The 112,166-nt window shown below is 65.5% G+C and carries 102 protein-coding genes, 1 tRNA gene and 3 pseudogenes (1 of these 106 running past the window's edge); 62 read left to right on the top strand and 44 right to left on the bottom strand.

Going from position 1 to position 112,166, the window contains the following annotated elements; all coding sequences use genetic code 11:
* The 8 genes from hisF to tatC form a co-directional block, all read left to right on the top strand.
* Nucleotides 1–687: the 3' portion of an imidazole glycerol phosphate synthase subunit HisF gene (gene hisF, locus AC3WLY_RS26030; protein ID WP_034183654.1), read on the top strand. It extends 87 nt beyond the left edge of the window; the window shows 687 of its 774 coding nt (coding positions 88–774); its start codon lies beyond the left edge, outside the window; its stop codon occupies nt 685–687.
* A complete protein-coding gene (hisI, locus tag AC3WLY_RS26025; protein ID WP_492308806.1) occupies nt 687–1,103 on the top strand; it encodes a phosphoribosyl-AMP cyclohydrolase in 417 nt (138 codons plus the stop codon). The genes hisF and hisI overlap by 1 nt, the downstream gene beginning before the upstream one ends.
* The gene (locus AC3WLY_RS26020) at nt 1,100–1,465 is read left to right on the top strand and encodes a phosphoribosyl-ATP diphosphatase (RefSeq protein WP_006485344.1); all 366 of its coding nucleotides are present in this window, start codon (nt 1,100–1,102) and stop codon (nt 1,463–1,465) included. Before hisI ends, AC3WLY_RS26020 begins: the two co-directional genes overlap by 4 nt.
* A 71-nt stretch (nt 1,466–1,536) precedes the next feature.
* Complete coding sequence (locus AC3WLY_RS26015) at nt 1,537–1,929, top strand: hypothetical protein (protein ID WP_310141928.1); 393 nt, start codon at nt 1,537–1,539, stop codon at nt 1,927–1,929.
* A 31-nt stretch (nt 1,930–1,960) separates the two neighbouring features.
* Entirely contained in the window at nt 1,961–2,326 is a 366-nt protein-coding gene (locus tag AC3WLY_RS26010) for a histidine triad nucleotide-binding protein (RefSeq protein ID WP_096472296.1), read from the top strand.
* Nucleotides 2,327–2,419: 93 nt separating this feature from the next.
* A complete protein-coding gene (gene tatA, locus AC3WLY_RS26005; RefSeq protein ID WP_034183658.1) occupies nt 2,420–2,650 on the top strand; it encodes a Sec-independent protein translocase subunit TatA in 231 nt (76 codons plus the stop codon).
* 26 nt (nt 2,651–2,676) lie between these two features.
* Entirely contained in the window at nt 2,677–3,207 is a 531-nt protein-coding gene (gene tatB, locus AC3WLY_RS26000) for a Sec-independent protein translocase protein TatB (protein WP_072443901.1), read from the top strand.
* Nucleotides 3,208–3,248: 41 nt separating this feature from the next.
* Entirely contained in the window at nt 3,249–4,037 is a 789-nt protein-coding gene (gene tatC / locus AC3WLY_RS25995; RefSeq protein ID WP_310141921.1) for a twin-arginine translocase subunit TatC, read from the top strand.
* 208 nt (nt 4,038–4,245) lie between these two features.
* Here tatC and AC3WLY_RS25990 read toward each other — a convergent pair whose 3' ends face one another.
* On the bottom strand, nt 4,246–5,451 hold the full coding sequence (locus tag AC3WLY_RS25990) for a Do family serine endopeptidase (protein ID WP_175963215.1): 1,206 nt from the start codon (nt 5,449–5,451) through the stop codon (nt 4,246–4,248).
* Between the two features lie 21 nt (nt 5,452–5,472).
* Between AC3WLY_RS25990 and AC3WLY_RS25985 the strand changes: the two genes are divergently transcribed.
* The 7 genes from AC3WLY_RS25985 to AC3WLY_RS25955 all read left to right on the top strand — a co-directional run bounded on the left by AC3WLY_RS25985 (nt 5,473) and on the right by AC3WLY_RS25955 (nt 10,614).
* Entirely contained in the window at nt 5,473–6,219 is a 747-nt protein-coding gene (locus AC3WLY_RS25985; protein WP_174417389.1) for a Nif3-like dinuclear metal center hexameric protein, read from the top strand.
* A 218-nt stretch (nt 6,220–6,437) separates the two neighbouring features.
* Nucleotides 6,438–7,058 carry a ubiquinol-cytochrome c reductase iron-sulfur subunit gene (petA, locus tag AC3WLY_RS25980; protein WP_034183663.1) on the top strand — a complete coding sequence of 207 codons (621 nt, stop codon included), beginning with the start codon at nt 6,438–6,440 and terminating at the stop codon, nt 7,056–7,058.
* Nucleotides 7,058–8,440: a cytochrome b gene (locus AC3WLY_RS25975; RefSeq protein ID WP_425132158.1), complete on the top strand. Its 1,383-nt coding sequence runs from the start codon at nt 7,058–7,060 to the stop codon at nt 8,438–8,440. The genes petA and AC3WLY_RS25975 overlap by 1 nt, the downstream gene beginning before the upstream one ends.
* A gap of 21 nt (nt 8,441–8,461) precedes the next feature.
* Complete coding sequence (locus tag AC3WLY_RS25970; protein ID WP_492308807.1) at nt 8,462–9,220, top strand: cytochrome c1; 759 nt, start codon at nt 8,462–8,464, stop codon at nt 9,218–9,220.
* Between the two features lie 94 nt (nt 9,221–9,314).
* A complete protein-coding gene (locus tag AC3WLY_RS25965) occupies nt 9,315–9,926 on the top strand; it encodes a glutathione S-transferase N-terminal domain-containing protein (protein ID WP_006400565.1) in 612 nt (203 codons plus the stop codon).
* Nucleotides 9,927–9,997: 71 nt separating this feature from the next.
* On the top strand, nt 9,998–10,519 hold the full coding sequence (locus tag AC3WLY_RS25960) for a ClpXP protease specificity-enhancing factor (protein ID WP_204425565.1): 522 nt from the start codon (nt 9,998–10,000) through the stop codon (nt 10,517–10,519).
* Between the two features lie 19 nt (nt 10,520–10,538).
* Nucleotides 10,539–10,614, top strand: a tRNA-Thr gene (locus AC3WLY_RS25955).
* Between the two features lie 277 nt (nt 10,615–10,891).
* Here the strand turns inward: AC3WLY_RS25955 and AC3WLY_RS25950 are convergent.
* A pseudogene (locus AC3WLY_RS25950) lies at nt 10,892–11,107 on the bottom strand (hypothetical protein); the annotation flags it as partial.
* A 98-nt stretch (nt 11,108–11,205) separates the two neighbouring features.
* On the opposite strand from AC3WLY_RS25950, the pseudogene AC3WLY_RS25945 reads away from it, so the two are divergent.
* Nucleotides 11,206–11,517 (top strand): annotated as a pseudogene (locus AC3WLY_RS25945) (recombinase family protein); the annotation flags it as partial.
* Between the two features lie 184 nt (nt 11,518–11,701).
* Here the strand turns inward: AC3WLY_RS25945 and AC3WLY_RS25940 are convergent.
* The 4 genes from AC3WLY_RS25940 to AC3WLY_RS25925 all read right to left on the bottom strand — a co-directional run bounded on the left by AC3WLY_RS25940 (nt 11,702) and on the right by AC3WLY_RS25925 (nt 14,626).
* Entirely contained in the window at nt 11,702–11,956 is a 255-nt protein-coding gene (locus tag AC3WLY_RS25940; protein WP_492308808.1) for a hypothetical protein, read from the bottom strand.
* Between the two features lie 413 nt (nt 11,957–12,369).
* Nucleotides 12,370–12,990 carry a hypothetical protein gene (locus AC3WLY_RS25935; RefSeq protein WP_492308809.1) on the bottom strand — a complete coding sequence of 207 codons (621 nt, stop codon included), beginning with the start codon at nt 12,988–12,990 and terminating at the stop codon, nt 12,370–12,372.
* 318 nt (nt 12,991–13,308) lie between these two features.
* Entirely contained in the window at nt 13,309–13,566 is a 258-nt protein-coding gene (locus AC3WLY_RS25930) for a hypothetical protein (protein WP_492308810.1), read from the bottom strand.
* Nucleotides 13,541–14,626 carry a hypothetical protein gene (locus AC3WLY_RS25925; RefSeq protein ID WP_492332730.1) on the bottom strand — a complete coding sequence of 362 codons (1,086 nt, stop codon included), beginning with the start codon at nt 14,624–14,626 and terminating at the stop codon, nt 13,541–13,543. The genes AC3WLY_RS25930 and AC3WLY_RS25925 overlap by 26 nt, the downstream gene beginning before the upstream one ends.
* Nucleotides 14,627–15,186: 560 nt before the next feature.
* Here AC3WLY_RS25925 and AC3WLY_RS25920 point away from each other — a divergent pair.
* Entirely contained in the window at nt 15,187–15,390 is a 204-nt protein-coding gene (locus tag AC3WLY_RS25920; protein WP_492308811.1) for a hypothetical protein, read from the top strand.
* 61 nt (nt 15,391–15,451) lie between these two features.
* Here AC3WLY_RS25920 and AC3WLY_RS25915 read toward each other — a convergent pair whose 3' ends face one another.
* Nucleotides 15,452–16,252, bottom strand: coding sequence for a transporter substrate-binding domain-containing protein (locus tag AC3WLY_RS25915; protein ID WP_492308812.1), 801 nt, complete (start codon nt 16,250–16,252; stop codon nt 15,452–15,454).
* A 368-nt stretch (nt 16,253–16,620) separates the two neighbouring features.
* Here AC3WLY_RS25915 and AC3WLY_RS25910 point away from each other — a divergent pair, with 368 nt between their 5' ends.
* From AC3WLY_RS25910 to AC3WLY_RS25890, 5 genes and pseudogenes are all read left to right on the top strand, one after another.
* On the top strand, nt 16,621–19,800 hold the full coding sequence (locus AC3WLY_RS25910; protein ID WP_492308813.1) for a type VI secretion system Vgr family protein: 3,180 nt from the start codon (nt 16,621–16,623) through the stop codon (nt 19,798–19,800).
* A gap of 57 nt (nt 19,801–19,857) precedes the next feature.
* Nucleotides 19,858–24,525, top strand: a complete 4,668-nt coding sequence (locus AC3WLY_RS25905) for an RHS repeat-associated core domain-containing protein (RefSeq protein WP_492308814.1) — start codon at nt 19,858–19,860, stop codon at nt 24,523–24,525.
* Between the two features lies 1 nt (nt 24,526).
* Entirely contained in the window at nt 24,527–24,913 is a 387-nt protein-coding gene (locus AC3WLY_RS25900; protein WP_492308815.1) for a hypothetical protein, read from the top strand.
* A gap of 212 nt (nt 24,914–25,125) precedes the next feature.
* Nucleotides 25,126–25,404: pseudogene (locus tag AC3WLY_RS25895) on the top strand (transposase); the annotation flags it as partial.
* Nucleotides 25,405–25,549: 145 nt separating this feature from the next.
* A complete protein-coding gene (locus tag AC3WLY_RS25890) occupies nt 25,550–25,861 on the top strand; it encodes a DUF7716 domain-containing protein (RefSeq protein WP_492308816.1) in 312 nt (103 codons plus the stop codon).
* Nucleotides 25,862–25,956: 95 nt separating this feature from the next.
* Here the strand turns inward: AC3WLY_RS25890 and icmH are convergent, their stop codons facing one another.
* From icmH to tssJ, 3 genes are all read right to left on the bottom strand, one after another.
* Nucleotides 25,957–26,739: a type IVB secretion system protein IcmH/DotU gene (icmH, locus tag AC3WLY_RS25885; protein ID WP_034183673.1), complete on the bottom strand. Its 783-nt coding sequence runs from the start codon at nt 26,737–26,739 to the stop codon at nt 25,957–25,959.
* Nucleotides 26,736–28,082 (bottom strand): type VI secretion system baseplate subunit TssK, encoded by a 1,347-nt coding sequence (gene tssK, locus AC3WLY_RS25880; RefSeq protein WP_175963196.1) that lies wholly within the window; start codon nt 28,080–28,082, stop codon nt 26,736–26,738. Before tssK ends, icmH begins: the two co-directional genes overlap by 4 nt.
* A 102-nt stretch (nt 28,083–28,184) precedes the next feature.
* Complete coding sequence (gene tssJ / locus AC3WLY_RS25875; protein ID WP_072442950.1) at nt 28,185–28,796, bottom strand: type VI secretion system lipoprotein TssJ; 612 nt, start codon at nt 28,794–28,796, stop codon at nt 28,185–28,187.
* Nucleotides 28,797–29,170: 374 nt separating this feature from the next.
* Between tssJ and AC3WLY_RS25870 the strand changes: the two genes are divergently transcribed.
* The 14 genes from AC3WLY_RS25870 (at nt 29,171) to AC3WLY_RS25805 (ending at nt 47,656) form a co-directional block, all read left to right on the top strand.
* The gene (locus AC3WLY_RS25870; protein ID WP_072442952.1) at nt 29,171–29,818 is read left to right on the top strand and encodes a tetratricopeptide repeat protein; all 648 of its coding nucleotides are present in this window, start codon (nt 29,171–29,173) and stop codon (nt 29,816–29,818) included.
* 47 nt (nt 29,819–29,865) lie between these two features.
* Nucleotides 29,866–30,381 carry a type VI secretion system contractile sheath small subunit gene (tssB, locus tag AC3WLY_RS25865; protein WP_006484395.1) on the top strand — a complete coding sequence of 172 codons (516 nt, stop codon included), beginning with the start codon at nt 29,866–29,868 and terminating at the stop codon, nt 30,379–30,381.
* Nucleotides 30,382–30,396: 15 nt separating this feature from the next.
* Nucleotides 30,397–31,887 (top strand): type VI secretion system contractile sheath large subunit, encoded by a 1,491-nt coding sequence (gene tssC / locus AC3WLY_RS25860; RefSeq protein WP_072442954.1) that lies wholly within the window; start codon nt 30,397–30,399, stop codon nt 31,885–31,887.
* A 70-nt stretch (nt 31,888–31,957) separates the two neighbouring features.
* Nucleotides 31,958–32,461, top strand: coding sequence for an Hcp family type VI secretion system effector (locus AC3WLY_RS25855; RefSeq protein WP_006477093.1), 504 nt, complete (start codon nt 31,958–31,960; stop codon nt 32,459–32,461).
* A gap of 62 nt (nt 32,462–32,523) precedes the next feature.
* A complete protein-coding gene (tssE, locus tag AC3WLY_RS25850; RefSeq protein ID WP_072442955.1) occupies nt 32,524–33,009 on the top strand; it encodes a type VI secretion system baseplate subunit TssE in 486 nt (161 codons plus the stop codon).
* Between the two features lie 76 nt (nt 33,010–33,085).
* A complete protein-coding gene (gene tssF / locus AC3WLY_RS25845; RefSeq protein WP_492308817.1) occupies nt 33,086–34,921 on the top strand; it encodes a type VI secretion system baseplate subunit TssF in 1,836 nt (611 codons plus the stop codon).
* Entirely contained in the window at nt 34,885–35,985 is a 1,101-nt protein-coding gene (gene tssG / locus AC3WLY_RS25840) for a type VI secretion system baseplate subunit TssG (protein ID WP_175963194.1), read from the top strand. The genes tssF and tssG overlap by 37 nt, the downstream gene beginning before the upstream one ends.
* 52 nt (nt 35,986–36,037) lie before the next feature.
* Nucleotides 36,038–38,707 carry a type VI secretion system ATPase TssH gene (gene tssH, locus AC3WLY_RS25835; RefSeq protein WP_492308818.1) on the top strand — a complete coding sequence of 890 codons (2,670 nt, stop codon included), beginning with the start codon at nt 36,038–36,040 and terminating at the stop codon, nt 38,705–38,707.
* Nucleotides 38,708–38,763: 56 nt separating this feature from the next.
* Nucleotides 38,764–39,885 (top strand): type VI secretion system protein TssA, encoded by a 1,122-nt coding sequence (tssA, locus tag AC3WLY_RS25830; RefSeq protein WP_492308819.1) that lies wholly within the window; start codon nt 38,764–38,766, stop codon nt 39,883–39,885.
* Nucleotides 39,886–39,952: 67 nt separating this feature from the next.
* Nucleotides 39,953–42,511 carry a type VI secretion system Vgr family protein gene (locus AC3WLY_RS25825; protein WP_492308820.1) on the top strand — a complete coding sequence of 853 codons (2,559 nt, stop codon included), beginning with the start codon at nt 39,953–39,955 and terminating at the stop codon, nt 42,509–42,511.
* Entirely contained in the window at nt 42,511–43,560 is a 1,050-nt protein-coding gene (locus tag AC3WLY_RS25820; protein WP_492308821.1) for a DUF4123 domain-containing protein, read from the top strand. Before AC3WLY_RS25825 ends, AC3WLY_RS25820 begins: the two co-directional genes overlap by 1 nt.
* On the top strand, nt 43,547–44,374 hold the full coding sequence (locus AC3WLY_RS25815) for a DUF3304 domain-containing protein (protein ID WP_492332729.1): 828 nt from the start codon (nt 43,547–43,549) through the stop codon (nt 44,372–44,374). Before AC3WLY_RS25820 ends, AC3WLY_RS25815 begins: the two co-directional genes overlap by 14 nt.
* A 158-nt stretch (nt 44,375–44,532) precedes the next feature.
* Nucleotides 44,533–45,375, top strand: a complete 843-nt coding sequence (locus AC3WLY_RS25810) for a DUF3304 domain-containing protein (RefSeq protein ID WP_492308823.1) — start codon at nt 44,533–44,535, stop codon at nt 45,373–45,375.
* A gap of 1 nt (nt 45,376) precedes the next feature.
* Complete coding sequence (locus AC3WLY_RS25805) at nt 45,377–47,656, top strand: hypothetical protein (RefSeq protein ID WP_492308824.1); 2,280 nt, start codon at nt 45,377–45,379, stop codon at nt 47,654–47,656.
* A gap of 94 nt (nt 47,657–47,750) precedes the next feature.
* Here the strand turns inward: AC3WLY_RS25805 and AC3WLY_RS25800 are convergent, their stop codons facing one another.
* The 4 genes from AC3WLY_RS25800 to AC3WLY_RS25785 all read right to left on the bottom strand — a co-directional run bounded on the left by AC3WLY_RS25800 (nt 47,751) and on the right by AC3WLY_RS25785 (nt 54,792).
* Nucleotides 47,751–48,710, bottom strand: coding sequence for an OmpA family protein (locus AC3WLY_RS25800; RefSeq protein WP_492308825.1), 960 nt, complete (start codon nt 48,708–48,710; stop codon nt 47,751–47,753).
* A 4-nt stretch (nt 48,711–48,714) separates the two neighbouring features.
* Nucleotides 48,715–49,704, bottom strand: a complete 990-nt coding sequence (gene tagF / locus AC3WLY_RS25795) for a type VI secretion system-associated protein TagF (protein ID WP_034183687.1) — start codon at nt 49,702–49,704, stop codon at nt 48,715–48,717.
* Complete coding sequence (gene tssM, locus AC3WLY_RS25790; protein ID WP_492308826.1) at nt 49,701–53,645, bottom strand: type VI secretion system membrane subunit TssM; 3,945 nt, start codon at nt 53,643–53,645, stop codon at nt 49,701–49,703. Before tssM ends, tagF begins: the two co-directional genes overlap by 4 nt.
* A 301-nt stretch (nt 53,646–53,946) precedes the next feature.
* Nucleotides 53,947–54,792: a M15 family metallopeptidase gene (locus AC3WLY_RS25785; RefSeq protein ID WP_034183689.1), complete on the bottom strand. Its 846-nt coding sequence runs from the start codon at nt 54,790–54,792 to the stop codon at nt 53,947–53,949.
* Between the two features lie 121 nt (nt 54,793–54,913).
* On the opposite strand from AC3WLY_RS25785, the gene AC3WLY_RS25780 reads away from it, so the two are divergent.
* Both AC3WLY_RS25780 and AC3WLY_RS25775 read left to right on the top strand, forming a co-directional pair.
* Complete coding sequence (locus AC3WLY_RS25780) at nt 54,914–55,882, top strand: phage tail protein (RefSeq protein ID WP_425132023.1); 969 nt, start codon at nt 54,914–54,916, stop codon at nt 55,880–55,882.
* Nucleotides 55,883–56,088: 206 nt separating this feature from the next.
* A complete protein-coding gene (locus AC3WLY_RS25775; RefSeq protein WP_492308827.1) occupies nt 56,089–57,117 on the top strand; it encodes a transporter in 1,029 nt (342 codons plus the stop codon).
* 21 nt (nt 57,118–57,138) lie between these two features.
* Here AC3WLY_RS25775 and AC3WLY_RS25770 read toward each other — a convergent pair whose 3' ends face one another.
* Both AC3WLY_RS25770 and AC3WLY_RS25765 read right to left on the bottom strand, forming a co-directional pair.
* A complete protein-coding gene (locus tag AC3WLY_RS25770; protein ID WP_072442978.1) occupies nt 57,139–57,291 on the bottom strand; it encodes a DUF1427 family protein in 153 nt (50 codons plus the stop codon).
* 24 nt (nt 57,292–57,315) lie between these two features.
* Nucleotides 57,316–58,293, bottom strand: coding sequence for a quinone oxidoreductase family protein (locus AC3WLY_RS25765; RefSeq protein WP_492308828.1), 978 nt, complete (start codon nt 58,291–58,293; stop codon nt 57,316–57,318).
* A 161-nt stretch (nt 58,294–58,454) separates the two neighbouring features.
* Between AC3WLY_RS25765 and AC3WLY_RS25760 the strand changes: the two genes are divergently transcribed.
* Entirely contained in the window at nt 58,455–59,375 is a 921-nt protein-coding gene (locus AC3WLY_RS25760; protein WP_034183692.1) for a LysR family transcriptional regulator, read from the top strand.
* Between the two features lie 134 nt (nt 59,376–59,509).
* On the opposite strand, the gene AC3WLY_RS25755 is transcribed toward AC3WLY_RS25760, so the two are convergent.
* On the bottom strand, nt 59,510–61,678 hold the full coding sequence (locus tag AC3WLY_RS25755; protein WP_492332728.1) for a M1 family metallopeptidase: 2,169 nt from the start codon (nt 61,676–61,678) through the stop codon (nt 59,510–59,512).
* 17 nt (nt 61,679–61,695) lie between these two features.
* Here AC3WLY_RS25755 and AC3WLY_RS25750 point away from each other — a divergent pair, with 17 nt between their 5' ends.
* From AC3WLY_RS25750 to AC3WLY_RS25730, 5 genes are all read left to right on the top strand, one after another.
* Nucleotides 61,696–61,905: a hypothetical protein gene (locus tag AC3WLY_RS25750; RefSeq protein WP_165948084.1), complete on the top strand. Its 210-nt coding sequence runs from the start codon at nt 61,696–61,698 to the stop codon at nt 61,903–61,905.
* A gap of 416 nt (nt 61,906–62,321) precedes the next feature.
* Nucleotides 62,322–62,816 carry an LEA/WHy family protein gene (locus AC3WLY_RS25745; RefSeq protein WP_034183694.1) on the top strand — a complete coding sequence of 165 codons (495 nt, stop codon included), beginning with the start codon at nt 62,322–62,324 and terminating at the stop codon, nt 62,814–62,816.
* A 166-nt stretch (nt 62,817–62,982) separates the two neighbouring features.
* Nucleotides 62,983–63,315, top strand: coding sequence for a YegP family protein (locus tag AC3WLY_RS25740; protein WP_072442988.1), 333 nt, complete (start codon nt 62,983–62,985; stop codon nt 63,313–63,315).
* A gap of 126 nt (nt 63,316–63,441) precedes the next feature.
* Nucleotides 63,442–64,575 (top strand): methyltransferase, encoded by a 1,134-nt coding sequence (locus tag AC3WLY_RS25735; RefSeq protein WP_492308829.1) that lies wholly within the window; start codon nt 63,442–63,444, stop codon nt 64,573–64,575.
* An 89-nt stretch (nt 64,576–64,664) separates the two neighbouring features.
* Nucleotides 64,665–65,555 carry a class I SAM-dependent methyltransferase gene (locus tag AC3WLY_RS25730; protein ID WP_175963180.1) on the top strand — a complete coding sequence of 297 codons (891 nt, stop codon included), beginning with the start codon at nt 64,665–64,667 and terminating at the stop codon, nt 65,553–65,555.
* 49 nt (nt 65,556–65,604) lie between these two features.
* Here AC3WLY_RS25730 and AC3WLY_RS25725 read toward each other — a convergent pair whose 3' ends face one another.
* Nucleotides 65,605–66,177 (bottom strand): DUF1415 domain-containing protein, encoded by a 573-nt coding sequence (locus AC3WLY_RS25725; protein WP_105392241.1) that lies wholly within the window; start codon nt 66,175–66,177, stop codon nt 65,605–65,607.
* Between the two features lie 76 nt (nt 66,178–66,253).
* Nucleotides 66,254–66,877, bottom strand: coding sequence for a TetR/AcrR family transcriptional regulator (locus tag AC3WLY_RS25720; RefSeq protein ID WP_492308830.1), 624 nt, complete (start codon nt 66,875–66,877; stop codon nt 66,254–66,256).
* A 220-nt stretch (nt 66,878–67,097) separates the two neighbouring features.
* On the opposite strand from AC3WLY_RS25720, the gene AC3WLY_RS25715 reads away from it, so the two are divergent.
* The 3 genes from AC3WLY_RS25715 (at nt 67,098) to AC3WLY_RS25705 (ending at nt 70,581) form a co-directional block, all read left to right on the top strand.
* Entirely contained in the window at nt 67,098–68,381 is a 1,284-nt protein-coding gene (locus AC3WLY_RS25715) for an MFS transporter (protein ID WP_175963253.1), read from the top strand.
* A gap of 156 nt (nt 68,382–68,537) precedes the next feature.
* Nucleotides 68,538–69,143 carry a nitroreductase family protein gene (locus AC3WLY_RS25710; protein WP_492308831.1) on the top strand — a complete coding sequence of 202 codons (606 nt, stop codon included), beginning with the start codon at nt 68,538–68,540 and terminating at the stop codon, nt 69,141–69,143.
* Nucleotides 69,144–69,330: 187 nt separating this feature from the next.
* The gene (locus AC3WLY_RS25705) at nt 69,331–70,581 is read left to right on the top strand and encodes an Hsp70 family protein (RefSeq protein ID WP_492308832.1); all 1,251 of its coding nucleotides are present in this window, start codon (nt 69,331–69,333) and stop codon (nt 70,579–70,581) included.
* Nucleotides 70,582–70,675: 94 nt separating this feature from the next.
* Here the strand turns inward: AC3WLY_RS25705 and AC3WLY_RS25700 are convergent, their stop codons facing one another.
* Nucleotides 70,676–70,879 (bottom strand): cold-shock protein, encoded by a 204-nt coding sequence (locus AC3WLY_RS25700; RefSeq protein WP_034183701.1) that lies wholly within the window; start codon nt 70,877–70,879, stop codon nt 70,676–70,678.
* Nucleotides 70,880–71,300: 421 nt separating this feature from the next.
* Between AC3WLY_RS25700 and AC3WLY_RS25695 the strand changes: the two genes are divergently transcribed.
* Nucleotides 71,301–72,899, top strand: a complete 1,599-nt coding sequence (locus tag AC3WLY_RS25695) for an APC family permease (RefSeq protein WP_175963175.1) — start codon at nt 71,301–71,303, stop codon at nt 72,897–72,899.
* A 109-nt stretch (nt 72,900–73,008) separates the two neighbouring features.
* Here AC3WLY_RS25695 and AC3WLY_RS25690 read toward each other — a convergent pair whose 3' ends face one another.
* The 7 genes from AC3WLY_RS25690 to AC3WLY_RS25660 all read right to left on the bottom strand — a co-directional run bounded on the left by AC3WLY_RS25690 (nt 73,009) and on the right by AC3WLY_RS25660 (nt 79,111).
* Nucleotides 73,009–73,800, bottom strand: coding sequence for a DODA-type extradiol aromatic ring-opening family dioxygenase (locus AC3WLY_RS25690; RefSeq protein ID WP_175921025.1), 792 nt, complete (start codon nt 73,798–73,800; stop codon nt 73,009–73,011).
* Between the two features lie 210 nt (nt 73,801–74,010).
* On the bottom strand, nt 74,011–74,607 hold the full coding sequence (locus AC3WLY_RS25685; RefSeq protein ID WP_034183704.1) for a UbiX family flavin prenyltransferase: 597 nt from the start codon (nt 74,605–74,607) through the stop codon (nt 74,011–74,013).
* A 24-nt stretch (nt 74,608–74,631) separates the two neighbouring features.
* A complete protein-coding gene (grxD, locus tag AC3WLY_RS25680; RefSeq protein ID WP_011883132.1) occupies nt 74,632–74,943 on the bottom strand; it encodes a Grx4 family monothiol glutaredoxin in 312 nt (103 codons plus the stop codon).
* A 67-nt stretch (nt 74,944–75,010) separates the two neighbouring features.
* Nucleotides 75,011–75,853 carry a peptide chain release factor N(5)-glutamine methyltransferase gene (gene prmC / locus AC3WLY_RS25675; protein ID WP_175963173.1) on the bottom strand — a complete coding sequence of 281 codons (843 nt, stop codon included), beginning with the start codon at nt 75,851–75,853 and terminating at the stop codon, nt 75,011–75,013.
* A gap of 7 nt (nt 75,854–75,860) precedes the next feature.
* A complete protein-coding gene (prfA, locus tag AC3WLY_RS25670; protein ID WP_034183706.1) occupies nt 75,861–76,943 on the bottom strand; it encodes a peptide chain release factor 1 in 1,083 nt (360 codons plus the stop codon).
* 81 nt (nt 76,944–77,024) lie between these two features.
* Complete coding sequence (gene hemA, locus AC3WLY_RS25665) at nt 77,025–78,323, bottom strand: glutamyl-tRNA reductase (protein ID WP_310141804.1); 1,299 nt, start codon at nt 78,321–78,323, stop codon at nt 77,025–77,027.
* Between the two features lie 26 nt (nt 78,324–78,349).
* Nucleotides 78,350–79,111, bottom strand: coding sequence for a response regulator transcription factor (locus AC3WLY_RS25660; RefSeq protein ID WP_175963171.1), 762 nt, complete (start codon nt 79,109–79,111; stop codon nt 78,350–78,352).
* 171 nt (nt 79,112–79,282) lie between these two features.
* Here AC3WLY_RS25660 and AC3WLY_RS25655 point away from each other — a divergent pair, with 171 nt between their 5' ends.
* Genes AC3WLY_RS25655 through AC3WLY_RS25640 form a run of 4 tightly spaced genes read left to right on the top strand, consistent with a single transcriptional unit; the run spans nt 79,283 to nt 82,597 of the window.
* A complete protein-coding gene (locus AC3WLY_RS25655) occupies nt 79,283–79,537 on the top strand; it encodes a DUF1129 domain-containing protein (RefSeq protein ID WP_072443015.1) in 255 nt (84 codons plus the stop codon).
* An 18-nt stretch (nt 79,538–79,555) separates the two neighbouring features.
* Nucleotides 79,556–81,370 (top strand): aminopeptidase P family protein, encoded by a 1,815-nt coding sequence (locus AC3WLY_RS25650; protein WP_492308833.1) that lies wholly within the window; start codon nt 79,556–79,558, stop codon nt 81,368–81,370.
* A 55-nt stretch (nt 81,371–81,425) separates the two neighbouring features.
* A complete protein-coding gene (locus AC3WLY_RS25645) occupies nt 81,426–81,977 on the top strand; it encodes a cysteine hydrolase family protein (RefSeq protein ID WP_175963169.1) in 552 nt (183 codons plus the stop codon).
* Nucleotides 81,974–82,597, top strand: a complete 624-nt coding sequence (locus AC3WLY_RS25640) for an HAD family hydrolase (RefSeq protein WP_425132017.1) — start codon at nt 81,974–81,976, stop codon at nt 82,595–82,597. The genes AC3WLY_RS25645 and AC3WLY_RS25640 overlap by 4 nt, the downstream gene beginning before the upstream one ends.
* A 129-nt stretch (nt 82,598–82,726) precedes the next feature.
* On the opposite strand, the gene ettA is transcribed toward AC3WLY_RS25640, so the two are convergent.
* The 3 genes from ettA to gcvA form a co-directional block, all read right to left on the bottom strand.
* Complete coding sequence (gene ettA, locus AC3WLY_RS25635) at nt 82,727–84,394, bottom strand: energy-dependent translational throttle protein EttA (RefSeq protein WP_072443022.1); 1,668 nt, start codon at nt 84,392–84,394, stop codon at nt 82,727–82,729.
* A gap of 185 nt (nt 84,395–84,579) precedes the next feature.
* Nucleotides 84,580–84,888 carry a DUF3761 domain-containing protein gene (locus tag AC3WLY_RS25630; protein WP_492308834.1) on the bottom strand — a complete coding sequence of 103 codons (309 nt, stop codon included), beginning with the start codon at nt 84,886–84,888 and terminating at the stop codon, nt 84,580–84,582.
* Nucleotides 84,889–84,990: 102 nt separating this feature from the next.
* Nucleotides 84,991–85,908: a transcriptional regulator GcvA gene (gcvA, locus tag AC3WLY_RS25625; RefSeq protein ID WP_175963166.1), complete on the bottom strand. Its 918-nt coding sequence runs from the start codon at nt 85,906–85,908 to the stop codon at nt 84,991–84,993.
* A gap of 193 nt (nt 85,909–86,101) precedes the next feature.
* Here gcvA and AC3WLY_RS25620 point away from each other — a divergent pair, with 193 nt between their 5' ends.
* From AC3WLY_RS25620 to gabP, 3 genes are all read left to right on the top strand, one after another.
* On the top strand, nt 86,102–87,376 hold the full coding sequence (locus tag AC3WLY_RS25620; protein WP_175963165.1) for an MFS transporter: 1,275 nt from the start codon (nt 86,102–86,104) through the stop codon (nt 87,374–87,376).
* Between the two features lie 80 nt (nt 87,377–87,456).
* Complete coding sequence (locus AC3WLY_RS25615; RefSeq protein WP_492308835.1) at nt 87,457–87,801, top strand: MmcQ/YjbR family DNA-binding protein; 345 nt, start codon at nt 87,457–87,459, stop codon at nt 87,799–87,801.
* A gap of 415 nt (nt 87,802–88,216) precedes the next feature.
* Entirely contained in the window at nt 88,217–89,608 is a 1,392-nt protein-coding gene (gene gabP, locus AC3WLY_RS25610) for a GABA permease (protein WP_310141788.1), read from the top strand.
* A gap of 308 nt (nt 89,609–89,916) precedes the next feature.
* Here the strand turns inward: gabP and ychF are convergent, their stop codons facing one another.
* A complete protein-coding gene (gene ychF / locus AC3WLY_RS25605) occupies nt 89,917–91,011 on the bottom strand; it encodes a redox-regulated ATPase YchF (RefSeq protein WP_175963163.1) in 1,095 nt (364 codons plus the stop codon).
* A gap of 246 nt (nt 91,012–91,257) precedes the next feature.
* Between ychF and AC3WLY_RS25600 the strand changes: the two genes are divergently transcribed.
* The 4 genes from AC3WLY_RS25600 (at nt 91,258) to AC3WLY_RS25585 (ending at nt 95,902) form a co-directional block, all read left to right on the top strand.
* A complete protein-coding gene (locus tag AC3WLY_RS25600) occupies nt 91,258–92,436 on the top strand; it encodes a UbiH/UbiF family hydroxylase (protein ID WP_175963162.1) in 1,179 nt (392 codons plus the stop codon).
* A gap of 90 nt (nt 92,437–92,526) precedes the next feature.
* Nucleotides 92,527–93,255, top strand: a complete 729-nt coding sequence (locus tag AC3WLY_RS25595) for a DsbC family protein (RefSeq protein WP_175963161.1) — start codon at nt 92,527–92,529, stop codon at nt 93,253–93,255.
* 103 nt (nt 93,256–93,358) lie between these two features.
* Nucleotides 93,359–95,158, top strand: coding sequence for a M61 family metallopeptidase (locus AC3WLY_RS25590; RefSeq protein ID WP_492308836.1), 1,800 nt, complete (start codon nt 93,359–93,361; stop codon nt 95,156–95,158).
* 147 nt (nt 95,159–95,305) lie between these two features.
* The gene (locus AC3WLY_RS25585; protein ID WP_072443039.1) at nt 95,306–95,902 is read left to right on the top strand and encodes an FMN-dependent NADH-azoreductase; all 597 of its coding nucleotides are present in this window, start codon (nt 95,306–95,308) and stop codon (nt 95,900–95,902) included.
* Nucleotides 95,903–96,010: 108 nt separating this feature from the next.
* On the opposite strand, the gene AC3WLY_RS25580 is transcribed toward AC3WLY_RS25585, so the two are convergent.
* The 8 genes from AC3WLY_RS25580 to rpe all read right to left on the bottom strand — a co-directional run bounded on the left by AC3WLY_RS25580 (nt 96,011) and on the right by rpe (nt 103,326).
* Nucleotides 96,011–96,916, bottom strand: coding sequence for a uracil-DNA glycosylase (locus AC3WLY_RS25580; protein ID WP_175963159.1), 906 nt, complete (start codon nt 96,914–96,916; stop codon nt 96,011–96,013).
* A gap of 13 nt (nt 96,917–96,929) precedes the next feature.
* The gene (locus AC3WLY_RS25575) at nt 96,930–97,556 is read right to left on the bottom strand and encodes a CYTH domain-containing protein (RefSeq protein WP_175963158.1); all 627 of its coding nucleotides are present in this window, start codon (nt 97,554–97,556) and stop codon (nt 96,930–96,932) included.
* Complete coding sequence (gene trpC, locus AC3WLY_RS25570; protein ID WP_175963157.1) at nt 97,556–98,341, bottom strand: indole-3-glycerol phosphate synthase TrpC; 786 nt, start codon at nt 98,339–98,341, stop codon at nt 97,556–97,558. Before trpC ends, AC3WLY_RS25575 begins: the two co-directional genes overlap by 1 nt.
* 29 nt (nt 98,342–98,370) lie before the next feature.
* Complete coding sequence (gene trpD, locus AC3WLY_RS25565; RefSeq protein ID WP_034183751.1) at nt 98,371–99,402, bottom strand: anthranilate phosphoribosyltransferase; 1,032 nt, start codon at nt 99,400–99,402, stop codon at nt 98,371–98,373.
* Between the two features lie 13 nt (nt 99,403–99,415).
* Complete coding sequence (locus AC3WLY_RS25560; RefSeq protein ID WP_072443047.1) at nt 99,416–100,006, bottom strand: aminodeoxychorismate/anthranilate synthase component II; 591 nt, start codon at nt 100,004–100,006, stop codon at nt 99,416–99,418.
* Between the two features lie 13 nt (nt 100,007–100,019).
* Nucleotides 100,020–101,513, bottom strand: a complete 1,494-nt coding sequence (gene trpE, locus AC3WLY_RS25555) for an anthranilate synthase component I (RefSeq protein WP_034183729.1) — start codon at nt 101,511–101,513, stop codon at nt 100,020–100,022.
* Between the two features lie 357 nt (nt 101,514–101,870).
* Nucleotides 101,871–102,635 carry a phosphoglycolate phosphatase gene (locus AC3WLY_RS25550; RefSeq protein ID WP_492308837.1) on the bottom strand — a complete coding sequence of 255 codons (765 nt, stop codon included), beginning with the start codon at nt 102,633–102,635 and terminating at the stop codon, nt 101,871–101,873.
* Nucleotides 102,636–102,639: 4 nt separating this feature from the next.
* On the bottom strand, nt 102,640–103,326 hold the full coding sequence (gene rpe, locus AC3WLY_RS25545) for a ribulose-phosphate 3-epimerase (protein ID WP_011883156.1): 687 nt from the start codon (nt 103,324–103,326) through the stop codon (nt 102,640–102,642).
* 183 nt (nt 103,327–103,509) lie between these two features.
* Here rpe and apaG point away from each other — a divergent pair, with 183 nt between their 5' ends.
* On the top strand, nt 103,510–103,884 hold the full coding sequence (gene apaG, locus AC3WLY_RS25540) for a Co2+/Mg2+ efflux protein ApaG (protein WP_083534227.1): 375 nt from the start codon (nt 103,510–103,512) through the stop codon (nt 103,882–103,884).
* A gap of 80 nt (nt 103,885–103,964) precedes the next feature.
* Entirely contained in the window at nt 103,965–105,197 is a 1,233-nt protein-coding gene (gene mltA / locus AC3WLY_RS25535; RefSeq protein ID WP_492308838.1) for a murein transglycosylase A, read from the top strand.
* Nucleotides 105,198–105,449: 252 nt separating this feature from the next.
* Here the strand turns inward: mltA and paaK are convergent, their stop codons facing one another.
* The 5 genes from paaK to paaN form a co-directional block, all read right to left on the bottom strand.
* Nucleotides 105,450–106,748 (bottom strand): phenylacetate--CoA ligase PaaK, encoded by a 1,299-nt coding sequence (paaK, locus tag AC3WLY_RS25530; protein WP_492308839.1) that lies wholly within the window; start codon nt 106,746–106,748, stop codon nt 105,450–105,452.
* Between the two features lie 38 nt (nt 106,749–106,786).
* Entirely contained in the window at nt 106,787–107,239 is a 453-nt protein-coding gene (paaI, locus tag AC3WLY_RS25525) for a hydroxyphenylacetyl-CoA thioesterase PaaI (protein WP_175963153.1), read from the bottom strand.
* A gap of 1 nt (nt 107,240) precedes the next feature.
* The gene (gene paaG, locus AC3WLY_RS25520; RefSeq protein WP_492308840.1) at nt 107,241–108,032 is read right to left on the bottom strand and encodes a 2-(1,2-epoxy-1,2-dihydrophenyl)acetyl-CoA isomerase PaaG; all 792 of its coding nucleotides are present in this window, start codon (nt 108,030–108,032) and stop codon (nt 107,241–107,243) included.
* 45 nt (nt 108,033–108,077) lie between these two features.
* Nucleotides 108,078–109,280 (bottom strand): 3-oxoadipyl-CoA thiolase, encoded by a 1,203-nt coding sequence (gene pcaF / locus AC3WLY_RS25515; protein WP_492308841.1) that lies wholly within the window; start codon nt 109,278–109,280, stop codon nt 108,078–108,080.
* Nucleotides 109,281–109,367: 87 nt separating this feature from the next.
* Complete coding sequence (gene paaN / locus AC3WLY_RS25510; RefSeq protein WP_175963150.1) at nt 109,368–111,074, bottom strand: phenylacetic acid degradation protein PaaN; 1,707 nt, start codon at nt 111,072–111,074, stop codon at nt 109,368–109,370.
* Nucleotides 111,075–111,203: 129 nt separating this feature from the next.
* Here paaN and AC3WLY_RS25505 point away from each other — a divergent pair, with 129 nt between their 5' ends.
* Nucleotides 111,204–111,980, top strand: a complete 777-nt coding sequence (locus tag AC3WLY_RS25505; RefSeq protein ID WP_175963149.1) for an enoyl-CoA hydratase — start codon at nt 111,204–111,206, stop codon at nt 111,978–111,980.
* Nucleotides 111,981–112,166: the final 186 nt, after the last annotated feature.

Here is a 112,166-nt window from a genome sequence, read left to right as displayed (position 1 = left end):
GCGGGCGACCCCGTCGAAATCGCCCGCCGTTACGACGACCAGGGCGCCGACGAACTGACGTTCCTCGACATCACCGCGACGTCCGACCAGCGCGACCTGATCCTGCCGATCATCGAGGCGGTGGCGTCGCAGGTGTTCATTCCGCTGACCGTCGGCGGCGGCGTGCGCGCCGTCGAGGACGTGCGGCGCCTGCTGAACGCGGGCGCGGACAAGGTCAGCATGAATTCGTCGGCGGTCGCGAACCCGCAGCTCGTGCGCGACGCGGCCGACAAGTACGGCTCGCAGTGCATCGTCGTCGCGATCGACGCGAAGCGTGTGTCGGCCGACGGCGAGACGCCGCGCTGGGAAGTGTTCACGCACGGCGGCCGCAAGGGCACGGGCCTCGACGCGATCGAATGGGCGCGCAAGATGGCCGAGCTCGGCGCGGGCGAGATCCTGCTCACGAGCATGGACCGCGACGGCACGAAGTCGGGCTTCGACCTCGCGCTTACGCGCGGCGTGTCGGACGCGGTGCCGGTGCCGGTGATCGCATCGGGCGGCGTCGGCTCGCTGCAGGATCTCGCGGACGGCATCAAGGACGGCCGCGCCGACGCGGTGCTGGCCGCGAGCATCTTCCACTACGGCGAGCACACGGTCGGCGAGGCGAAGCGCTTCATGGCCGACCAGGGCATTCCGGTGAGGCTGTGATGAACACGGAAACGAAATCCCTGCCCGCGTGGCTCGACAAGGTCCGCTGGGACGACCACGGCCTCGTGCCGGTGATCGCGCAGGAAGCATCGACGAACGACGTGCTGATGTTCGCGTGGATGAACCGCGAGGCGCTGGCGAAGACGATCGAGACGCAGCGCGCGGTCTACTATTCGCGCTCGCGCAAGCGCCTGTGGTTCAAGGGCGAGGAGTCGGGCCACGTGCAGCACGTGCACGAGGTGCGGCTCGACTGCGACGAGGACGTCGTGCTGCTGAAGGTCGAGCAGGTGTCGGGCATCGCGTGCCACACCGGCCGGCATTCGTGCTTCTTCCAGAAATTCGAGGGCACCGTCGACAACGGCGACTGGGTCGTGGTCGAACCGGTGCTGAAAGATCCCGAACACATCTACAAATGACGCAATCGACCGAAGACACGCTGCTGCGCCTCGCGGCGGTGATCGATAGCCGCAAGGGCGGCGATCCCGATCAATCGTACGTATCGCGCCTGTTCCACAAGGGCGACGACGCGGTGCTGAAGAAAATCGGCGAAGAGGCGACGGAAGTCGTGCTGGCCGCGAAGGACGTGCGCCAGGGCGGCGCGCCGACCGCGCTCGTCGGCGAGGTGGCCGACCTGTGGTTCCACTGCCTCGTGATGCTGTCGCACTTCGACCTGAGCCCGGCCGACGTGATCGCCGAGCTCGAGCGCCGTGAAGGGTTGTCGGGCATCGAGGAGAAGGCGCTGCGCAAGCGCCGCGAGCGCGAGGAAAACGGCGGGTGACACGCATCGGCCCGCCGCGGTGGCGACAGTGCGGTAAGCTGTAAGAATTGTCATCAAACGGGGGTAGCATCATGACCGATACGCCAAGCCAGTTTCCGCCGTCGTCGGTGCCGGGGGCCGCGGACGCCGAACGCCTGAACGGGCTGCGCACGCTGACTCACGTGCTCTATGGCCTCTACGCGTTTCATTGGCTGACGGGCGGCGTCACGGGCATCATCGCGATCATCATCAACTACGTGAAGCGCGGCGATGTGGCCGGCACGCCGTATGCCGATCACTTCGAGTGGCAGATCCGCACGTTCTGGCGCGCGCTGATCGCCTATGTGATCGGGTTCGCGCTGATGTTCGTGGTGGTCGGATTCGCAGTGATGTTTGTCACATGGATCTGGACGCTGTACCGTATCATCAAGGGTTGGCTGTACCTGAACGACAACAAGACGCTCGATCCGCAGGCGTGGTTCTGACCGGCCGCGCGCGGGTGTCTGCAGGAGCAACATGAGTCACGATCCGAATTGCCTGTTCTGCAAGATCGCCGCAGGCGAGATCCCGAGCACGAAGGTGCACGAGGATGACGAATTCGTCGCGTTCCGCGACATCCGCCCGGCGGCCGAGACGCACGTGCTCGTGATTCCGCGCCGGCACCTGCCGACGCTGTCGGCGGCGAGCGACGGCGATGCGCCGATGCTCGGGCGGCTGATGCTGCTCGTCGCGCGCCTCGCCGACCAGCTCGGCGTCGCGTATACGGGCGGTGAAAGCGGTTTTCGCACGGTGATCAACACGGGCCCCGGCGGCGGGCAGGAGGTTTACCATCTGCACGCGCATATCCTGGCCGGCCCGCGTCCCTGGCATCGGATGGGTTGACGGCGCGGGGCGTTTCCCCGCATCGATAGTCGAAGCCGGCGCGTCGCCGGCGATTTGCGCCGCGCAGCGGCGTGGTTGAGGAGAGGTTTCATCATGGGTGGATTGAGCATTTGGCACTGGCTGATCGTGCTGCTGATCGTCGCGCTGGTTTTCGGTACGAAGAAGCTGCGCAACATCGGCAACGATCTCGGCAGCGCGGTGAAGGGTTTCAAGGACGGCATGAAGGAAGGCGAAACGCCGGCCGACGCGCAGCAACTGCCGCGCTCGGGCTCGGTCGACGTCAACGCGAAGGAAACGACGCGTTCCGATTCGAACAAGGCGTAACGCCGGCACGCTGACAGGCATTCGCGATGCTGGATCTCGGTCTTTCGAAGATGGCGCTGATCGGCGTCGTCGCGCTCGTGGTGCTCGGCCCCGAGCGCCTGCCGCGCGTCGCGCGTACGGCAGGCGCATTGTTCGGCCGCGCGCAGCGGTACATCAACGACGTGAAGGCCGAGGTCTCGCGCGAAATCGAACTCGACGCGCTGCGGACGATGAAGACCGATTTCGAGTCGGCCGCGCGCAATGTCGAGACGACGATTCACGACAACCTGCGCGAGCACGAGAAGGAACTGAACGACACGTGGCATTCCGCGGTCGGGGGCCTTAACGAAGCTTCGGGCGATGCCGGGTCGTACGGTTCCGACACGCCGGCGGCGCCGTCGTGGCGCGGCAGTACGGCCGCGCTCGCGCCGAAGCGCCGCAACTGGCGTGTCAAGCAGGCGGCGACGCCTGTCTGGTACAAGCGCGCGATTACCCGCCGCACGCACGTGCAGTCGGGCGCCGCGCGTGTCGCGCGCCACCAGCCGGCCAGCCTGCGCCGGCCGACGCGCTTCTTCTGAGTCGAGCGCATGCTCGCTCGTCAATCCTACCGAGGGCCGGTGTGAGCGACCCCCAGCAGAACCCGGGCGACGCCCCGGAAGAAACCTTCATTTCCCATCTCGTCGAGCTCCGCGATCGCATCATTCGCGCGGGGCTGGCCGTGATTGTCGTGTTCCTCGGGCTCGTCTACTGGGCGCCCGACATCTTCAAGCTGCTCGCGCGGCCGTTGATGGAAAACCTGCCGAAGGACGGCAAGATGATCGTCACCGACGTCACGGGCTCGTTCTTCGTGCCGATGAAGGTCACGATGCTCGTCGCGCTCGTGATCGCGCTGCCGATCGTGCTGTACCAGATCTGGGCGTTCGTCGCGCCGGGGCTGTACCAGCACGAGAAGAAGCTCGTCGCGCCGCTCGTCGGCAGCAGCTACTTCCTGTTCCTGTGCGGGATGGCGTTCGCGTACTTCCTCGTGTTCCCGACGATCTTCCGCGTGATGGCGCACTACAACGCGCCGCTCGGCGCCGAGATGACGACCGACATCGACAACTACCTGAGCTTCGTGCTCGGGATGTTCGTCGCGTTCGGGGTCACGTTCGAGGTGCCGATCGTCGTCGTGCTGCTCGTCCGGATGGGCGTGCTGACGGTAAAGAAGCTGAAGGAGATCCGGCCGTACGTGATCGTCGGCGCGTTCGTTGTCGCCGCGGTCGTCACGCCGCCGGACGTATTCTCGCAGCTGATGCTCGCGCTGCCGCTGATCGTGCTGTACGAGGCCGGGATCCTGGCCGCGCGGTTCTTCGTACCGAAGAAGCCGGCCGAAGAGGGCGAGGCGGAGAACGGCGAAGCCGCGAGTTGATGACGGTGCGCCGGGCGGCGCGCGGCGGGTGGCCTTCTTCCGGGGCCATGCCTGTGCGGCCCGGTGGCGTTGGGGAGCAAAGCAAAGCGGGCGTTGAGGTCACATCCGCGGCAACAAGGTCTTCGATGCAAAGCAAAAGGGCAGCCACCGGCTGCCCTTTTGCGTTTCCGCTCACGGCCGGCGCGCGTCGGCACGCCAACCGTGAACGTCATTCGGTATCGCTGTCCTGTTCGTCGAGCGCCTGCTTCGGCGGCGGCGGGCGCTTGCCGATCACGACGTTCACGTCGAACTCCTTGCCCTTGCGCACGACGTGCACCTTGGTCGGCGTGCCCGGCTTGATCTGCGCGACGACGTTCAGCAGCTTCGTCGTATCGGTGATTTCCTCGCCGTTGACCGTGACCAGGATGTCGCCCGGCTTGATGCCTGCCTTGTCGGCCGGGCCGCCCTGCAGCACGCCCGCGACGATCGCGCCCGATTTCTGCTGGAGCCCGAACGATTCGGCGATCTCCGGCGTGACGTCCTGCGGCTCGACGCCGATCCAGCCGCGCGTGACCGAACCCGTCGTGATGATGCTTTCGAGCACGGTGCGCGCGGTCGATACCGGAATCGCGAAGCCGATGCCGAGCGAGCCGCCCGAGCGCGAGTAGATCGCCGTGTTGATGCCGAGCAGGTTGCCGTTCACGTCGACCAGCGCGCCGCCCGAGTTGCCGGGGTTGATCGGCGCGTCGGTCTGGATGAAGTTCTCGAACGTGTTGATGCCGAGGTGGTTGCGGCCGAGCGCGCTGATGATCCCCATCGTGACCGTCTGGCCGACCCCGAACGGGTTGCCGATCGCGAGCACGACGTCGCCGACCCGCGACTGGTCGGAACGGCCGAGCGTGATCGTCGGCAGGTTCGTCATGTTGATCTTCAGCACGGCGAGGTCGGTCTCGGGATCGCTGCCGATCACCTTCGCGGTGGCCGTGCGCCCGTCGGCGAGCGCGACCTCGATCTGGTCCGCGCCGTCCACGACGTGCTGGTTCGTTAGAATGTAACCTTCAGGGCTCACGATAACGCCCGAGCCAAGGTTGGCTGCCGGTTCGTCCTGCTGCTTGCGGGCGTTGCGGTCGCCGAAGAAGTAGCGGAACAGCGGATCTTTCGCGCGCGGGTCGGGCGGCAGCGAGCCGTCCTTGCTGGAGAATACGTTGACGACGGCCGGCATCGCCTTCTGCGCGGCGTCGGCGTACGACGTGGTCGCCGGTGCGCCGCCGATGCCCGGCGCGACTTCCCGCAGCGCAACGATCGGCGTCGCGAGCTGCTTGCCGAGCTGTCCTTGCCGTTGCAGCCATTGCGGCTTGAGCGTCACGACGATGAACATCAGCGCGAGCAGCACGGTAACCGCCTGCGCGAAGAACAGCCAGAAGCGTCTAAGCATCTGAATGGATTAGAGGTTTATATGGATCGGATCGAACTTGAATTGTACTTGAACAATACCCTTGAAACCGCGCGCTTCAAGGACTATTGCCCGAACGGCCTCCAGGTCGAGGGGCGCCGCAAGATCGAGAAGATCGCCACCGGCGTGACGGCGTCGCTCGCGTTCCTCGAAGCCGCGCTCGAATGGGGGGCGGATGCCGTGCTCGTTCATCACGGCTATTTCTGGCGCAACGAGGCGCCGCAGATCACGGGCCGCAAGTATCAGCGCCTGAAGCTGCTGCTCGCGAACGACCTGAACCTGTTCGCGTTCCACCTGCCGCTCGACGCGCACCCCCGGTTCGGCAACAACGCGCAGCTGGGCGAGAAGCTCGGGCTGATCGGCGAGCAGCGTTTCGGCGACGGCGACCTCGGCTGGATGGCGACGCTACCGATGCCCGTCACGCTCGAGCACTTCGTCGCGAAGGTCGAGCGCACGCTCGGCCGCACGCCGCTCGTGCTTGGCGATCCGGACCTGCAGCTGCGCCGCATCGCGTGGTGCACGGGCGCCGCACAGAGCTATTTCGACGCGGCGATCGACGCCGGCGCGGACGTATACCTGACGGGCGAGGTGTCCGAATACGTGACGCACACGGCCGCCGAAAGCGGTGTCGCGTTCGTTGCGGCAGGGCACCATGCGACCGAACGCTACGGAATCCAGGCGCTTGGCGCCCACTTGTCGGAAGAATTCGATCTCGAACACCTTTTTATCGATATTCATAATCCGGTCTGAACGCCGGATTTGCGGCAGCGCATCGACATTCCGAAATGTAGCGGGCGCTTAAAAGAGAAATGATTTAATCGCTCCGATAGTGGGGGATAACCCTTAACTATCAATCACTTCGAAGGGATTTTCATCTCCGGGCCTTGTAAATGACGACTCCATTCGAGCAAACTAGCGGCGGAATGGAAAGTCGTGACGGAAAATCCAACTCAGAAGTGGGGCGTGTGATGCGAGACAAGGAAGAGAAACGCGTCGACAGCGGCCGCCGTACCTGGCTGATTGCGACATCCGTAGCAGGTGGCGTAGGAGGCGTAGCCACCGTCATACCTTTCGCGGCGTCGCTTGCGCCGTCCGCGAAAGCGAAAGCGGCCGGTGCACCGGTCGAGGTCGACATCAGCAGCCTGAAGCCCGGCGAGATGGTCACCGTGCCGTGGCGCGGCAAGCCCGTCTGGATCCTGAATCGCACCGATTCGATGCTGGCCGACGTGGTCAAGGCCGACAAGGAAGTGGCCGATCCGACCACGAAGTCCCCGTATTCGATGCCGTTGCCCGCATATTGCGCGAACGAATATCGCGCGCGGACCGATCGCAAGAACATTCTCGTCGTGATGGCCGTATGTACGCACCTCGGCTGCACGCCTAGCCAACGCTTCACGCCGGGTCCGCAGCCGAACCTGCCGGACGACTGGCCGGGCGGTTTCCTGTGCCCGTGCCACGGTTCGACCTACGACCTCGCCGGCCGTGTGTTCAAGAACAAGCCGGCGCCTCAGAATCTCGACATCCCGCCCTACATGTTCACGTCGGCGACGACCCTCGTGATCGGCAAGGACGAGAAAGGAGAAGCGTGATGGCCGCCGACAACAAGGAAGTCTCCACGACAGGTCTCACCGGCTGGATCGACCAGCGCTTCCCGCTCACGTCCACCTGGAAGAAGCACGTTTCCGAGTACTACGCGCCGAAGAACTTCAACTTCTGGTACTTCTTCGGCTCCCTCGCGCTGCTCGTGCTCGTCAACCAGATCGTCACGGGCATCTTCCTGACGATGAACTACAAGCCCGACTCGACGCTCGCGTTCGCGTCGGTCGAGTACATCATGCGCGAGGTGCCGTGGGGCTGGCTGATCCGCTACCTGCACTCGACCGGTGCATCGATGTTCTTCGTGGTCGTCTACCTGCACATGTTCCGCGGGCTGCTGTACGGGTCGTACCGCAAGCCGCGCGAGCTCGTGTGGATCTTCGGCTGCGCGATCTTCCTGTGCCTGATGGCCGAGGCGTTCTTCGGCTACCTGCTGCCGTGGGGCCAGATGTCGTTCTGGGGCGCGCAGGTGATCGTGAACCTGTTCTCGGCGATCCCGTTCGTCGGCCCGGACCTGTCGCTGTGGATTCGCGGCGACTACGTCGTGTCCGACGTCACGCTGAACCGCTTCTTCGCGTTCCACGTGATCGCGATTCCGCTCGTGCTGATCGGCCTCGTGATCGCGCACCTCGTCGCGCTGCACGAAGTGGGGTCGAATAACCCGGACGGCATCGAGATCAAGGCGAAGAAGGACGAGAACGGCATTCCGCTCGACGGCATCCCGTTCCATCCGTACTACTCGGTGCACGATTTCCTCGGCGTGTGCGTGTTCCTGATGGTCTTCGCACTGATCGTGTTCTTCTCGCCGGAGATGGGCGGCTACTTCCTCGAGGCGAACAACTTCGTCCCGGCGAACCCGCTGCAGACGCCGCCCGAGATCGCGCCGGTCTGGTATTTCACCGCGTTCTACGCGATGCTGCGCGCGACCACCGACCCGTTCAAGATCGTGCTGATGATCGCGATCGCGGCGCTCGGCGTGCTCGCGCTGATCCGCGCACGCGGCAAGTGGAAGGTCGGGCTGCCCGTGCTGGCCGCGGCGATCGTCGTATTCATGTACCTGACGGAGTCGAAGTTCTGGGGCGTCGTCGTGATGGGCTCGGCGGTGATCACGCTGTTCTTCCTGCCGTGGCTCGACCGTAGCCCGGTGAAGTCGATCCGCTACCGGCCGTTGTTCCACAAGGTGTTCCTCGGGATCTTCGTCGCGGCGTTCCTGACCCTTGCGTTCCTCGGCACGCGGCCGCCATCGCCGGTTGCGACGCTGATCGCGCAGGCCTGCGCTTTGGTCTACTTCGCGTTCTTCCTCGGCATGCCCGTCTGGACGCAGCTTGGCACGTTCAAGCAGCCGCCGGAGCGGGTGCGCTTCAAGCCCCATTAACGTGAGCGAGGAGAGAACGATATGAAGAAACTGCTTTCGACACTCGCGCTGATCGGGGCGACCGCGTGTGCGCTGCTGGCGGCGCCTGCCGTGCGGGCGGAAGGTAATTTTCCGCTCGACCGGGCGCCCGATAACACGGAAAATCTCGTTTCGCTTCAGCACGGCGCGCAATTGTTTGTAAACTATTGCCTGAACTGCCACAGCGCGAACCTGATGCGCTACAACCGTCTGACGGATCTGGGCATATCCCAGAAGGAGATCGAAACGAATCTCCTGTTCACGACCGACAAGGTCGGAAACACGATGTCCGTCGCGATGCGGCCCGAAGACGCGAAGAATTGGCTCGGCACCTCGCCGCCCGACCTGTCGGTCGAGGAGCGCGCGCGCGGCCGCGACTGGCTGTATACGTATCTGCGGAGTTTCTACCGCGACGATACGCGGCCGTCCGGCTGGAACAACGCGGTGTTCGAGAACGTCGGCATGCCCCATGTGTTGTGGCAGCTGCAGGGGCAGCGCATCGCCAAATTCGAAGACAAGACGGACGAGGAGACGGGCGAGAAGGCCCACACGCTCGTCGGCTTCCAGCAGGTCACGCCGGGGACGTTGTCGTCACCGGACTATGATGCTGCGGTTGCCGACCTGGTGGCCTATATGACATGGATGTCCGAGCCGGCCCAGCATACCCGCAAGCGCCTCGGCGTGTGGGTGCTGGTCTTTCTCGGTGTCCTGACTTTCCTGGCCTGGCGGCTCAATGCCGCGTACTGGAAAGACATCAAGTAAACACGCCTGACCGGCGTGGGGCCGGCGCAACGCGGAACCCGTGAAAGGGGTTTCGCCGCGTGCCGGCCCTCGGCTTTTTTGAGGAAACGCAAATATGATGGTTCTGTATTCCGGCACAACTTGCCCGTTCTCCCAGCGTTGCCGGCTGGTGCTGTTCGAGAAGGGCATGGACTTCGAAATCCGTGACGTCGACCTGTTCAACAAGCCGGAAGACATTTCGGTGATGAACCCGTATGGTCAGGTGCCGATCCTGGTCGAGCGTGACCTGATCCTGTACGAATCGAACATCATCAACGAGTACATCGACGAGCGCTTCCCGCATCCGCAACTGATGCCGGCCGACCCCGTGCAGCGCGCACGCGCGCGCCTGTTCCTGCTCAACTTCGAGAAGGAACTGTTCGTTCACGTCAGCACGCTCGAGAACGAGAAGGGCAAGGCAGCGGAGAAGAATCACGAGAAGGCACGCCTCGCGATCCGCGATCGCCTGACGCAGCTCGCGCCGATCTTCGTGAAGAACAAGTACATGCTCGGCGAGGAGTTCTCGATGCTCGACGTCGCGATCGCGCCGCTGCTGTGGCGTCTGGATCACTACGGCATCGAGCTGTCGAAGAACGCTGCGCCGCTGATGAAGTACGCCGAACGGATCTTCAGCCGTCCGGCCTATATCGAAGCACTGACGCCGTCCGAAAAGGTCATGCGTCGTTGATGATGCAATGAAGGCAAGACGGAGCAGGCGGCGCGGCGTGCCGCGCGCCCGCTCCGGGTTCGAGGATTGTGATGCAAGAGATTTCAACGAAGCCTTATCTGCTGCGCGCGTTGTACGAGTGGTGCACCGATAACGGTTACACGCCGCATATCGCGGTGAGGGTCGACAACTCGACGCGCGTGCCGCGTCAGTTCGTGCGTGACGGCGAGATCGTGCTCAACATCAGCTTCGAGGCGACGAGCCAGTTGCAGATGGGCAACGAGTGGATCGAGTTCACTGCCCGGTTCTCCGGGAAGGCGCACAAGATCGAGATTCCGGTTGCCAACGTGCTCGCGATCTATGCGCGCGAGAACGGGCAGGGGATGGCGTTCCAGGTCGATGCGGTCGCGGGCGAAGGCGAGGATTCGGGCACGTTCGACGATGAAGCCGCGCAGGCGGATGACGTGCAGCGCGACGAGTCGCCTGCCGCACTGACGCCGGTCGCGGAGCGAGGCGCGAACGAGGAACCCTCCGAAGGTGCCGACGAACCGCCGAAAACCGACGGCGACGGCTCGAAAGGCGGCTCCAGACCTCGCCTCAAGATCGTGAAATGAGGTAGAATCTCGCGCTTACGCCGGCTTAGCTCATCTGGTAGAGCAGTTGATTTGTAATCATCAGGTGGCGGGTTCGAGTCCTGCAGCCGGCACCAAACACTAGTTTCAAGTAGTACCCGGAAGTCCCAAAACCCGCGTCCAGCCTAGCGCTGACGCGGGTTTTTTGTTTCAGGACGTCCCGTGAGAGGCCGGGGCATCCCGAAAATTTGGGGGTAAGATTCGGGGTATGACTTCCGGGATTTGGGGGTATGCCGTACCCCCGACGAACAATGAAAACCAAACCTCTTACCGACGCCAAGTGCCGCAACGCTAGATTCGATGAGGCCGGGGGAAACAAACTCTTCGACGGCGGCGGGCCACCGTCGTTGGCTGTTTCCGTAGCTGTCGATACTGCCGACGACGATAGTTCGCCGAATCCTGTTCAGCAGCGGCGATCGCCTGGACGAACTTCTCGCAGGTGGTGCCAAGTTGCTTTGTCGTCAGGCGCGGGGCTTCGAGCGCGAGCGTCGAGGCGAGCGTGACGGCGATCGCTACGAGCTTCCCCGCGTCGTCACCACGGTTCCAGAAGCAGCCCGTCGCCTTTTCCAACGCCTCAACGTACCTGCCATCGAACACAAACTTTGCTGGCTCGGTCTCGAAGAGTGGGCTTGGAGCTGCCGTCACTGTGATCTCGAAGTTCCGGTTGTGCTTTTCGCGGCATCCGAATTCATTGCCTTGCTCTTGGCGGCGTCGACCTGACGAGCGCGGCCGGCCGTATGACGATGCAGGTATTGAATGCCGTGGCCGAATTTGAACGAGATCTACTGATAGAGCGGACGCAAGCCGGCATCGCGCGAGCAAGGGCGGAAGGGAGGGCGATGGGTCGTCCGTCCGCGCTGACTAAGCAACAGCAAGACGACGTGCGCCAGCATTTGAGCGAAGGGGCAAGCGTGGCGAGTCTCGCGAAACGGTATGGCACGAGCCGTCAGACGATCATGCGGGTACGCGACGCGGCGTAATGCGCGCCGCTCAAAGTTACTTTTTGTGCGCTGGGCAGCGACTTTATCCGCCCAGGTGCGTGCGGATATCGGGGACATGACGCAGGACCGGTGCTGCAATGGTCGATCCGCCGCCGAATTGATGAGCGTAGGGCCTTTGACGGTCGCTAAGCGCTTCGTTCGGCGGCGGCGCTGACGTCCCAAACTAGGTTCCCTTTTTCGCGACTGTCTTCGAGATTTCCTCAAATATCACAAGCGGAAGCTTGTTAATGACAATGCAGCCGTTTTTTCCGGCCGCCTTGACCGCGAGCACGACCGAGTTCTTCTGAGACTCCGCGACTGATCTGCCTTTCTCTGGATTGGCTTCTTTGACGTGGCTCAAAGCTTTTTTCGCGGCAGCCTCGCCGTCTGATGCTGACACAATCATCTCCAGCACATGAGGATGATCTAGCGTCTTCACGTACGCCTTGTATAGTTTCTCGGCCATATTGCCCCCGTTTTTATAACAATCTACTTGGTCTCACTGCTCGAAAACTCTAGCACGTTCGCTGTTTCGACTGCTATTCGACCGAACCCCCCACCGCTCTAGGCGCATTTGCGCCGAATAGCCCCGTGGCGGCAAGGGCGACGGCGTGGGGAATTCTTTGCGCGCAGCGTTCCAGATTGGGGCAACTGCCGAGTGAGTCGCAGTGCCTTATCCCGGCGTCTATCTCCAAACTTATCTCCAAGAAAAGAGGGTTTTTGGAGACATACTTGGAGATAGTCGGAGCCTTGCCAGTCGCGGCAGACAGGCCGAAATGAGCGCTTGTCTCCAAATCTCCAACAAAAATTCGTTCCGGCGGCGTACGGAACGCATGTTTCCTTGGCGGTGCGTCACGGAAAGACGAAGGGAAACTCCGCGAAGCAGCCATCGCGCAATTTTTTCGATAGCTCTTCAGCGTGCTCCGGCTCACCCTCTTCGTGCGTGGCGAGATCCAGGTAATAGTTCGCGCCATCGTGTTTCGCGTAGATGATCCAATCGCCAGTTAGCCCCCTTTGGGCTCGTTCCTCGAATCCGCCGACTACGAGGCGGTGCGCGAGGTAGGCTTGCCACAGTTCGGGATCTTCGCCGTATGTCTCCGCGACTTCGCGCAGCATCCGATCTAGATCTCTGTTCCCGCCGTCGGCGAGATTCCAGCGGATTCCGATATTTCGGACAAGGTGCCGGGCCGAACTGAAGTGCTTATGCCAAAAGGGTTGGAGGTGAGGTCCCTTGAATGGCGATTCACGCTTTGTTTTGGATGTCGGGCGGATGCCTTCGAGATAGTCGAGTTCGTCCAACACGGCGAACGGGTCGAAGTACCGATCGCTCTTATCCAGAAGCCGGACCGCGAGGGCGATACTGATGCGCGGCGCGTATGGCCGTCCGCGCACTGCCGTCGTCTTGATCTTGGCGATCTCGTCCGGGGTCAAACTGACCATCGTTCTTGATTTTTCCACTGCCGGCGTATGCATGACGTTGACGCCTGTAGCATACACATATGCTCCGTGAGGTCGCTCTCGCAGGTCTCTCAGTGTATGGGGGTACGTTTGGGGGTGTGTCGGATCTTTGTCTGGGGAGATTTTTATTGGAATCAGTCTATTAAGACGTAAATACCATTCCTGCAGCCGCACCATATTGAACGAAGGGCCGGGAGATTGATTCTCCCGGCCCTTTGTCTTTTCTGCTTCGCAAGGCGACATATGTGACGTCGGCCGCATGCCTGCTTCGGCACACGGAATGTGCCGAAGCAGGCATGCGGGATTTCCTTCGCGACCCGGCGCCGCGCATCGCTAAGCGATGCCGTTGCGCCGCAGCCAGTCTTCCAAGCAGTGCCTGCATACCGATTTCCCGCTTTCGAGCAGGTGGATGCTGCGGTCGCCCGATTCCATTCGATAGATGCCTGTGGAAAGATCGATATCCGGTCCCAACACACGAAGAAGGAAGGCTTCGTCGAACCAGAATTCGTTTTCTGCTTTCGGTGAAATCACGACTACCTTGATTAGCCGACCGTGCGGCACCGCGTCACGCCGATCGATCAAGGCTGCCATGGTTGGCGATGTGCGCGAACCGAACGCAATCCCGTGGATGTCGCACTTGACGAGCGGGCCGCTCTCCGAACAACGTGTAGGCGTGGTGCTCGCGAACCAGATTGCCGACCGGATCAAAGAAGCGCTGCACGCGGCTATGGCGGTTGGTCGCGTCGATCCATCTTCCGCTCGCATCGAACGTGAAGCGTTCGGATTCGTCGCCAGCCGATCGAGCGATCGGCTGGCCGGCACGATCATGTTCGAGCGTTACGACTTGCCCGGCGTCGTCGATCGACTGCAGCAGGCCGTCCGCTTCTCCATACGTGTAACGGATCGTTCGCCCGTCGAATCCCGTTTCTCGAACGATCCTGCCCAGCATGTCGTACTCGAAACCGTACGTCGCGGATTGTGCGTTGACGACGGCCGTGACATGACCCAGGCCATCGTAGCGGTACGTGGTCGAATGCCCCAGCGGATCGGCTCGTCGCGCGATGCGGCCTGCGGCGTCGTAGTCGAAACGTGTCTCGTTGTTCAGGGGATCCGTATGCGCGAGCAGCCGGCCTTCGGCGTCGTAGCTGACACGCTCGATACCGGCCGGTGTCCTGATCTCCGTCGGTCGGCCGTTCGCGCCGTACGCAAATGTCGTCATGGCGCCGGACGCATCCTGCTCGCTGGCCAGCCTGCCGTCGGCATCGTAGGCCAACGCCGTGGATTTGCCGGAACAGTCTGTCCGGGAAGTCACGCGACCTGCGGCGTCGTAGGTGAGCGCAACGACACCGCCCCTCGCATCCTTGATTGCCGTGACGTTGCCTTGCCCGTCGTAGCTGTATTCGGTCCGGTGACCGAGCGGATCGATACGCGCGGTGACTTGGCCGGCCGCATTGTGTTCCTGCTTCCAGACATGGCCGTGCGGATCGGTTACGCCGACGAGACGCTCATTGTCATCGTAGGCCATGCCGATCGTGCTGCCGTTCGTCTGCAGATGTTCGACGAGATTGCCGCGTGCGTCGTAACGCATTTGTTCGACGCTGCCGTCGCGATGGATATATTGAGTCAGGTTGTCGTGCTCGTCGCGATACAGCCATTCTTCGCTGCCGTCGGGGTGAATGACACGGAACGTGTAGCCCTTGATGTCGTAGTAGTGGCGGGAAACGAATCGGCGTCGGGCGCCGCGAAACGGATTCGATGGGCAGGTTGTTCCCCGCCGGCCCCGGGGTGAACTGCTCGGGAAAGCCGCGTGAGTGCCCGCGATTCTTGAGCAAGAGGGCGTGGTAATCGAAGGCCAATACGCTGGGTATCAGCCGTGCACGTCACGTGCAGGCGCATTTCATGCGGCAGACAATGGATTAGTTGGTCGCTGGTGCTGGCCGGCAAGGTCAGATACCGCTATTGCGTGCCTGTTTTACTGTCACGACCGCGTCACGACGACCCCATAAGGTTGCACGTTCCCGTCGTGACGTATGCATCCAATCGATATGGTGGCGTTCCCTCGATCAGGGAACGCTCAGTTCCTCGCGACGACGTGCCCGTGTCGCAAGCGATCGGGCGCTTTCACTTTCATCATGCCTTCGCCCCGTTTCATTAAAGGACACGATCGACGCCGATTCGACCCGGATCGCGAACGATCAGGAGACTGGGACCATGCTGAGTCCGCATGAATTCTCGATGCTGCTGCGCATTGCGCGTACGCCTGACAGCGTCGATCAATCGAATCCGACTTTTGCCGTGCTGGTCGAAAAGCGGCTGGTCGTCGATACGCAGGTGCGCATGAACACGGTGGCGGCGCGCCCGGCGCTGACGCCGATCGGCCAGATGATGTTGGCGCGCTTCGACGAAGCGGCCTGAGAGGAAGCGTCACGCCTTCATCGAGACGAAGGGCGTGACGCGCCGAGACACCGGAAACCGCTTACTGCGCGACCGGCACCGTCACGTCGCTGCCGAACCAGTGCATCGAGATTTTCTTCAGCGTGCCGTCCTTTTGCAGGGACTCCAGCGCGTTGTTGATCGCCTTCTCGAACTTCGGGTTGCCCTTGCGGAACGGGATCGCCATTTCCTGCTTGCCGCCGTTCAGCACCGCGCCCGCGCGCAGCGGCAGGTTCGACGTCTTGATCATGTACGGCAGCATCAGGCGATCGTCGAGCGTCGCCTCGATCCGGCCCGCGGCGAGGTCGCGCAGCTTCTCCGGCGCGCCCGGATACGTCTGCACCTCGATGCCCGGCACGGTGCGCGCCATCTGGTCGTAGTTGGTGCCGAGCGTCACGCCGAGCTTCTTGCCCTTGAAATCGTCGAGCGACTTGAAGTTGCGCGCGTCGTCCTTGCGCTGGATCAGCTGCGCGGCCGAGTACGTGTACGGCTGGCTGAAGTCGAGCACTTCCTTGCGCTGCGGCGTGATCGTGACCTGGTTGACGATCACGTCGAACTTGCCGGCCTGCAGGCCCGCGATGATGCCGCTCCATTCGGTCGGGATGAACTGCGTCTTCACGCCGAGCTTGCCGGCGACCGCGTTCGCGACGTCGACGTCGAAGCCTTCGAGTTGACCCGACGTACCGCGCGAATTGAACGGCGGATACGTGCCTTCGAGGCCGACGCGCAGCACGCCGGCTTTCTTCACCGAATCGAGCAGGTCTTCCGCGTGCGCGGCGACGGCCGTGAAGCCGAGGGCCGATGCGAGCAGCAGGCCCGACAGCAGGAACTTCGAACGTTTCATCGCAGATCTCCAGTGTTCAGTACGGTGTTGTGGTGAGCGCCGGGCGCCGGCCGCGCCCGGTGGGCCGCAATACGGGCACGTAGACACTACTCGCAACCGCGCCGCACCGAAAGTCGAATTGGCCCTGATTGAAATCGATTTCATGGGGAGAAGCGACTGACTTCCTGTGGCGTGGACAGGAATCGGCTCGGCTGGGGGCGAGCAATTCGGTGAGCAGCCCCGCTCGGATATTTTCCGATTGCACTCGAAATGTTCTTTTAAATCAGGTCATATTCCGGGTTCGTGCCGTAATTTATCTGTAAAATCGCGCGAGCGGAATCAAATGCCGGCGCCATCCGAGGGCGCGTCAAAAGAAGAAAAGGCCGTTCATGAACATGCAGAACACAATTGCCGCATTGCGCGGCGGGTTGCTTCAGCAGGGCCGACTGCTGAAGCTCGATACGCCGTTGGGGGTCAATACCCTGACCGTGCAGCGGGCGGTCGGCCGTTCGCGCATCGGGCGTGCGTACGAGTTCACGCTCGACGTGCTGTCGACCGATAGCGATCTGGAACTTAAAACGCTGATCGCGCAGCCCGTCACGTTGTGGATTCAGCAGGGCGACCGCAGCTACCGGCCGATCAACGGATACGTGCATACCGCGCGCCGGCTGGGCGCCGACGGCGGGCTCACGACATATCAGCTCGCGTTCGCCGATTTCACCCATTTCCTGAAGTTCCGCCGCGATCAGCGGCTCTGGAACGACACGACCGTCGACCAGATCATTTCCGACGTGCTGAACAAGCATCCGCAGGCGCAAGGCCATTTCCGCTTTGCGCTGTCGAAACCGCTGCCGAACCGTTCGTACACGCGCCAGCACGACACCGACTGGCATTTCGTGCATCGGCTGATGGAGAACGAAGGGCTCTACTGCGCGTGGCAGCAGGCTGACGACGGCAAGTCGCATACGCTCGTGATCACCGACAACCTGCAGGCGTTCGCGCCGCTGTCGCCGGAGACCGTGCGCTTCTATCACGGCGGCGCGGCAAGCGAAGCCGACGCGTTCACGCAATGGTCGGGCACGCGTACGCTGCAGAGCGTGACGCGCACGACCCGCACGTTCGACTACAAGAATCCTTCGCAGCCGTCGAACCCGAAAGGCACGTCGCTGCCGACGATGGGCGGCCAGGGCGAATTGCCCGACCAGCTCGAAGTCTACGAGTACACGGGCGCTTATACGTATCTGGACCAGACGCGCGGCGACCATCTGACGAAGATCAAGATGGAGGAATGGGAGTCGCAGGCAAAGCGCTTCCATGGCGCGGGTGGCGTGCGCGCGATCGATGCGGGCAGACGCTTCACGCTGGCCGACCATCCCGAGCACGATCGCGATCCCGCCGATCAGCGCGAATTCGCCGCGATCGAGGTGGCGTGGTGGATCGAGAACAACCTGCCCGTCGCGAGCGACAGCGCGGACTTTCCATACAGTCTGCGCGAGGCATTGACGCAGGCGCAGGAGCGCTACGGCGCCGATCCCGCATTTCGCGTGCCGCACGATGATGGCTCGACCGGCTTCTATCTCGTCGAAGTCGAAGCGCAACGCGCGAGCGTGCCATATCGCAGCCCGTTCGAACACGAGAAGCCGGAGATGCATCTCGAGACGGCGATCGTCGTCGGGCCGCAGGGCGAGGAAGTCTATACGGACGCGTTGAACCGGATTCGCGTGCAGTTCGTCTGGGACCGCCTGAACCCGGGCAACGAGAACGCGTCGTGCTGGGTGCGCGTCGTGCAGTCGGATACGGGGGGCGGCTACGGCGGCGTGCACGTGCCGCGCATCGGTGAGGAAGTGCTGATCGACTACGTCGGCGGCGACTGCGACCGGCCGCTTGCGGTCGGGCGCGTGTACAACGGCGCGAACCAGCCGCAGTGGCATACCGACGGGATCCTGTCCGGATATCGGTCGAAAGAGTATTCGGGCGGCGGCTACAACCAGCTCGTGATGGACGACGCGACCGGGCAGAACCGCGTGCAGCTGATGAGCAGCAGCGCGAACAGCCTGCTGCATCTCGGTTACATCATCGACCAGAGCGGCAATTCGCGCGGCGCGTATCTCGGCAGCGGGTTCGACCTGCGCTCCGATGCGTACGGTGCGGTGCGGGCGAGCCAGGGCCTGTACGTGACGACGCATCCGAAGTCGGCGAACAGCCAGCCGCTCGACGTGAAAGAGGCGCAGCAGCAGCTTGTGACGGGCGAGAGCCTTGTTGAAGCGATGTCGGGCGTGAGCGAGCAGCATCAGGCGGAAAGCCTGAAGGACGCGCAGGAAACGATGCGCGCGTTCACGGACGCGACGCAGGACAGCGTATCGGGCAGCGCGTCCGGCGGACGCACCGCAGGTGGCGGCGCCGGCAACGCGAACGCGTTCAAGGAGCCGGTGATGCTGTTCGGCAGCCCGTCGGGTATCGGGATGTCGACGCAGCAGTCGCTGCACATGGTCGCGAACGATCATGTGAACGTCGCGAGCGGGCAGAGCGTACACGTTGCGGCGGGCAAGTCGCTGATCGCGAGCATCGGGCAGAAGCTGAGCCTGTTCGTGCAGAACGCGGGGATGAAGCTGTTCGCGGGCAAGGGCAAGGTGGAGATCCAGGCGCAGTCGGACAACGTCGAAGTGACCGCGCAGAAGGCGGTGAAGATCGTGTCGGCGACTGACCGGATTGAAATCGCGGCCGATCAGGGGATTCTGCTGACGAGCGGCGGCGGGTATATCCGCATTCAAGGCGGGAACATCGAGATTCACACGCCGGGTGCGGTGGATGTGAAGGGCGCGTCGCATACGTTCGCTGGGCCGGCGAGCATGGGGTATCCGTTGCCGAGTCCGCGGCCGGATCAGCCGGGGCAGCTGGAGTTGTTTCACAAGTACGTGAACGGCGAGGCCGTGAAGGGCGGGTTGTTCACGGTGAAAGACGTGAACGGCGCGGTGCTGAAGAAGGGCGCGCTCGACAACAGCGGTTATACGGTGGTGAGCGGACTGCCGCCGGGCGCGGTACGCGTCGAGTTCGGGAAGGATCCGCGCGAGTCGGATCAGCCGGCGAACTACTTCAAGCAGACGAAGTGGCCGGCGGAGCCCGTCGAACCATCGCCGGAAGCCGCGCAGGCCACGGCGACAGGGCAGCTTGCCGGCCAGTTGCAGGGGATGACGCCTGCCGCGGCGACGGCTGCCATGGGGTTCGTGAGCGGCGGTGGCGCAGGCGCTGCGCTGGGCGGGCTGGCGAGTTCCGCGTTGCCGGCTGCGGCGACTGCGCTCGGCTGCGCGGGCGTGGCGTCTGCGTTGCAGACGGCTTCGAGCCTGAGCGGTGCCGCGAAGCAGGTGGCCGGGATGGTGCAGGCTGCACGGCAAGGCGGGCTCGCGGCGCTGGCCGCGCCGGCGGCGAACGCAGCATCCGGGGCGCTGCAGGGCGCATTGCCCGGTGTCGCGGGGATCGCGGGCAAAGGCGCGACGACGGTGGCGTCGGCGGCCGGTGCGACCGGCATGAAGCTGCCGACGAGCGGGTTCGGCGGACCGCTGAAATCCTGAGAGGGCGGTGCATCAACCGTCAAGAACAACTAAATCGTGACTTGAACGAAAAACGACATGGCACAACAACTTCCACCGGGCGCAGAGAAGGAACAGGCCGTTACCTGGCTCAGCGATGTTTCCCCCAAGGACGTCGCCGCAGTCGGCAACCGCTTCGACGCGTGGTTGCGCCGGATCAGCGGCAACCACATCACGTTCGAGGACGTGAAGACGTTTGCCGGTGCGGTGCCGATCGTCGGCAACATCATGGCGATGGTTGACGCGCTTGGCGATATTGCCGAAATTGTCGAGAAGCGCGGCGGTCAAGTGCTCGACTACATGAGCCTCGCGATAAACCTGCTCGGCATCATTCCGATTCCGCCGACGCTCGCGCCGTTCCGGATGTCGGCGCGCCCGCTGCTCGCGCTCGTTCGTCACGAATTGCTGACGACGCGCAACAATCTCGGCGCGGCGATCATCTCCGTGCTGGTCACACATATCAACGCGACCTGCGCGACCGAGATCGAGGATTTTCTCAACAAGCTGAAGGCCGGCCTTGTCGAGTTGCTCGACGGATGCGCATCGAAATGCGAGGAACTCATGTTCGCGCTGGCGACCGGCATGGACAAGGCGCTGCATGGACAGCTCTTCGACGCCAGCGGCAATTTGAAGCGCCAGCAGCAGCTCGCGCAGAAGATGGCCGACAACCGGCCGTGGTACAGCCCGAGTCGGGTCGGTGACGGTATCCAGTTCGCGTACGAGGGCACCAAGGCGCTCGGCAAGAAGGTCGCCAACAAGACGGCGGGCACGATGGCGAAGCTCGCGCCCGATGCCTGGCTCGAGCCGTTTCGCGGCACGGTGACCTTCCTTCGGACCGAGGCACCGAAGATCGCGAAGTCGATCCGTTCGCTCGCCGGCAGCGAAGAAGGCAAGATGATGTGGCTGGTCTTGCAACTGATCGAGGCTGTTGGGCGCGTCAAGGCACGCGCGAAGCTTCATGAGCAGAGCGCCGATGTGAAGGCCAGCGGAAAGAGTCAGGCGAAGAAGACGCGCGAGCAGGAAGGGCTGGAGAAAACCAACGGGCAGGCGCCGGCCGAAGGGCCGGGGAAGAGCGCGTGCAAGGCATGCGGGCTCGGGTCGTCGCCGGCATCGATCGATTTCGCGTTCGGTGACGAGACGTTCTCACATGTGGATTTCGACCTGCCGGGGGCGCTGCCGCTCGTTTGGGAGCGAACGTATCGCTCCCGGCTGTCTGCGTATGACAACGGCGAGCTGGGTGCGCGATGGATCACGCCATATACGACGCGAATCGACATCAAGAACGGTCAGTGGATCTATCGCGATGCGGATGGGCGCAGCATCGATTATCCGGCACTCGCGGCCGGCGCGGTGCACGACGATCTGTCGGAGAACCTGACACTGTCGCGGCTCGACGATACGTGGGTGACGATTGCATACGGCCATGACGTGCTGCATGTATACGAGCGCCATGGCGACGCGTTCCGGCTCGCGATGCAGAAAGATCGCGCCGGGAACACGATCACTTTCGACTACGATGCGCTTGATCGCCTTGCGCGCCTGATCGATGCGAGCGGCAATGTGCTTGCGTTCGAGCACGACAAGCATGGCCGGATCGTACAGATCGAGCACGTGCTCAAGGACGGCGAGCGTCGCACGTTGGCGAGATATGAATACGATGCAGACGGCGATCTCGTGCGCGCGGTCGATCGTCATGGCAACGCACGGGCGTATCAATATCGCCGCCACCTTGTGACGCACTATACCGATCGCACGGGCCGCGGGATGACGCTCGAATGGGATGGCGCGGATGCCGACGACAATGCAGACGCGAAGTGCATCCGCGAATATGCGGATGACGGCAGCCTCGATCTCCGGCTCGCGTGGAATCCGAATATCCGTCTGACCTACGTGACCGACGCGCTCGGTCAGATGACGCGGTACTACTTCAACATCCACGGTTACGTGTACCGGATCGTGTATCCGGACGGTAACCAGGAGTGGTTCCGGCGCGATGCCCATCACAATCTGGTGCTGCATATCCGGCAAGACGGCAGCATCGAACGGAGTGAATACGACGCGGGCGGCAATCTGGTTCAGCAGGAGCGGGCGGACGGCAGCGTCGTCGAAATGGCGTACGACGACAAGGATCAGATGATCCGGCTCGTCGATCCGAACGGGCATGTCTGGCAGCGCAAGTACGACGACGCGGGCAACCTCGCCGAAGAGATCGATCCGCTCGAGCACGCGACGAAGTACAGTTACAACGACAAGGGATTGCCGACGCAGATCACCGATGCTAAGGGCGGCTCGAAGGCGCTCGAATATAACGACGACGGGCAGCTCACAAGTTACACGGACTGCTCCGGGAAGAAGACGGAGTGGCGCTACGACGATATTGGGCGCGTGATCGAGACAAAGGACGCATCGGGTGGTGTGGTCGCGTACGACTATGGTCCGAACGGTCAATTGACGTCGATTCGTTCGCCGGCCGGTGTCGTGCACATGCAACACGACGCGGAAGGTCGCTTGTTGCGACATACCGATCAACTCAATCGATCGACGCGATACGGCTATGACGCCGTTGGCCGTATTGCGAGCCGCGTGGATGCACTCGGTCGGACGCTTGCGTATCGCTATGACCGTCTCGGTCGCTTGATTGCGTTGACCGATGCGAACTTTGCGACGTACCAGTTTCACTACGATCCGGCGGGGCGGCTGATCGAGGAAACCAGCTTTGACGGCAAGTCAACGCGCTATGAGTACGACAAGGAAAGCGGCAGCCTTGTTTCGGTTGACGAAGCGGGTTGCGCGACGTCGATTGACGTCGATGCGAACGGCCGTCTGATGAAGCGTGTCGTGGGGGAAAGCGAGGAGCGGTTTGCCTACGACTCGAGCGGTAGGTTGATCGATGCGGCGAACCGATACAGTCGCGTGCAGTTCTTCTTCGATCCGGTCGGCAATCTCGTGCGCGAACATCACGCCCATGATCTGTTTGGCGAACGGCGCAGCTACGTGTGGCATCACGAATACGACGAACTCGGCAACCGGCGACGTACCGTGCGGCCAGACGGTCATGCGGTCGACTGGTTGATGTACGGTTCCGGGCATGTGCACGGGATGCTGCTCGATGGCGAGGAGCGTGTGCAATTCGAGCGTGATGACCTTCATCGCGAGACGGTACGCGTGCTGTCGAGCAAAGTCGGGCAGCGCACGCACTACGATCCGGCGGGACGCGTGCTGCAGCAGACGATCCAGCGGTCAACGTCGCCGGCGCCGCTCGCCGAGCGGCGGTATCGCTATGATGTGGCAGGACAATTGTCACGGATCGAGGACAGCCGCAAGGGTGGGACTGACTATCGATATGATCCGATCGGGCGGTTGATCGAAGCAATCAGCCCACTTGCAAATGAACGGTTCGCGTTCGATCCGGCGAGCAACATCATCGATCCGGTGCGGTCTATGGAGCCGCCTGCATCCCGTCCGAGCCCGGTGCGACCGGAAAGCACGTTACCGATCGAGGTGCCGAAGGTGCTGGGTAACCTGCTGAAGACATATGCGGGGATGCACTTCGAGTACGACGCACGCGGGAATCTGGTGCGCAAGCGTACGCCGGCGGGTGAGCAGGAGTATGAGTGGGACGGGTTCAATCGCTTGTTGTCTGCGCGGGTTGAAGAGGCGTCGCGGCAGAGTCAGTCACGGTATTTTTACGACGCATTCGGTCGCCGGATCGCGAAGGAGGTGAACGGCGAGCGCACGGTGTTCGGGTGGGATGGTGACACGCTGGCGTATGAGAGCGATGGCGAGCGCGGCACGCACTATATCTACGAACCGGGCACGTTTGTGCCGCTGGCGCTGTATGTGGCGGAACCGGTCGAGGGAATCGAAACGCCGGAGTGGAAGAGTACTGACCGCTATGTGCCGGAGGAGGATCCGCTGCAGAAGATGCCGGAGCGGCGAGGCGACGCGGCACTGTTCTATTACCACTGCGACCAGATCGGTACGCCTCAGTTGCTGACGGATGGCGACGGTGACGTCGTGTGGGAAGCGTCGTACAAGGCGTGGGGCGACGCGCGCGAGATTATTGCGCGTGCGTCGACGGCGACAGGAATCGCGTTGAGGAATCCGCTGCGGTTTCAGGGGCAGCAGGTTGATGAGGAGACAGGGCTACATTACAACCGGTATCGGTATTACGATCCCTACTCCGGGCGATTCATCGCGAAGGATCCGATCAGGTTGGCCGGGGGGCTCAATGTCTATCAGTATGTGCCTGCTCCAACGGGATGGGTTGATCCTCTCGGGTTGGCAAAGTGCCGTCCTTGTCCCGAAGATTGCGAAAAAATCTTGACGGAAGCCGGTCGAGGTTACGGCAGGTATGACAAAGTGGACGCGGACTCGCATCACGTCATACAGAACGCCGCCATGAAGGGTTCCGTGTCGGATTATAACGAGATGGACGCGCCTGCAGTGCAATTGGAAGGCCCGCCAAATAAGGTTGGAACCGAGCATTACATTGCCACTCAGTCCCAACGCCAGAAAGGGGTCGGTGGGAATTACGCAGCGGAGCGTCGTGTCGCATATAGGGCTCTTCGGCGAGCAGGTCTGTCAGAGAGCGAGACGCGTTGCCACATCATGCGAAGCGATGCGCACTTTGCCAACTTGGGCGTAACAGGTGATACGCCGACCCGAATGCCGGGAAATCGAAACAGTTCGACTCGGAGGTGGTAGCGTGAACGGATGGATTACATCGGCGATGGTTTCGGAAATCATCAAAATATGTGCTCTGATTTCAAAGGATGATTTTGTTCGCTTGGAGGCAGATGGAAACTTTGAAGTGAGCACATCATCCGAAATAAAGACAGGGATTTTGGAGTACCTGGGAGGGGATTTTCCGAATGAGAGCGACTTGGTGCGAATCGGAGTCCCGGATGAGAATTATGTTCTCAGTCATTCCGCCGTGTACGAAATAAATCCAAGTTCACCATCGGATCGTGACAGGCGAATTCAAATGAATTTGATAGTCGATGGTGTTGAGAGTGACCTGACTCTGATTTTGCGTGCTCACAAGCGAGAAGAGGGTGATGAAGTCCGCATTTACGGTGCTCTCACGCTTTAGGCCACGGGCCACGTGCGCGTGACCGACAAGCTCGAACGCCTGAATGTCGGTCTGGCACTACGAATATGACGAGCTGGGCAATCGTCGGCGGACTGTACGGCCCGACGGTTACGCGATTGACTGGTTGATGTAGGGATCAGGGCATGTGCACCGGATGCTGCTGGATGGCGGGGAGCGCATGCAGTTTGAGCGTGATGAGCTCCATCGCGAAACGGTGTGGATGGGAGCACGTCGTACCGTTCTTCGTGTTTCCGCCGGAGATTCGAAGGGTTGTGTACACCACGAATGCCATTGAAAGTCTGAACATGCAACTGCGCAAGATCATCAAGACGCGCGGTCACTTCCCGAATGACGAGGCCGCGATCAAGCTGCTCTGGCTGGCGCTGCGCAACGTGCTGGCCAAGGCCGCGCGGGCCGCTTTCGATTGGAAATCAGCGATGAATCAGTTTGCTATCCTGTTCGGCGAGCGATTCACGCAGGCACGCGGATAACGCGCTGTTCAACCGCCTCGCCCACAAAAATGCGGACAGGTTCGCTAGACCAATTTCACAGTCGCGGAATTGGCATAATGATGGCCTGCCACCGTGACCCTACGGCGCCCCGCCAAGCACTTCCCCCGTTACAACCGCACTACCCATGTCGACCACCATCGCGACCCCCGCGTCGCTGAAACACATCCTTGAACACCCTGGCGATTTCTCCGGCCGGCTCTGTCTGCCGCCGATGCCGTGGACGCTCGATACAGAAGGCGCATTCACCGAAGACGCCGAAGACGCCGACAGCACCGAAGCCATCGCACTCCAACCCGGCTGGCGCATCACACTGAACAGCGCAACGATCGAAGACATCGTGATCAACGCGCATGATCAGGTCGACGAACCGAGCATCGCGCAACTGCTCGACGCATTCGTGTACTACATCGAAAACGACGAGTTCATTCTGCTCTGACGACGCACACTCCGCGCCACAGTCAAAAAGGACCGCCGGGCGGTCCTTTCTTCATCAAGCAGCAGTGTTCGAACGAAGCACTACGTCTACGGCTCTCAAGGCAACGAAATCGTCAAATTAGCCGACTCCGGCCCGACCTTGATCACCTGAGAATAAGGCGCCAACGCCTGCAGCGTCTTGTCCTTCAGATACGAGTTGAGCCCGAGAAACCCCAGCAGCGCAACCAGCGCAAACACCGCCCCGATCGCCCACACCGGCACCTCGCGCTTCAACCGGTGCGCGATCTGATCCGGCAACGGCCAATGCGGCGCGAACGGCGCGCGCTTGCCCTTCATATGCGCGATCTCATCCCCCAGCCGAGCCGTCAGATAAGCGAGCTTCTCCGGCCCCTCGAGCAGATACTTCCCCTGGAACCCGAGCAGCAGGCACATATGAAACACCTCGAGCGACTGCAGCCGCGCCGCACCCTGCGCACGACATTCCTCGAGATACTGAAAGAACTTCTCGCCCGCCAACTGCTCGCCGAACAGCACGAGCTGCAGCGGCCGGCGCTCCCAGTCCGTGCGGATCTTGTACTGCGACGACAGCACCATCTCGTCGATGGCCGCACAGAACGCGAACTTCGCGGCGTACACATCCTCGGCGGCGATATTCAGCTTCTTCGCGCCGCGCTCGAAATCCGACAGGAATTCCTGGATCCGCGTGCTGAACTCGCTCGCACTGTCCGGCTCGCGGCCGTTCTTGAGCAGGAACAGCATGAAGAAGCCGTCGTACAGCAGGTCAAGCAGCGAACGCGCCTGGAACGCGGAGTCCGTCGACGCCGGGGTATGCATGGGTGCCGGCGCGTTGTCGCCGAACAGGGAAGGCGCGTAGCTCATGATGTGACCGCGATCAGTTCGAACTTCAGGTCATTGATGCCAGTCGGCGCATAGATCATCGCGGACTGGGCCTGCAGCATGCGCTCGTACAGCGCGCCGCGCGAATCGAGCGAGAAGTAGCACGCGCCTGGCCGCACCGGAATCGCGGGCGGCACCTGCGGCGTGTACGACAGCCGCACGCCGGGCATTGCCGACAGCACGAGCTTGTCGACGTCGTCGGGCGCACCGACCTTGAAGCGGGCCGGCACGGCATCGACGAGCTCGACGCTCGGCATGTCCGCGGACACCGCCAGGTAGAACTCGGTCTTGTCGTCGATCTTGCCCGAATCGAGGCGGCCGAGGTGGAACGACGGACGCACCTCGTCGAGCGTGATCGCGAAGTAGCGCGTCGAGATCACGGTGTCGAGCAGCTCGCGCAGCATCAGGTCCAGACGCGCAAAACTCGGCCCCGGATCGTCGTGGCGGTACACGGGCAGATCGGCGAGCGTATAGCCCTTCGAGAACGTCATCAGCTGGCCCGCGAGGCGCAGCAGTTCCTGGAACAGCCGCTCCGGATGCAGTGCCGCGTGCTGGTGCAGGTGCGCGAGCGTCGCGAACGCGGCGTTCGCGGTATGCAGCAGCCAGAACGACGCGATGTCGCCCGAGCGGAATTCGATGATGTTCTTCGACGGCTCGCGGTGGAAGCCGTACAACGCGTTCACCTTCGCCTGCAGCGCGTCGACCAGCTGGCGCAGCCGCTGGTGCAGGATCGGCGACGCGTCGATCGCGAGGCACGGCGGTACGAAGCTGTCGTCGATCTCGAAACCGGACGTCGCGGTGCGGCGCACGCGCACGAGCGGCACCGACAGCAACTGATCGCGCGGTTCGCTGTGTGCGATCAGCTTGACCTGCGTCTTCAGGAACGTGACGTCGGCTTCGGCCGCGTCGGTGAAGTTGTCGGCGACGCTCGTCTGCTCGCTGACGAAGCGCGTCATGAAGCCGGCGGCCGGATCGTCGCTGTAGTTGGTGCCGTTCTCGCGCAGCGGGTGCAGCGCGAGATAGAACACGAATTCGTTGATGCCGTCGGGCAGCGTGTCCAGCGCGATCGGCGGTGGCAGGTCATCGGCCTGCGGCGCGGCATACAGCGCGCCGTCCGGGAACACGAGCGCGAGATCGGCAACCCGCAGCACGTTGCTGCCGAGTGCGTCGCGGTCGATGCGCACGGAGCGCACGCCCCAGTTGTACGGCTGGATCGCCTGGATGGACTCGAACAGGCGCGCCTCGTGGTACGCGTCCTGTCGCTGAAAGTGTTGAGGCCGGAGGAACAGCCCTTCCCCCCACAGCACCTTGGCCGAATAACTCATGTCAAATCCGGTTAATGTCGCGTTGCGATGTAATCGATTTGTTCGTGCCCGAATTAAATCGCCAATTGTTAACTCTTGTTAATTGACATTCGTGCGTCATGTTTAACCGCAGGACACCGAGGAAAGCATATTCAGCGGTTGTGAAGGCGCACCCTGTTGCGGTGCGATGACGGTGCCGTCGGTGACCGTCATCGCGCAATTATGCAGGCCGATGATTATGCCGGATTTCTCCGACTTCGCCGGATCGAACGTCAGTTTCCATCGTTGCAGTGCGGGATCGCGGAACAGCGCGACGATGCCGAATGCCTGCGCTTCGCGCGAGACTTTCTCGGTCGCCGTATAGCGCTGGCCCGGAATCAGCGTGATTTCACGCACATTCAGCAGGTCGGCGCCGAGCGCGGCCTTCTCCTTGGTCGGATCGGTGAACGCATCGAACGGCGCCTGCTGGAACGACGTCGGATCCTTCAGCGCGTAGAGCCGCACGACGAGCGCGAGCGGCTTGTGGTCGGTCGCGGCATTCAGGTTCGGCGCGGCAGCCAGCGTGATCCCGAGATTGCGCGGCGGCTTCTGTGCGTCCGGCAGCTCGGGCTTGCCGATGCCGGCGGCCGACATCACGGCGCTCGCGGCCGAGCCGAGCAGCGGGGCGGCCGCGCATCCGGCCAGAAGGGCGCAGGCAACCAGCGGCAGCGCGTAGCGAATCATGGACGATCTCATCGTGTTTCCGGCGTGCCGCCTTTATCCCTGTCAAAACTGCCGGGTATTTCCGCGTTCGCCGCGTATCCCCGACATTACATCGCTCAATTATTAAGCACGCCTGCGTCGCGGCAAGCGCTCGGAAATTTTTTCCGCCGCCCGGGCGGCGCGTCGTGCAGCCAGTAAAACTTGCGCGCCCCGGCCGAAGGAAAAACCGCCGCGAACCCGCAGCGAGAGGTCATTCGAGGGGGTAGCGCCCGGTTTTAAAAGGAATTACTCTTCACACGACGATTGAATTATGAAAAATTGATCGGTACTATACCCGCGCGCTTCTTGCAAAGCAAAAGAACCAGATTCTCAACGATTTTAAAACTCACGCGCCGGTGGATATAACGATGAAAGACCGTCTCTTCGCAAAACTGTCTGGGGTAGTGCTGGCTTGCGGCGTGATCGCCGGCTGTGCGAGCCAGTCGACCACGCCGCCGAGCGCCGAGGTTTTCAACAAGTCGCTGGCCGATGCGGACGCCGTTGCGAAGTCGGGTGATCAGGACAAGGCTCTCGGCCTGTATCAGCAGCTCGCGAAGTCGGATCCGACGCGCGAGGAGCCGTGGTCGCGCATCGCGCAGATCCAGTTCGCACAGAACCACTACGGGCAGGCGATCGTCGCCGCCCAGGAAGCGCTGCAGCGCGATGCGACCGACCGGCAGGCGAAGAGCGTGCTGGCCGTCGCCGGCCTGCGGATCGCGACGCAGTCGCTCGGCGAATTGCGCCAGGATGCGTCGCTCGCGGGCGACGCGAAGTCGGACGCGCAGACGCTCGCGAAGCAACTGCGCGACACGCTGGGCGAATCGGCGCTGTTCCCGCCGGAGCAGAAATCGCAAACGAAGAAGATCCGCCGCCCGATTCACCGCCCGAAGGTGGCAGCCGGCGCGGCGGCACCAGCGGACAGCGGCGCCACGACGCCGCCTCCGCCCCCGCCGACGTCGAGCGGCAGCGCGCCGCAGAAAGGCGGCGCCGACCCGTTCAGCGCGCTGCGCAACTGACGCGAAAGCAACTGACGCGAAAACCACAACTAACCTGGGAGCCGTCGATGGCCAAGAAAGAAAGCATTCAGAAAAGCTTGCAGAAAATACGGCCGCCGCGCGTCCAGCTGACCTATGAGGTCGAGAAGGGCGACGCGATCGAGGTGAAGGAGCTGCCGTTCGTCGTCGGGGTCGTCGGCGATCTGGCGGGCCAGTCCGAAATCGAGCAGCCGAAGCTGCGCGACCGCAAGTTTGTCAATATCGACCGCGACAACTTCGACGACGTGATGAAGGCGATCGAGCCGCGTGCCGCGTTCCAGGTGGAAAACCGCCTGAGCCCGGAAGGCGGCAAGTTCGCGGTCGACCTGAAGTTCCGCTCGCTGTCGGATTTCAGCCCGGACGAAGTCGTCGAACAGGTCGAGCCGCTGCGCCGCCTGCTCGAGGCGCGCTCGAAGCTCGCCGACCTGCGCAACAAGCTCGCCGGCAACGACAAGCTCGAGGATCTGCTGTCCGAGGTGCTGAAGAACACGCAGCAGCTGCAGGAGCTCGCGAAGGGCACCGGCGGCGACAAAGACGGCGAATGACGACGGAGTGTTGAGATGAACCAGCAAACGGCTGCGGCCCAAACCAGCGGCGCGGAATACGCCGCCGGGACCTCGTTGCTCGACGACATCGTCGAGAAGAGCAAGGTCGCGAAATCCGATTCCGAGCATGCGCGTGCGAAGGACCTGATCGGCGAACTCGTGCACCAGGTGCTCGACGGCACGGTGATCGTGTCGGACAACCTGTCGGCCACGATCGACGCGCGCGTCGCGGAACTCGACCGCCTGATTTCCACGCAGCTTTCCGCGGTGATGCACGCGCCGGAATTCCAGCGCCTCGAAAGCACGTGGCGCGGGATGGATTACCTGGTCAAGGAAAGCAATACGGGCCAGACGATCAAGATCAAGGCGCTGCACGCACCGAAGCGCGACCTCGTGCGCGACTTCAAGGGCGCGAGCGAGTTCGACCAGAGCGCGCTGTTCAAGAAGGTCTACGAAGAAGAATTCGGCACGTTCGGCGGCTCGCCGTTCGGTGCGCTGATCGGCGATTACGAGATCTCGCGCCAGCCGGAAGACATGTACTTCATCGAGCAGATGTCGCACGTCGCGGCGGCCGCGCACGCGCCGTTCATCGCGTCGGCGTCGCCGGAGCTGCTCGGCCTCGAGTCGTTCTCCGACCTCGGCAAGCCGCGCGATCTCGGCAAGGTGTTCGATACCGTCGAATACGCGAAGTGGAAGTCGTTCCGCGATGCCGAGGATTCGCGCTATGTCGGCCTGACGCTGCCGCGCTTCCTCGGCCGCCTGCCGTTCAATCCGAAGGACGGCCAGACCGCGGAGAACTTCAACTTCGTCGAGGACGTCGACGGCACCGATCACGACAAGTACCTGTGGTGCAACGCCGCGTGGGCGTTCGCTGCGCGCCTGACGGCCGCGTTCGACGACTTCGGCTGGTGCGCGGCGATCCGCGGCGTCGAAGGCGGCGGCCTCGTCGAGGACCTGCCGACCCACACGTTCAAGACCGACGACGGCGAAGTCGCGCTGAAGTGCCCGACCGAGATCGCGATCACCGATCGCCGCGAGAAGGAGCTGAGCGACCTCGGCTTCATCCCGCTCGTCCATTGCAAGAACTCAGATTACGCCGCGTTCTTCGCTGCGCAGTCGGTGCAGAAGCCGAAGAAATACAGCACCGACAGCGCGAATGCGAACGCCGTCCTGTCCGCCCAGCTTCAGTACATCTTCTCGGTATCGCGCGTCGCGCACTACCTGAAGGCGATGATGCGGGACAAGATCGGCAGCTTCGCATCGGCGCAGAACGTGGAGACTTTCCTCAACCGGTGGATTTCGCAGTACGTCCTGCTCGACGACAATGCCTCGCAGGAACAGAAAGCGCAATTTCCGCTGCGCGAGGCATCCATACAAGTGTCGGAGATTCCGGGCAAGCCGGGCTCGTATCGTTCGGTCGCATTCCTGCGCCCGCACTTTCAGCTCGACGAACTCTCGATTTCTCTGCGACTTGTCGCTGATCTGCCCAAACCGGCAAATTCATAAGCGAGTAAATCGCCCGGGCGGGCCGCCTGGGTAGGACGTTAAAACCACCTCTTTGGGGAGTCGAAGGGCCATGTTACATATGCACTTGCAGTTTGGTAGTCCGGCGGTGAAGGGCGAATCCGCGGACAAAGACCATCAGGGCTGGATCGAACTGAAATCGTGGGATCACTCGATCGTTCAGCCGCGTTCGGCAACCGCATCGACCGCTGGCGGTCACACGATGACGCGTTGCGAGCACGGCGACATGATTTTCACGAAGGAAATCGATTCGTCGAGCCCGCTGCTGTATCAGCACGCCTCGGGCGGCACCACGTTCGACGAGGTGACGGTCCATTTCTCGCGCGCAGACGGTGAAGGCAAGCGCGTGCAGTATCTGGAAGTCAAGCTCAAGTACGTGATCATCTCGAGCATCGCCCCGAGCGTTCGCGAAGAAGGTCTGCCGCTCGAGACGTTCTCGCTGAAGTACGCGGCCGTGCAGTGGAAGCAAACCCAGCAGAAGATCGGCGGCAACCAGGGCGGCAACACGCAGGGCGCCTGGAGTCTGACGAAGAACGACAAGACCTACGCGGTCTAAGGTCGGTTGCGGCAACGGGGCGCACGGCGTCCCGTTGCCGTTTTCGTAGCTCATACCGGCCGATGAAACGATTCGAACCCAGTTTTCTCGACAAGCTGTTCGACGACGAACCGCACCTGCCGGCCTCGGCAGCGATGCGGCAATTGTCGCTGGACGAGCTCAAGACCACGGTCGCCCGCGACGTCGAGGCGATCCTCAACACCCGTATCGCGCACACCGAGAACGAGCTGGCCGAGCTGCCGGAATGCCAGAAATCGGTGCTGACCTACGGGCTGAACGATTTCGCGGGGCTGAGCCTCGCGAGTCACTACGACCGCGCGTTCATCTGCAAGTCGATCCAGCAGGCCATCGCGCGCCATGAGCCGCGCCTGCAGCAGGTACAGGTGACGTTCGAGCTGAACGAGCAGGCGACCAACGCGCTCTACTTCGCGATCCAGGCGCTGCTCGTCGTGCACCCGGCCGAGGAGCCGGTGAATTTCGACGCGATGCTGCAGCCGTCGACGCTGCAGTATTCGGTCACACGCGCACGCGCCGCGAGAATGCAGTAAATCAAGCCGCCGAGCGGGCCGGACCGCCCGGTGGTCGATCAGGTCCGGCAGGAAATATTGAGGTTCGGGGTCGTCGATGGAAGAATTGCTGCCGTATTACGAGCGCGAATTATCGTTTTTGCGGCGCTATTCGCGAGATTTCGCCGAACGCTATCCGAAGATCGCGGCGCGGCTCGCGTTGTCCGGCGAGCATTGCGAGGATCCGCACGTCGAGCGGATGATCGAGTCGTTCGCGCTGCTCGGCGCGCGCATCAACAAGAAGCTCGACGACGACTACCCCGAATTCACCGAAGCGCTGCTGGAAGTGCTGTATCCGCACTACCTGCGGCCGTTCCCGTCGTGCTCGATCGCGCAGTTCACGCCGGCTTCGCCCGGCCAGCAGACCGAACCGGTCGTGATCGACCGCGGCACCGAGCTGAAGAGCCGCCCGATCCGCGGCGTGCAGTGCCGGTTCCGCACCGCCTACGACGTGACGCTCGCGCCGGTCCGCATCTCGGAAGCGCGCTACACGCCGGTCGCGCTCGCGCCGAGCGCGACGGTGCTGCCGTCCAACGCGACGGGCGTGATCTCGATCACGTTCGAGTCGCTCGCCGCGCAGCTCGATCTCGGCGCGCTGAAGGTGCCGATGTTGCGCGCGCATCTGCACGGCGAGCAGTCGTTCGTCGCCGCGCTGACCGACTGCCTGTTCGTCAACGTGCTCGGCGCGTATGTCGAGCCCGAACGCAACGGCCGCTGGACCGCGCTGCGCAAGCTGCCGATCGAGCAGGCCGGCTTCGACGAGGACGGCGCGCTGATCGATTACCCGGCGAAATCGCATCCCGCGTATCGCCTGCTCACCGAATACTTCGCGTTCCCCGACAAGTTCGATTTCGTCGATTTCGACCTCGCGGCGATCGCGCGTGCGTCGGGCCGCTGCCAGCGCGCGACGCTGCATCTGGTGCTGCAGGACGTGCGCAGCGATTCGCACGTCGCACGGCTGCTCGAGCTGCTGACGGCAAGCCACTTCCGGCTGTTCTGCACGCCGATCGTCAACCTGTTCCGCCAGCACGGCGAGCCGATCCGCATCACGCACCGCGCGGTGTCCTACCCGGTGATCGCCGAGGCGCGCCGCGCGTTCGCGTACGAGGTGTACTCGATCGACTCGGTGAAGCTCGTCAGGCAGCAGGCGCATGAAGAATCGGTGATCGAGTTCCGGCCGTTCTATTCGCTGCATCACGGCGAATCGGCGCGAATCGGTCACTACTGGTTCGCGCGCCGCAACGACTGGGTCGCGCAGAAGAGCCCCGGCTACGAAACCGAGATCTCGATCGTCGACATCGACTTCGAGCCGACGTCGCCGCAGACCGACACGCTGAGCCTCGACCTCACCTGCACGAACCGCGACCTGCCGGCGATGCTCGCGTTCGGCCTCGAAGGCGGCGACCTGTTCCAGGAAGGCGGCGCGCAGACCAGCGGCATCTCGATGCTGCGCCGTCCGACGCAGAGCGTGCGCTTCGAGCGCGGCCGCGCCGCGCACTGGCGGCTCGTGTCGCACCTCGCGCTCAATCACGTGTCGCTGGTCGCGCACGGCCTCGCGCCGCTGAAGGAAATGCTGACGCTGTACGACCTGCGGCGCACCGCCGTGTCGATGCGCCAGATCGACGGCCTCGCCGGCATCGAGCAGCGCGGCGCCGTGCAATGGCTGCCCGGCAAGCCGTTCGCGACCTTCGTGCGCGGCATCGAGATTCGCCTGACGATCGACGAGGAGCACTTCGTCGGCGCGAGCCTCGCGTCGTTCGTGCGCGTGCTCGACAGCTTCTTCGGGCTTTACGTCCACCTCAACAGTTTCGTTCAACTAGTCGTCGTGTCGAAGCGCACCGGCGAGGAGATCATCCGATGCAAGCCCCGGACCGGCGAATCGATCCTGGCGTAGTCGACGCGCTGCTCGACGAGCCGCACCGCTTCGAATTCTTCCAGGCGGTGCGCGTGCTCGAAGGGCTGTTCGCGCGGCAGGCGTCGGATGCCCCCGGCGCATGGCGGCAGGGCGATGTGGTCGCGCAACGCATCGAATTTCGCAACACGCTGTCGCTCGGCTTTCCGCCGAGCGAGATCGAGGGCGCTCGCTCGTTTGACGACGACGGCACGCTGCTCGACTCGGGCGAGCAGCGCGGCGCCGCGCTCGCGGCCGGCGAGCTCGGCCACGTCGAGCTGACGCCCGCGTTCTTCGGGCTGCTCGGCGGGCAGGGCGCGCTGCCGCTGCACTACACCGAGCAGATCGTCGCGCGCGAGCACCTGAAGCGCGACCACGCGGCGCGCGCGTTCTTCGACGTGTTCTCGAACCGTGCGACCGCGCTGTTCTATGCGGCGTGGAAGAAATACCGGCTGCCGTTCCATTACGAGCTCGACCGCGACGAGCGCTACCTGCCGCTGCTGCTCGCGATCGCGGGCGTGCCGAGCGACGAGGTGCGCGACAGCCTCGCGGCCGGCGCCGGCGGCGTGCTCGACGAAGCCGTCGCCGGCTATGCGCTGGCCGCGCGGCACCGGCCGATGTCGGCCGCGTACCTGCAGCGCACGCTGTCCGACTATTTCCGCGTGCCGGTGAAGATCGACCAGTTCGTCGGCAAGTGGTACGACGTGCCGTCCGACCAGTTGAGCGTGCTCGGCGAAGTCAACGCGGTGCTCGGCGCGACGGCGCTCGTCGGCGAACGCGTGTGGCAGCGCGACATGCGCGCGCGGATCGTCGTCGGCCCGCTGTCCAAGCGCGACTACGAGGCGTTCCTGCCCGGCGGCGCGCACGCCGTCGCGCTCGAACGGATGCTGACGCTGCTCGCCGGCGTCACGCTCGAATACGAGGTGAAGCTGGTGCTGAAGCGCACCGAGGTCGGCGCGAGCGTGCTCGGCGCGGGCTCGCGGCTCGGCTGGGACGCGTTCCTCTGTACGCGCGACGCGATCGACGACCGCTCGGACGCCCGCTACGAACTGCACGTGATTCATTGATTCACTGATTCCGAACGACAACAAACACGCAATCGAACCTGAGATCGACGCCATGAGCACGCCTCTGAAGACCCTGATCACGAAACTGAACCCGCTGTGCCGGCACGCGGCCGAGCGTGCGGCGAGCGCGTGCCTGGCGCGCGGCCACTACGAGGTCGATCTGGAGCACCTGTTCCTCGCTTTGCTCGAAGAGCCGGTGGGCGACCTGCCGCTCGCGCTGCGCGCGAGCCGCGTCGATCCGCATGCGCTGCGCGCGGACCTCGAGCGCGAGCTGACGCGCCTGAAGACCGGCAACACGCGTACGCCGGTGTTTTCGGTGCATCTGATCGCACTGTTCGAACAGGCGTGGCTGATCGCATCGCTCGATTCGCAGCTCGGCCGCATCCGTTCGGGGCACCTGCTGCTCGCGCTGCTGACCGCGCCGGATCTCGCGCAGTTCGCGCAGCGGATGTCGTCGCAGTTCGCGGAAGTGAATGTGACGGACCTGAAGCACAAGTTCGACGAGATCATGGCAGGGTCGAGCGAAGCCGAGCCGCGCCAGGCCGATACCGACGGCGGCGGCGTGGCGCCGGCCGCCGACGGTGCCGCGCCCGCGGCCGGCCCGTCGAAGACGCCCGCGCTCGACACGTACACGACCAACCTCACGCAGCGCGCGCGCGACGGCAAGATCGATCCGGTGATCGGCCGCGAAGCCGAGATCCGCCAGGCGGTCGACATCCTGATGCGCCGCCGCCAGAACAACCCGATCATGACCGGCGAGGCCGGTGTTGGCAAAACGGCGGTCGTCGAGGGCCTCGCGCTGCGGATCGCGGCCGACGACGTGCCGCCGCCGCTCTCCGGCGTCGCGCTGCACGTGCTCGACATGGGGCTGCTGCAGGCCGGCGCGAGCGTGAAGGGCGAGTTCGAGAACCGGCTGAAGAGCGTGATCGACGAAGTGAAGAAGAGCGCGCATCCGATCATCCTGTTCATCGACGAGGCGCACACGATCATCGGCGCGGGCGGCCAGGCCGGCCAGAACGACGCGGCGAACCTGCTGAAGCCGGCGCTTGCGCGCGGCGAGCTGCGCACGATCGCCGCGACGACGTGGAGCGAATACAAGAAGTACTTCGAGAAGGACGCGGCGCTCGCGCGGCGCTTCCAGGTCGTGAAGGTCGAGGAGCCGGGCGAGCCGCTCGCGGCCGCGATGCTGCGCGGCATGTCGGGCCTGATGGAGAAGCACTTCAACGTGCGGATCCTCGACGATGCGATCACCGAGGCCGTGCGCCTGTCGCACCGCTACATCAGCGGCCGCCAGCTTCCCGACAAGGCGATCAGCGTGCTCGACACCGCATGCGCGAAGGTCGCGCTCGCGCACAGCGCGACGCCGGCGGCGATCGACGACACGAAGAAGCGGATCGAGCGGATCGATGCGGAAATCGCGTCGCTGGAACGCGAGGCAGCGGGCGGCGCGCCGCACGACGAGCGGCTCGGCGAGCTGCGCGGTGCGCGCGACACGGCGCTGGAGCAACTCGCGAAGGACGAAGCGCGCTACGAAGCCGAGCGCGCGATCGTCGCCGAGATCACCGAATTGCGCGAAACGCTCGACAAGGCGCGCGGCCCGTCCGAGGATGGCCAGCCGGTCGACGTGCAGGCGACGCGCGACAAGCTCGCGGAACGCGTCGCGGCGCTGCACGCGCTGCAGGGCGGCGAGCCGATGGTGCCGCTGCAGGTCGACGGCCACGTCGTCGCCGAGATCGTCGCCGCGTGGACGGGCATTCCTCTCGGCCGGATGGTGAAGGACGAGATCGACACCGTGCTGAACCTGCAGCCGCTGCTGACTGCGCGCGTGATCGGCCAGGACCACGCGCTCGACGCGATCGCGCAGCGCGTGCGCACCGCGACCGCGAACCTCGAGGATCCGAACAAGCCGCGCGGCGTGTTCATGTTCGTCGGGCCGTCGGGCGTCGGCAAGACCGAGACGGCGCTCGCGCTGGCCGACATCCTGTACGGCGGCGAGCGCAAGATGGTCACGATCAACATGAGCGAGTACCAGGAAGCGCACAGCGTGTCGGGCCTGAAGGGCTCGCCGCCCGGCTATGTCGGCTACGGCGAGGGCGGCGTGCTGACCGAGGCCGTGCGCCGCAACCCGTATTCCGTCGTGCTGCTCGACGAGGTCGAGAAGGCGCACCCCGACGTGCTCGAGATGTTCTTCCAGGTGTTCGACAAGGGCACGATGGACGACGCGGAAGGGCGCGAGATCGATTTCCGCAACACGCTGATCATCCTGACGTCGAACGTCGGTTCGTCCGCGGTGATGGCGGCGTGCCTGAACAAGCCGGCCGACGAGCTGCCCGATCCGGACGCGCTCGCCGAGACGCTGCGCCCGCAGTTGTACAAGACCTTCAAGCCCGCGTTCCTCGGCCGGATGAAGGTCGTGCCGTACTATCCGATTTCCGACGACGTGCTGGCCGAGATCATCGAGCTGAAACTCGAGCGGATCCGCCGCCGGATCGACGCGAACCACAAGGCCGCGTTCGAATGGGACGAGTCGCTCGTCGATGCGGTGCTGGCGCGCTGCACCGAGGTCGATTCGGGCGCCCGCAATGTCGACCATATCCTGAACGGCACGCTGCTGCCGGAGATCGCGGGCCACGTGCTCGGCCGGATCGCCGACGGCGAGGCCATCGCGCGCATCGCGGTGCGTGCGGACGAGGCCGGCGAATTCGCCTATACGGTCGAATGAGCGGTCGAATGAGCCCCCGCGCGCGACATCTGATGCATCAACGGATTCACTGAACCATGCCGATCAATCTCCCCGAGCTGCTGACGCCGATCAGCGATGCGTCGCCCAGCGGCGACGACCTGCTGTTTTCGAACGAATTCGACGCGATCCAGGACGCGCGGCGCTACGACGATCCGACGCTCGACCAGGGCGAATGGGTGACCGAGATCAAGGAGGCCGACTGGGGCTTCGTCGTCGACCATGCGGGCGAGCTGCTGCGCGCGCGCACGAAGGACCTGCGGCTCGCCGTATGGCTGACCGAGGCGCTCGCGCTCGAGGACGGCATCACCGGTCTCACCGAAGGTTATGCGCTGCTCGAGGGCCTGTGCCGCGAGTTCTGGGACAGCGTGCACCCGCTGCCCGAAGGCGACGACACCGAGTACCGGCTCGGCAACGTCGCGTGGCTGGCCGGCCGCACGGCCGAGCTGTTGCGCGCGGTGCCGCTGACGGACGGCGCGTCGAACGCGTTCAGCACGCTCGACTGGGAGGTGGCGCAGCACGTCGCGCAGTCCATCAAGCGCGACCCGGAACACGCGGACGACATCGCGCGCGGCAAGCCGTCGATCGACCAGATCGATGCGTCGCGGCGCGTGACGCCGATCGCGTTCTACACGGCGCTGCTGGCGAACCTGAAGGCGTTCGAATTCGCGCTCGATGCGTTCGAGGAGCGGCTCGTCGAGCGTGCGGGCGATTCGGCGCCGAGCTTCCGGCAGGCGCGCGACGCGTTCGAGACCGTGTACCGGCTCGCCGAGCGCTTTGCGCGCGAGCAGGGCTATACGGGCAGCGCGCCGCACACGCAGGCGGCGCAGCAGGCGCAGCCCGAGCGCATCGAGCCGAGCTTCGGCAATTCGATCCAGACCGAGGAGACCCATGTGCAGTCGCAGACCGCTCCGCGTCCTCCGGTGACGCAGATGATCGCCGGCATCCAGAACCGCGCGCAGGCCGTCGACCAGTTGCGTGCGGTGGCGCGTTATTTCCGCCAGACCGAGCCGCACAGCCCGGTCGCGTATCTCGCCGACAAGGCAGCGGAGTGGGCCGACATGCCGCTGCACAAGTGGCTCGAGAGCGTCGTGAAGGACGACGGCTCGCTGTCGCATATTCGCGAGCTGCTGGGGGTGAGGCCGGACGAGCAGTCGTGAGCGGCGGGCCTTTGACCTGAGAGCGCGGGCACGGCGGGCTCGCGGCATACAAGACATGGATTGACGCATGAACGTGAGCGAACTGGCACAGGCGATCCGTGGTGGCCTGATTCAGCAGGACCGCCTGCTGAAGACGGACATCCCGTCGCTGCCGAACAATGCGCTGGTGCCGCGCCGGGCCGTGATCTGCTCCGAGCTGGGACGCGACTTCAGCGCCGCGCTCGACCTCGTGTCGACCGCGAGCGACATCGAGCTCAAGACACTGATCGCGCAGCCGATCACATTGTGGATCCAGCAGGCGAACCAGTCGTACCTCCCGATCAACGGCTATATCCATACGGCGCGCAGGCTCGGCGCGGATGGCAGCCTGTCGGGCTACCAGCTGACCTTCGCGTCGTGGATGCACTTCCTCAAGTTCCGCAGCGACATGCGGTACTGGCAGGACAAGAGCGTCGATACGATCCTTGCCGACGTGTTCGATACGCATCCGCAGGCCAAGGGGCGGTATCAGTTCGCGCTGTCGAAGCCGCTGCCGTCGCGGTCCTACTGCCGCCAGAGCGAAACCGACTGGAACTTCGTGCATCGCCTGATGGAAGACGAAGGGCTGTTCGGTTTCTGGCGACATAGCGAGGACGGCAGCGCGCACACGCTCGTCATTACCGACGACCTGCACGCGGTCGACGAACTGTCGCCGAATCTTGTCAGGTTCGACCGCTCGGGAACGGGTAGCGAAACCGCCGGTTTCACGCAATGGGCCGCGTCGCGGACCTTGCAGAGTTCCCTGCACACCACACGCACGTTCGATTACAAGTCGCCGTCCTCGGCGGCCAATCCGAACGGCACGACGTTGCCGACGAAGGCCGGCCAGGGCGATCTGCCGAACCAGACGGAAATCTACGAGTACACCGGCGCGTATACGTACGCGGGCCAGGATCGCGGCGAACATCTGTCGAAGATCCGCCTGGAGGAATGGGAGTCGCGCGCGAAGCGCTTCTTCGGCGTGGGCGGCGTGCGCGGGATCGACGCCGGGCGGCGCTTCACGCTGGCGGATCACCCCGAGCACGACCGCGATGCGGCGCAAGACCGGGAATTCGCGGCATTGAAGGTGTCGCGGTACATCGAGAACAACCTGCCGATCTCGGACCACGAAGCGAATTTTCCGCACAGCCTGCAGGATCGGCTGGCACGGGTGAAAGCCGGCCACGGTGACGCAGCCGCATTCGAAGTCGGGCATGACGACGGTTCGGCCGGGTTCTATCTCGTCGAAGTCGAAGCGCAGCGTGCGGCCGTGCCGTATCGCAGCCCGTTCGAGCACCGGAAACCCGCGATGCAGCTCGAAACGGCTGTCGTCGTCGGACCGAAGGGCGAGGAGGTTTATACGGACGAACTGAACCGGATCAAGGTCATGTTCGTCTGGGACCGGCAGAGCGCCGGTCGCGAAAACGCGTCGTGCTGGGTGCGCGTCGTGCAGTCGGATACCGGCGGCGGTTATGGTGGCGTTCATATTCCGCGGGTCGGCGAGGAGGTGATGATCGGCTACATCGGTGGGGACTGCGACCGGCCGATCGTGATGCATCGCGTCTACAACGGCGCCGCCAAGCCGCAGTGGCATAGCGACGGAATCCTGTCGGGCTTCAGGTCGAAGGAGTATGCGGGATCGGGTCACAACGAGATGGTGCTCGACGACGCGACCGGGCAGAACCGTGCGCGCCTGTTCAGCAGCAGCGCGAATTCGCTGCTGCATCTCGGCTATCTGATCGAACAGAGCGGCAACACGCGCGGCGCGTATCTAGGCTCGGGTTTCGATCTGCGCACGGATGCTTACGGTGCGGTGCGCGCGGCACAAGGGCTGTATGTCACGACGCATCCTAAGCAGGCGAACAGCCAGCCGCTCGATGTGAGCGAAGCGCAGCAGCAGCTCGCCAATGCCGACGGGCTGCTCGAGTCGATGTCGCAGGTCAGTGAAATGCATCAGGCCGAAAGCCTCGGTACCGGGCGCGATGCGCTGAAGCAATTCACCGATGCCACGAAGAGCAGCGTGGCGGGTGCGTCGTCGGGCGGCAGGACCGCGGGCGGCGGGACGGGGAGTGCGAATGCTTTCAAGGAGCCGGTGATGCTGTTCGCGAGCCCCGCGGGGATCGGGATGGCGTCGCAGCAGTCGGTGCACCTGTCGGGCGATCAGCAGGCCAACATCGTCAGCGGTCAAAGCACATTCATTACCAGCGGGAAGTCGTTGGTCGCCGGTATCCGGGATCGTATCAGCCTGTTTGCCCAGAATGCCGGGATCAAGCTGTTCGCGGGCAAGGGCAAGGTCGAGATTCAGGCGCATGCGGACAGTATCGAGATGACCGCGCAGAAGGTCGTCAAGATCGTGTCGTCGACCGAGAACGTCGACGTGGCCGCCAAACAGGAGATCTTGCTGACCTCGGGCGGCGCATACGTGCGGATCAAGGGCGGCAACATCGAGATTCACGCGCCGGGGAAGATCGACATCAAGGGTGCCCAGCACGCATTCAGCGGCCCTACGAGCATGCCGTATCCGCTGCCCGCCATGCCGGGCGGCACGTGCAAGCAATGCGTGCTGAATGCGCATAGCGGGCGCGAATCGATGGTCGAGGCGGATTGATGGGTGACGTGAGCAACATCGGCAACGCGGGCGACGGAAGCGATGCAGCCGACATGAGCGAGGCCGTCGACGCCGCGCCGAATCCGCGCGAGCCGGAATGGCCGGTATTTCTGGAGGCGCTGAAGGCGTCGCTGAGGGGCGAGACCCGCGAGGGCCGGCCGATGCGACTGTACGCGCTCGTCGATACGCGCGGTTATCAGGAGCTGGATAAGCAGCTCGTGACGGTGCACGGCCTGCGCTACGCGTCGCTCTGGACGGATACCGGTCTCGACGCCTATACGGATATCGCACCGTACCTGATTGCCTTCGACCGCCAGGCACTCGACGACGAGGGAGGCGAGCAACATCGGCTGCTGCGCCAGCTGTGGCTGGATGCGGTCGATCTGCACGCGGTGACGTGGCTGTGGTCGACGTGGTCGTTCGATGCGCTCGACGCGCATCTGCGCAGATATGTGAAGTACGCGCTGCCGAACGGTCGCGCGTATTACCTGTTCTTCTTCGACAATCACGTATTCGGACGGCTACGGCTGGTGTGGAGCGATACGCAGGCGCAGCAGTTCGTTGCGCCGTTCGGCGAGATCCGCTATCGCAATCGGCGGCTCGAGGAGGTCGTGTGGCGCAACGATGCACCGGCGTCTGTCGGGGCCGCGCAGGCAGGCGATGTGCAGGGCTTGAGCGAGAAGCAGCATGCGCAGCTGATCGAACTCGGCTATCCGGACAAGCTCGTGCTGAAGTTTCGCGAGACGATGGCGGCGGCGGTCGACCACCTGTCCGATGGGGAGCTGTATGAGCAGGTTGTCGAGCAACTCGATCGCGCGGCGGGGCACGGGATCTCCGGCGAAGCGGAGCTGCTGTGCTACGTGGTGATGGGCGTGCAGGTCGCGCCGAAGTTCGACGAGCATCCGGCGGTCAAGGCGAGCCTCGAAGCGGCGTCACGCGGGGAAACCGGCGTCGATACTGCGCTGATGGCGATCGATGATGCCACGTGGGATGCGATTCGCGATGCGCATGAGCGGGAATTGCTGGAGGCGCGCAGTGGCGTGGCGTAGGTCGGTGGCGGCGGTGGGCCTGGTTGCGGTGGCTTTGAGCGCGTGCGGGAAATCGGAGCCGGTGTATAGCGGGATTTCGGTGATGGGCCGGAATTATCTGCCGTACAACATGAGCGGCTTTACCATCACCGATGCGTTCGGCAACAAGGCGAGCGGAGGCGGGGACGATCCGCCGGGTGCGGGGGGCGGTAGCATGAAATGTTGCTACAAGCTCAAGGGCACGGAATTTGTCGTCAAGTGGAATTACTACGATGTCGACCAATGGCACAAAGGGGACAAGCAGATGTTCCGCAGCGAGACGAAAGTGTCGATGCCGCAGTCTCAGTTGCCCGACGAGGTGGGTTCCCGGATTCTCGAGGTGCACTTCTTCCCGGACCGGCATGTCGAGTTCCAGCTTCCCGGCAAGATGCTTGATGATGCACGCCTGCCGATTGTCGATGTTGTGAGATGGATGACGCAGTATCAGGCGCAACTGGACAAGCGATACGACGAGCGCGAAGACCAGCAGTTTCGCCGGATCGCTCGTATCGTTGCGTCTGCATGGTTGAAATACCGGTTGACGGACCGTGACGATCTTGAGCAATACACGTACTTCAGTCTGCTCGTAAACAGCCGATTCGATGCCCATCTCGAGATTCAACGCGGCTTGCAGGCAGCGGCCGGTCGGCCGGGTGCGTTCGCAAGGGCGATGCATTCGCTGCCGAAGAATGTGCTGTCTGCGTTGACGAGTAACAACTTCGAGCCCGTGACTGTCCCGCCGATTCTTGACGGTTTGCTACCGCCACCGCGTGCGCCGGAGGCGAGGCATGGCTGAGCCGGGTACATTTGATCAAGATCGTGGGCAGTTACCAACCCGCATTACACGCAAGACGGAATTCGAATCGTGTGCGAAGGTGGTCGAGTCACGCACGCAAACAGACACCTCCTCGCCGCGGTACGGTGTACGAGGTATCGCTCAGAAGGGAAACATCGATGCATAGAGGAACGAGGTTTTCGCGTCTAACGGGTCGTGCTCTCGCGACTTGCCTGTTATTAGTGGCCGTGACGGCTTGCGGCAAATCGGAACCGACGTACAGCGGGATTTCGGTCATGGGCCGGAATTATCTGCCCTACAACATGAACGGCTTCACCATCATTGACACTTATGGCAACAAGGCGAGCGGTGGCGGAGATGATCCGCCCGGCGCCGGTGGGGGGAGCGTCACGTGCTGCTACAAGCTCAAGGGCACTCAGTTCACGGTCAAATGGAAGTATTACGACGCAGATCGGTGGACGATGGACGACTCGCATGCGCAGCAAGTCGAGACAAAGGTCGTGATGCCACCGTCGACCATCCCCGAGAAGGTCGGTAGTCGCATTCTCGAAGTTCATTTCTATCCTGATCATCACGTCGAGTTCCAGTTTCCCGGCGAACTTCTGGATGAGTCGCGCATTCCGATCGTGGATGTTTCCCGATGGATGGCGACTCATTATCAGGAGCAACTGGACAAGAAATTCGACGACACGGATGGGCAGTCGCATCGTCGCATTGCGCGTGCAGTGGTCTCGGCGTGGCTGAAATACCAACTGACCGACCGGAACGATCTCGAGCAGTATGCTTACTTTAGCCTGCTCGTGAACGGTCGATTCGATGCTCATCCGGAGGTACAGCGTGTCTTGCGGGCAGCCGCCGGAAATCCTGGTGCGTTTGCAAATTCGATGCAATCGCTACCCAAGAACGTACTCGCTGAATTGGCGAGCGACAAGTTCAGGCCGGTTGCCGTGCCTGCGGTCCCTAGCGGCTTATTGCCACCGCAGCGCGTAGAGGAGAAGTAGCATGGCTGAGAGAATCAAGCTCGATCCGGATGACGCGACACCGATGTCCACATACATGCAGCTTGTCTGCCAGGATGCAAGCATGTATCCGAAAGGTGATTGCTTGCCATGTGGCGCAACAATTCGCATGGGGTTTTTCTTCGATGCGTTTGGTAGAAGTCGTGATATCGACGACAAGTCGAGCTCTCACTACTCGAATATCTGTCGTTTGTGGGAGGCGCACCGGGACAACGATGACAGGCATCGGCCGGTTAACCAGTTCTGGTACCGCTTCTATTATTCAGGACTGGGTACGCCGCTCAACGAGTCGGCCAAGTCCAATGACTGGGTCAATGCGGGTGTAGCCGCAGCCAAGATGGTGGGCAAGAAGGCGCTGAGCGGAGCGGAGTCGGTTGCCGAGTCGTTCACGCGCGTCAATACGCCAATCAAGCAGGCCAGCGTGAAAAAGCGTGTCGACGACGTGAAGAAGCAGTTCCTCGAGGGGGATTTTTCACTTCGGCCAATTGCGAAGGCGTTTGAGGATCTCCGGAAGGATATTGAACATATTCCCGCTCAGGCACGACGTGTCATGAATGTATTGAATGCGTCACCGGAACGGTACTGGGAGCGGACCAAGGCGACCGGAACGCTGCTGTGGCGCAACGCCAAGAACGACTTCAAGAACAACGTCAAGGGAACGCCGATGAAGGCGGCATGGGCGGTTGCACGCAGCCTTTTCGTTGGCATAGCGATGGAGAATGTGCCGATCGTACGCGACAATTCCGTCATGGCCGAAGCGTTCGGAACGGGCGTTGATACCCGGTTGATCGCAGCCAAGGACCAGTTCGAAGCTGCGTACAAGGCAGTCAAGAAGCAGATGCCGAAGGTTCGGGTCATCGAGGTATCGGTGTTTGGCGCGGACCGGGGCTGCGTGCTCGCACGTGCGTTCATCAACGACCTGGCGGAGAAATACAGGCGCAGGGACGATACGGATCTCGCTATTGACGGCGTATCGATCCAGATCAAGTTTGTCGGTCTGCTCGATGCCGTTTCGTCGGTCATGTCGGAAGAGGCCGGCGAGCTGATTGGCATGGTGCCGTATCTGGGGATGCTCAAAACCAGCTATAAGGATCGCTCCCTCGGCATACCGGCTAGTGTGCAGCGCTGTGTTCATTTTGCCGCCGCGCACGAGATGCGCTTTTATCAGCGTCTCGACAGTATCGAGAAAACTCGTGGCGAACAGTTCCTTTATCCAGGCACGAGCTGCGATGTCGTGGGCGGTGCGCCCAACGGTTCACTTGGCTTCAACGCCGAACTGATGCGGATTCCTCTGCGAGACATGCTGTTGGAAGCGTTGAAGGCAGGTGCCGTCATGGACACGATGGAAGACCTGCGGGACAAGAAGCCTGACACCTTCCGGAAATTCACGATCGCCCAACCCATCAACTGCGACGGCAAGCAGTACCGTATCAAGCAACTCGTCGACGCCTACCGCGCCCTCATCCCCCGCAAACCCGGCGTCGACTTCGTCGCACATTCGAAAATATTCCTGCGCTGGATCGCGGCCCGCTACCAGGACCCCGAGTTCCGTCGCACGATGTCCGATCCGGTTACCGACTGGAAGCGAAACACGGCCGACGCCGACCTGCAGCGCAAGACGGCGAAATCGCAGCTCGACTGGGAGCTGCAGCGGCAGGGGATCAACATGAGCATGCTGGCCAGCCGCAGCCCGGCCGATCAGGCGACGCTGCGGGGGATGAAGGCGGCCAGCGATGCGGCGCAGAAGCGCTACGAAAAGCTGATCGCGGAAGCGCCGAAGGACTACACGACCGTGTGGGAGCGACTTCACAAGGAGTCGGAAAAGATGTTGCGCCGCGCGTCCTATCAGGACGGCCTGCGGCAATCCGCGGAGCGCATTCGGAACATGCCCGACACATGGGATTCCAACAACAAGGCGAGCGCGGACGCGGTTGAGGCGACCATGCTGCCCGAAGCCCAGATGGAGCTCGTGTCGGCCTGGAAGGAAGGGATCGAAGGCAAGCGCCCGCTTCCGCCGGACGTGATGGCGTTGTTCGACATGCTCGTCCACGATACGTTGCTGACGAGCTGGCAGGACCACGTGCTCGCGCCGTCGCTGTACTTTCGCACGCGGGACAAGGACGAATTCGGCTCGTCCGATATCGAAAAGGAAGCCAAGAAGCGCAAGAAGGACGATCTTGCCGCCGCGCGTATCGACCAGGCAGCCAAGCAAAGCCAGGAGTGGGCGAGGGGCTACAAGGGGGGCGCAACCCCCACCCATTGAGGGCCGTTCACTGCAAAAGAAAACGGGCGGCAGCATCGCTGCTGTCGCCCGTCGTGTGCTGTGCTGCCCCGCAAAGGAGCAGCCGATCGATTGGTTACTGCCCCACCCGGAACTCGATCCTCCGATTCCTCGCCCTTCCATCCGCCGTATCGTTCGGCGCGATCGGCTGATCCGGCCCGACGCCGGTCGTCGTCATCTGCTGCGGCGGGATGCTCTTCGTGATCAGGTAACCCTTCACCGCGTCCGCGCGCGCCTGGCTCAGCGCGATGTTCGACGTCCGGTTCCCCGAGTTGTCGGTGTGGCCGATGATGTCGACCGTGCGGTTCTGCATCTTCGCGAGCGCGGCCGCCATCTGGTCGAGGATCAGCCTGCCCTGCGGCGTCAGCGTCGCGCTGCCGGTCTCGAACTCGATCGTCCGGTTCGCGAGCGTCTGGTCGAGCACGCCCTGCTCGGACGCCGACACGCGCAGCCCGTTCTTGATCGTGTAGGTCGGGTTCAGCGTGTTCGCCATGTCGCTCGCGAGCTGCTGGCGCTGCGCCTCGTTGTGCACCTCGCCCTTCATCTCGATCTGCGTGCCGTTGATCTTCAACTGCCCCTTGCTGATCTGCTTGAGCTGCGCGCCGAGCAGCTTCTGCACGTTCGCGCTCCAGTTCGGCGGCGTCGCGACGTCGCCGACCTCGATCTGGTCGACGACGTTCGTCGCGCCGTAGGTATCGCGCAGCTTCTGCAGCACGGCGGCCTTGGTCGCCTCGTCGGGCACCTTGCCGCCGACGACGACCTGGCCAGGCGCCGCGTTCGCGGGCGGCGGCGTGATCGTGCCGGCCGTGCCGTGCACCACCGTGCCGGACGCGGTCGCAGGCGCGGCGCCGGGATTCGTGTTCGACGACGGCAGCGCGGTCGTCGCGACCGTGCCGTTGCCGACCGGCGTGACGGTCGCGCCGGTGTTCTGCGCGAAGGCTGCGCCGCTGGCAACGAGGCCGGCGGCGAAAAGAGCAATGACGGTGGAGCGGGCGGGCGAGAGCCGCGGGCGCCGGGCGTGAATCGTGCGATGCATCCCGTCAGCCTCCGATGAACGCTTCGCGGAACGCGTCGATGGCGACGCGCAGCGAGAGTTGCGGTTGGTCGAGGTAGCTGACGAGCTTGCTGATCTGGTGATCGTTTTGCGCATGGGCGTCGATCCACTCGGGATCGTCGATGTCGATGTTGTGGGCGGCGTAGGTCTGCGGATCGACAACGCTCAGCAGCGTCTTCGCCGACGCGCCGTTGAAGCCGATGATCAGGCGTTCGCGTTCGGCGATCGAGCCGATGAAGATCGCGAGCTCGAAGTCGGCCTGCGCGACGAACGGCGCGATCAGTTCGAGCCAGAACGCGGCGACGAGGCTGCGGTAGAACGGATCGACCGGCAGCGGCAGCGTGAGGCCGCGCTCGATGTGCGACGAGCCGCTTTGCATCACCGGCCGCAGCAGCGAGCCGAGCGCGAGCATCGCGCCGCGCAGCCGCACGGGGTGGCCGCTTTCGAGCAGCATCTGCTGCAGGCCGTACAGCGACTGGTGTTCGACGAAATCGTTGAAGGTGCCGTCATGCGACGTGCCCGGGCCGCCGACGTCGATCGGCACCTGCGTGTCGCCGAGCGCCTGCAGCGCGCCGGGCGGCTCTTCCTTGCCGAGCAGCGGCGGAATCTGCGTGGCGACGCGCGACCACAGCCGCGCGAACGCGAGCGGGCTGCGCGCGAGGAACGCGAGCGGCCGGTCGACCTCGAGCGCGGTTGCACCGAGGAACGGGAAGCGGCGCATCGACACGTCGTGGCTCGCGACCATGTGGCCCGCGATCGCGAGCTTGCTGCGCGAGCCGAGGAACGCGAAATGCATCGGCTTCGCATCCTCGTAGACGAGCTTCCAGCGCGGGTCTTCCGCGAGCAGTTCGAGCGCCTGCGCGATCCAGCGATCGAGCGTCTGCAGCAACTGCGGATTGTGCGGGCTCTTCACGAAGTCGCCGCGCGACGGAATCTTGCCGAAGTAGGCGATTTGCGCCTGTACGGTTTGCGTCATTGCGCCCCCTGTGCATTCGTTGCGTTGGCGGCCGCGATGGCCGGCGCTGCGCCCGGCGTGCCCGTGCCGGACTGGGTCGCGTTCTGCGCGGCGCCCGCGCTCGCGTCGGCGACCGACGACGGCAGTTGCAGGCCGCGCAGGCTCTGCTGCTGCGGCTGGTCGCCGCCGCCGCCCGTCGGTTGCGACGTGCTGATGATGCGCATCGTCACCGACACGTTCACGCTGCCCTGTACCCACGTCAGGTCGAAGGTGCCGTCCGGACGGCGCTTGCGCTGCGCCGAGTTGATCAGCTTCTCGAGGCCGTAGCGGCCCGGCTCGTTGACGAGCTGCACCGTGCGGCCGTCGAAGGTCGTCGCGGACAGCGTCGCGCCCGGCGAGCCCTGCGGGTTCGGCCACACGAAGTTGGTCCACTGCGGCGGCGTGTTGCGGTAGCGCAGTTGCTGCCCGTCGATCGCGATCGTGTATTCCGTCGTGCCCGTGCTCGGCTGCGGCAGGATCTGGAACACCGTCTGCGGCTCGGACGCCGCGGCCGCGCCGCCTGCCGCCCCGCCCGCGAGCGGTGCGACCCAGCGCGCGAAGCCGTTCGTGAAGTCCGGCGTGAGCCCGATGCCCATGTCGCCCCACGTGCGGGCGGCGAGCGTGTCGCCGCGGCGCACCGCGAGCGGCCCGAGCGTCGTGCCGACGAACTTCGCGATCGAGCCGTCTGGACCGAACACCTGCGCGATCTCGCCGGCGCCGGCCTCGACCTTCGCGTTGGCCGCGAACGGGTACTTCGTCGCGAGCGAGTTCTGGAACGGCTGGTAGACCTGCGCGTTCCACACCTTGTTGACTTCGGCGCTGGCCGGCTGGATCACGACCGCGAACGCCTGCATCAGCGGCCGCACGAGCAGCGGACGCAGCGACTTGCGTTGCGAATCGGTGAGGCCCGTCAGCATCTGCTCGTCGACGAGCTTCAGCGACTCGGCGAGTTCCGAACCGTTGCCGTCGAGCGTCTGCTGCATCAGCTGGCGCGCGCCGGGGCCCGGGTCGCCCTGGTTCTTGATCACGTTGAAGCGGGTCCGGACCTTCGACAGCGAATCCATGTAGCCCTTGAGCATCGACGTGCCGTCATGCGTCGCGACGATCCGCGCGAGGCCGATGAACTCCTGGCCGACCGGACCCATCGGCACCTCGGCCGGATTGCCGTTGATGTCGATGTTGGCGGCCGCCATTTGGCCGGCCTGCGAGCGCGAGAACAGTTGCTTGACCCAGTTCACGACGCCCGTCTGCGCCTTCTTGATCGTCACGTTCGCGAGCGACGGGTTGTCCCACGACGTCTGGTCGTACGCGGTCTCGAGGATCTTGCGGATCGGCGAATCCTGCGGGTCGCCGAGGCGGTTCATCCCGTCGACGGCTTGGCCGAAGCTGCTGAAGCCCTGCACCGCGATGCCCTGCATGAACTTCTGCCAGTGCTGCGCGTACTCGGTCTTGTACATGCCGACCAGCGTCTTCTGGATCTGCTCGGGGCTGCCCTCGAGCGTCAGGTCGTCCTGCGTCGACGTGTTCAGCACCCAGTCCTTCGCCTGCAGTTCCTTGGTCGCCGCGTCGCGGATCGCCGGCTGCACGTAGTCGAACCACGCTTCGCGCGTGAACGTGCCCGGAATCGCGTAGCTGCCGGCCACCAGCCCCTGGTTGCCGTCGCCGACGATGCGCGCGATGGTCATCGGCGCGAAGCGGGTCGATGCGCGCGCCTTGATTTCCTCGTAGACGCGCTGGCGGGCCGGCATCCCGCGCACCACGCGGCGCAGGTTCTCGCGGGTCTGGTCGACGAGCGCGAGGTTCGCGTCGATCATCGGCCAGTCGTTGTCGTTCACGCGGGCGAGGTAGAACGAGATCATGCGCTCCGCGCTCCTGATCATCTCGTCACGCGGCATGTTGCCGCGATTCGTCTCGAGCCAGCCGCGCCAGAAGCGGGCGAGCTGGTCGGTCAGGTGCGCCTGCTCGACGTGGCGCTTGTCGGACAGCATCAGGTACGTCTTGAGCGCGTTGTACGCGTCCTGCACGTTGGTCGGCGACGCGTCGCTGTAGAGGCCGCCCTGCGGTGCGGCCGGCTGTTGCGGCGCGGCGGCCGGCGCGGTGCCGGACGCGGCCAGTGCGGCACCGGCCTGCGGTGCGGCGCCTGCCGGGTTCGTCGAGACCGGCATCGTGCCGCCCTGCACGGCGCCCGATTCGGGCGGGCGGGTCATCGGCACGAGCTGCTCGGGGTGCGCGTTCACGTCCTTCATGAACGACGCGAGGTTCTGCGACACGGGGGCCAGCAGGATCTGGCGCACGCCGTTGTAGTACTCGGTCAGCAGGTGCTGCTCGAGACGGTCGCCCTGGTACAGGCCGAGCGACACCGACAGCGGCTTGTCGCGGCGGAACTGCTCGAGCTGCTCGATCCGGTCTTCGAGGATGTCCATCGCCTGCAGGCGCGACTGCAGGTCGTTGCGGCCCTGCTGCAGGCGCGTGACGTTGTCGAGGTCGGCCTGCACGTTCGAGACCAGCTGCTGGTTGCCGATCGTCGACCAGGTCCAGCCGCCGAGCGCGAGTGCGAGCGCCGCGACGAAGCCGAAGAAGGTCGCGTAGCGCAGCCGCGTCTTGGTCGGGCTGGCGAACTGGCGCACCGTCTGGCGGTCCGCGAAGATCACCTTCGAGAACAGGTCGCGCAGGAAGAAGCCGTTCTTCGAGAACGCGCTGTGCGGCTTCGGCAGCGCGGTCGCGTCGAGGCCGAAGCGGTGCGCGATGCGCTGCGCGGCCGCGCTGTTGGTTTCGCCTTCCTGCAGCGCGCTGGTGAAGTAGAAACCGCGGAAAATCGGCTTGTACTGGAACGGGTTGTTCTCGAACAGCGTCGCGAGGAACGCGCGCAGCGACGGCTTGATCGTCGAGAATTCGAGCGGGAAGCTCAACTGGCCCGGCGACAGCTGGTTGCCGCGCGACAGCGACAGCTGCGCGACGCTGATCTCCTTCAGCCCTTCGTAGAGTTCCTCGAAGTGCGTGTCGAACTGCGCGACGACGTCGCGCTTGTCGTCGGGCTCGTAGGGCAGCGTGGCGCCCCACACGCGGTCGTACTCGTGCTTGTCGCTGCTGCTGAAGAATTCGGTGAAGCCGGTGATCAGGTCGGCCTTCGTGAACATCACGTAGACCGGCGCGAACACCTCGAGCTTTTCCGTCAGCTCCTGAACGCGCTGGCGAAGGTTTTTCGCGAGGTTGATCGCGAATTCGGGGCGGTTGCCGGTGAGTTCGGCGATGCTCGCGGTGACGATGATGCCGTTGATCGGCGCCTTCGGGCGATAGCGCTTGAGCAGGCCGAGGAAGCCGAGCCACTCGCTGCGGTCTTCCTCGTGCACCGAATAGCGGCCGGCCGTGTCGAGCAGGATCCCTTCGGTCGTGAAGAACCAGTCGCAGTTGCGTGTACCGCCGATGCCGTGGATCACGGCGCTGTTCTTGTCCGCGAACGGGAACTGCAGGCCGGAATTGAGCACGGCGCTGCTCTTGCCCGCGGCCGGGTTGCCGATCACGATGTACCACGGCAGTTCGTAGAGCGCGGAGCCGCCCGAGACCTGGCCGATCTTCGACGTCTTGATCGTCTTCACCGCGTCCGACAGGCGCGTGCGCAGCACGTCGAGGTCGGCCGTCTTCGCGTCGGGCGCGAGCGCGGCGGCGGCGGGTGCGGCGATCTTGCCGGTTTCCGCCTGCTCTTCCAGCACCTGGCCGAGCTGCTGGTTCGCGCGCTTCACGCGCCAGCGGCGCCACAGCGCGACGACGAGCCACAGCGCGAGGATCGCCGCGAAGGCGATCGCCGCCCACAGGAGCGGCAGCTGCAGCATGTCGGCAACGATGAAGAGGATGGCCGCTAGCGCGACGATCCCGACGATCGAGAGCGTACGCGGATGAGTCAGCACGTTGAGGATGCGTTGCATAGGACGTTCAGGTTCCGGTGCGATTCGGTGAGGCGACGCAGGCGCGCCGAGCGGCAAGGGTGGCGCCGCGATGTGTCGCCATGCTGTCAAACGGGATGAAGGGGGCCGGCATCAATGCGCCCGCGGCATCGGAGAAGGCGCGCGCATTAATGAAAGGACGCTGTGAGATTTAAAACGGAAGCGGCGGCCGCAAAAAATCGCGCACCGGAATGCCCGATTTTTTGCGCCGCCCGTATCGTTTCCTGCCGGGATATTAAAAAGCCCCATGCCGCCCTCATTATTTCCTGTCCGGCAGCCCTGGCTAGCTGCCGCGTCCCAGTTTAAAACCGGGTTTATGGTATTCCACGTGCCCGAGATCCATCATTTTCCAGCGGCCCCCCCAGGTCAGGCCGACCTGCTCGGCGACCTGGCCGTACAACTGGTAGCCGCGCATCGCCCACGGATCTTTCTCGGAAATGACCAGCTTGCCGTCGCGCAGGAATGCGTTGTCGGCCGCCAGCCCGAATTGGTGATAACTCTGGAAGGCGGCCGCATTGGTCACGTTGCTGCCCATCTGCGCCAGCCGGTTTTGCCGTTCCGGGCTCCGGTAACCTTCCAGCAGCGCCATTTCATAACCATATTGTTCGTGCATGATCTTGTAGACCAGCAGCAAACGCGTACGGAAATCCGGGTCCAGCAGGTTCCAGTCGCGGCTCGCATCCTTCAGCGCCGGGCGCACCTGTTCGACTTCCCGGGTGGCGAAGACTTCCGGCGGCAGCGGCGGAGGCGGCACGAGCTGTTCGCCCTGCAGCAGCGCGGCGATCTTCTCGTCGGGCACGCGCGCCGTGTCGTCGTACTGGAACAATTGCCGGCCGCGTAACGCAATGGCGACCAATGGCGGCGTCGCAAGAATACCTGCCGATACCGTAATCATCAAGCGCCGCCGAACCAGTAAATTTTGCACATCGTTTAATGCGCCGCGCGTAGCGCTTGCCGATTTAACAATCTGACTCCGCGTACGTGCGGCGCGATCGTTCGCACGGCGCGTAAGACGGCCGTGAAACTGGGCGACGGATTCGAAAACCGTCGCGCGGATACCCGGTAAAAGCAACAGTGCCGCAACCGCGACGGCAAGGGCGAAATAGGCGACGAGTGCGACGGCAATCAACGAAATCCCCGGAAATTGGAATTGATTGTGTTTTGCAATGCTTGCTCTTAGAATCAGGCTGCTTTGAGAGGCCGGGCTATATTATCGCGGTGAATTAAACCAGGATTCAATGAGACGCTGAATGAGTGCGCCGGAAAATTCAAATTCGAAAACTCCACCCAGCCTGCTGTCCGATACTAAACCGGAAGGCAACGGAGGAGCTCAGCAGTCTCGCATTCTCGCGAATCTGGAAGGGCGTGTCACGCCGCCCGCCGAACCGGCGCGCCGTTCGCTGAAGGCGCCGATCGCGGCCGTCGTGGCATTGGTGGTTGCCGTCGGCGGCTGGGGCGCATGGCGCATGCAGCAGCATTCGGGCGAGCAGGCCGTCGCGGTCACGGCTGCAGCCGCGCCCGCAGCGGCCGAGCCGGCCAAGGCCGCACCGGCCAGCGGCGCCGCCGCGCAGGTCGCGCAGAATGGCGCGTCCGCCGCGCAGCCGGCCACGATCGTCAACGACGATTCGGCTTCCCGGACCGTTGCACCCGCATCGTCCGCGTCCGGCGCGGACAACAGCCGCCTGTCGCGCGCGCTCGCCGATGGCGCCGACGACGCATCGGGCGCAGCCACGGCCGGCGCTGCCGCAGCCGCCACGGCCGCCGCGGCCGCGACGACGAAAACCGCGAAGGCCGACGCTGCGAAGAGCACCAAGGTCGCCGCGCAGGGCAAGGCCAACACGAAGGCCGAGACGAAGGCCGAAGCCCGCAAGCATCGCAAGGAACAGGAAGCCGAGCTCGCGCAGGCGAAGAAGCGCCGCGATGCGGCGTCGACGCGTACCGCGAATGCGAAGGCGGCCGGGAAGGACGATCCGGATGCCGATCTGCTCGCGGCGCTCGTCGCGCGCACGAAGCCGGCCGACAAGAAACTCGCCGCGCAGAAGGCGCAGGCCGTGCCGACCAAGACGGCGGCGGCGACCGGTTCGCTTGGGGCGCGCGTGAAGGAGTGTTCGGAGCGCGGCTTCTTCCAGGATCAGCTGTGCCGCTGGCGCGTCTGCGACGGCCACTGGGGCAAGGATCCCGCGTGCCCGAACGCCGCGCAGTCAGAGACGCGGCAGTAATCCGTCTCCTGCACGTCACGATGCCGTATCTGCGCCGCCCGTTGGGCGGCGCGTTGTTTTTGGGGCACGGAAGCTGCCGGTATCATGCGGTGCGACACTGTCACGAGTGCGTCACGCCCGTCGGGCATACGTCTCCTTTCTTTTCCCGGCGCGGGCCCGCGACCCGCGATGTGCGGCGCGCCGCGCATCGCACGACTTTCGACACGATGGACCTGATCGTACAGACTTACGGCGCCGATACGTCCGGCATGGTGTGCGGCTTCCGCTTCGTTCCGGGCGGATCCGGCGCAATGCTCGACGCCGATGCCGCCGCCGCGTGGCTGCGCACGTGCAGCGAGCGCGACGCGGTCGCGTCGGACGATTTCGTCTGGCTGCACTTCAATCTCGCGCACGGCGCGAGCGAGCGCTGGATGCGCACGCATCTCGGGCTGCCGGACAGCTTCTTCGCATTCCTCCACGAAGGTTCGCGCTCGACGCGCATCGAGCAGGAAGACGGCGCGTTGCGCGCGATCGTCAACGACGTGATGTTCAACCTCGAGCTGACGCCTTCAGAGATCGCGACGCTGTTCGTCCACGTCGAGCAGCGCATCATGGTCACCGCGCGGCTCAAGCCGCTGCGCTCGGTCGACACGCTGCGCGCATGCGTGCGCGACGGCGAGCGGTTTCGGTCGCCCGCGGAACTGCTCGTGCACCTGCTGCGCGACCAGGCCGACCTGCTGATCCAGATCATGCGGCGCACGAGCATCGACGTCGATCGCATCGAGGATCGCTTTTTGTCGCAGCGGCTCACGTCGAGCCGCATCGAGCTCGGCGCGATGCGCCGCACGCTGACACGCCTGCAGCGCATGCTCGCGCCCGAGCCCGGGTCGATCTTCCGGCTGCTCGCGAAGCCGCCCGCGTGGCTGCACGTGGAAGACACGCAGGAGCTGCGCGAATCGACCGAGGAGTTCTCGCTGGTGCTCGGCGATCTGGCCGGGCTCAACGAGCGGATCAAGCTGTTGCAGGAAGAGATCGGGTCGCGTCTCGACGAGCAGAACAACCGGACGCTGTTCACGCTGACGCTCGTGACCGTGATCGCGCTGCCGATCAACATCGTCGCCGGCTTCTTCGGGATGAACGTCGGCGGCGTGCCGTTCTCGGAGAACAAGCACGGCTTCTGGCTGATGGTGCTGCTCGTCGCGGGCTTCACGGCGCTCGCCGCATGGTGGGCGTTCCGACGTCGCGACGATCGCTAGCGCCGGCGCCGTTGCAGCTCGTCAGCGCAGCAGCGCGATCGCGCGTTCGCCGATCACCATCCCGAGCAGGCCGACGAGCGCGACGAGCGGCGGGGCCGGCGAGCGCACGTGCAGCAGCGCATACACCACGCCGACGCCGAGGCCCACCGCGAGCGAAGTCAAGTAATCCATCATGGCGGTCTCCCGTGCGGTCCGGCGTCAGGGCTTGAGGATGACGCGCTCGCGCGCACCGGCCAGCACCGCGCGGTACGCGTCGTGCGCGCGTTCGAGCGGGTACACGTAGTCGTCGCCGATCGGGAACGGGCGCAGCGTGCCGTTGCCGAAGCCGGGCGCGAGCGTGTCGAGGATCTGCGCGACCGCGGCGCCGCCGAGCTGCAGCGAATCGATACCCACGTACGTATGCTGGCCGCGATAGAACGCGAAGATGTCGAACGGCACGCTGCGGTCGATCGTCGAGATGAAGATCTGCCGCGCACCGATCGCCATCGATGCGTTCGCGGCGTCGAAATACGGGCTGCCGACCGTGTTGTAGACGATGTCCGCGCCGCGGCCGCCGGTCGCCGCGTGCACGGCATCGGCGACGGGCCAGCGCGACGCGTCGATCATGTGCACGTCGCCCGATGCATGGCCGCGATAGCCGCCGGGGCCGCGCTCGACGCCGATCACGGTCGCGCCGCGCGCGCTCGCGAGCTGGATCGCGGCCTGGCCGACCTTGCCGTTCGCACCGAACACCAGCACGACCTCGTCGGCCGTCGGCATGCCGGCCCGGCGCAAACCCTCGTACGCGGTGACGAACGGCACACCGACGCCTGCCGCTTCGTCGAGCGTCAGCACGGCCGGCTTGCGGCGCACCAGTGCCGCGTCGAGCACGAGGTATTCCGCGTGCGAGCCGTCGCGTCCCACGCCGAGATCGCCGCCCGACCCCCACACGGGCGCGCCGATCCACTCGGCAGGGCCGCTGCGCACGATGCCGGCCCAGTCGCGCCCCGGCGTGCGCGGCCACACCGCGTGCGGCATGCGGCCGAGCGCGGCCTTCACGTCGCTCGGGTTGACGCCGGCCGCGCGCACCTCGATCAGCATCTGGCCGTCGGCCGGCACGGGTTGGTCGATTTCCCTGACGCGCGCGTCGAGCGACTCGATGTCGGCGGCGGGGGCGTCGAAGCGGATGCTGCGCATGATGATCTCCGTGGCGGATGGTTGCCGCGCTGCCCGGCGGGCCGGCGCGTGCAACGGGTGGAAAGGATGAATGCAGTCTAGTCGGGGCGATTTGACGTGGAAATACGCAAAGGAGGATGATTGTTTTGCGATTTACGCATAGCAAAACCCGAGGCCCCTGAATGGACGACTTCCTTTCCCCGCATCTGGCGCTGTTCGTCGACGTGGTCGACCAGCAGAGCTTCTCGGCGGCCGCGCGCCGGCTGGGCGTCGCCGCGTCGTCGGTTACGCGGCGCATCGACCGGCTCGAGGCGCAGCTCGGCATCCGCCTCCTGCATCGCACCACCCATGCGCTGCGGCCGACCGAGGCCGGGCAGTTGCTGTACGGGCGCGCGCTGCGGATGCTGGCCGAGCTGCGCGGCCTGCAGGAAGACCTGCACAGCCAGCACGACGAGCCGAGCGGGCTGCTGCGCGTCGACTGCCCTGCGCCGTTCGGCCGCCTGCACCTGATGGCCGCGCTGGCCGCGTTCATGCAGCGTCATCCGGCGCTGCAGGTCGACCTGGTGCTGACCGACAGCATGGTCGACCTGCAGGGTGCGCGGCTCGGTTCCGATGTCGATCTCGCGGTGCGCATCGGCCCGCTCGAGGACACGCGCTTCGTCGCGACCGTACTGGCGCCGCAGCGGCGCGTGCTGTGCGCGAGCGCGGCCTACCTCGCGCGGCGCGGCGAGCCCGAATCGCCCGACGCGCTCGCCGGACACGACTGTCTCGCGTGGCATGGCGCGCCGCCGCCGGGCGCCTGGCGCTTCGGCGACCGCCGCCACGTACCGGCGCAGCCGCGGTTTCGCAGCAATCATTCGGAGGCGTTGCTCGAAGCGGCGATCGACGGGCTCGGTCTCGCGCACCTGCCGACCTGGCTCGCCGGGGATGCATTGCGCGACGGACGGTTGCGCGCGGTGCTGCCGCAGTATGCGGCGGCGCCCGAGCACGCGACGATCCACGTATTGCGCCAGCAGGCTCGCGGCAGCGCGCGTGCGTCGCGGCTCGTCGCGTTCCTGGCAACGTGGTTCGCGCAGCCGGCGTGGGATGCCGCGTGGGCGTAAGCGCAGGAAGGGGCGTCGGGCGATAGCGCCGCGCCGAAAGAAAAAAGGGCCTCGCTCGCGAGGCCCGTCAAAGGTCGGGAGGAGGTACGCCGGCCGGCGCCGCAGGCTGCGCGGCGCCGGCCGGACGCGCACCGTTACTGCGTCACTACCTTGCGCGGCTTGAAAATGCCCTGGTATTGCAGGGCCGGGCGTTCCTTCGTCGCCGGCGCGATGCCGCCGAAGGTCGGCGTCTGGCGCAGCTTCATCGCGGCCGGCGAAGCGACCGAACCGATCGACGTCGAGCGCGAAGCCGGCGCGAGGTTGTTCGCGACCAGCAGCGCGGCCTCGCTCTTCAGGTTCGACAGCAGGACCGGATCGGGCGAGCCGTTGACCTGCGTGAGCAACCCGCTCCAGGCCGCGTCGCTGTAGTTCACGACGTAGTAGTCGAGCCCGCTCGGGTCCGCGACCACGCCCGTGCAACCGTCGATCCGCGTTTGCGCCTGCGTGTCCTTCAGCGCGAGCGTCGTGCGTCTCGCGAGACCCTGGCCGTACGCGAGCGTGATCGGCACCGTCCACTGCAGGCCCGGATACGCGTTCTTGTTCGGGAACGGCTGCTGTTTCAGCGTGACGATCGTCTGGTTCTTCGTCATGTCGCACTGCGTGTCGAGCGAGATCAGCGGCACGCCGGTCTGGCGCACGTAGCTGTCGCCGATCGGGCCGACCGACTGGCCGCTCTCCTTCGACAGCGCATCCCACAGGCGCTTCGGCGTGCCGTTGCCGAACGAATAGTCGACCAGGTACTGTTGCAGACCCTTGCGCAGCGTCTGTTCGCCGAGATAGTTCTCGAGCGTCTTCAGCACGTGGCCGCCCTTGTCGTACGTGAACGCGCTGGCGCTCAGCACGAAGTCGTTCGACGCCCAGTCGTTGAAGTTCGGCGCGACCGGGAACGCGTTCGGGCCGATGTCGCGATTGATCACGCGGTACTTGTTCTTCACCTGGTCGAGCCAGCTGAACTCGTCGGGGAAGAACTGGATCGTCGTCTTCGTTTCGAAGAACGTCGCGAACGACTCGTTGAGCCACACGTTGTCCCACCAGTCGGTCGTGACGAGATCGCCGAACCACTGGTGCGCGACTTCGTGCGTCAGCACCTCGTTGCCGTAGCGCGACATCGGCTGGCCCGGCTGCGGCAGGATGTCGTCTGCGAACTCGAGGATCGACCCCCAGTTCTCCATCCCGCCGAAGTTCAGGTCCTTCTGCTCCTTGAACGCGTCGTTTGCGGCGACCGTGTCGAACTTCGTCAGCGGCAGTGCGATGCCCGTGTAGCGGTAGTAGTAGTCGAGCGCCTGCTTGGTGCGGTCCATCGCCGGCTTCGCCCAGTCCTTCATGCCCGGCGGCGTGAACACGCGCAGGTGCAGGCCGCCCTTGCCGCCCGGCAGCGGGCTCGTGAAGTCGTCCTCGTAGGTGTCGAACAGGCCGCCGCCGAAGAACAGCAGGTACGAAGGCATCGGCGGGGTCTTCTCGAACTGCACGAGCTTGTAGCCGCCGCCGACGCTGGTCGACGGCTTCTCGGCCGCGTTCGACACGACGCGCCAGTTCTGCGGCACTTCGGCCGTCACTTCATAGGTCGGGCGGAATGCCGGCTCGTCCCAGCCCGGGAACCACTGGCGCGCGAGGTTGGTTTCGCCCTGCGTGAGGATCGCGCCGCTCGTCGTGCCGTCGGTGCTCTTCAGGTCGACGCGGAAGATGCCTTCCGCGGCCGAGCAGCCCGGATACGGATCGTCGCCGCAGCTGCCGCCGGTGTGGTTGACCGGATCGTCATACGACTTGAAGTTGATGATGCCCGACCACTCCATGTGCAGCGAATAGTTGCCCGGCGCGATGGTCCCGCTCGGCGGACGCAGCTGATAGAAGTCGCCCTTGTCCTGCGGCGTCGCGATCAGCTGGATGTTGCCCGGCTGCAGCGTGATGCGGCCGTTCGCGAACTTGATCCGGTGGCCGGCGATCACGATGTTGTTGACCGGCTTCAGCACCTTGATCTCGACGTCGGCGCGGCCGTCGAACGCGTTCAGCGCTTCGTTCGGGCGGAACCACAGCCGGTAGTTCACGGGTACGACGGTGTCCGGCAGCTCGACAGGCGACACGCTCTTGTCGACGTTGGATGCGCTCGGCGGCGCGGTGACGGCGGGCGACGAGCCCGAGTGCGGCGCGCCGGCGGAGCTGAGCGCGGAAGCCGAGCCCGCGCCGCCGTCGTCGCCGCCGCATCCGGCGAGCGCGAGTGCGGCGACGAGCGGCAGATAACGCATCTTGCGAATGTTGATCGACATGACTGAAACCTCGATTGTTGAAAGAATCGTTCAGTGCTGCGAAAACGCCGGCAAAAGCAATCCCCTCGCCGTTAATCAACAGCGATGAAAATGCCAATGACGGATTATTCGAAAAAGACGGCGGCCGACTACGTGAAGGTAATCATGGTTTACTGCCCCCTCTGGATTTCCGGATGTCGGTTAACTTGCCGGTTCAAAATGGACGGGCGCGTGTTGTACTGAATTGATTTCGCGCGCACGACACGGGGCGGCACGCCCTGCATGGGCGCGCAATCCCTTTGAACCGACGACCTACGGGGCTGGCCGGGCCAGTCCGCAGGACGGAAGGAAGGCGGGTTGCCGTTCCGTAAATTCGCCGTCATGCGGCTTCAAGGTTTGTCGGCCAGCTCGAAGGATGCGTAAATATACTTGATGGTTTTAGGTAAAGGAAACGAAAAATTTAGAAGATGCATCTATTGAATTTTTCCCGCTTCATTGAATGCTGGAAGTCATTAATGCGCTTTCCGTTTGACTGATGGCTTCGTAGTTTTAATCTATTAACGATCTGGCGGGGCTGCGAAAACTACGAAACCCGGCGTGCCGCGGCACGCTCGGTACAATGCATCGACGACCCGTTCACCGATTGCCGCGAGGAGACCTTCCGATGCCACGAGCCCTGTTCCGTATCGCGCCGCTGCGCGCCGTGCTGCTGCTGTTTGCCGCCGTGTTCCTGCTCGGCGGTTGCGCGGGGCTGACGCGCGACCCGGTGCGCGTGTCGGTCGCCGGGCTCGACCCGCTCGTCGGGCAGGGGCTCGAGATGCGTTTCAGCCTGAAGCTGCGCGTGCAGAACCCGAACGATGCGCCGATCGAGTACGACGGCATCTCGGTCGCGCTCGACCTGAACGGCACGCCGTTCGCGAGCGGCGTCAGCGATCGCTCGGGCACCGTGCCGCGTTTCGGCGAGGCCGTGCTCGACGTGCCGGTTTCCGTGTCGGCATTCGCCGCCGCGCGGCAGGCGTGGAACCTGCCCGGCGCGGCCGCGAACGGCGAGCTGCCGTATGCGCTGCGCGGCCGGCTCGCCGGCGGCGTGCTCGGCACCGTGCACTTCAACGACGCGGGCACGCTGCGCCTGCCCGCGATGCCGGGATGGGGCGGATAGCCTGCGCGCCGCGCGGATGCCGGCGTCATTCCGGACGAAGCGGCGCGCGCCGGCCCTGACGATTCCTGACGATTGAATTGCATCGGCCTTGCGTTTTCCCGGTGGGATCGCGCTTAAACTGGCCGGGTCCGGAGGGCCGGACGAACTTTCACCCGAGGGGATCCCTATGGCAGCGAAATTCGTCATCAAGAAAGCGAGCGACGGTCAGTTCCTGTTCCACCTGAAGGCCGGCAACGGGGAGATCATCCTGCGTAGCGAGCTTTACAAGACCAAGGCGTCGGCGGAGAACGGCGTCGCGTCGGTGCGCAAGAACGCGCCGGACGACGCGCGCTACGAGCGCAAGACCGCGAGCAACGGCCAGTTCATGTTCAACCTGAAGGCCGGCAATCACGAGGTCATCGGCACGAGCGAGCTGTACAAGGCCGAAGCGGGCCGCGAGAACGGCATCGCGTCGGTGAAGCAGAACGCGCCCGACGCGGCGCTCGACGACGAGACCTGACGCGCGCGTCCCGGGCGGCGGTGCGTGCCGCCGCCCGCGCTTTGCCGCGCGGGCAAAGCGCGGTATGGTGTGAGCCGCGCGGCGCGATGCCGCCGCCCGTTGAAGCCCAACCGTAACCGAGTTCGCGTGACCGATTTCCCCGTTTTCCACTGGACCGACGCCGACGGCGCCGATCATGCCGTGCGCTGGCGCTCCGAAGCCGGCGTGCAGCCGCCGAAGCGCGCGGTGCCCGCCGACGACCGCCTCACTGCCGACGCGGCCTACCGCCTTGCGTGCGAGGGCACCGCGCTCGTCTGGCAGGGCGACTTCCAGAATGCGCGCCAGCTCGTGCAGGCGATGGCGCGCCGCGTCGAGCGCAAGCCGAAGAAGGCGAAGGCCGCGGCCGGCGTCGACGCATTCAACCTGCATCGTCTCGCGCAGTCGCAGCGTGCCCGCACGCTCGGGATGCTGCTGATTCCTCTCGACGCCGATTACACGATCCCGCTGCGCCGCGCGCCCGACGTGCGCGCCGCATGCGAGGAGGCGTACGGCCCTGGCGGCGCGCCGTCGGTCGTGTCGCTGCGCGAACTGCTCGGCCTCGTCGGCGCGCATGAATGGCGCAAGAAGGGCGTGCCGATCCCGGCGCTCGGCGGCGCGCCGATCCATCCGCACTACGGCGTGTTCTCGCCGGTGCGCGGCGAATATGTCGAACTCGTCGCGCGCGCGCCGCTGCCGGCGACGTCGCTTGCGTTCGACGTCGGCACGGGCACCGGCGTGCTCGCGGCCGTGCTCGCGTCGCGAGGCGTCGAGCGCGTCGTCGCGACCGACCAGGATCCGCGTGCGCTCGCCTGTGCGCGCGAGAACGTCGCGCGGCTCGGTCATGCGGATCGCGTCGACGTCGTCGAGGCCGACCTGTTTCCGGCCGGCCGTGCGCCGCTCGTGGTCTGCAACCCGCCTTGGGTGCCGGCCCGGCCGAGCGCGCCGATCGAATACGCGGTCTACGATCCCGACAGCCGCATGCTGCGCGGTTTCCTCGCGGGGCTCGCCGCACATCTCGAGCCGGGCGGCGAGGGCTGGCTGATCCTGTCCGATTTCGCCGAGCACCTCGGCCTGCGGCCGCGCGACACGCTGCTGCAATGGATCGACGAGGCGGGCCTCGTCGTGCTCGGCCGCGACGACATCCGCCCCGCGCACCCGAAGTCGACCGACGCCGACGATCCGCTGCATGCGGCACGCCGTGCCGAGGTCACTTCGCTGTGGCGGCTCGGCGCCCGAGCCTGACCGCGCATTTTCGGTAAACTGTCACTCTCCCTCACGAATTCCCGCCGCCGGGCCGTGGTCGACCGACCGTGGCCCGGCGCCGCATCACGATGTCGAACAAGACCCACGAAATCCGCCCGGAGCAGTCCGTCGAGCTGCTGAAGGAACTGCACATCCTCACCCGCGACGGGAAGCTGAACCAGGACAGCCGCCGCAAGCTGAAGCAGGTCTATCACCTGTTCCAGTTCATCGAGCCGCTGCTTGCCGGCGTGCAGGCCGACAAGGGCAGCGTGACGCTCGTCGATCACGGCGCCGGCAAGTCTTATCTCGGCTTCATCCTGTACGACCTGTTCTTCAAGCAGCAGCCGGGGCACGGCACGCCGGCGTTCGCGTCGCACGTGTACGGGATCGAGACGCGCGAGGAGCTCGTCACGCGCTCGGCCGAACTCGCCGCGCGGCTCGGGTTCGGCGGCATGTCGTTCCTGAACCTGTCGGTCGCCGATTCGATCACGTCGCCGCAGCTGCCCGAAACGGTCGACGTCGTCACCGCGCTGCACGCGTGCGACACGGCGACCGACGACGCGATCCGCTTCGCGCTCGCGAAGCGTGCGCAGCACATCGTGCTGGTGCCGTGCTGCCAGGCGGAAGTCGCGGGCGTGCTGCGCCGGAACAAGGGCAAGTCGCTCGCGAACGCGCTGACCGAGGTGTGGCGGCATCCGCTGCATACGCGCGAATTCGGCAGCCAGATCACCAACGTGCTGCGCTGCCTGCAGCTCGAGGCGCATGGTTACCAGGTCAGCGTGACCGAGCTGGTCGGCTGGGAGCATTCGATGAAGAACGAGCTGATCATCGCGCAGTACAAGAACCTGCCGCGCCGGCGGCCCGGCGAGCGGCTGAACGAGATCCTCGGCATGTTCGGGCTCGCCGAACTGAACGAGCGCTTCTTCGTGCCGGAGGCCGCGGCAGCGGCCGGCGAGGCCGTCGCGCCGGCCGAAGGCTGACGCGCGAGCGGGCCGAACCGCGTAGCGGCCGGCGCGAGCGCGCAGCGCATCAGACGTCGTCGCCCGGCCGGCGCATCCATTCGCGCCAGCCGTCGTGGCCGAGGCGGCGCAGCGTTTCCTGATTCTTTTCGTAGATCGCGGACGCGTCCGGGAACGCGTCGACCGCGCGCGCGATGCTGTCCTCGCGCAGCAGGTGCAGGATCGGATACGGCGCGCGGTTCGTGTAGTTCTCGATGTCGTCGGGGGCGCTGCCTTCGAACCGGTATTGCGGATGGAAGCTCGCGATCTGCAGCACGCCGTCGAGCCGCAACTGCTGCACGAGCCGGTCGGCGAAGAACAGCGCATCGTTGTAGTCGACGAAATCGGCGAACGCATGCGGGAAGATCACGAGCGTCGTGTCGACCTGCTGCGGGTCCGCCGCGTCGAGCGCGCGCAGCTCGGTTTCGAGCTCGGCGAGCGCGTCTTCCAGCGTCGTCGCTTCGCTGATCGCATAGCGCACCTGTTCCTTCACATAGACGCTTTTCGCGAACGGGCACAGATTGAGCCCGATCACCGCGCGCGCAAGCCAATGCCGCGTGGCGGCGAGGATATCGTCGTGCGATTCGGGGCGGGTGTCGGTCATCGTGAAACCAGTCGGGCGGTGGAGCGGAGAGGGCCGCATTGTAGCGGGCACGCCGGGTTCGGGCGTGCGCCGCCCGTCATGCGCATGCGGCCTCGATCAACTGCGTGACGAGCGCCGGCGCGATGCCGATCGGCGTTTCGCCGTGCCGGTAGGTCTGGCTCGCCGCGTAGATGCCTTCGACCACCAGCGCGAGCGCATCGGCGAGCGCCTGCGGCTGCCGTGCGCCGGCGTCTTCGCACAGCGCGACGAGCCGCTTCATCAACTGTTCCTTGTTCTGCGCGACGCGCTCGCGCGCCGGGTGCGACGCATCCGGGAATTCCGCGGCGACGTTGACGAACGGACAGCCGCGATAGTCCTTCTGCGTCGCGCGCTCGGCAAGATCGACGAAATACTGGATCAATTGCGCCTTCGGCTGGCCCGGATGCTTGGCGACGCTCGTCTCGAGACGCTCGAAGAAGCACGCGTCCATCCGCTCCAGGTACGCGAGGATCAGCTCGTCCTTCGACGAGAACTGGCGGTACAGGCTCATCTTGTTGACGCCCGCGCGCTCGACGACCGCCTCGACGCCGACCGTGCGAACGCCTTCTCTGTAAAACAGCTCCTCTGCGGCGCGCAGCAGGTGCTCGTGCGCGGTGGCCCCGTCGATCGGTCGGCGCGTGCGGCGCGCTAGCGGTGGTTTGGCGGCTTCGATGCCGGACATGATGACCCTCGACTACGTGATGAATTGCTTGACATGTTACCGACTGGTAACTACGATCGCAACACAGTTGTGACCGATCGGTAACAATGCCGGCCGGAGCGACAGACAAATGCCAAGCGTCGGCCCGGGTCAGCCGATGCAGTGTGCGGCAGAGGTGGCCTGGCTGGGTGGGGCGGAGCAGGTGCGATGGCGCCGGAGCCGCCAACTGGAGAACATGACGATGAACTGGGCGGTGACACGAATCGGCGGGCGCTTCCACTACGGATGGCTCGCGGCAGCGGTGGTATTCCTGATCCTGCTGGCGGCAGCCGGCACGCGCGCGACGCCGAGCGTGCTGATGGTGCCGCTCGAGCGCGAACTCGGCTGGAGCCGCGCGGCGATTTCGCTGGCGATCTCGGTGAACATTGCGCTGTACGGGCTGACGGGGCCGTTCGCGGCCGCCGCGATGCAGCGCTTCGGGCTGCGCCCGACGATCCTCACCGCGCTAGTGACGATGAGCGCGGGCGTCGCGCTGTCGTCGATGATGACGCAGAGCTGGCAGATGGTCGTGATCTGGGGCCTGATGGTGGGCTGCTCGACGGGCGTCGTCGCGCTGACGCTGTCCGCGACCTTCGTCACGCGCTGGTTCCATGCGCGGCGCGGCCTCGTGATGGGCATCCTGACCGCGAGCACGGCCACCGGCCAGCTCGTGTTCCTGCCGATGCTCGCGGCGATCGCGCAGCGCCATGGCTGGCGGCCGGTCGTGCTCGTCGTCGCGGTGGCGGCCGCGATCGTGATTCCGCTCGTCGCGTTCCTGCTGCCCGAACGGCCGACCGACGTGCAGTTGCGCCCGTACGGCGAGCCGGCCGATGCGCCGCCCGCGCCCGACGCGACGAAGGAGAACCCGCTCGCGGTCGCGTTCCGCACGCTGCTGATGGCGAGCCGTTCGCGCGATTTCTGGCTGCTGTTCTTCAGCTTCTTCATCTGCGGCGCGAGCACCAACGGCTACGTCGGCACGCACCTGATCGCGATGTGCAGCGACTACGGGATGACCGAAGTGCAGGGCGCGTCGCTGCTCGCGGCGATGGGCGTATTCGACCTGTTCGGCACGACGCTGTCGGGCTGGCTGTCCGATCGCTACGACAACCGCGTGCTGCTGTTCTGGTATTACGGGCTGCGCGGGCTGTCGCTGATCTACCTGCCGCATGCGTTCGGCATCGATTTCTTCGGGCTGCCGCTGTTCGCGATGTTCTACGGGCTCGACTGGATCGCGACCGTGCCGCCGACCGTGCGCCTCGCGACCGACGTGTTCGGCAAGGCTGCGGCGCCGGTCGTGTTCGGCTGGATCGTCGCCGGCCACCAGCTCGGCGCGGCATTCGCGGCGCTCGGCGCGGGGCTGCTGCGCGCGAGCCTCGGCACCTACACGATCGCGTCGATGATCTCGGGCGGGCTGTGCATCGTCGGTGCGCTGATCGTGCTGCGAATCAACCGCGGCCCGTCGCGTGCGGCAGCTCAGGCAGCCTGAGCACGGTGGCCCGGCCGGCCGCACCGCATGCGGCCGGCCATTGCAGGTACGGTGATTTGCATAGCGCGGGAGGATCGGGCGCGCAACCGCTCAAGCGGGTATGCTTGCGGTTCGCCAGGCGTTCGCGCCCCTTCATCGATGTCAGCGAGGAACTGCATGTCCGTCAAACCTGCTCCCACCACTGTTTCGATTCACGATCTGATCGCGGGCCGCTGGAGCCCGCGCGCCTATTCGGATGAGTCCGTCAGCGCCGGCGATCTGCACGCGGTGCTCGAAGCCGCGCGCTGGGCGCCGTCCGCGTACAACGCGCAGCCGTGGCGCTTCATCGTATTCGAGCGCACGCAGGACGAAGACGCATTCAAGCGCGCATTCGCGACGCTGGTGCCGTTCAATCAAGGCTGGAATGCGCCGGCGCCCGTGCTGATCGCGGTGACCGCGCATACGCTCACGCCGAAGGGCGAACCGGCGCCGACCGCGCTGTACGACGCAGGCGCCGCCGCGATGTCGCTGGTGCTGCAGGCGCACGCGCTCGGCCTCGCCGCGCACCAGATGAGCGGTTTCGACACGAAGGCGTTCCGCGACGCGTTTGCGATTCCGTCCGACGTCGCGATCCTGTCGATCATCTCGCTCGGCCACTACGGCAACGTCGACAAGCTCGATCCCGTGCTGCGCGATCGCGAGAAGGCACCGCGTACGCGCCATGCGATCGGCGAGGTCGTGTATGCGGGCACGTGGAAGAAGAGCTTCGACGCGGCAGCCTGACCTGCCAGGCGGGCGGCTGCGTCGCGCACCCCGTCCGCGCGTATCCGCGGCGCGCCAGGCCGCGCGCCGTCGTCACCGAAGCCCGTTCCGCGGCACCGGTGGCGGGCCCCGGTTGTGATCCCGCGGGCTTCATGTTAAAAAGCCCGTCCTTTCCGTTTTCGCGCCGGCCCTGCTGCGGCAACTTCCCATGACTTACTGCGCGATCGATTTCGGCACGTCCAATTCCGCCGTGGCGCTGCCCGACGGCGACGGCATGCGCCTCGCGCCCGTCGAGGGCGACCACCTGACGCTGCCCACCGCGATCTTCTTCAACAACGACGAGGAGACGGTCGAGTACGGCCGCGCGGCGCTGGCGTCCTATATCGATGGTTTCGACGGCCGGCTGATGCGTTCGATGAAGAGCATCCTCGGCTCGCCGCTCGCGGAAACGACGACCGATCTCGGCGACGGCAGCGCGATCGCGTACACCGAAATCATCGCGCGCTTCCTGACGCACCTGAAGCGCAAGGCCGAAGCGCGCGCGGGCGCGCCGATCGGCCGCGCGGTGCTCGGCCGGCCCGTGTTCTTCGTCGACGACGATCCGCGCGCCGACCGTCTCGCGCAGGATCAGCTCGAGGCGGCCGCGCGGTCGGTCGGCTTCGTGGACGTTCACTTCCAGTACGAACCGATTGCCGCCGCGTTCGATTACGAATCGCGCCAGCAGGCCGAACGCCTCGTGCTCGTCGCCGACATCGGCGGCGGCACGTCCGACTTCTCGCTGGTGCGCGTCGGGCCCGAGCGGATGGCGCGGCTCGAGCGCAAGGACGACGTGCTGGCTCACCACGGCGTGCACGTCGCGGGCACCGACTACGACCGGCGTGTCGAACTGGCGGCGATCCTGCCCGCGTTCGGCTACCGTTCGCTCGACCCGGAAGGGCGCGAACTGCCGAACAAGATCTACTTCGATCTCGCGACCTGGCACCTGATCAACACGGTCTACACGCCGAAGCGGCTCGGCGAGCTGAAGCTGATGAAGCACCTGTACCAGGATGCGCAGCAGTACGACCGGCTCACGAGCGTGGTCGAGCAGCGGCTCGGGCATGCGCTGATGGCGCGCGCGGAAGAGGCGAAGATCGGCGTCGCGGCGGGCGGGGAGACGATGATCGACCTGAACGACGTGGAAGAAGACCTGCTGATCGCGTTCGACGCCGATCGTCTCGTCAATGCGAGCCGCGACGACACCGCGCGCATCGTCGACGCCGCGCGCGAGACGGTGCGGCTCGCGGGCGTTGCGCCGCGCGACGTCGGCGCACTGTATTTCACCGGCGGCTCGACGGGACTCGCGTTCCTGTCGGGTGCGCTCGCGGGCGCATTCGCGGATGCGCAGCCGGTATTCGGCGACCGCCTCGCGAGTGTCGCGACGGGGCTCGGCATTCACGCGCAGCGGCTGTTCGGCTGAATGTAGGCAGCCGCGTTCCGCCGTGCCGGATTGGCGCGGAAAACAAAAAGCCCCGCCGAAGCGGGGCTTTTTTACATCAAATCTCGCGCAGAACTTACAGCGGCTTGATGTTCGCAGCTTGCAGACCCTTCGGGCCCGTCTTCACTTCGAATTCGACCTTCTGGTTTTCTTGCAGCGTCTTGAAGCCTTCGGTGCGGATTTCCGAGAAGTGCGCGAACAGATCGTCGCCGCCGCCTTCCGGGGTGATGAAGCCGAAGCCCTTTGCGTCATTGAACCACTTGACGGTACCGGTTGCCATGTTACTTGTTCCTAAAAAGATAAAACGGGGCCGAAGCCCATGGGGTGCGGAAAATCAAGGAAGGGGGTAATAGGACCAACCGGAGTACCGTTGATGGGCGAACTACGAAAGAACCAATTCACTCGCCGCTTGAAATCCTGCGAAGTCCTTTATACGGCTAATCGATCGTGTGGTCAACCGTATTTCCATGCTCTCAGGGTTATTGCGTAGATCAGGTTTACAAAGCTTGCGAGCGATGCGAATTTTTTGTAGGGGACGAACGATTTTGGCGCCACGTTCGAGGTGCAACCGTTAAACTACGCGCCGCGCGGACGGGTTGCCCCGATCGGATGACTCGTCCCCCCAAGAATGCGTGCGCGGTGCTGTCCGAGCCGATCCCGGACCGCGGGCCGACCATGCTTTTTGAGACACAGGAGAGGATGTGAAGAGTTCTATTCAACGGAACATCGGCCCGTTTGCATTGATGCTGACGGGGCTGGGTTCGATTATCGGCTCGGGCTGGCTGTTCGGTGCCTGGAAGGCCGCGAAGATTGCCGGTCCGGCGGCGATCTGCGCATGGATCATCGGCGCGGTCGTGATTCTCGCGATTGCACTGACTTATGCCGAACTGGGCGCTATGTTCCCCGAGTCGGGCGGCATGGTGCGCTACGCGCGCTATTCGCACGGTTCGCTGGTGGGCTTCATCAGCGCATGGGCCAACTGGATCGCGATCGTCTCCGTGATCCCGATCGAGGCCGAAGCGTCGATCCAATACATGAGCACGTGGCCGTATCCGTGGGCGCACAGCCTGTTCGTGAACGGCGAGTTGACGACACCAGGGCTGCTGCTGTCGGCCGTGCTGGTCGTCATCTACTTCATGCTGAACTACTGGGGCGTGAAGGCCTTCGCGCGTGCGAACACCGCAATCACGATCTTCAAGTTCCTGATCCCCGGCCTCACGATCCTCGGCCTGATGCTGACGAGCTTCCATTCGGAGAACCTCGGCACTGCATCCAATGCAAGCTTCGCGCCGTACGGCTGGTCGGCGGTGCTGACCGCGGTCGCGACGAGCGGCATCGTGTTCGCGTTCAACGGTTTCCAGAGCCCCGTGAACCTCGCGGGCGAAGCGCGCAATCCGTCGCGCAGCGTGCCGTTCGCGGTGATCTCGTCGATCCTGATCGCGCTCGTGATCTACGTGCTGCTGCAGGTGGCCTATATCGGCTCGGTGAATCCGGCCGACGTCGCGCAGGGCTGGTCGCACTTCAACTTCTCGTCGCCGTTCGCGGAACTCGCGATCGCGCTGAACCTGAACTGGCTTGCGATCCTGCTGTACGTCGACGCGTTCATCAGCCCGAGCGGCACCGGCACGACCTACATGGCGACGACCACCCGGATGATCTACGCGATGGAGCGCAACAACACGATGCCGAAGATGTTCGGCAACGTGCACCCGCTCTACGGCGTGCCGCGCCAGGCGATGTGGTTCAACCTGCTGGTCTCGTTCATCTTCCTGTTCTTCTTCCGCGGCTGGAGCTCGCTCGCGGCGGTGATCTCGGTCGCGACGGTGATCTCGTACCTGACCGGCCCGATCAGCCTGATGGCGCTGCGCCGCGCGGCGACCGACATCGAGCGCCCGCTGTCGATTCCGCTGATGAAGCTGATCGCACCGTTCGCGTTCGTCTGCGCGTCGCTGATCCTGTACTGGGCGAAGTGGCCGCTGACGGGCGAAATCATCCTGCTGATGATCGTCGCACTGCCGGTGTATTTCTACTTCCAGGCGAAGTCGGGCTGGACCGGCTGGGGCGCCGACCTGAAGGCCGCATGGTGGCTGGTCGCGTACCTGCCGACGATGGCCGTGCTGTCGCTGATCGGCAGCAAGGAATTCGGCGGTCGCGGCTATCTGCCGTACGGCTGGGACATGCTGATCGTTGCCGCGATTTCGCTCGTGTTCTACTTCTGGGGCGTGAGTACCGGCTACCGGACCCAGTATCTCGACGAGCGCGAGTCGCACGACGAGATCCTCGAAGGGGTCGGTGTCTGACGCGTGACCTGCCGCCGGATCCGGCGGCGGCAGGAAGCAGCGAAAAAAACCCGCCCGGGCAATGCCCGGGCGGGTTTTTCGTTTGTTGTCGCCGGTTGTCTCGCGGAATTCAGGCGGCCGCGCTCGCGAACACGTAGTTCGTCATCGCGAGCACGCGCTGGTAGGTGCCGAGCGACTGGATGCCGAGCTGGTAGTCGTCGTCCGCCGCGCCGAGCGCCGTGAACACCGGCAGCAGATGTTCGTCGGTCGGATGCATCAGCGCCGCATGCGGTGCCTGCCGGCGGTAGTCGAGCAGCGCGTCGACGTCGCGCGCGGCGAGCTTCGCCTCGAACCAGTCGGTGAATTCCGCCACGCGCGGGTCCGCATCCTCGGGCGCCGCGCTGAAATCGGCGGCACGCAGGTTGTGCGTGATCTGGCCCGAGCCGATCACCATCACGCCTTCGTCGCGCAGCGGCCGCAGCGCGCGGCCGAGCGCGAAGTGATGGGCCGCGTCCGCGCGCGGCTGGATCGACAACTGCGCGACCGGCACGTCGGCCTCCGGGAACATCAGCAGCATCGGCACCCACGCGCCGTGGTCGAGCCCGTGCTCGGTCGTCGCGGTCGCGATGCCCGCCGCGTTCAGCAGCGCGGCCGCGCGCTCGGCGACGTCGGGGGCACCCGGCGCCGGATAGCGGATCTCGTACAGCGCGCGCGGAAAGCCGTAGAAGTCGTGGATCGTTTCCGGGTGCGCGGCGACGCTCGCGACCGGCTGTTGCGTGCCCCAGTGCGCGGACAGCATCAGCACCGCGCGCGGGCGCGGCAATTCGGCGCCGAGGTGCGTGAACGCGCCGGACGGCAGCGTCGGGTCAATCGGCAGCGTCGGCGCGCCGTGGGACAGGTACAGCGAAGGCAAGCGGTTCATGGCGGTGGCCTGCAAAAGGGTTTGCCTGTGACTATAGGCGTGCACCGTACATTGATAAATCCGCGTCGCGGAATTTGATTGATGCTTGTTTGTTGATAATCGTCGCGATGCAACGCGCCCTGGTGTGGATAGACGTCAGTACGCGTGAAATCGAATGAATTGCCGATTGAATCGGCGAAGATGCACGAAGAAGCGGGTGCGGCGATCGGCTTACTGCGCGTGCCGGATGCCGGCCCACGGTGTCGTCAGCGGTGCGCTGAGCGCGAACAGGTCGAGCACGCGGGTGACGGTCTGGTCGACGAGTTCCTCGATCGTCTTCGGCATCGCATAGAACGCGGGCAACGGCGGAAAGACGATGCCGCCCATTTCGGTGACGGCGGTCATGTTGCGCAGATGCGCGAGGTTGAACGGCGTTTCGCGCACCATCAGCACGAGACGGCGGCGTTCCTTCAGCGTGACGTCGGCCGCGCGCGTGATCAGGTTGTCGGACAGCCCGTGCGCGACGCTCGCGAGCGTCTTCATCGAGCATGGCGCGATCACCATCCCGTCGGTTGCGAACGAGCCCGACGCGATCGTCGCGCCGACGTCGCGCACCGAATGCACGACGTCCGCACGGCTTTCGACATCGGCCTTCGGCAGCTTCAGTTCATGCTGGATGTTGAGCCAGCCGGCGTTCGAAATCAGCAGATGCGTTTCGACGCCGCCGGCGGCGCGCAGCAGGTCGAGCAGCCGCACGCCGTAGATCGCGCCGGTGGCGCCGGTGATCGCGACGATCAGCCGGCGTGGCGGCGCGCTGGGAGATGCCATCGAAAGGGGAGCGGGTGGGGCGTGTTACGCGGCGGCGAACAGTTGCTGCAGCTCGCCCGACTGGTACATCTCCATCATGATGTCCGAGCCGCCGATGAATTCGCCCTTCACATAGAGCTGCGGGATGGTCGGCCAGTTCGAGAATTCCTTGATGCCCTGGCGGATCTCGTCGTCCTCGAGCACGTTGACCGTCTTGAACTGGTCGACGCCGCAGGCCTTCAGCACCTGCACCGCGCGGCCCGAGAAGCCGCACATCGGGAATTGCGCGTTGCCCTTCATGAAGAGCACGACCTGGTTTTCGTCGACGATTTGCTTGATACGTTGTTGGGTGTCCATGACTGACCTTGCGTTTGCGGGGCGTTAGATCGAAATGATAGCGGATTTCAACCGGGCAGGCCGGGCATCAGCCCGGCAGGCGGCCGCCGGTCGTGCGTTCGATCGCCGCGAGATCGGCGAGCGATTCGACCGCGACGAAGCCGTGCGACGACAGCACCCCGCGGACGGCTTCGGCCTGGTCGTAGCCGTGCTCGATCCACAGCGTGCCGCCCGGTTTCAGGTAGGCGCCGGCGCCCGCGACGATCGTGCGGATCGCGCTGAGGCCGTCGGCGTCGTCGGTAAGCGCGCCGCGCGGCTCGAAACGCAGATCGCCCTGCGCGAGGTGCGGATCGTGCTGCGCGATGTACGGCGGGTTGCTGACGATCGTGTCGAATGCGAGCGCCGGATCGAGCGCCGTGTACCAGTCGCTCTGCAGCCAGTGCAGCGGGCCGCCGGGGCGGTGCGCGTCGAGCAGCTTGCCGGCGTTGCGTTGCGCGACTGCGAGCGCGGCCGGCGAACGGTCGAGCGCCCACACGCGTGCATCGGGACGCTCGGCCGCGATCGATACGGCGATCGCGCCGCTGCCGGTGCCGAGATCGAGCACGGCCGGATGCGGCAGCCCGTCGATCGCGTCGAGCGCGGCTTCGACGAGCAGTTCGGTTTCGGGGCGCGGGATCAGCACGTCGGGCGTCACGTCGAACGGCCTGCCGAAGAATTCGCGCATCCCGACGAGCTGCGCGACCGGTTCGCCGGCTACGCGGCGCGCTTCGAGCGCGCGATAGCGTTCGACCGCGGCAGCGTCGAGCGGTGCGTCGCCACGCGTGATCAGTTGCGTGCGGGTCCAGCCGAGCGCGTGCGCGAGCAGCACGCGCGCATCGACCGCGTCGAGCGGCGACGCGCGCAGCAGTTCGTCGGCGGTGGTGTCGGGCATCGCGGCCTCAGTCGGCGTCGCCGAGCGACGCGAGCAGTTCGGCCTGGTGCTCGCTGACGAGCACGCCGATCAGTTCGTCGAGATCGCCGTCCATGATCGCCTCGAGCCGGTACAGCGTCAGGTTGATCCGGTGATCGGTCATCCGGCCTTGCGGGAAGTTGTACGTGCGGATCCGCTCCGAGCGGTCGCCGGAGCCGATCAGGCTCTTGCGCGTCGCCGCTTCCTTCGCGTGCTGCTCGTGATACTGCTTGTCCTTGATGCGCGCGGCGAGCACCTTCAGCGCGCGATCCTTGTTCTTGTGCTGCGAACGGTCGTCCTGGCACTCGACGACGATGCCGGTCGGGATGTGCGTGACGCGCACCGCCGAATCGGTCTTGTTGATGTGCTGGCCGCCCGCGCCGGACGCACGGAACGTATCGATCCGCAGGTCGGCCGGATTGATCTCGACCTCGCCGATCTCGTCGGCTTCCGGCATCACCGCGACCGTGCACGCGGACGTATGGATGCGCCCCTGCGTCTCGGTCGCCGGCACGCGCTGCACGCGATGGCCGCCCGATTCGAACTTCAGGCGCGAATACGCGCCCTGGCCCGCGATCCGCACGATCACTTCCTTGTAGCCGCCGAGATCCGACGCGCTCTCCGACATCATCTCGACCTGCCAGCGATGGCGTTCCGCGAAGCGCAGGTACATGCGCAGCAGGTCGCCCGCGAACAGCGCCGATTCGTCGCCGCCCGTGCCCGCGCGGATTTCGAGGAAGATGTTGCGATCGTCGTTCGGATCCTTCGGCAGCAGCATTTTCTGCAACTCGACCTCGAGGCGGGCCATGCTTTCTCGCGCGCTGCGGATCTCGTCCTCGGCGAAATCGCGCATCGACGGATCGGCGAGCAGCTCCTGCGCGGCCGTTTCGTCGCTGCGCGACTGGCGCCACAGCGCGTATTGCTCGACGACCGGGCCGAGTTCCGCATGTTCGCGCGTCAGCTTGCGGTACTGGTCGAGATCGGCCGTGACGTTTTCGCGGCTCAGCAGGTCGTTCAGTTCGGCCAGCCGTGTGGACAGCTGGTCGAGCTTGCGTTGCATGCTCGTCTTCATGGTGTGGAGCGGCGCTCCCGGGCAAGGGTATTCGGAAAGGATAGGCCGGCTCGCGGCCGGCGGCAGGGCGACCGGCCGGCGCTAGTGGCCGGACTGGTCGTTCGACCGCGGCGCGTGCTGGTAGAAGCCGCGCATCAGGTCGATCAGCGAATCGCGATCGGCGCCGTTCACGCGGTTGAGCGCGCTCGTCGGGCCGTGGATCAGCTTGTTGGTCAGCGCCTGCGACAGCGCTTCGAGCACGGCGGCCGGATCGTCGCCGCGCGCGAGCAGCTTCTGCGCCTTGTCGACTTCGGCACGGCGCAGCGCGTCGGCCTGCGTATGCATGTGACGAATCACCGGCACGACGCTGCGCGTGTCGAGCCATTGCATGAAATTCTGCACGCGCGTCTCGATGATCGCTTCAGCCTGCGCGACCGCCGCCTGGCGCGATGCGTTGCCTTCGCGCACAATCGCGCCGAGATCGTCGACGGTGTAGAGGAACACGTCCTTCAGCTTGCCGACTTCGGGCTCGATGTCGCGCGGCACCGCGAGATCGACCATGAAGATCGGCCGGTGGCGGCGCGCCTTCACCGCGCGCTCGACCGCGCCGAGGCCGATGATCGGCAGCGTCGACGCCGTGCACGACACGATGATGTCGAATTCCTGCATGCGGGCCGGCAGGTCCGACAGCGGCATCGCGCGGCCGTTGAAGCGTTCGGCGAGTCGTTGGCCGCGTTCGGCCGTGCGGTTCGCGACGACGAGTTCCCGCGGGCCTTGCGCGGCGAAGTGCGTCGCGCACAGCTCGATCATCTCGCCGGCGCCGATGAACAGCACGCGCTGATCCGACACCTTTTCGAAGATCCGCTGTGCGAGGCGGACCGCGGCGGCGGCCATCGACACCGATTGCGTGCCGATCTCGGTCGTGCCGCGTACTTCCTTCGCCACCGCGAACGTGCGCTGGAACAGCTGGTTCAGATAAGTGCCAAGCGCGCCGGCTTCCGTCGCGGTGCGCACGGCGTCCTTCATCTGGCCCAGAATCTGCGTTTCGCCAAGCACCATCGAATCGAGGCCGGATGCGACGCGGAATGCATGGCGGACCGCTTCCGACTGAGGAAGCGCATAAACATGCGGGGCGAGCTCGTCGACCGGAATCCGGTGATACTCCGACAGCCAGCGGACCGCGCCTTCACGTGCTGCGCGATCGTCGGTCGCGCAATACAGTTCGGTGCGGTTGCAGGTGGAGAGGATCGCCGCTTCGGGCGTATTGGGCGCCTGGGGCCCGAGAAACACGTTCTTGAACGTGACGAGAGCCGGCTTGATCTGCTCGAGCGGAAACGCCACGCGTTCGCGCAGGGCGACAGGCGCAGTGTGGTGATTGATTCCGATCGTGAGGAGTTGCATATCGAGGGCTATCGTTTAGCCCCATATTATAGCGTTTCAGCGATTTCCTCACTCGCCGCATACCGGGCATCGGCGTGGCGCGGCCGGGAATTTGGGGGCTCGATCGGCACGCGGTCGAGCTGGTAGCCATAGCCGTAGAGTGGCAACAGGCGGTAGCCATGCTCCGGAAGCAGCTGTAACTTGCTGCGCAGCCGGGACGCATGCGTATCGAGCGTGCGCGACTTCATGTCGCGGCGGCGGGCCCACACCGTTTCGAGGATATGGGCGCGCGACACGGGCCGCGACAGGTTCGCGAACAGCAACTGCGCGAAGCGGAACTCTTTGGGCGTGAGTGAAACGATTGCGTTGCCGAAGCGCACAAGGCAATGCGTGGCGTCGAATGCGTATTCGCCATACATTTCGCGCGAGCGGGTCGGCGACCGGCGCACGCCGGCGCGCCGGCTCAGCGCGTTGACGCGCGCGAGCAGTTCGGGCCCGCTCACGGGGCGCACGAGGCAATCGTCGGCGCCCGCGTGCAGGCACGATACGATTTCGCTTTCGCGCGGCAACTGCATCACGGCGATGGCCGGCAGCCCGGGCAGGATCGTCTGCGCGCGCGGTATGACTTCCTCGGCAGGCTGGTCGCCGGCCCAGTTGCCGGTGATCAGCATGTCGCAGGTGTCGGTGGCGAGCCATTCGAAGAACGCCGTGCTGGACGAAAACGCGTGGCACACATGACCGCCTGCAAAGAGCAGGCGGTTCAGGAGCGCGGCATGACGCGCCTCCGGATCGATCAGAGCGATTCGCATGAGAGTTTCTTCAATACGGTAGCCGGTGCGCGCTTGCCATAACGTCGAGTCGGCCCCTACACTCGAACGTTCGCGGCGCCCGGCTGGTCTCGGGTTCGATGGATGAATCGATGCTAGCCGCTGGCAACGTTCACGCCTATGGGACGAATCCGAATTTATAGAAGGCGTCGAATGAACTGGTTTGGAATCCTTGTCCTGGGAGCGGCCGTCGGGCTGTTCGGCCGATGGCTGCACCCGATGCGGCGCACGGGCCGGCCGGCGTGGTGGGTCGCGGTACTCGTCGGCATCGTGGGTGCGGCTGCCGCCCGCATGGCCGGCAATCTCTCGGGACTGTTTTACGATGGCGAGACGCTCGAATGGCCGGTCTGCACCGGCGTCGCGTTCCTTGCCGTAGCCGTGACGGTCGCGCTGTCGGCCCGTCGCTGAATGCTCTCAGGTGAAATCATGAATGCCCGTCTTCCCGAAGTCTCGTCGGTGCCGGCCCGCCTCGCGCTGCTGCGCGGCGCCATGGCCCGCGAGGACCTGGCCGCCTATCTCGTGCCGTCCGCCGATCCCCACCTGTCCGAATACCTGCCCGAGCGCTGGCAGGCCCGCCGCTGGCTGTCCGGCTTCACGGGCTCGGTCGGCACGCTGGTCGTGACCGCGGATTTCGCGGGGCTGTGGGTCGACAGCCGCTACTGGGTGCAGGCCGATGCCGAACTGGCCGGCACGGGCGTGCAGTTGATGAAGATGACGGGCGGGCAGCAGAGCGCGCCGCACGTCGACTGGCTCGCGCAGAACGTGGCGGCGGGCGCGACGGTCGGCGTCGACGGCGCCGTGCTCGGCGTCGCGGCCGCGCGCGGGCTGACGGCCGCGCTGAGCGCGCGCGGCATCGCGCTGCGCACCGATCTCGACCTGCTCGACGCGATCTGGCCCGAGCGGCCGGGGCTGCCCGGCGACGCGGTGTTCGAGCACGCGGCGCCGCAGGCGGACACGACGCGCGCGAGCAAGCTGGCGGAAGTGCGCCGCGCGATGCATGCGCAGGGCGCGCAGTGGCATTTCGTGTCGACGCTCGACGATCTGGCCTGGCTGTTCAACCTGCGCGGCGCCGACGTCAACTTCAATCCCGTGTTCGTTGCGCACGCAATGATCGGCGCCGATCGCGCGACGCTGTTCGTCGCCGACGGCAAGGTGTCGCCGGCGCTGGCCGCGTCGCTCGCGCAGGACGGCGTCGACGTCCGTGCATACGATGCCGCGCGCGCATCGCTCGCGGCATTGCCCGACGGTGCGACGCTGCTGGTCGACCCGCGCCGCGTGACGTTCGGCACGCTCGAGGCCGTGCCGGCCGGCGTGAAGCTCGTCGAGGCCGTGAATCCGTCGACGTTCGCGAAGTCGCGCAAGACGTCCGCCGAGATCGAGCACGTGCGCGTGACGATGGAGCACGACGGCGCCGCGCTCGCGGAATTCTTCGCCTGGTTCGAGCAGGCAGTGAACCGCGAGACGATCACCGAACTGACGATCGAGGAGAAGCTCACGGCCGCGCGCGCACAGCGCCCCGGGTATGTATCGCCGAGCTTTGCGACGATCGCCGGCTTCAACGCGAACGGCGCGATGCCGCATTACCATGCAACGCCCGAGTCGCACGCGACGATCGCCGGCGACGGCCTGCTGCTGATCGATTCGGGCGGCCAGTACGTGACGGGCACGACCGACATCACGCGCGTCGTGCCGGTCGGCACCGTCAGCGACCTGCAGCGGCGCGATTTCACGATCGTGCTGAAATCGATGATGGCGCTGTCGCGCGCACGCTTCCCGCGCGGCATCCGCTCGCCGATGCTCGACGCGATCGCGCGCGCGCCGATGTGGGCGGCCGGGCTCGACTACGGCCACGGCACGGGGCATGGCGTCGGCTATTTCCTGAACGTGCACGAGGGCCCGCAGGTCATCTCGCACTACGCGCCGGCCGAGCCGTACACGGCGATGGAAGAGGGGATGATCACGTCGATCGAGCCGGGCGTGTACCGCCCCGGCCAGTGGGGCATCCGGATCGAGAACCTGGTCGTGAACCGCGCGGCCGGGAAGACCGAGTTCGGCGATTTCCTCGCGTTCGAGACGCTGACGCTGTGCCCGATCGACACGCGCTGCGTGCTGATCGAGATGCTGCACGACGAAGAGCGCGCGTGGCTGAACACGTATCACGCGACGGTGCGCGAGCGCGTCGGCCGGCACCTGAGCGGCGACGCGAAGGCATGGCTCGACGCGCGCACGCAGCCGATCTGACGCGACGTGCGATAACGGCCGGACGACGGCCGAACCACAACAGCGAGGGCAAAATATGGCGGACACCGCAGTGATCGTGGTCGACATGCAGCGCGGGCTGGTGGAGCGGGCGCAGCCCGCGTACCGGCTCGACGACGTGGTGTCGGGCATCAACCGGTTGACGGCGGCGGCACGCGCGGCGAATGCGCCCGTGTGCTTCGTTCAGCACGACGGCGACGCGGACGACGACATCGTGCCCGGCACGCCGGGCTGGGAGCTGCATGCGGGGCTGGTCGTCGGGAGCGACGACTGGCGCGTGCGCAAGCAGGTGAGCGACTCGTTCCACGACACGCCGCTCGCGGCGCAGCTCGACCGCCACGGCATCCGTTCGGTGCTGATCTGCGGCTATGCGACCGAGTTCTGCGTCGATTCGGCCGCGCGCCGTGCGGCACTGCTCGGCTACCGGACGACCGTCGTGTCCGACCTGCACACGACGAACGAGCGTGCGCACCTGGCGGCCGCGCAGATCGTCGCGCATCATCACTTTGTCTGGGCAAACAATTCGCTGTCGGGCAACGCGGTCACGCCGCGTCCTCTCGCCGACGTGCTTGCGACGGAGTTCGCATGACGATCAAGGCCGTGGTGTTCGATTTCGGCGGCGTGCTGATCGACTGGAGCCCCGACTACCTTTACCGGCAACTGATTCCCGACGAGGCCGAGCGACGCTGGTTCCTCACGCATGTCTGCGCGATGGACTGGGTGATTCGCCAGGACGGCGGGCAGACGATCGACGAAGGTACGGCCGAGCTCGTCGCGAAGTTTCCGGAGCACGACGCGCTGATCCGCGCGTTCTACGCACGCTGGCACGAGATGATCGGCGGCGTGCTCGACGAAGGCGCCGCGCTCGTCGACCGGCTCGACGCGCAGGGGATGCCGCTGTTCGGGCTGACGAACTGGTCCGCGCAGACGTTTCCGTATGCGTGGGACAATTTCCCGGTCCTGCGGCGCTTCAAGGACATCGTCGTGTCGGGCCGCGTGAAGCTCGTGAAACCCGATCCGGCGATCTACCGCGAGATGCACGCGCGGATCGAACCGCACCTGCCGGGCATCGCGCCGCACGAGCTCGTGTTCATCGACGACAACGCGAAGAACGCAGCGGCCGCGACGGCGCTCGGCTGGCACGGCATTCATCACACGAGTGCGGCGCAGACCGAGGCGCGGTTGCGCGAGCTGGGCGCGCTCGCGTAGGCGGCGGGCGAGCGCCCGGCAGATAAAAAAGCGGGCCACGGGCCCGCTTTGTCGTTTTGCCTCCGGGAGCGGCCACCTACGGCATCCGGCCCCGCGTTGCCGCAGTGCCGGGCGCCCGGGCCGCGCCGGTCAGCGGCTGATCGGCTTGTAGCGCAGTCGGTGCGGCTTCGCGGCTTCCTCGCCGAGGCGCGCGCGCTTGTCGGCTTCGTACTCCTGGTAGTTGCCGTCGAAGAACGTCACCTGCGAATCGCCTTCGAACGCGAGGATGTGCGTCGCGATCCGGTCGAGGAACCAGCGATCGTGCGAGATCACCATCACCGAGCCCGCGAATTCGAGCAGCGCGTCTTCCAGCGCGCGCAGCGTTTCGACGTCGAGGTCGTTCGACGGTTCGTCGAGCAGCAGCACGTTGCCGCCCGAGATCAGCGTCTTCGCGAGGTGCAGGCGGCCGCGTTCGCCGCCGGACAGGTTGCCGACGATCTTCTGCTGGTCGCCGCCCTTGAAGTTGAAGCGGCCGATGTACGCGCGCGACGGCGTCTCGTACTTGCCGACCGTCAGCACGTCGGCGCCGCCCGAGATTTCCTCGAACACCGTCTTCGAGCCGTCGAGCGCATCGCGGCTCTGGTCGACATACGCGAGCTTCACCGTCGGGCCCATCACGACCTCGCCCGAATCCGGCTGCTCCTTGCCCGTCAGCATCCGGAACAGCGTCGACTTGCCGGCGCCGTTTGGGCCGATGATGCCGACGATCGCACCGGCCGGGATCTTCAGGTTCAGGTTGTCGATCAGCAGGCGGTCGCCGAACGCCTTGCTGACGTTCTTGAACTCGATCACTTCATTGCCGAGGCGGTCGCCGACCGGAATGAAGATTTCCTGCGTCTCGTTGCGCTTCTGGTATTCCTGGCTGTTCAGTTCCTCGAAGCGCGCGATACGTGCCTTCGACTTCGCCTGACGGCCCTTCGGGTTCTGGCGCACCCACTCCAGTTCCTTCTTGATCGCCTTCTGGCGCGCCGATTCCGACGCTTCTTCCTGCTTCAGGCGCTCTTCCTTCTGGTCGAGCCAGCTACTGTAGTTGCCCTTCCACGGAATGCCGTGGCCGCGGTCGAGTTCGAGAATCCACTCGGCCGCGTTGTCGAGGAAGTAGCGATCGTGCGTGACGGCGACGACGGTGCCCGGGAAGCGCACCAGGAACTGTTCGAGCCAGTCGACCGATTCGGCGTCGAGGTGGTTGGTCGGTTCGTCGAGCAGCAGCATGTCGGGCTTTTCGAGCAGCAGCTTGCACAGCGCGACGCGGCGCTTTTCGCCGCCCGACAGGTGCTCGATCTTCGCGTCCCACGCCGGCAGGCGCAGCGCGTCGGCGGCCACTTCGAGCTGCTGCTCGGGGCTGCCGCCGTCGCTCGACGCGAGAATTGCCTCGTACTTCGCCTGTTCGGCCGCGAGCGCGTCGAAGTCGGCGTCCGGCTCGGCATACGCCGCGTAGATCTCTTCGAGCTTCTTGTTGGCCTGGAACAGGTCGCCGAGGCCTTCCTCGACGGCTTCGCGCACCGTCTTCGTCGGGTCGAGCTGCGGTTCCTGCGGCAGGTAGCCGATGTTCAGGTTCGGCATCGGCGTCGCTTCGCCTTCGATGTCCTTGTCGACGCCCGCCATGATGCGGATCAGCGTCGACTTGCCCGAGCCGTTCAGGCCGAGCACGCCGATCTTCGCGCCCGGAAAGAACGACAGCGAGATGTCCTTCAGGATCTGGCGCTTGGGCGGCACGATCTTGCCGACCCGGTTCATCGTGAAAACGTATTGGGCCATTTGGGTGTGAAAAGTCAGAAGTTGAGACGGCCGCGCAGCGCGCTGGCATGGCGGCGTCGGGTGATTCGGTACGGAGCGTGCCGCGCAAGGCGCGGCGGCGTCGCCGTATGGCGGCGGCGCGAGCGGCTATTGTACTTCGCCGCCGGGTGTCGCTGGAACGACGCAGGCATTCGGGCGCGCGGCGTTCACAGCCACGCGGCGACGCCGCCGTGCCTCGAGCACGTGCCGCGCCGGTGGCGGCTGAAGCTGTACGTGCCGTCGCGGCAGCGCGCGCTTGCGCCGTCGGGCACGCGGCCCGATTTCGAATGTGCGGGCGCATGCACGGTTTCGCCGTCGCGGTTGCGATACGTGTCGTGACGGTCGAGATCGGCTTCGTTGCCGTAGCCGGGCGGTGCGCGGTACGCATATGCGGAAGGAGGCTGGGCGGCGCACGCGACGAAGAGCGCGATCGACAGCGTCGCAACGTGCGTCGCGCGGCGGAGCAGGGCAGGCATGGTCTCTCTCGGTCTGTTGTTATCGATGTCGGGCCGATGGCCCGCGCCGCATGTTAGCCGATCGGCCATGGATCGGCGCCGGCGCCTCGCGGTGGAGCGACGTTACGCCGTGCCGGACATCGATGCCGCGCCGTCGGCCTGCGCGGCGTCGAGAATCCACCGGCGGAACGCGGCGACCTTCGGCCGTTCCGCGTGATGCGGCGGATAGACGAGGTAGTACGCGAAATCGTCGAGCCACGCGACGTCGGCGAGCTGCACGAGCCGGCCGCTTTCGAGCTCGCCGCGCACCATCGCGGCCGGCAGCAGCCCGGCGCCCTGGCCGGCGACGATCGCCTGCAGCAACAGGCCGGAGTCGTCGAACGCGGGGCCGCGGGGCGGGCCGAAATCGTCGATACGCTGCGCGCCGAACCAGATGTGCCAGCCCTTGCGCTCGGCATCGTGCAGGTGCGGCCAGCCGACGAGATCGGCCGGTGTCGCCGGCATGCCGAGCCGCGCGACGAGTTCGGGCGACGCGAGCGCGACGATTTCCACCGTCAGCAGGCGCTCGCTGCACAGCCCGATGTAGCGCCCGAGGCCGTGACGGATCGCGACGTCGACGCCGTCGCGTGCGAATTCCGCGAGTGCATGGCTCGTGACGATCTGCAGGTCGACGTCCGGGCACGCGTGCCGGAACTGCGCGAGGCGCGGCACGAGCCACGCGGACGCGAAGAACGGCGTGACGCTCACCGTCAGCACGCCGCTGTCGGCGGCGCCAGACACGCGCTGCGACGCATCGGCGATCTGCCGGAACGCATTGCGCACCGGCGGCAGGTAGTCGCGGCCGGCGGCCGTCAGCAGGATGCCGCGGTTGACGCGCTCGAACAGCTGCACGCCGAGATGTGTCTCGAGCGTGCGGATCATCTGGCTCACCGCGCCGGGCGTGACCGACAGCTCCTCGGCCGCCGACTTCACCGACAGGTGGCGGGCGGCCGCTTCGAACGCACGCAGCGCGTTGAGCGGCGGCAGGCGGGAACGATTCATTCAGATTTTCTAAAGCGAAAGGTCGACGAAATATCGTTTGAGGCGATACGTACGCGCGAGTACCGTTGTCGCATTGGATCGCATTCTTCAGGGCTGCCTTGCGGCGGCCGATGCGATCAACATAGTTCAACTATATCCATGAGGCAATCCGGATGCCGCGCGGCGTCCGGAGGGACCTGAGAGGAGCATCGTCATGAACCGCCCGGGCGCATCGCGCCACTTCTACGGCTGGTACGTGGTCGCGGCCGCGTTCGCCGTCACGTTCGTCGGGTTCGGCAGCGCGTATACGTTCAGCGCGTTCGTCGAGTCGCTGCAGCGCGATTTCGCCGCATCGCGCGGGCAGATCTCGCTCGTGTTCTCGCTCGCCGGCTTCCTGTATTTCGGCTTCGGTATCGTCAGCGGGCCGCTTGCGGATCGCTTCGGCTCGCGGCGGCTCGCCGTCGCCGGCATGCTGCTGACGGGGGCCGGGCTCGCCGCCGCCGGCGCCGCGCACACGCTGCTGCAGGTCTATGTCGCGTACGGGCTCGGTGTCGGTCTCGGCGTCGGCTGCGCATATGTGCCGGCCGTCGGTGCGGTGCAGCGCTGGTTCGTCCGCCGGCGCGGCTTCGCGTCGGGGCTCGCGGTCGCGGGGATCGGCGTCGGCACGCTCGCGATGCCGCCGCTCGCGTCCGCGTTGATCGCGCATGTCGGCTGGCGCGGGGCTTATTTCACGCTGGCAGCGATCGCAGTGGTCCTGGGGGCAGGCATGTCGCTGCTGATCGAGAACGATCCGCGCGGGCGCGGGTTGTTGCCGGATGGCGACGCTGCCGGCGACGGCGGCCGGAATACCGGTGCTTCCGTAGCCGGCGCGGCCGCCACGACCGTGCACGCTGGCGCGACGGTGCGCGAGGCCGTCACGTCGCGGCCGTTCGCGAGCCTCTACGCCGCTTGTCTCGTATGCTCGTTCGGCGTATTCGTGCCGTTCGTCCACCTCGTGCCGTACGCGCTCGATCATGGCGTCGCGCCATCGACGGCCGTGCTGCTGCTCGGCGCGATCGGCGTCGGCAGTACGGCCGGCCGCTTTTTCCTCGGCGGCCTCGCCGACCGCTTCGGCCGCCGCGCATCGCTGCTCGCGATGTTCGCGGGCATGGCCGTTGCACTCGTTGCGTGGGCGGGCGCCGGCACCGTTGCGACGCTTGCCGCGTTCGCACTCGTGTTCGGCGTGTTCTATGGCGGCTGGGTCGCCGTGCTGCCGGCGGTCGTGATGGACTATTTCGGCGGACGCAACGTGAGCGCGATCATCGGGATCCTGTACACGAGCGTCGCGTTCGGCACGCTGATCGGGCCGGCTGCTGCCGGCTTCATCTACGACGCGGGGGGCGGCTATCTCGTGCCGATCCTCGCGAGCGCCGTCGCCAATGCGATCGCGTTCGCCATCGTCGCGACCACCGGACGTGCGCCGGTGTCCGCGCGCGCGGCCGGCGGATAGCGCACGCTGCTGGGCGTGCCGCGCGATTTCCGATAGGGTGGCCGGACCGTCAACCGTCGACCAACGGTCGGGGAGGCATCGTGACATTCGACAAAGTCCGGCAGATCGCGCTGGCGTGGCGCGGCGTCGAGGAAGGCACGTCGTACGGCACGCCCGCACTCAAGGTGAAGGGCAAGCTGCTCGCGCGGCTGCGCGAGGACGGCGACACGCTCGTCGTGAAGGGCGTCGGCCCCGACGAACGCGCGTGGCTGATCGAATCGGAACCCGACGTGTATTACGTGACCGATCACTACGCGGGCTGGCCGATCGTGCTGGTGCGCCTGTCGGCCGCGCATCCCGACGCCGTGAAAAACCTGCTTCTGCGAGAGTGGCACGCCATCGTGCCTGCCAAATGGCGGGGCGAAGCCGCGCGCGGCGGGAACTGAGCGTCTGGCGCGCCACACTGCCGGATTGCCTTTGACGGAAGCGTCCTGACGGCGCGAGCCGGCGCCAACCGGACCACTTGTTGCATCGGCTCGCATCGACGCAACAAGTGGTCCCATCGAAATTCTTCAATTGGTTCTTAGTGAAGAACCGTTTGATGCTTACACTCCTTCGCTTCGAAGGCGGCTGACGAAAGCCGACGGAACGGGCGCACGCGATGCGCCGGCGCCTCGTGCGCCGCATCGCCCACGCAGCTTCGCAGACTGTGCGGCGCGTCCCACCGGAACGGCCCCGATCCGGCCTCGGGCCTGCATGCGACGCAGGCGCCGCGCCCGGCCCGACTCAAGAACGACAACTCCCCGCGCCGCCTTTACGCGACACCCGGTCGTACCGGAACCGTTTTTTGGAGAGAGACAGATGAGTGGAAGCAACACAGGCCTCGGCACGGGCCTGAAGCAGCGTCACGTGACGATGATGTCGATTGCCGGCGTCATCGGCGCGGGCTTGTTCGTCGGCTCCGGCCACGCGATCGCGGAAGCCGGTCCGGCGTCGATACTCGCGTATGCGATCGCGGGCGTGCTGGTCGTCCTGGTGATGCGCATGCTTGGCGAGATGGCCGTCGCGCATCCGGACAGCGGGTCGTTCTCGACCTATGCCGATCGCGCGATCGGCCACTGGGCCGGCTTCTCGATCGGCTGGCTGTACTGGTGGTTCTGGGTGCTCGTGATCCCGATCGAGGCGACGGCTGCGGCGACCATCCTCAATGCATGGTTCCCGGGCGTTGCGACCTGGATCTTCGCGCTCGGCATCACGCTGCTGCTCACCGTCACCAACCTCTTTTCCGTCAAGAACTACGGCGAATTCGAATTCTGGTTCGCGCTGATCAAGGTCGTTGCGATCGTCGTGTTCCTGTGCATCGGCGGCGCGGCGATCGTCGGGATCATTCCGGCGCCGGCCGTATCGGGCGTGTCGAACCTGTTTGCGCATCAGGGCTTCATGCCGAACGGCGCCGGTGCGGTGCTGGCGGCGATGCTGACGACGATGTTCTCGTTCCTCGGCACCGAGATCGTGACGATCGCGGCCGCCGAATCGGACAACCCGCAGCGCCAGATCGTGCGTGCGACGAACTCGGTGATCTGGCGCATCACGCTGTTCTATCTCGGCTCGATTCTCGTCGTCGCGGCCATCGTGCCGTGGAACGACCCGCTGCTGCCGAAGCACGGCTCGTATCAGCGCGCGATGGAGCTGATCGGCATCCCGAACGCGAAGGCGATCATCGACGTGATCGTGCTCGTATCGGTCGCGAGCTGCCTGAATTCGGCGCTGTACACGGCGTCGCGGATGCTGTTCTCGCTGTCGAAGCGCAAGGACGCGCCTGCGTTCCTGCATCGCACCGATTCGACCGGCACGCCGCGTGCGGCCGTGCTCGCGTCGACGGCATTCGGCTTCGTGACCGTGATCGCGAACTACCTGATGCCGGAGCAGGTGTTCGGCTTCCTGCTCGCGACGTCGGGTGCGATCGCGCTGCTCGTGTATCTCGTGATCGCGATCTCGCAGCTGCGGATGCGCAAGACGCTCGAATCGGGCGGCGCCGACCTGACGCTGCGGATGTGGATGTTCCCGTGGCTCACGTGGGCCGTGATCCTGTTCATCTGCAGCACGCTGACCGTGATGTTCGTCAGCGAGGAGCACCGGATGGAAGTCGGTGCGACGGCCGTGCTGGCGTTGATCGTGCTGTTTGCGTCGTGGCTGAACAAGCGCGGCCGCGATGCGCAGGCGAGCGCGGGGCGGCGGGTGTCGGTGATGTGATGAGGTGATGTGACGGCGTGGCGGCGGAGCCGCCCGTCATGAAAAATGGCCCGATCGGCGTTTTCCGGTCGGGCCACTTGCTTTGTCGGGGTAAACGGATGCACTTGCCGATGGCAACGCAGGGCGTTCGGCAATGGGGTGCGGCATCTGCATCTGCAATCGGCGGTGCCGACGAAGATGACGAACAGGCTCTCCGCGGACACTTCCCGCAAGCCTTCACGAGTCGCTCCTGAATAAAGAAAGGCCCGCTGTTCGCGGGCCTTTCCGGGCTACTCTGACACTGCACGAAACAGCGTCGGTTGATGTGCTCAGACGTTGAACAGGAAGTTCATCACGTCGCCATCGTGCACGACATATTCCTTCCCTTCCGCGCGCATCTTGCCGGCTTCCTTCGCGCCCTGTTCACCCTTGTAGGTGATGAAGTCGTCGAACGCGATCGTCTGCGCGCGGATGAAGCCGCGCTCGAAGTCGGTGTGGATCACGCCGGCCGCCTGCGGCGCCGTGTCGCCGATATGGATCGTCCATGCGCGCACTTCCTTCACGCCCGCGGTGAAGTAGGTCTGCAGGCCGAGCAGCTTGAAGCCCGCGCGGATCACGCGGTCGAGGCCCGGCTCTTCCATGCCCATGTCGGCGAGGAACGCTTCCTTGTCCGCGTCGTCGAGATCCGCGATTTCCGCCTCGATTGCCGCGCATACGGCGACCACCGGCGCATTCTCGCTTTCCGCGTACTTGCGCACCGCATCGAGGTGCGGGTTGTTCTCGAAGCCGTCGTCCTTCACGTTGGCGACGTACATCGCCGGCTTCGCGGTGATCAGGCAGAACGGCTTGAGCAGCGCCGCTTCGTCGTCCGACAGCGCGAGGCCGCGCACGGCCTTGCCCTGGTCGAGCTGCGCGCGCACCTTGTCGAGCACCGCGACGAGCTTGGCCGCTTCCTTGTCGTTGCCCGACTTCGCGGCCTTCGAATAGCGCGTGAGCGCCTTCTCGACGGTGCTCAGGTCGGCGAGCGCGAGTTCGGTGTTGATCACCTCGATGTCGTCGATCGGGCTGACCTTGCCGGCGACGTGAATGACGTTCTCGTCCTCGAAGCAGCGCACGACGTGCGTGATCGCATCGGTTTCGCGGATGTTCGCGAGGAACTGGTTGCCGAGGCCTTCGCCCTTGCTCGCGCCCGCGACGAGGCCCGCGATGTCGACGAATTCGACGACGGCCGGCACGACGCGCTCGGGCTTGACGATCTCGGAGAGCCCCTTCAGGCGCGTATCGGGCACTTCGACGATGCCGACGTTCGGCTCGATCGTGCAGAACGGGTAGTTCTCGGCGGCGATGCCGGCCTTGGTCAGCGCATTGAACAGGGTGGACTTGCCGACGTTGGGCAAGCCGACGATGCCGCATTTGAGACTCATGGAATCCTTCGGACGGGTAAGGCGGCGCGGCCGGACAGGGCACGGCGGCGCGGGAAAAAAGGGCGGCCGACGCTTGGGGCGCGGCGGGCCGGCGGTCAAAGGCGCTATTGTACCGTGCCGACGCCCCGGATTCCGGGGTTGCGCCGAACGGCCGATGCGGCGGGCCGCCGCGCCGCCGCATCGGCCTGCGATTCTGCTGATTTCCCGCAAAGTCCGGCCGCGTAAGGGTTTGGCCCCGCGGCTATAATGCCCGCCATGACTGCCCACCATACCTTCGACGTCGCCGTGGTCGGCGGCGGGCTCGTCGGCAAGACGGCCGCGCTCGCGCTGACCCAGTCCGGCTACAAGACTGCCTTGCTTGCCCAGCCGGCCACGCCGCGCCCCGCCGATCTCGCGTTCGACACGCGCGTGTACGCGCTGTCGTCCAGTTCGCAGGCCTTGCTCGAGCGGCTGCGGGTCTGGCAGGCGCTCGACCACGGCCGGCTCGCGCCTGTTTACGACATGCGTGTGTACGGCGATGCGCACGCCGAGCTGCATTTTTCTGCGTACCAGGCCTCCGTGCCGCAGCTCGCATGGATCGCCGAATCGTCGCTGGTCGAGGCGTCGCTCGATGCCGCGCTGCGGTTCCAGCCGAACCTCACGTGGTTCGATGCGCGTGCGCAGGGCTTCGACGTGCGCGACGATGCGGCCGTGCTCACGCTGTCGTCGGGGCAGGTGCTCGAAGCGGACCTCGTCGTCGGCGCGGACGGCGCGCATTCGTGGGTACGGTCCCAAATGGGGGCCAAAGTCGAACGGCGCGACTACCGGCAGACGGGCGTCGTCGCGAACTTCAAGGCGTCGCTGCCGCACCGCGAGACGGCTTACCAGTGGTTCCACGAAGGCGAGATCGTCGCGCTGCTGCCGCTGCCGGACGGCCACGTGTCGCTCGTATGGTCCGCGCACACCGCGCATGCGGACAAACTGCTCGCACTCGATCCGGCGCAGCTCGCGGCCGAGGTCGAGCGCGTGTCTCACGGCCAGGTCGGCACGCTCGAATGCGTGACGCCAGCCGCCGGCTTCCCGCTGGCGCTGCAGACGGTCGACAAGCTGATCGCGCCGCGCGTCGCGCTCGTCGGCGACGCCGCGCACCTGATCCACCCGCTCGCGGGGCAGGGGATGAACCTCGGGCTGCGCGACGTCGCGGCGCTCGCCGACGCGATCGCCGGCAAGGAAAGCTTCCGCAATCTGGGCGATACGGTGCTGCTGCGCCGCTATGAGCGTTCGCGCCGCGAGGACATCCGCGCGCTGATGGTCGCGACCGACGGCCTGCAGCGGCTGTTCGCGGTGCCGGGCCCGCTCGCGAAGGCCGTGCGCAACGCGGGCATGGCGTTCGTCGGGGCGCAGCCGCTCGTGAAGCGCTGGCTCGTGTCGGCCGCGCTCGGCTGATCGAACCTTCGGCCGCTTCGCCGGTCGGACTCGGTTCCGTTACGGCGTACACTGTGGCGTGCACACCGATTGAGCTGAAGGAAGATTTCGATGAAAAAAACGATCCGCATCGCGTCGCTGGCGCTGGCCGTCACGATGGCGACGCTGGGCTGCACCGCGCAGGCCGACCAGACCACCGACAAGCTGAAAGCCACGCTGCAGGCCCGTCTCGGCAACGACGCGCCGATCAAGAGCGTGTCGAAATCGCCGGTCGCCGGCCTTTACGAAGTGAACCTCGGCTCGCAGATCATCTATAGCGACGCGGCCGGCGACTACGTGCTGCTCGGCGATCTCGTCGACACCAAGACGCACAAGAACCTGACCGACGCACGCCTGTCCGAAATCAACAAGATCGACTTCGCGAGCCTGCCGTTCGCGAATGCGATCAAGGTCGTCAAGGGCAACGGCGCACGCAAGATCGCGGTGTTCTCCGATCCGAACTGCCCGTACTGCAAGAAGCTCGAGACGACGCTGCAGTCGGTCGACAACGTCACCGTCTACACGTTCCTGTACCCGGTGCTGTCGCCGGATTCGACCGTGAAGTCGAAGGCGATCTGGTGTGCGACCGACCGCGCGAAGACGTGGGAGGGCTGGATGCTCGACCACCGTGCGCCGTCCGGCGCCGGTACCTGCGATACCAGCGCGCTCGACAAGAACCTCGCGCTTGGCCGCGGGATGAACGTCACGGGCACGCCGACGATCTTCCTGCCGGACGGCCGCCGCCTGCCGGGCGCGGTATCGGCCGACCAGCTCAACCAGGCGCTCGCCTCGAGCAAGTAACCGACCGACACGCCGGGCCGCATGGCCCGGCCAGCGAGGGGCGCCCGCATGATCTGCCGGCGCCTCTCTTCGTTTTCGCCGCCGTATTCGACCGATTGCCACGATGACCCAGCCGATCCGCTATTCGATTGTTCCGAAAGATCTTGCCGCGCACCTGTTCGAAGTGTCGGTGACGGTCGCCGACCCCGACCCCGAAGGCCAGCGCTTCTCGCTGCCGGTGTGGATTCCGGGCAGCTACCTCGTGCGCGAGTTCGCGCGCAACATCGTGACGCTCGGCGCGTTCAACGACGCAGGCCGCAAGGTGCGGATCGCGAAGACCGACAAGCACACGTGGCAGGCCGCGCCCGTGAGCGGCGCGCTGACGCTGCGCTACGACGTGTATGCGTGGGACCTGTCGGTGCGCTCCGCGTATCTCGACGAATCGGGCGGCTTCTTCAACGCGACGGCCGTGTTCCTGAGCGTCGCCGGCCGCGAGGACGCGCCGTGCGAAGTCGACATCGCGAAGCCGGCCGGCGCGGCATTCCGCGCGTGGCGCGTCGGCACCGCGCTGCCCGAGGCGCGCGGCACGAAGCGCTACGGCTTCGGTGCGTATCGCGCAGCGAACTACGACGAGCTTTCCGACCATCCGGTGACGATCGGCGAATTCGCGCTCGCGACGTTCGACGCGCATGGCGTGCCGCACGACATCGTGGTCGCGGGGCGCGTGACGCAGCTCGACCTGGAGCGGCTGCGCACCGACCTGAAGCGCGTGTGCGAAGCGCAGATCGCGCTGTTCGAGCCGAAATCGAAGAAGGCGCCGATGGACCGCTACGTGTTCATGACGCTCGCGGTCAGCGACGGCTACGGCGGCCTCGAGCATCGCGCATCGACCGCACTGATCTGCAATCGCACCGACCTGCCGGTGAAGGGGCGGCCCGAGACGACCGAAGGCTACCGCACATATCTCGGCCTTTGCAGCCACGAGTACTTCCATACGTGGAACGTGAAGCGCATCAAGCCGGCGGCGTTCGTGCCGTACGACCTGACGCGCGAGAACTACACGTCGCTGCTGTGGCTGTTCGAAGGCTTCACGTCGTATTACGACGACCTGATGCTGGTGCGCAGCGGGCTGATGTCGCAGGACGAATATTTCGCGGCGCTCGGCCGCACGATCGGCGGCGTGCTGCGCGGCACTGGGCGGCTCAAGCAGAGCGTCGCGGAAAGCTCGTTCGACGCGTGGATCAAGTACTACCGCCAGGACGAGAACGCGACCAACGCGATCGTCAGCTACTACACGAAGGGTTCGCTCGTCGCGCTCGCGTTCGATCTCGCGATCCGCGCGCAGACGCGCAACCGGAAGTCGCTCGACGACGTGATGCGCCTGCTGTGGCAACGCTACGGTCGCGATTTCTATCGCGGCAAGCAGGCGGGCGTCGCGGAAGATGAAGTCGAGACGTTGATCGAAGAAGCGACGGGCGTCGCGCTCGGTCGCCTGTTCGCCGACGCCGTGCACGGCACGCGCGACCTGCCGCTCGGCGAGCTGCTCGCGCCGTTCGGCGTCACGCTCGCGCCGGATGTCGCGAACGGCGCGGCCGCGAAGCCGACGATCGGTGCGCGCTTGCGCGGCGGCGCGGACTGCACGTTCGCGGCTGTCTATGAAGGCGGCGCCGCGCATCGCGCGGGGCTGTCGGCCGGCGATACGCTGATCGCGGTCGACGGGCTGCGCGTCACGGGCACGAACCTCGACGCGCTGCTCGCGCGCTACCGGCCGGGCGACAAGGTCGAGGTTCACGCGTTTCGCCGCGACGAGCTGCGTACCGCGAAACTGAAGCTCGACGGCCCGGAGGTCACGCGCTACCGGTTGACGGCGGCAGCGAAGCCGGCCGTGGCATCGAAGGCCCGGGAGGCCTGGCTGAAGGGCTGAGTGCACGGCTGCGGCAATCGGGGCGCGATCGAGGATTGTTCTGCTGCTGCAACAATCCGTCGCCCTGAACCCGCTTTTTCCGGCAAATGCGGCCACGCACAATGGCGTCACTCGCGCTACCGAAGCGCAACCCAACCGGAGCCTGACATGACGACCATTCTGCAAATCAATTCCGCTGCGCGTTCGCAAGGCGCGCAATCCACGCTGCTGGCCAACGAACTGACGGCAAAGCTGCAACAATCGAACCCCGGCGCGAAGGTTGTGGTTCGCGACCTGCTGGCCGATGCGCTGCCGCACCTCGACGAATCGGTGCTCGGCGCGTTCTTCACGCCGGCCGACCAGCGCAGCGCGGAGCAGAATGCGATCGTCGCTAAGAGCGATGCACTGATCGCCGAGCTGCAAGCCGCCGACATCATCGTGATCGGCGCGCCGATGTACAACTTCGGCATCTCGTCGCAACTGAAGACGTACTTCGACTGGATCGCACGCGCAGGCGTCACGTTCCGCTACACCGAGAACGGTCCGGAAGGCCTGATCAAGGGCAAGAAGGTCCACGTGGTGACGGCCCGCGGCGGCAAGTACGCCGGTACGCCGAACGACAGCCAGACGCCGTACCTGCGCACGTTCCTCGGCTTCGTCGGCATGACCGACGTGAGCTTCATCTTCGCGGAAGGCCTGAACCTCGGCCCGGATGCGCAGAGCGCCGCGCTCGCCAGCGCACGCGAAGCGATCGCTGCCGCGTAAGGTCGATGCGGGTGCGACGCACCCGCTGCATCGTCCGAAAAAAACGCCGCGTCCCCGAAGGGGCGCGGCGTTTTTGCATTCCGGCCGGCGACAAAGCCGGCGCGGCCGTTACGCGAGTGTTTCGGCCACTTCCGGCAGGCGCCAGTCGATCGGTTCGCGGCCAGCTTCGACCAGATAGTCGTTCGCGAGCATGAAATGGCGGCAGCCGAGGAAGCCGCGGTGCGCGGACAGCGGCGACGGATGCGGCGCCTCGAGCACGCAATGCGCGCTCGCGTCGAACAGCGCGCGCTTCGCCTGCGCGTGTGCGCCCCACAGCATGAAGACGAGCCCGCGGTGGCGGCCTGCGAGTTCGCGGATCAGCGTGTCCGTGCATTGCTCCCAGCCGCGCTTCGCGTGGCTCGCGGCCGCGCCGCGCTCGACTGTCAGCACGGTGTTGAGCAGCAGCACGCCCTGGCGCGCCCACGTGTCGAGGCAGCCGTGGCGCGGCGTGTCGTGACCGAAGTTCGCGGCGATTTCCTTGAAGATGTTGCGCAGCGACGGCGGTGTGCGGACGGCCGGCGGCACCGAGAACGCGAGGCCGTGCGCCTGCGGCGTGCCGCGATCGTCGCCGTGGTACGGGTCCTGGCCGAGGATCACGACCTTCACGTCGTCCGGGCTTGTGAGGCGTAGTGCGCGGAACACGTCGGTCGGGTAGACCGCCTTGCCGGCCGCGCGCTCGTCGTCGACGAAGCGGCACAGCGGCGCGTACGCGTCGCTGTCGGTAAAGGGTTTCAGCACGTCGCGCCAGGCGGCCGGCAGCGCGTCGAATTGCGCGGCGAGATGCGGGACGTCGGCGGCAACGGGCTGCGGCGCTGCGGAGGCCGGGGCAGAAGCGGCGGCTTTCTTTGCGGGCTTGCGCTCGGCGGAGGGCGATGCGGAAGTCGGGGACGGAATATCGGCCGGTGCCGTTTCCGGCACGGGATCGTCGAACAGCGACGCCTGTTGCGGCGCGCGGGAAGTCTTGCGGGTTGCCATGCGTGATGCGTGTTTATTGCGCGCGCAGCCGGTAGCCGCGCTGCGCCTTGCTGATGTTTTCGGGAGCGAGGCCCGGCAGCGCCTGCTGCAGTTCGGCGGCGAGCGTCGCGAGCGCCGCTTCCGGGCCGTCGATCAGTTCGAGTTCGATTTCGCTGATCGGTTCGCGGCGTGTTTCGTGGTCCGCCTGGACGACGATCTCGCCGAGGTCCACCGCGGCTTCGACGGTTGCGCCGCCGATTGCGATGCGCCACAGCGTACGCGAAAAATCCGTGCGGAACAGTGCGCGCAGCGCGCTCGCCGCGTCACGCAGCGCAGCGGCGGCTTCCGGCACGTCGCAGGCCGCGACGAGCGCATCGATCTCGAGCGCATCGCCGGCCACAGGCAGTTCCCATTCGTGGCGGCGATGCAGGCCGCCTTCCGCGCTGCCGACGGTCTTGAACGTCTGCAGCCAGCCTTGCGGCGCGCGGCGCACGCGCACCGCGCTCTTCGAGCGGGCCAGCGCCAGATCGGGCGTGTCGTAATAGACGTTCGCGAGCGTGATGTCGCGGCCGGGTTCGCCGGTCAGCGTCTCGAAGAAGCGCCGCGCGGCACCGGCCTGGCCGGCCGGCAGCGCGAGCTTGATTTCCTTTTCGATCGCCATCAGAAGAACATCCGTGCGAGCTCCTCGCCCGGCTGATCGGCGCGCATGAACGCTTCGCCGACGAGGAACGTGTTCACGTTCGCCGCGCGCATCGTGTCGACGTCGGTGCGCGACAGGATGCCCGATTCGGTCACGACGATCCGGTCCTGCGGAATCATGTCGAGCATGTCGAGCGTGGTCTGGATCGACGTCTCGAACGTGCGCAGGTTGCGGTTGTTGATGCCGAGCAGCGGCGTCTTGAGCGTCAGCGCCTGCTCCATCTCGTTGCGGTCGTGCACTTCGACCAGCACCGCGAGGCCGAGCGAGTGCGCGTATGCTTCGAGGTCCTGCATCAGCGGCGTGTCGAGTGCGGCGGCGATCAGCAGGATCGCGTCGGCGCCCATCGCGCGTGCTTCGAGGATCTGGTACGCGTCGACGATGAAGTCCTTGCGCAGCACCGGCAGCGTGCAGGCCGCGCGCGCCTCTTCGAGGTAGCGGACGCTTCCCTGGAAGAACTGCTCGTCGGTCAGCACCGACAGGCACGCGGCGCCGTGCGCCGCATACGAGCGCGCGATGTCGGCCGGCACGAAATGCTCGCGCAGCACGCCCTTCGACGGGCTTGCCTTCTTGATTTCGGCGATCACGGCAGCGTCGCCGGCCGCGTGCTTCGCACGCAGCGCGCCGACGAAGTCGCGCAGGTCGCGCGCGGATGCGTCCAGCTTCAGTGCCTCGAGCGGCGTGCTGCGCATGGCCGCCGCGACTTCTTCGCGCTTGACGGCGATGATTCGGTCGAGAATGTCGCTCATGTGGGTTCCTGCTTGAGTCGTAAGGGGAGTCAGCGCTTGAACTGCTGCGTGAAGCGCACGAGTTCGTCGACTTTCGCGCGTGCCTTGCCGCTCGCGATCGCTTCGCGGGCGAGCTGGATGCCGTCCGCGATCGATTCGGCGACGTTCGCCGCATAGAGCGCAGTACCCGAGTTTAGCGTGACGATCTCGCGGGCGACGCCCGGCTGGTTGTCCAGTGCGCCGAGCAGCATCGTGCGCGATTCTTCGGCATTTTCCACCTTCAGCGTGCGGTTCGACACCATCTGCAGGCCGAAGTCTTCCGGATGGATCTCGTATTCGTGCACCTTGCCGTCGCGCAATTCGCCGACGAGCGTCGCGGCACCGAGCGACACCTCGTCCATCCCGTCCTTGCCGTATACGACGAGTACGTGCTGCGCGCCGAGACGCTGCATCACGCGCACCTGGATGCCGACGAGGTCGGGGTGGAACACGCCCATCAACTGGTTCGGCGCGCCGGCCGGATTGGTCAGCGGGCCGAGGATGTTGAAGATCGTGCGCACGCCGAGCTCGCGGCGCACGGCCGCGATGTTCTTCATCGCCGGGTGATGGTTCGGCGCGAACATGAAGCCCATGCCCGTTTCGGCGATCGACGCGGCGACCTGGTCCGACTGCAGGTCGATGTTCACGCCGAGCGCCTCGAGCACGTCGGCGCTGCCTGACTTGCTCGACACGCCGCGGTTGCCGTGCTTCGCGACCTTTGCGCCGGCCGCCGCCGTGACGAACATCGACGCGGTCGAGATGTTGAACGTGTGCGAGCCGTCGCCGCCGGTGCCGACGATGTCGACGAAGTTCGAGTTGTCCTGAACGTCGACGTGGTTCGCGAATTCGCGCATCACGGTCGCGGCGGCGGCGATCTCGCCGATCGTCTCCTTCTTCACGCGCAGCCCGGTGATGATCGCGGCGGCCATCACGGGCGACATGTCGCCGCGCATGATGAGCCGCATCAGGTGCAGCATCTCGTCGTGGAAGATCTCGCGGTGTTCGATCGTGCGCTGCAGCGCTTCCTGCGGGGTAATCGTCATCATGAGGCTCCGGTCAGGCGGCTTGCGCGGCCGCGGCGCGGGCCTGCTTCAGGAAATTCTCGAGCAGCGCATGGCCGTGCTCGGACAGGATCGATTCCGGGTGGAACTGCACGCCCTCGACCGGCAGCGTCTTGTGGCGCACGCCCATGATTTCTCCGTCGTCGGTCCACGCGGACACCTCGAGGCAGTCGGGCAGCGATTCGCGCTCGATCGCGAGCGAATGGTAGCGCGTGACGTCGAAATGCTTCGGCAGGTCGGCGAACACGCCGCGGCAGTCCGTTTCGATCCGGCTCACCTTGCCGTGCATGATGGTCTTCGCGCGCACGACGCGGCCGCCGAATGCTTCGCCGATCGCCTGGTGGCCGAGGCAGACGCCGAGGATCGGCTTCCTGCCCGAAAATTCGCGCAGCACGTCGAGCGTGATGCCCGCGTGCTGCGGGTTGCTCGGGCCCGGCGACAGGCAGATCGCGTCGGGATTCAGGCGCGCGATCTCGTCGAGCGTGATTTCGTCGTTGCGGTACGTGTGCACGTCCTCGCCCAGTTCGCCGAAGTACTGGACCAGGTTGTAGGTGAACGAATCGTAGTTGTCGATCATGAGCAGCATGGTCAGTCTCCGGTCAGAAGTCGCTATCGAGGCCGTCCTGGACCTGTTCGGCCGCACGCAGCACCGCGCGCGCCTTGTTCTCGGTCTCTTGCCATTCGGATTCGGGCACCGAATCCGCGACGACGCCGGCCGCCGCTTGCACATACAGGTTGCCGTTGTGGATCAGGCCCGTGCGGATCGCGATCGCGAGATCCATCTCGCCCGAGAACGACAGGTAGCCCACCGCACCGCCGTACAGCCCGCGCTTGATCGGCTCGAGCTCGTCGATCAGTTCCATCGCGCGCACCTTCGGCGCACCGGACAGCGTGCCGGCCGGGAACGTCGCGCGCAGCACGTCGTAGTTCGTCATGCCGGGCTTCAGCTTGCCTTCGACCGAGCTGACGATGTGCTGCACGTGCGAGTACTTCTCGATGACCATCTTGTCGGTCACCTGCACCGAGCCGATCTCGGCGATGCGGCCGACGTCGTTGCGCGCGAGGTCGATCAGCATCACGTGCTCGGCGATCTCCTTCGGATCGTTGAGCAGCTCGGTCGCGAGTTCCGCGTCGCGCTCGGGCGTGTTGCCGCGCGGTCGCGTGCCGGCGAGCGGGCGAATCGTGACGATCTGGTCGTCGCCGCGCTTTTCCTGGCGCACGAGGATTTCCGGCGATGCGCCGACCACGTGGAAATCGCCGAAGTTGTAGTAGTACATGTACGGCGACGGATTCAGCGAACGCAGCGCGCGATACAGCGACAGCGGATTGTCGCGGTACGGCTTGGTCAGCCGCTGGCCGACCTGGATCTGCATCAGTTCGCCGGCCGCGATGTATTCCTTCGCCTGGCGCACGGCGGCCAGATAGTCTTCCTTCTTGAACTCGCGGAACGTCTCGGTGCGCACGCTCGCCGACGTGACGGGCGGCTGCACGGTCGTGCGCAGGCGCTGCTTCAGTTCGCGCAGGCGCTGTTTCGCCTTCGCGTAGGCTTCCGGCTGGCCCGGGTCCGCGTAGATGATCAGGTACAGCTTGCCGGCGAGGTTGTCGATCACCGCGACTTCCTCGGTCAGCAGCAACTGGATGTCGGGCAGGCCGAGATCGTCGCGCGGCGCGGTGTTTGCGAGCTTCTTCTCGATGTAGCGCACCGCATCGTAGCCGAAGTAGCCGGCGAGACCGCCGCAGAAGCGCGGCAGGCCCGGACGCTGCGCCACCTTGAAGCGCGCCTGGAACGATTCGATGAATTGGAACGGGTCGCCGTCATGCGTCTCGACGACCTGGCCGTCGCGCACGACTTCCGACACGCCGTTGCGGGTGCGCACGAGCGTGCGGGCGGGCAGGCCGATGAACGAGTAGCGGCCGAAGCGTTCGCCGCCGACCACCGATTCGAGCAGGAACGAGTTGGCGCCCGCACGTTCGGGCTGGGCCAGCTTCAGGTAGAGGGACAGCGGCGTTTCGAGATCGGCGAGGGCTTCCGCGATCAGCGGGATACGGTTGTAGCCTTCGTTCGCGAGCGATTGGAATTCGAGTTCGGTCATGTTCCGGTCCTGTTCGGGACGAGCGGCGCGTGCGCCAGGGATCACTTGACGCTGCGCGGGTTGCCGTCGGCGAAAGGGCGGTCGATCGAGAAGTGCCTGTTGCCGGCCGGCACTCCGGGCGTGAACGTCGCGAGCCTGCGGCCGATCCTGAACGCAAGCGTTCGGACGCGGTGGAACTCGAGGTGGTGCGACGATCGGCGCGCGGATGCGCAGCGAGATAAAAAACGGCGCTGAAGACGTGCTTCAGCGTACCTCATCGAAGAGGTTAGCGCGACCAGCGACGCCAGGGCCAGGCTCCCCGGTCGATGCTGCTCAGACTCCGTTTTTTATTCAGAAACATGCGGATGGAAGAAATAATCAGATGGTTGGCCGGCCGGCGTTGTGCGCGGTGATCGCGCGGGCCGCGACCAGCAACGAATCGACTATACCATCCGAATTTATCGTTTGTATAGCTTTGCCGTGGTTATAGCCATACGGCACCGTCAGTGTCGCCATCCCGGCTGCGCGGCCCGCCAGCGCGTCGTTTTCCGAGTCGCCGATCGCGACCGCCGCGTCCGGCGCGACGCCGAGTGCGTCGCAGGCCGTCAGCATCGGCAGCGGGTCGGGCTTCTTGCGTGCGACGCTGTCGCCGCCGAGCACGATGCCGAAGCAATCGGCCAGCCCGTATTGTTCGAGCAGCTCGACCGCGAAGCGGTGCGGCTTGTTCGTCACGCACGCGAGCCGGATGCCGGCCGCGCGCAGCGCGTCGAGACCGGCGGCCACGTCCGGATAGAGGCGCGTATGGCGGCCGTTGATCTTCGCGTATTCGGTCTGGTAGATCGCCAGTGCGTCGTCGAAGCGCGCGTGCGCCTCGCCGGCCGGGAAGCGCGGCTTCAGCACGCTCTGGATCAGGTGTTCGGAGCCCTTGCCGACGTAGCCGATCACTTCGTCGCGCGATGTGGCCGGCGCGTCGAGCCGCGCAAGCATCCCGTTCAGGCCGGCTGTGAAATCGTCGGCCGTGTCGACCATCGTGCCGTCGAGATCGATCAGCGCCGCGTCGATGCGCGGCGCGGCGAAGCGGATCGGGGCGGCGTTCGTTGCGGCCCCGGCCGGCGCACGGCCGGCGAGCGACGATTCGGCCACGGCGTCAGCTCCGCTCGACGGTGGCGAGCGCGGCGCGCATCTCGTCGATCACCTTGCGGTAGTCGGGCTTGCCGAAGATCGCCGAACCGGCGACGAAGGTGTCGGCGCCGGCCGCCGCGATTTCCGCGATGTTGTCGGTCTTCACGCCGCCGTCGACCTCGAGCAGGATCTCGCGGCCCGTACGCTCGGTGTACGCGTCGATACGTGCGCGTGCTTCGCGCAGCTTGTTCAGCGTTTCCGGAATGAACGACTGGCCGCCGAAGCCGGGGTTGACCGACATCAGCAGCACGAAGTCGAGGCGGTCCATCACGTGGTCGAGATAGTTCAGCGGCGTGGCCGGGTTGAATACGAGGCCGGCCTTGCAGCCGTGGTCGCGGATCAGCGACAGCGTGCGGTCGATGTGATCGGAGCCTTCCGGGTGGAAGCTGATCAGGTTCGCACCGGCCTTCGCAAAATCGGGCACGATCCGGTCGACCGGGCGTACCATCAGGTGTACGTCGATCGGCACCTGCACGTGCGGGCGGATCGCTTCGCACACGAGCGGGCCGATCGTCAGGTTCGGCACATAATGGTTGTCCATCACGTCGAAGTGGATCCAGTCGGCGCCGGCGGCGACCACGTTGCGGACTTCTTCGCCGAGCCGTGCGAAATCGGCCGACAGGATGCTGGGAGCGATGCGGAATTGGGTCATGGCAGGGGGAGCGGGGACGTTGCGGCGCAAAACCGACATTCTACCGCCCGGCGGCCGGCTCGCGGCGGCAGGCCGTGCGGTTGCGGCCCGATTCCGCATCAAGCAGAATGCCGAACCAAAGCGGCGCGTCCGCGGCCCCGTCGCCCATGCCGGCACGGACAGTCACCCTCCAGTGGAAACACCATGAGTCAGTATCAGTTCACCGTTTCGGTGAAAACCAGCTACTTGCCGGAACAATCCGACCCCGATCGCCGTCAATACGCATTCGCGTACACGCTGACGATCCGCAACACGGGGCAGGTCGCGGCGCAACTGATCGCGCGTCACTGGATCATCACGGACAGCGAGAGCCACGTGCAGGAAGTGAAGGGGCTCGGCGTCGTCGGGCACCAGCCGCTGCTGCAGCCGGGCGAGCAGTTCGAATACACGAGCTGGGCCGTGATCGCGACGCCGGTCGGTACGATGCGTGGCGCGTACTTCTGCGTGGCGGAGGACGGCGAGCGTTTCGAGGCGCCGGTCGACGAGTTTGCACTGCACATGCCGCGCACGCTGCATTGAGCGCGCGCGGAGCGCGTCAGCGCGGCTGGCGATCGTTGTTGCGGGCGTGCTTCTTTCTGCCCGACGACGTCCACACGACGATGAAGATCAGCAGGGCAAGCGCTACGAAGGCTTCGAGCGCGAAGATGAGCATCGGATATTGGTCGAGAAAATCTGACATGGCGGTTTCCATCAAGAACGGACATTGTATGTGGTTTGGGCCCCGGCTGGCCGGCTGGGTTGCGGCGGCCGCGGCGGCGGCGCTGCTGGCCGCGTGCGGCGGCGCGCCGACGCGAACGTCTGCGCTCAAGCCGCCGACCGGCGCGGCGATCGTGCCGGGGCAGGTTGCCGCGAAGCGGCTCACGCCGGTTGCGTGGCAGCAGGTGCCGGGCTGGCAGGACGATTCGCTGCTCGGCGCGACGGCCGCGCTGCGGCAGAACTGCGCGCGGCTCGCGCGCCAGCCGGCCTGGCAGCGCGCTTGTGCGGCCGCCGACCGGCTCGACGAGCTCGATGTCAGCAGCGCACGCACTTTCTTCGAAACGTATTTCACGCCGTTCCAGCTCGCGAACACCGACGGCACGCTCGACGGGCTCGTGACCGGCTATTACGAGCCGCTGCTGCATGGCTCGCGCGTGCGCCGCGGCCCGTATCAATACGCGCTCTATCGCTGGCCGGCCGGTTATCGCGCGGGCGCCGCGCTGCCTGCGCGCGCGCAGCTCGAGCGTGCGGGCATCCTGAACGGCAACGAACTCGTGTGGGTCGACGATCCGATCGAGGCGTTCTTCCTGCAGGTGCAGGGCTCGGGGCGCGTGCTGCTCGACGATGGTTCGGTGATGCGGGTCGGCTTCGGCGGCACCAACAACCAGCCGTACCGCTCGATCGGCAAGTGGTTGCTCGATCGCGGCGAGCTGACGCCCGCACAGGCGACGATGCAGGGTATCAAGGCGTGGGCGAAGGCGAATCCGAACCGTGTCGACGCGTTGCTCGATACGAATCCGCGGTTCGTGTTCTTCCGCGACATGCCGATCAAGGAGGACGCGCCGCACGGCGGCGCGGACGGCCCGATCGGCGCGCTCGGCGTGCCGCTGACGGCGGAGCGTTCGATCGCGGTCGATCCGTCGTCGATCCCGCTCGGCACGCCCGTGTTCCTGCAGACCACGCGTCCGCTGACGAATACGCCGATGAACCGGCTCGTGTTCGCGCAGGATACGGGCTCCGCGATCAAGGGCGGCGTGCGGGCCGACTATTTCTGGGGACTCGGCGACGACGCAGGCGACCAGGCCGGCCGGATGAAGCAGGTCGGCCGGATGTGGCTGCTGTTCCCGAATTCGTGACGTGAGGCGGCATCGGCTGCTCGGGAGCCGCCCGCGCATGAGGCGGGGTATTCGTGGGCGCGACGGTGTGCGTGGAGTGCGTCGGTTCGAGAGCGGTGTACCCGTGTGGTTTCAGTTCGTGTGATGCGCCTGTCGCGTTGAACGACGTCGCGGAACACAATAAATAGCCCGATTGGCGTTGGCCGATCGGGCTGTTTCGTTTGTTGCGCAACGGGATTGCCTCTCCGCGCGACGCACGCGCAGCGTCTGCCGTCAGCCCTTGCGCTTGTCGACGACGCGGCGTGCCTTGCCGACCGAGCGCTCGATCCCGTTCACGGGCAGCACGTTGATCACGGCCGTCACGCCGATCAGCGACTTGATGTCATGCGCGAGCGCCTGTTTCGCCGCGTGGATCGCCGCCGTATCCGGAGCGGTGTCGGGACAGGGCTCGACGCTGAGCGTCAGCACGTCGAGCGGGCCTTCCTTCGTCAGTACGATCTGATAGTGCGGTGCGAGCGCGCGCTGCTTGAGCAACTGTTCCTCGATTTGCGTCGGGAACACGTTGACGCCGCGCACGATCATCATGTCGTCCGAGCGGCCGGTGATCTTTTCCATCCGGCGCATCGTGCGAGCGGTGCCGGGTAGCAGGCGCGTGAGGTCGCGTGTCCGGTAGCGGATGATCGGCAGCGCCTCCTTCGTCAGCGACGTGAACACGAGCTCGCCGAATTCGCCGTCCGGCAGCACTTCGCCGGTTTCCGGATCGATGATTTCCGGATAGAAGTGATCTTCCCAGATGGTCGGGCCGTCCTTGGTCTCGACGCATTCGGACGCGACGCCGGGGCCCATCACTTCGGACAGCCCGTAGATGTCGACCGCATCGATGCCCATCCGCTGCTCGATCGCGACGCGCATGTCGTTGGTCCATGGCTCCGCGCCGAAGATGCCGATGCGCAGCGAGCTCTGCACGGGATCGAGGCCCTGGCGCTCGATTTCGTCGGCGATCGACAACATGTAGCTCGGCGTCACCATGATGATGTCGGGCCGGAAATCCTGGATCAGTTGTACCTGCTTCTCGGTCTGGCCGCCGCCGAACGGGATCACGGTCAATCCTGCACGTTCGGCGCCGTAGTGCGCGCCGAGCCCGCCGGTGAACAAGCCGTACCCGTAGCTGACGTGTACCTTGTCGCCGCGACGTGCGCCGGCGGCGCGGATCGAGCGCGCGACGAGATTCGCCCACGTGTCGATGTCGCCGGCCGTATAGCCGACGACCGTCGGCTTGCCGGTCGTGCCCGATGACGCGTGGATGCGCGAGATCTGGTCCTGCGGCACGGCGAACATCCCGAACGGGTAACTGTCACGCAGGTCGCCTTTCGTCGTGAACGGGAAGCGCGACAGGTCGGAGAGCGTTTTCAGGTCGTCGGGATGCACGCCCGCGTCGTCGAATTTGCGACGATAGACGGGAGAGTGGTCATACGCATGCCGGAGCGACCACTTGAGGCGTTCGAGCTGCAGCGCGGTCAACTCGTCGCGTGAGGCGGTCTCGATCGGCTCGAGCGGTAGCGAGGTAGTCATGCATGTCTCCAGTGTTTGTTATGTGCGAGCCGTTGACGTCAGCGGTCTTCCGGGATGACCGTGCCCTTGATCTGGGCGGATTTGCCGCGAAACATCGCGACCGTTTCGCCTGTCTGGTTCGTGACGCGGATGTCGTAGATGCCGTGGCGGCCGGCGCGCGCCTGTTCGATCGCCTCGGCCGTCAGCACGTCGTCGCCGTGCACGGCGCGCAGGAATTCGATCGAGCAGCCGGCAGCGACCGTATTCAGGTTGTACGAGTTGCACGCGAACGCGAATGTCGAATCGGCGAGCGTAAAGATGATCCCGCCGTGGCAGGTCCGATGCCCGTTCAGGAATTCGGGCCGCACGCGCATCTGCAGGCGTGCGTAGCCGGCGCGTACTTCCGCGATTTCCATGCCGAACGCGCGGCTGCATGCGTCGGCGTCGTACATGGCCTGTGCGGTGGCGCGGGCGAGCGAATCGGGATCGAGCGTGGCGGTGGCGGCCGTCATGTCAACGCCCCTCGAAGCGTGGAGCACGCTTCTCGACGAATGCCTTCACGCCTTCCGCATAGTCGAGCGACTGGCCCAGCTTGCGCTGCATGTCGCGTTCCAGGTCGAGTTGCTGGTCGAGCGTGTTCGTGACGCTGTCGCGCATCGATTGCTTGATCGATGCGATCGCGAGCGTCGGCTGTTGCGCGAGCTGGGTCGCGAGCTGGCGGGCTGACGCGGCGAGTGCGTCGTCGTCGACCGCACGCCAGATCAGGCCCCACTGTTCGGCCTGTTCGGCGCCGAGCTTGTCGCCGGTCAGCGCGAGCCCCAGCGCACGTGCCATGCCGACGCGTTGCGGCAGGAACCACGTGCCGCCTGAATCGGGTACGAGCCCGATCTTGACGAAGGCCTGGATGAAACTGCTCGAGCGGGCGGCGAACACGAGATCGCATGCGAGCGCGAGATTCGCGCCGGCGCCGGCCGCCGTGCCGTTGACGGCGGCGATCACCGGCAGCGGCAGACGCTGCAGGCGGCGGATCAGCGGATTGAAATGCTCGTCGATCAGCGTGCCGAGGTCGGTGGACGCGCCCGGCGTGAAGTCGAGGTCGGCGAGGTCCTGGCCCGCGCAGAAGCCGCGCCCCGTACCCGTCAGAATCAGCGCGCGTGCGCCGGCCGCTTCGACTTCATCGAGAGCCGACTGCAGTTCGCGATGCATCGCCCGCGTGAAGCTGTTCAGCTTGTCGGGGCGGTTGAGGGTGATCGTGGCCACGCGCGCGGCCTGATCGATATCCAGCTGAATCGCTTGGTAGGACATGCAGTGTCTCCTTCATGACTTCGTTATAGGCGCGCGGCGTGTCGGTTACACGCGTTCGATCGCGAGTGCGATGCCCTGGCCGACGCCGATGCACATCGTACAGAGCGCAAAGCGGCCGCCCGTACGCTCGAGTTGATGGAGCGCCGTGGTCACGAGCCGGGCCCCCGATGCGCCGAGCGGATGACCGAGTGCGATCGCGCCGCCGTTCGGGTTCACGCGCGGATCGTCGTCGGCGACGCCGAGCATGCGCAGTACCGCGAGACCCTGCGACGCAAACGCCTCGTTCAACTCGATCACGTCGAACTGGTCGATGGTCATGCCGAGCTGGCGCAGCAGTTTCTGCGTGGCCGGCGCGGGGCCGATGCCCATCACGCGCGGCTCGACGCCTGCCGTCGCCATGCCGATGACGCGCGCGCGGCGGCGCAGGCCGTACTGATCGGCTGCCTGTGCATTGGCGAGCAGCAGCGCGCACGCGCCGTCGTTGACGCCCGATGCATTGCCGGCCGTTACAGAGCCGTCGGGACGCACGACGCCCTTCAGCTTCGCGAGTGCTTCGAGCGACGTCTCGCGCGGATGCTCGTCGCGCGACACGACCACCGGATCGCCCTTCTTCTGCGCAATCGTGACGGCAACGATTTCCTCGGCGAGCGTGCCGTCCTGCTGCGCACGCGCGGCCTTTTGCTGGCTGCGCAGCGCGAACAGGTCCTGGTCGGCACGGCTGATGTTGTAGTCGACCGCGACGTTCTCGGCCGTCTCCGGCATCGAATCGACGCCGTGAAGCTGTTTCATCAGCGGATTGACGAAGCGCCAGCCGATCGTCGTATCGAAGATGTCGGCCTGGCGTGCGAACGCGCTCGCGGCCTTGCCCATCACGAACGGCGCGCGCGTCATGCTCTCGACGCCGCCGGCGATCATCAGGCGCGCTTCGCCCGACTTGATCGCGCGCGCGGCCGTGCCGACCGCGTCCATCCCGGAGCCGCACAGCCGGTTCAGCGTCGTACCCGGCACGGCGGTCGGCAGGCCCGCGAGCAGCGCCGACATGCGCGCGACGTTGCGGTTGTCTTCGCCTGCCTGGTTCGCGCAGCCGTAGATCACGTCGTCGATCGCCGTCCAGTCGACGTGGCGATTGCGCTCGATCAGAGCCTTGAGCGGCACCGCGCCGAGATCATCGGCACGGACATCTTTCAGGGCGCCGCCGTAGCGGCCGATGGGGGTGCGAATCGCGTCGCAGATGTAGGCGTCTGTCATGGGCGTATCGATGGGCAACGAACCCGCCGGGTGGCGGATTCGTTCATGGTAGAGAACGTGGCGGCGTTTGCACGTCCGCCATTCGAGTTATGCCGTTTGGCCAGCTTCCGCGGGTACCGCCTTCGGGGCAACATGGACGCGGCTTTGCACCACGCGGAACCGGTTGGCGACGAACGCCGGGTCGGCCAGCGCCGCGTTGGCAGCCGGGTTGGCTCCCGTGCCGTGGAAATCGGAGAACGCGGCCGACTGGTTGACGAACACGCCGCCCGTCAGATTGATCGACAGCGCGACACCGCCGCGCACCGCTGCGTCGTGGGCGGCGTCGACGATTGCGTCGTCGGTGCTGTAGACGGAGAAGGTCAGCGCGCCATGTTCCGCCGCGATTTCACCGGCGAGATCGAGCGACTGCGCGGTCGAGTCGGTCGCGATCACGAACGAGATCGGGCCGAACCACTCCTGCGTGAATTTCTCGCGATCGGTCACGTCGAGTTGCAGCACGAGCGGTGTGCGCACGCGGGCATCGGGGAACGCGGGGTGCTGAAGGGCCACGCTGTCGGCGAGTACGCGGCCGAGCTGGCGGGCGTCCTCGATACGTGCGGTCACGCCGTCGTTCTGAATTGCGCCGATCAGTTCGACCGAGCGTGCCGGGTCTCCGGTGAGTTTTTGCACGGCAACCGCGATGGCTTGCGCGACTTCGTCGAAGCTCGCATGGCCGTCCGCCGTCCGGATGCCGTCGCGCGGCACATAGATGTTCTGCGGCGCCGTGCACATCTGGCCGGAGTACAGCGCCAGCGAGAACGCGATGTTCTTGGCTGCGGCCTTCAGGTCGTCGGTCGAGTCGATCACGATCTGGTTGACGCCGGCCTTCTCGGTGTAGACCTGTGCCTGGTGGGCATGGCGTTCGAGCCACGTGCCGTTCTGCGTGCTGCCCGTGAAGTCGATCAGCTTGATCTCGGGGCGCAGCGCGAGGTCCTGAACGAGGGCGCCGTCGTTGGGCTCGGTCGCAAGGAGCGTGACGACGTTCGGATCGAACCCGGCTTCGCGCAGCACGTCGCGGGCGATCCGGACCGTGATTGCGAGCGGCAGGATCGCACCCGGATGCGGTTTGACGATTACGGTGTTACCGGTTGCCAGATCGGCGAACAGGCCCGGGTAGCCGTTCCAGGTCGGGAACGTGCAGCAGCCGAGCACGAGTCCCGTGCCGCGCGGGACGATCGTGTAGCGCTTGTGCATCGCGAGCGGCGGGTTCTTGCCTTGCGGCTTTTCCCAGTGCGCATCGGCCGGGATGCGGCGCAGTTCGTCCCATGCATAGGCAACAGCCTCGAGTGCACGATCCTGCGCGTGCGGGCCGCCGGCCTGGAACGCCATCATGAATGCCTGCCCCGTGGTGTGCATCACGCTATAGGCGATCTCGAAACTCGCGCGGTTCAGGCGCGCGAGGATTTCGAGGCTGACGCCGATCCAGGCGCTGGGGCCGGCTTCGCGCCACGTGCGTTGCGCGGCGGCTGCGGCGGCGATCAGTGCGTCGGGCGCCGACTTCGGATACCGGATGCCCAGTGCGATGCCGTACGGCGATCGCTCCGCGCCGACCGTTTCGCCGGACGCCGGCTGGTCGAGCGCGAACGTCTTGTCGAGGTGCGACTTGAAAGCTGCTTCGCCGTCTGCGTTCGCGCTTTCCCCGTACACTTTGGGACTCGGCATTTCGACGAACGGGCTCCAGTACCCGCGGCTCTCGATGGCGGCGAGTGCGTGCTTCAACGTGTCTTCGTGCTTCGTGAACAGTGCATGGGTCATGGCGGCGGCCTGATGGACGATGAGAGGGGTTGGATCGATTAATTAACCGACCGGTTGGTCGGAGAATGTTAGCATCAAACTATTCGCATGTGCGAGGCGTTTCTCATTTCATTGATCGAGGAGAAATAGATGGCTTACGAGAACATCCTGGCGGAGACCCGGGGGCGTGTCGGGCTGGTTACGCTGAACCGTCCGAAGGCGCTGAACGCGCTGAACGATGCGTTGATGGATGAGTTGGGCGATGCACTGAAGGCGTTCGATGCGGACGACGGCATCGGCGCGATCGTCGTGACGGGGAGCGAGAAGGCGTTCGCAGCCGGCGCGGACATCGGCATGATGGCGACCTATTCCTATATGGATGTTTACCGGGGCGACTACATTACGCGCAACTGGGAGACGGTCCGTCAGATCCGCAAGCCGATCATTGCCGCGGTGTCGGGCTTTGCGCTGGGCGGCGGCTGCGAGCTCGCGATGATGTGCGACATCATCTTCGCGGCGGACACGGCCAAGTTCGGCCAGCCGGAGATCAAGCTGGGCATCATGCCGGGCGCGGGCGGCACGCAGCGTCTGCCGCGCGCGGTGTCGAAGGCGAAGGCGATGGACATGTGCCTGACCGCGCGCTTCATGGACGCCGCCGAAGCGGAGCGAGCAGGGCTCGTGTCGCGCGTGCTGCCGGCCGACAAGCTGCTCGACGAGGCGATTGCGGCCGCGGCGACGATTGCCGAGTTCTCGCTGCCGGCGGTCATGATGGTCAAGGAGTCGGTGAACCGCGCGTATGAGACGACGCTGGCAGAGGGTGTCCACTTCGAGCGCCGGCTGTTCCATTCGCTGTTTGCGACTGAGGACCAGAAGGAAGGGATGGCGGCATTCGTCGAGAAACGGAAGCCCGAGTTCAAGAACCGCTGAGTGGGCTGCGCCGCGGCAGGTGTCTGGCGACTGGTTGGCGATGGTTGCGGCGCGGTTGCCCGACCCGTCGAGCCCCAAGCCTCCGTGCGCGTGAGCGCACGGGGGCTTTTTCAAAATAATTTCACAAAAGGGCTTGCGGAGACGGGGGCGGGTGCATAGAATCACGCCTCTTTCGCGCTAACGGAA

Source organism: Burkholderia sp. FW306-1C-G01B (assembly GCF_058781685.1).
The sequence above is the reverse complement of the archived record's forward strand: the minus strand, read 5'-3'. Positions and strand labels throughout refer to the sequence as shown.

What these genes read in the sequence shown, in the direction of transcription:
- hisI (WP_492308806.1), top strand. Translation starts at nt 687, where the DNA reads ATGAACACGGAAACGAAATCCCTGCCCGCGTGGCTCGACAAGGTCCGC.
- AC3WLY_RS26020 (WP_006485344.1), top strand. Translation starts at nt 1,100, where the DNA reads ATGACGCAATCGACCGAAGACACGCTGCTGCGCCTCGCGGCGGTGATC.
- AC3WLY_RS26015 (WP_310141928.1), top strand. Translation starts at nt 1,537, where the DNA reads ATGACCGATACGCCAAGCCAGTTTCCGCCGTCGTCGGTGCCGGGGGCC.
- AC3WLY_RS26010 (WP_096472296.1), top strand. Translation starts at nt 1,961, where the DNA reads ATGAGTCACGATCCGAATTGCCTGTTCTGCAAGATCGCCGCAGGCGAG.
- tatA (WP_034183658.1), top strand. Translation starts at nt 2,420, where the DNA reads ATGGGTGGATTGAGCATTTGGCACTGGCTGATCGTGCTGCTGATCGTC.
- tatB (WP_072443901.1), top strand. Translation starts at nt 2,677, where the DNA reads ATGCTGGATCTCGGTCTTTCGAAGATGGCGCTGATCGGCGTCGTCGCG.
- AC3WLY_RS25990 (WP_175963215.1), bottom strand. Translation starts at nt 5,451, where the DNA reads ATGCTTAGACGCTTCTGGCTGTTCTTCGCGCAGGCGGTTACCGTGCTG.
- AC3WLY_RS25985 (WP_174417389.1), top strand. Translation starts at nt 5,473, where the DNA reads ATGGATCGGATCGAACTTGAATTGTACTTGAACAATACCCTTGAAACC.
- petA (WP_034183663.1), top strand. Translation starts at nt 6,438, where the DNA reads ATGCGAGACAAGGAAGAGAAACGCGTCGACAGCGGCCGCCGTACCTGG.
- AC3WLY_RS25975 (WP_425132158.1), top strand. Translation starts at nt 7,058, where the DNA reads ATGGCCGCCGACAACAAGGAAGTCTCCACGACAGGTCTCACCGGCTGG.
- AC3WLY_RS25970 (WP_492308807.1), top strand. Translation starts at nt 8,462, where the DNA reads ATGAAGAAACTGCTTTCGACACTCGCGCTGATCGGGGCGACCGCGTGT.
- AC3WLY_RS25965 (WP_006400565.1), top strand. Translation starts at nt 9,315, where the DNA reads ATGATGGTTCTGTATTCCGGCACAACTTGCCCGTTCTCCCAGCGTTGC.
- AC3WLY_RS25960 (WP_204425565.1), top strand. Translation starts at nt 9,998, where the DNA reads ATGCAAGAGATTTCAACGAAGCCTTATCTGCTGCGCGCGTTGTACGAG.
- AC3WLY_RS25935 (WP_492308809.1), bottom strand. Translation starts at nt 12,990, where the DNA reads ATGCATACGCCGGCAGTGGAAAAATCAAGAACGATGGTCAGTTTGACC.
- AC3WLY_RS25930 (WP_492308810.1), bottom strand. Translation starts at nt 13,566, where the DNA reads ATGGCAGCCTTGATCGATCGGCGTGACGCGGTGCCGCACGGTCGGCTA.
- AC3WLY_RS25920 (WP_492308811.1), top strand. Translation starts at nt 15,187, where the DNA reads ATGCTGAGTCCGCATGAATTCTCGATGCTGCTGCGCATTGCGCGTACG.
- AC3WLY_RS25915 (WP_492308812.1), bottom strand. Translation starts at nt 16,252, where the DNA reads ATGAAACGTTCGAAGTTCCTGCTGTCGGGCCTGCTGCTCGCATCGGCC.
- AC3WLY_RS25910 (WP_492308813.1), top strand. Translation starts at nt 16,621, where the DNA reads ATGAACATGCAGAACACAATTGCCGCATTGCGCGGCGGGTTGCTTCAG.
- AC3WLY_RS25905 (WP_492308814.1), top strand. Translation starts at nt 19,858, where the DNA reads ATGGCACAACAACTTCCACCGGGCGCAGAGAAGGAACAGGCCGTTACC.
- AC3WLY_RS25890 (WP_492308816.1), top strand. Translation starts at nt 25,550, where the DNA reads ATGTCGACCACCATCGCGACCCCCGCGTCGCTGAAACACATCCTTGAA.
- icmH (WP_034183673.1), bottom strand. Translation starts at nt 26,739, where the DNA reads ATGAGCTACGCGCCTTCCCTGTTCGGCGACAACGCGCCGGCACCCATG.
- tssK (WP_175963196.1), bottom strand. Translation starts at nt 28,082, where the DNA reads ATGAGTTATTCGGCCAAGGTGCTGTGGGGGGAAGGGCTGTTCCTCCGG.
- tssJ (WP_072442950.1), bottom strand. Translation starts at nt 28,796, where the DNA reads ATGAGATCGTCCATGATTCGCTACGCGCTGCCGCTGGTTGCCTGCGCC.
- AC3WLY_RS25870 (WP_072442952.1), top strand. Translation starts at nt 29,171, where the DNA reads ATGAAAGACCGTCTCTTCGCAAAACTGTCTGGGGTAGTGCTGGCTTGC.
- tssB (WP_006484395.1), top strand. Translation starts at nt 29,866, where the DNA reads ATGGCCAAGAAAGAAAGCATTCAGAAAAGCTTGCAGAAAATACGGCCG.
- tssC (WP_072442954.1), top strand. Translation starts at nt 30,397, where the DNA reads ATGAACCAGCAAACGGCTGCGGCCCAAACCAGCGGCGCGGAATACGCC.
- AC3WLY_RS25855 (WP_006477093.1), top strand. Translation starts at nt 31,958, where the DNA reads ATGTTACATATGCACTTGCAGTTTGGTAGTCCGGCGGTGAAGGGCGAA.
- tssE (WP_072442955.1), top strand. Translation starts at nt 32,524, where the DNA reads ATGAAACGATTCGAACCCAGTTTTCTCGACAAGCTGTTCGACGACGAA.
- tssF (WP_492308817.1), top strand. Translation starts at nt 33,086, where the DNA reads ATGGAAGAATTGCTGCCGTATTACGAGCGCGAATTATCGTTTTTGCGG.
- tssG (WP_175963194.1), top strand. Translation starts at nt 34,885, where the DNA reads ATGCAAGCCCCGGACCGGCGAATCGATCCTGGCGTAGTCGACGCGCTG.
- tssH (WP_492308818.1), top strand. Translation starts at nt 36,038, where the DNA reads ATGAGCACGCCTCTGAAGACCCTGATCACGAAACTGAACCCGCTGTGC.
- tssA (WP_492308819.1), top strand. Translation starts at nt 38,764, where the DNA reads ATGCCGATCAATCTCCCCGAGCTGCTGACGCCGATCAGCGATGCGTCG.
- AC3WLY_RS25825 (WP_492308820.1), top strand. Translation starts at nt 39,953, where the DNA reads ATGAACGTGAGCGAACTGGCACAGGCGATCCGTGGTGGCCTGATTCAG.
- AC3WLY_RS25820 (WP_492308821.1), top strand. Translation starts at nt 42,511, where the DNA reads ATGGGTGACGTGAGCAACATCGGCAACGCGGGCGACGGAAGCGATGCA.
- AC3WLY_RS25810 (WP_492308823.1), top strand. Translation starts at nt 44,533, where the DNA reads ATGCATAGAGGAACGAGGTTTTCGCGTCTAACGGGTCGTGCTCTCGCG.
- AC3WLY_RS25805 (WP_492308824.1), top strand. Translation starts at nt 45,377, where the DNA reads ATGGCTGAGAGAATCAAGCTCGATCCGGATGACGCGACACCGATGTCC.
- AC3WLY_RS25800 (WP_492308825.1), bottom strand. Translation starts at nt 48,710, where the DNA reads ATGCATCGCACGATTCACGCCCGGCGCCCGCGGCTCTCGCCCGCCCGC.
- tagF (WP_034183687.1), bottom strand. Translation starts at nt 49,704, where the DNA reads ATGACGCAAACCGTACAGGCGCAAATCGCCTACTTCGGCAAGATTCCG.
- tssM (WP_492308826.1), bottom strand. Translation starts at nt 53,645, where the DNA reads ATGCAACGCATCCTCAACGTGCTGACTCATCCGCGTACGCTCTCGATC.
- AC3WLY_RS25780 (WP_425132023.1), top strand. Translation starts at nt 54,914, where the DNA reads ATGAGTGCGCCGGAAAATTCAAATTCGAAAACTCCACCCAGCCTGCTG.
- AC3WLY_RS25775 (WP_492308827.1), top strand. Translation starts at nt 56,089, where the DNA reads ATGGACCTGATCGTACAGACTTACGGCGCCGATACGTCCGGCATGGTG.
- AC3WLY_RS25770 (WP_072442978.1), bottom strand. Translation starts at nt 57,291, where the DNA reads ATGATGGATTACTTGACTTCGCTCGCGGTGGGCCTCGGCGTCGGCGTG.
- AC3WLY_RS25765 (WP_492308828.1), bottom strand. Translation starts at nt 58,293, where the DNA reads ATGCGCAGCATCCGCTTCGACGCCCCCGCCGCCGACATCGAGTCGCTC.
- AC3WLY_RS25760 (WP_034183692.1), top strand. Translation starts at nt 58,455, where the DNA reads ATGGACGACTTCCTTTCCCCGCATCTGGCGCTGTTCGTCGACGTGGTC.
- AC3WLY_RS25755 (WP_492332728.1), bottom strand. Translation starts at nt 61,678, where the DNA reads ATGTCGATCAACATTCGCAAGATGCGTTATCTGCCGCTCGTCGCCGCA.
- AC3WLY_RS25745 (WP_034183694.1), top strand. Translation starts at nt 62,322, where the DNA reads ATGCCACGAGCCCTGTTCCGTATCGCGCCGCTGCGCGCCGTGCTGCTG.
- AC3WLY_RS25740 (WP_072442988.1), top strand. Translation starts at nt 62,983, where the DNA reads ATGGCAGCGAAATTCGTCATCAAGAAAGCGAGCGACGGTCAGTTCCTG.
- AC3WLY_RS25730 (WP_175963180.1), top strand. Translation starts at nt 64,665, where the DNA reads ATGTCGAACAAGACCCACGAAATCCGCCCGGAGCAGTCCGTCGAGCTG.
- AC3WLY_RS25725 (WP_105392241.1), bottom strand. Translation starts at nt 66,177, where the DNA reads ATGACCGACACCCGCCCCGAATCGCACGACGATATCCTCGCCGCCACG.
- AC3WLY_RS25720 (WP_492308830.1), bottom strand. Translation starts at nt 66,877, where the DNA reads ATGTCCGGCATCGAAGCCGCCAAACCACCGCTAGCGCGCCGCACGCGC.
- AC3WLY_RS25715 (WP_175963253.1), top strand. Translation starts at nt 67,098, where the DNA reads ATGAACTGGGCGGTGACACGAATCGGCGGGCGCTTCCACTACGGATGG.
- AC3WLY_RS25710 (WP_492308831.1), top strand. Translation starts at nt 68,538, where the DNA reads ATGTCCGTCAAACCTGCTCCCACCACTGTTTCGATTCACGATCTGATC.
- AC3WLY_RS25705 (WP_492308832.1), top strand. Translation starts at nt 69,331, where the DNA reads ATGACTTACTGCGCGATCGATTTCGGCACGTCCAATTCCGCCGTGGCG.
- AC3WLY_RS25700 (WP_034183701.1), bottom strand. Translation starts at nt 70,879, where the DNA reads ATGGCAACCGGTACCGTCAAGTGGTTCAATGACGCAAAGGGCTTCGGC.
- AC3WLY_RS25690 (WP_175921025.1), bottom strand. Translation starts at nt 73,800, where the DNA reads ATGAACCGCTTGCCTTCGCTGTACCTGTCCCACGGCGCGCCGACGCTG.
- AC3WLY_RS25685 (WP_034183704.1), bottom strand. Translation starts at nt 74,607, where the DNA reads ATGGCATCTCCCAGCGCGCCGCCACGCCGGCTGATCGTCGCGATCACC.
- grxD (WP_011883132.1), bottom strand. Translation starts at nt 74,943, where the DNA reads ATGGACACCCAACAACGTATCAAGCAAATCGTCGACGAAAACCAGGTC.
- prmC (WP_175963173.1), bottom strand. Translation starts at nt 75,853, where the DNA reads ATGCCCGACACCACCGCCGACGAACTGCTGCGCGCGTCGCCGCTCGAC.
- prfA (WP_034183706.1), bottom strand. Translation starts at nt 76,943, where the DNA reads ATGAAGACGAGCATGCAACGCAAGCTCGACCAGCTGTCCACACGGCTG.
- hemA (WP_310141804.1), bottom strand. Translation starts at nt 78,323, where the DNA reads ATGCAACTCCTCACGATCGGAATCAATCACCACACTGCGCCTGTCGCC.
- AC3WLY_RS25660 (WP_175963171.1), bottom strand. Translation starts at nt 79,111, where the DNA reads ATGCGAATCGCTCTGATCGATCCGGAGGCGCGTCATGCCGCGCTCCTG.
- AC3WLY_RS25655 (WP_072443015.1), top strand. Translation starts at nt 79,283, where the DNA reads ATGAACTGGTTTGGAATCCTTGTCCTGGGAGCGGCCGTCGGGCTGTTC.
- AC3WLY_RS25650 (WP_492308833.1), top strand. Translation starts at nt 79,556, where the DNA reads ATGAATGCCCGTCTTCCCGAAGTCTCGTCGGTGCCGGCCCGCCTCGCG.
- AC3WLY_RS25645 (WP_175963169.1), top strand. Translation starts at nt 81,426, where the DNA reads ATGGCGGACACCGCAGTGATCGTGGTCGACATGCAGCGCGGGCTGGTG.
- AC3WLY_RS25640 (WP_425132017.1), top strand. Translation starts at nt 81,974, where the DNA reads ATGACGATCAAGGCCGTGGTGTTCGATTTCGGCGGCGTGCTGATCGAC.
- ettA (WP_072443022.1), bottom strand. Translation starts at nt 84,394, where the DNA reads ATGGCCCAATACGTTTTCACGATGAACCGGGTCGGCAAGATCGTGCCG.
- AC3WLY_RS25630 (WP_492308834.1), bottom strand. Translation starts at nt 84,888, where the DNA reads ATGCCTGCCCTGCTCCGCCGCGCGACGCACGTTGCGACGCTGTCGATC.
- gcvA (WP_175963166.1), bottom strand. Translation starts at nt 85,908, where the DNA reads ATGAATCGTTCCCGCCTGCCGCCGCTCAACGCGCTGCGTGCGTTCGAA.
- AC3WLY_RS25620 (WP_175963165.1), top strand. Translation starts at nt 86,102, where the DNA reads ATGAACCGCCCGGGCGCATCGCGCCACTTCTACGGCTGGTACGTGGTC.
- gabP (WP_310141788.1), top strand. Translation starts at nt 88,217, where the DNA reads ATGAGTGGAAGCAACACAGGCCTCGGCACGGGCCTGAAGCAGCGTCAC.
- ychF (WP_175963163.1), bottom strand. Translation starts at nt 91,011, where the DNA reads ATGAGTCTCAAATGCGGCATCGTCGGCTTGCCCAACGTCGGCAAGTCC.
- AC3WLY_RS25600 (WP_175963162.1), top strand. Translation starts at nt 91,258, where the DNA reads ATGCCCGCCATGACTGCCCACCATACCTTCGACGTCGCCGTGGTCGGC.
- AC3WLY_RS25595 (WP_175963161.1), top strand. Translation starts at nt 92,527, where the DNA reads ATGAAAAAAACGATCCGCATCGCGTCGCTGGCGCTGGCCGTCACGATG.
- AC3WLY_RS25590 (WP_492308836.1), top strand. Translation starts at nt 93,359, where the DNA reads ATGACCCAGCCGATCCGCTATTCGATTGTTCCGAAAGATCTTGCCGCG.
- AC3WLY_RS25585 (WP_072443039.1), top strand. Translation starts at nt 95,306, where the DNA reads ATGACGACCATTCTGCAAATCAATTCCGCTGCGCGTTCGCAAGGCGCG.
- AC3WLY_RS25580 (WP_175963159.1), bottom strand. Translation starts at nt 96,916, where the DNA reads ATGGCAACCCGCAAGACTTCCCGCGCGCCGCAACAGGCGTCGCTGTTC.
- AC3WLY_RS25575 (WP_175963158.1), bottom strand. Translation starts at nt 97,556, where the DNA reads ATGGCGATCGAAAAGGAAATCAAGCTCGCGCTGCCGGCCGGCCAGGCC.
- trpC (WP_175963157.1), bottom strand. Translation starts at nt 98,341, where the DNA reads ATGAGCGACATTCTCGACCGAATCATCGCCGTCAAGCGCGAAGAAGTC.
- trpD (WP_034183751.1), bottom strand. Translation starts at nt 99,402, where the DNA reads ATGACGATTACCCCGCAGGAAGCGCTGCAGCGCACGATCGAACACCGC.
- AC3WLY_RS25560 (WP_072443047.1), bottom strand. Translation starts at nt 100,006, where the DNA reads ATGCTGCTCATGATCGACAACTACGATTCGTTCACCTACAACCTGGTC.
- trpE (WP_034183729.1), bottom strand. Translation starts at nt 101,513, where the DNA reads ATGACCGAACTCGAATTCCAATCGCTCGCGAACGAAGGCTACAACCGT.
- rpe (WP_011883156.1), bottom strand. Translation starts at nt 103,326, where the DNA reads ATGACCCAATTCCGCATCGCTCCCAGCATCCTGTCGGCCGATTTCGCA.
- apaG (WP_083534227.1), top strand. Translation starts at nt 103,510, where the DNA reads ATGAGTCAGTATCAGTTCACCGTTTCGGTGAAAACCAGCTACTTGCCG.
- mltA (WP_492308838.1), top strand. Translation starts at nt 103,965, where the DNA reads ATGAAGATCAGCAGGGCAAGCGCTACGAAGGCTTCGAGCGCGAAGATG.
- paaK (WP_492308839.1), bottom strand. Translation starts at nt 106,748, where the DNA reads ATGACTACCTCGCTACCGCTCGAGCCGATCGAGACCGCCTCACGCGAC.
- paaI (WP_175963153.1), bottom strand. Translation starts at nt 107,239, where the DNA reads ATGACGGCCGCCACCGCCACGCTCGATCCCGATTCGCTCGCCCGCGCC.
- paaG (WP_492308840.1), bottom strand. Translation starts at nt 108,032, where the DNA reads ATGTCCTACCAAGCGATTCAGCTGGATATCGATCAGGCCGCGCGCGTG.
- pcaF (WP_492308841.1), bottom strand. Translation starts at nt 109,280, where the DNA reads ATGACAGACGCCTACATCTGCGACGCGATTCGCACCCCCATCGGCCGC.
- paaN (WP_175963150.1), bottom strand. Translation starts at nt 111,074, where the DNA reads ATGACCCATGCACTGTTCACGAAGCACGAAGACACGTTGAAGCACGCA.
- AC3WLY_RS25505 (WP_175963149.1), top strand. Translation starts at nt 111,204, where the DNA reads ATGGCTTACGAGAACATCCTGGCGGAGACCCGGGGGCGTGTCGGGCTG.